The following is a 115,343-nucleotide window of genomic DNA, read 5'->3' as shown; positions in this document are numbered from 1 at the left end:
CACCATAGCGCTGCTGAAAGCCATGGGCCACCTGGTCAACGTCAAAAGTTCCATGGGCAGCACCCAGAGCATTATGGTGACCGAAGAAGGTAAATTTGGTGCATCGGATCCACGCCGTGCCGGCAGCGAAGCGGCAGGCTACTGAGCCCAGTTACCAAAACCTAAGCTACTGAAAGAACTCCTTAGACAGGTTTTTGAAACAAAGTAGTGAGCGACGGGCATTAAATTTGGCTTAACTCTCATTTAAAACAGTTCCATTCAGAACAGCTCCGCAGATGCCACTCTTGCGGAGCTGTTTTTTTACACTGAACCAAGGTTCACTTTTAACAAACCGGCGGCTTAACCTCAGCGCCTTGGCGTGGGCTAAATACGCGCTAATTCAATCCAGAACTTTCATTTCTGCTACCCGAGAGGCAATTAACAAGCCATCAATAACCCTCTTATTTATAAGCATTTATCAATCCATTCAGGCGGCACAATTCCTTGCTTCTGACAAGTAAAAACTCAGATAGCGGCACTTTTGGCGATTATGACGCCAATATGTGTCCAAAATTAAACCACAGCTCAAAATTAAACCTATCACACTGTTTTTAATCAGGAATTTTATGTGAACCCAATCAATTTATCTTTTGTTTATCAAAGTTATCATCTGCATCCCTTTAAATGGAACTTTTGTATCTAAAAAGGTGGATGGGCGTCATCAAGGCGCTCAAATTATTTTGGGATAAAGAATGAAGAAGACGACTTTGCTTGCAGCGTCAATAGCACTGGCACTGGCCGGTTGCGGCGGCAGCGACAACAATGACAACCCCACAACCAAATCATTTTCGGTCACAGCCATTGATGGTTATCTGGTGAATGCCGACGTTTATGCCGGCGAAAACTGCCAAACCAAAGTGGCGACAACCGGCAAAGGCGGTATTGCCCGGATCGATGGCCAATATCAGGGACAAACACTGTGTGTTAAGGCCATTGCCGACAAGACCATGGATGAAAGCCGCGGCTTGGTGAAAAAAACCTTTGAGCTCAAGGCCCCGGCAAACAAAGATGCCAACAGCCAGGTGATCAGCCCGCTGACCGACTTGGTTGTCAAGCATATGGATGCCAACCAAGGTGTATCCAAGGCAAATGCCGAAAAAGCTGTGTCGGCTCAATTTGCTGAACTTAAAGCCGAACCAGAGCTGCTGTTTGGTGACTATCTGGCCAAGAGCAGTGCCAACAAGGTCGCTCAAGCGCTGAACATTATCGGCGAGACGCTGGTTAGCCATCAGGGCCTGGCTGAAGCGCATCTGCAACTCTTGGTTGAAGATGTGGCTGCCAAGGTGGAAGCCGGTGACAAACTCGACGACTACGAGCCGGTGATCACCCCAGAAGGCGGTGTAGAGTCCAATCACAGGCCTCATATTGCCTTGAGCCAGACTGAGCTGGACAAGCAGACCCAAATTGAAGTGGAACTGGGTCAGCCAATGTCTGCCGTAGATTTGTCAGCCGCTTTTGCCGACCAGGACAACGACAGCTTCACTCTGAGCCTGATGGAGGAAGATGGCAACATAGCACTGGAAACCCTGGGCCTGGCATTCGATGCCAAAACAGGCGTACTCAGCGGCACACCTAAGGTAGCCGGTGAAATTGAGCTGCACGCTTACGCCACCGACAGCAAGGGCACCCGCTCATACCCGCTGGAAATTGAGATTGAAGTCAGCAGTATCAACCATGCTCCTGTCATCAACCCGGCTGAAAAAGCCAAACTGGAAGCTGAACTGGCACGCATGGCGCTGACAGTAGGCAATCAAATCGATCAGGTGATTGACCTGGATGAGCTATTTGGCGATCAGGATAAAGATCAACTGACCTTCAGCGCCATGACGGATATGCAAGGTATCGACCTGAAAATTGAGCAAGGTGACTCATTGCGTTTGTCCGGCAAGCCTCTGGTTGCCGGCGACTTTGTTGTCACTGTGACAGTCAATGACGGCAAACATGCAGCTGTGAGAGCCGATCTTAAAGTCAAGGTTGCCGGTAACGGTGTCGAACCAGAGCCCAAACATCCGCTGGAAGGCAACACCTGGTTCATCACAGAATGGGGTTCTGCAGACGAACACGACGACGGTGTGATGCAAGTGTGGTGTGATACTCTGGAGTTCAAAAACGGCTCTGTGCTGCGTAATGTCCGCACTCAAAACAACCTCAGCGAATGCTCCGCCATTGCAACCGTGGAAGTCTCCACTTATACCATCAATGAACTAGGCCAAATGGTGCTGGAGTACGGCGATGATGAAGGTGTTGAACATCAGGAAACCATCAAGCTGAACGACGCCATTGCAGGTGTGGGTAAAGGGGCCAAGGTCGCCCAAATGTGGGACGGTCGCTATACCCTGTTCAGCAAAGCCGATGATGTTGAAAAACGTCTGGATATCGAATCTGATGATAATGCCCAAGGTCGCATGTTTACAGCAGAGCTGCCAGCGGCCACAGAAGCGACCTATCAGCTCGGTCACCTGACCATGCAGATGACAGCGGCGGATAATGGCGGCGCCAAGGTGGGGCTCTACTTCGATGTACCCAACACCGACTTCAGCTGTGATGAGGTGAGGGAGTTTTACGATCTCAACCTCAGCTACGAAGGTATGGAATATCGCATTCCAGCCTATCTGTTCCCCGCTGAAGAAAATGGTATCGAATACTGCCAGGCGCAATTCGATATCGAGCAGCCTGTTGTCGGCAAAATTTACAGTGTTATAGGTCATGTTACCGAAGAGGATGCCGGTTTGGTGGAAGAGATTAAAGCCAACATCCAATGGACAGGGACAGGCAATAACGATTAAGGCAACTCAAAGTCAGTGGATTGACTGAATAAAACACTGATACGGCGAATTCAACCTAGCCGGTTGGCAAGATGCTGATCTTTAGTGGTTCGAAACTATGTTTTCCACGGCGTACAATAAACGCCAAAAGCGCCCGCCCTCGGGCGCTTTTTCATTTTATGAGATGACTTAGAACTTATAAGTTACACCACCGTAGATTTGACGACCTATGGTGTCATAAACCTCAGGAACAGTTCCGCCATCACTGCCATTGGATACAAATGAAGGCTCTTCATCTGTCAGGTTTTTCACCCCCAGAGAAGCTGTCAAGGCATCGGTGAAATGATAGGTACCGACAATGTTGTGATACAAAACAGCATCCGCTTTGGCAACTGCAGTGTAAGGTTTTTTATTCTTATCGTACTTGGTATGGATATCGTCCATCTTATCTATATAACGGTTGTAATACATCAGGCTCCAGTCACCACGAGTTGCCTGGATGCTGAGGTTATTGCGAACCTTTGCATAGGCGCCAAAGTTACCGTCAATAGTACCGTCATAGGCCACACCATTCTGCTCAAATTTCAGCAGATAAGTCAGGTCATTATTGATCTTCCAGTCCAGCCCCAAGCCTTCAAAACTGTAAGCCAGGTTGAAGTCGATACCACTGGTATTCTGGCTTCCCACGTTGGTCAACGGGTTGGTGAACTTGGATAAGTCACCGGATGGAGTGATTTTGAAAGTGTCGCAAGCAGCCTGTTTACCGGCATGACAATCTTTCAACCCTTTCTGAGCATCCAAGCGAGTAATGGCATTGGTTACCCGAAAACGCCAGTAATCCAAGGTCAGAGACATACCGTCAATAAAACCTGGTGAATAAACCAAACCAGCAGAATAAGACTCTGACTCCTCAGGCTTCAAATTCAGATCTGAGGTATAGTTGACCAAAATTTGTGGATCCTGGGCATTCTTCCATGGATCTTCCAAATAGTCGTAAGATCCTGTGTTACCGCCATAGAGTTCGCTGACATTTGGTGCCCGAAAACCGGTAGCAGCCACGGCGCGCAGCATAAGTTCATCGGTCGCTTCATAGGTCAGCCCTAGCTTCCAGGTGGACGCCTTACCGAAAGTAGAGTAATCATCGAAACGCAGGGCAAATTCACCGGTCAGCTTGTCGCTGAAAGGTACACTAATCTCCTGATAGATTGAGATAACATTATAGTTACCGTCGGTTGGATCTTGCTGAGCAGCAGTTCCTTTACCGGCGACAATCACAGGATCCGGAGTAAAGTATCCGCTGTCATAGCGATATTCGGTTCCGATAGCAAAACTGACAGGACCGGCAGCCAGGTCAAACAACTCACCATTCAATACCCCGGCGACCACATGTTGTTCATTACCACCATAGTTACGTTCGGTAAAGCCTATGTCATTGATGATCTCCTGGGTCAATGGTGCACCGCTGAGCCAGGCGCCTTGATTGTTGTAAACCGAGTTTGTCATCTTTTCAGCATTGATAGAGTTTTCAACCCAGGTATCGGCCTTGTTCTTGCCATAGGTATAAGACAAATCCCAAGTCATACCTGTATTGACATCCAACGTGCCTTGCAGAGCAAGAGAAGCACGCAGAATATCGACATCCTGATTATAAATACGTGGCCCAACATCATTGGTACGACGGCGATAATTGACTCGCCCGGTCTTGTCCGCCTTTATACCTGCAGCCAACATAGACTGATCCAAGGTAATACAACGGTTAGGATTCACTCTTGCCTGACCACAAACTCCTAACATGATATCAGCAGGCTGCGGCGCCATTTGCTGATCGGACTTACGCTTGGTGTACAGTATGTCACCTGACAATACCAGTTCATTGCCCAGCTCCTGGATCATGTTGCCAAACAGGCTATAGCGCTTGCTTGGCGTTTGAAACCAACTGTCTTTGGTGAAATCATAACCAGTACTGCGCTTAACCCAGTTACCGTTGGCGTCTTTGACCATACCGGCCAGAGAACCGGTTGGGATGAAAGAACTGGCACCAGGCTTTGTCCAATCACGGTCAGCCTGGATGACGCCACGACGGTCAGAGTACGCCGCGCCAAAAGTGTAGTTGCCGCCATTATCTGTGTTGAAACCATACAACAGGCTCAACTCCCCGGTTTCACCGTCCCCCTTGTCGGTTCCGCTGCCGTTGAAATCCAACTGTAAACCTTCAAAATCCTTTTTAGTGATGATGTTAACCACACCGGCAATGGCGTCAGAGCCGTATACCGCAGAAGCCCCGTCTTTAAGAATTTCCACCCGGGCAATCATAGCCACAGGGATAGAGTTCAAATCCACTGCGCTATCGGCACCGGAGCCGGAATTGACCATACGGCGGCCATTAAGCAGTACCAAGGTGCGCTTAGCGCCCATACCTCGCAAATCGACCTGAGCTACACCATCGGCACCATTATTGGTGGTTGAGCCAATAGCCGCACCAGCCATGGAGGTTTGTGCCTGCAATAATTGATCGACCGAAGTAAAACCTTCTGCCCGAATAGTATCGGCATTAATCACTGTTACAGGAGAAGCGGTTTCCATATCTTGGCGCTGAATACGTGAGCCTGTGACTTCGATACGCTCAACCTTGTCGCCCTCCTCTGCAGCATAAGCTTCCTGAGAGACAGATACTGTTGCCGTTGACACAGCAGCAAACAGCGCCAATTTAACCGCACTGGCCAGCTTATTGGTTCTTGTCATAATAAACTCCCTTACTTCCTGAATTGTTTTTATGTTCGCCGACCTCTTTAGGTGCGGCGAGCAAAGATACTGTCGCCTGGTCGTAAAATCGTCAATAACAGAGTTTTAATCTGACAAAGGCCGCGTTGTTAACAAATTGAAATTATATTGTTTATTTTTTTGATGAACTTCAGTTATCCTGGAATTAGTATATAACCGCAAACTTAAATAGCTGAATTTGTCAAAAAATAACTTTAACTTTTTGTTAAAAGAGCCCAAACTGCGCAACAATGATATTAATCAAAAGTGCGATCTAAAGCACATTTATACCGAATACGAGGTCAATATCACAAAGAAAAAACCCTTCATTGATGTGTTTGACCACCAGCTCTGTTAGGTATATCTGCATGGACATCTCTGTTAACCAGGTCATATTACAAACGGTATGCAGCATGGTTATGTTACAAATATGTTTAACACCATCTTGTATATGTTTTTATTCAATAGTTTTTTATGCTGCGGAGGTTGTTCTTTTAGAGAGAGCACTTCAAGCCTGTATACCAAAGTAAATGTGTCTGTAATAAAGCCACTCAGGCTGCTATGCATATAAATAAGATCTTTGATTTTAAGGAACGGGGGTATTGTCCAAAAATGAAGGGAGCCAAGAGCTATATCATTTCATTTGCGAGCTAGAATTAGAGCCAGCAACGCCATTAAAAGAGCACAAACCGCCCTTAAGCGGCTCAATCAAGGCCGTAGGAGCTTGCTCATAATGTGGAGAGGGGGCGATTAATAAGCCCTCTCTTATCTGATGAAAAAGTTGGATTGAACCCAAACATCAGTGAAGAAGATACGAAAAGGCCCATTGGTGCTCTTCGCGGGCTTACAGGTGGATGCAAGACGTGGTTCACAATAAATAGCCCTGCGCGTTTGCAAGAAGCATAACAGACAAGACCGGACTGTAACTCTGCATATGATTCGCTGAAAACTTGAGTAAGTTAGCCCAAGGGAAATAGCATCCAAGCACTCATTACAGCTTGCCAACCACTCAAAATTTACCTGCTTGAAATATGCATTCAGCGCCCCATAGGTGACGCAATAACTATGGCAAGGGATGAATACCAAAATCAAACGATTGCTGTGAACGAGACTATGATTATCGAGATGGCAACAACTTTTTTAATGTCAAAGCGGTATTTGCCACTACTGTAGATTAAACCCAAAAAGCGCCCGAAGGCGCTTTGGCATTTTATGAGATGACTTAGAACTTGTAAGTCACACCACCGTAGATTTGACGACCTATGGTGTCATAAACCTCAGGGACAGTTCCGGCATCACTGCCGTTGGATACAAATGACGGCTCTTCATCAGTTAAGTTCTTAACACCCAGCGAGGCTGTCAAACCATCAGTGAAGTGATAGGTGCCGACAATGTTGTGATACATAACGGCATCAGCCTTGGCAACCGCTGTAAATGGATTATCATTCTGATCATAGTCAGTATAAATATCATCCATCTTACCGATATAACGGTTGTAGTACATCAGGCTCCAGTCGCCACGACTGGCTTGAATACTGAAGTTATTGCGAACTTCTGCATAGGCGCCAAAGTTACCGTCAATGGTACCATCATAGGAAACGCCATCCTGCTCAAACTCCAAAAGGTAGGTCAGGTCGTTGTTAATCTTCCAGTCCAGTCCCAGGCCTTCGAAGCTGTAAGCCAGGTTGAAATCGATACCACTGGTATTCTGGCTACCTACGTTGGTCAGCGGATTAGTAAAGTCAGATAGATCGCCGTCAGAAGTAATCTTGAAGGTATCACAGGCAAGCTGATTGCCGGCGTAACAATCTTTCAGCCCTTTCTGAGCATCCAGACGGGTAATGGCATTGGTTACCCTGAAACGCCAGTAGTCCAGAGTCAAAGACATACCGTCAATAAAGTGCGGTGAGTAAACCAGACCGGCAGTGTAAGACTCAGACTCTTCAGGTTCCAAGTTTTCGTCCGAGGTATAGTTCACCAAAATCTGTGGATCTTGCTCGTTACCCCATGGATCGGTCAAATAGTCGTACGATCCCGTGTTACCACCATAGAGTTCACTGACGTTTGGCGCTCGGAATCCGGTGGCTGCCACGGCGCGTAACATTAAGTCATCAGTCGCTTCATAGGTCAGGCCTATCTTCCAGGTCGATGCCTTACCGAAAGTAGAGTAATCATCGAAACGTAGCGCAAATTCACCTGTCAGTTTTTCGCTAAAAGGTACGCTAACCTCCTGATAGATAGAGATAACGTCGTAGTTACCATCAGTTGGGTCTTGCTGGGCCGCGGTACCCTCACCGGCGACAATCACAGGATCCGGATTAAAGTAACCGCTGTCGTAACGGTATTCGGCACCGATAGCGAAGCTGACCGGGCCAGCATCGAGATCAAACAGCTCACCACTCAATACCCCGGCAACCAGATGTTGTTCGTTACCACCATCGTTACGCTCGGTGAAACCGATATCGTTGATGATCTCCTGGGTCAATGGCGCACCGCTGAGCCAGGCGCCTTGATTGTTGTAAACTGAGTTTTCCATCTTTTTGGCATTGATGGAGTTTTCAACCCAGGTATCGGCCTTGTTCTTACCATAGGTGTAAGACAGATCCCAAGTCATGCCGGTATGAACATCCAGCGTGCCCTGCAGGGCAATCGAGGCGCGCAGCGTATCGACGTCTTGATTATAGATACGAGGTCCTACGTCATTGGTACGGCGACGGTAGTTAACACGGCCGGTCTTATCGGCCTTGATACCGGCATCCAGCATGGATTGATCCAGCGTGAGACAGCGAGAAGCATCAATACCTTCCTCGCCACAGACACCCAGCATGATATCGGCTGGTTGAGCCGCCATTTGCTGATCGGACTTACGCTTGGTATACAGTATGTCACCTGTCAGCACCAACTCATTACCCAGCTCCTGGATCATGTTGGCAAATAAGCTATAGCGCTCACTAGGCGTTTGGAACCAACTGTCCTGAGTATAATCATAACCTGTGCTGCGCTCGACCCAGTTACCGTTGGCGTCTTTGACCATTCCGTTCAGAGAGCCGGTAGGAATAAAGGAACTGGCCCCTGGCTCGGTCCAATCACGATCCCCCTGAATTACGCCACGGCGGTCAGAATAAGACGCACCAAAAGTGTAGTTACCACCATTGTCTGTGTTGAAGCCATACAACAAACTCAGCTCACCGCTCTCACCGTCGCCTTTATCGGTTCCGCTGCCGTTGAAATCCAACTGAAAACCTTCAAAGTCTTTCTTGGTGATAATGTTAACCACACCGGCGATGGCGTCGGAGCCGTATACTGCAGAAGCGCCATCTTTAAGAATTTCTACCCGAGCTATCATAGCCACAGGGATAGAGTTCAAATCCACTGCGCTATCGGCACCAGAGCCGGAATTGACCATACGGCGACCATTGAGCAGAACCAGAGTGCGCTCAGCGCCCATGCCCCGCAGATCGACCTGAGCCACACCATCGGCTCCATTATTGGTACTGGACCCCACTGCAGCGCCGGCCATGGAGGTTTGTGCCTGCAGCAATTGATCCACTGAAGTGAAACCTTCCGCTCGAATGGCGTCGGCACTGATCACTGTCACTGGTGAAGCGGTTTCCATATCTTGACGCTGGATACGTGAGCCGGTGACTTCAATACGTTCTACCTTGGCTCCCTCTTCGGCAGCAAAAGCTACCTGAGAGACAGATGCAGCTGACGTTGATACTGCAGCAAATAATGCCAATCTTACTGAGCTGGTCAGCTTATTGGTTCTTGTCATTTTAAACTCCCTTACTTCTTGGTTTGTTTTTATTTTCACCGCACTTATTAATGCAGCGTTGCCAAGATACTGTCGCCTCGTTTCAATAGCGTCAATAACAGGATTTTCATCTGGCAAAAACCAAAATGTTTTATTTATGTTTCGTTAATGTTTTGCTTTATAGAGATAGTAGCCCGCAAACTTATGAACGAATAAATATGCAGCTAATTATGATGAAAAACCTAAAAATAGACTTTGATTTTTCGTTAATTTAAAACACATTAATTAACATGGCTGAAGCATTAAAACGTGATATAGATCACAAAACAATTTGTTTCAATGCTGATACATCACAATGAGACACCAAAAATTTCTTTAGGCAATCTCCTTCCCTCTAAATTGCAGGCAAAGGCTAACAACGCATAAAACTCGCCTACTCAGTCAAATTAAAGCGCCACTACAACGATACAAACAACACATTTGTTATCAATATGTATTAAAATAAAGTAAATGATTAACTAAGGAGATAGTTTTTTCTGCTGCCAGAAACGGATGCATTTCAAGAAAAAATCACCATCAAGCTAACAATCAGGATGATTTGTTAAATTAATGCGAGGATTGAAGATGATAACGCTAGACAAGGCAAAGAACGCAAATTAAAGCCTTGACTTGAGCCAAGGCTTTATTTAGATAAACACTGAGAATATCGACCTAACAAATAACAAGAAGAACTATTGGAACTCTTTATTCTCCTTTTCTTCAAGTTTTGATTGGGTCAACAGCCCCATAGAAAATAACTCTCAAGATCCAATACAAGCGCGAATTCTGTCGGCTATGGTGTGCAGCTCATCCATATCCCCCTTATGGGCCGCGTGCTCCATCAGGCCTTTGAGCGGGCCGGGCAACACATGGAAATGTACATGGGGCACACTCTGACCGGCGGCGCTGCCGTTGTGTTGGAACACAGTGGAGCCCGGGATCCCCATGGCCTTTTCCACCGCCTTGCCCATCAGTTTGACGGTACGCATGCAGGCCGCCGCCCCTTCATCGGACAACTGATACAGGGTCACGGCCGACTCCTTGGGCAACACCAATAAGTGGCCCTTGGTTTGCGGCATGATATCCATGAAAGACAGAGTATGCTCGTCTTCATAGAGTTTGATACAGGGCAACTCGCCGCGAAGAATGCGGGCGAAAATATTGTTGTTGTCGTAATTCAGATCCATCTTGTCACTCCATACTGACGAATCGATTGGCTTGGAAGCTATTGGTGTACCACAAAAAAGGGCCGGTTGCACCGACCCTTTGGTATTGAAGCTACCGCAATTAGCCGAAGTAACTGTCGTCGAAGGCCATGATGGATTCACTGGCCGCGGCAATTTGACGCCGATAGCCACTGGCGCTGCTGACATAGTAGTCCATAAAGAAAGCCGCCGAGGCCAGTTTGCCGGCATAGAAACCGTCGGCATCATCTGCCAGCCCGTCGAGCGCCAGCTCGGCCATCCGTGCCCAGATCCACGCCAGCGCAGCTGTGCCAAACAGCTGCATATAAGGCATGGAGGCCGCGCCCAGGTTGTCGGGATTTTTCATCGCCAACTCCATCAGGCTCTGGGTAGCGCGCTGCAGATCCGTTGCCGCCTGACCCAAACCTTCGAGCACCTTGGCAAACCGGGGCTCTTGAGCGGCCTTGGGTTTGGCGCCTTCGATAAAGGCCTCCACCTCTGCGGCCCAGAGTTTCAGCGCCGCCCCCTTATCCCCCATCAGCTTGCGCCCCACCAGATCCAGCGCCTGCACGCCATTGGTGCCTTCATAAATCATCGCGATACGGGCATCACGGACAAACTGCTCCATCCCCCACTCATGGATATAGCCATGGCCGCCAAACACCTGTTGGGCATCGACACAGGCGCTGAAGCCTCTATCTGTGATAAAGCCTTTGACCACAGGGGTAAACAACGCCGCCAACGCCTTGGCTCTGGCCTTTTGTTCGGCATCCTGATGGCGCTCAGCTTCATCGAGCCACAGCGCCTGCTGGCCGATAAGAGCGCGGGCGCCCTCATTGAAGACTTTTTGCGACAGCAGCATCCGCCGCACATCGCCGTGCACCAGAATAGGATCGGCATTTTGCTCCGGCGCCTTGGTGCCGGACAGTGCCCTTCCCTGAACCCGCTCTCTGGCGTAGGCCAGCGCGTTCTGGTAAGCGATTTCAGAGACGCCCAGCCCCTGAACCCCAACACCCATGCGCGCCTGGTTCATCATGGTGAACATGGCTCTGAGGCCTTGATGAGGTTCGCCCACCAACTCGCCTTTGGCGCCGTCGAACAGCATCACACAAGTGGAATTGCCGTGAATACCCATCTTATGCTCGAGGCCGCTGGCCTTGACATTGTTAGCCTCGCCCAGGCTGCCATCTTCCTTGACCCAATACTTGGGCACGGCGAACAAACTGATCCCCTTCACCCCGGCCGGTGCATCGGGCAACCTGGCCAATACCAGGTGCACTATGTTTTCGGCCAGATCGTGATCGCCACTGGAGATAAAGATTTTCTCACCGCTGACAAGATAGCAACCGTCAGTGCCGGGCTCGGCCTTAGTACGCAGCAGCGCCAGATCGGTACCGGCATGGGATTCGGTCAGATTCATGGTGCCGGTCCACTCGCCGCTCACCAGTTTGGGCAGATATTTGGCCTTGAGCGCCTCGGAGCCATGGGCAAAAATGGCACTGTAAGCACCGTGGGTCAGCCCGGGATACATGGCAAAGGCCATGTTGGAGGAGGTCTGCATTTCGGTGGCAAAAATACCCACAACTTCCGGCAAGCCCTGACCACCGAACTCGGGATCACAGGTCAGCGTCGGCCAGCCGTTGTCCACATACTGGCGGTAGGCATCGATAAAGCCCTCGGCGGTTTTCACCCCATCGGCTTCCAGACGACAACCCTGCAGATCGCCGACACTATTAAGCGGCAGCATCACCCCAGTGCTGAAATCGGCCATGCCTTCGAGAATGGCATTGACCAACTCAGGGTCAATTTCATCGAACCCCTGCAGCTTTGGCTGCTGATAAATATCCAGTAACTGTTCAAGAATAAAGCGGTAATCCCGCATCGGCGGCTGATAACTTGCCATATGCTTATTTCCTTTTCCCTGTGATTGATGTCTCACCTTAGCCAATTCTGAGTAAAAACTCAGCACCTCTGACCAGTTTTATATCACTTTTTTTTAATACAAGAACAGCGCTCTGCGTAAATTCGCTTGAACAGCCTCTTATCTCGGGCTGTAAAACTTTGTAAGCTAGGGGCATTATCCTGTTCGCCCGCTAAAGGAATCCTGCATGGCCAGCGTCAACACCCGCAAACACCCTAATGGTCTGGACTATATCGAAATCGATACCCCACTCTGCTACGGCCGTATTTTTTTACAGGGTGCCCAGATAGACAGCTTTGTGCCCAAAGGCAAGGCGCCGCTGCTGTGGGTTTCTCCTGCCGATGACTATCTACCGGGCAGTGGTATTCGCGGCGGTATTCCCGTCTGCTGGCCCTGGTTTGGCATGCATGCCAATGAGGGCTGGCCCCAGCATGGCTTTGCCCGCACCCGGTTGTGGCAACTTGAGCGAACTCATATCAGTAATGAACGGGTAGAGCTGAGCTTTGTCCTTAAGCTTAGCGACGAGGACAGACGTTACTGGCCCCACGATACCGAGGTGCGGCTGGACTTTGTCCTCAGCGACAGCCTCAGGGTCAGCCTGATTAACCGCAACCTGAGCGAGCAAAACGTAACGCTGACCCAGGCATTGCACAGTTATTTCCCCATCGGCGATATCCACCAACTGCGCGCTACCGGCTTTGCCGGCAGCCAGTATATCGAGTTTGGTGAAGGTCCCTATGCACAAGTCGAAGACGAAGTGCGCTTTGAGCGCGAAACCGACCGGGTTTACACCGGCTTGTCTGAGCTGCAAAAGCTGCATACCCCCAACGGCACTATTCTTGTCAGCCGTGAGCAGAGCCACTCGGCAGTACTTTGGAATCCCTGGATAGACAAGTCCAAGCGGCTGGCCCGTTTCCAAGAGCAGGATTACCTGTCTATGGTCTGCCTGGAAGCCGCCAATGTGCTGGAAGATAAACTGGTGCTCGGCCCCAAACAGAGTCACACTCTGACCACAGAAATTCGCTGGCAGGAGTGAGCGGCCAAGGCCGGGAAACACCAATGAGGTATCGACTCCCAAGCAAGAAACGCCTGACTGTCTGGGCTGTTGGCCTGTTGCTTCTGCTGGTGCTGCTTCCGGGTGCCCTGCTTGTGGGGCTGGCTTGGTCCCTGTATGAAAGGCCGCAGTGGCTGCTGCCGCATATTAATCAATATCTGGCTGCGCAAGATATTCGTATCGACGAGTTGCGCCTGGCGCCTGAAGGCTGGGACAGACTGAGCTTCGATTACCTTAAGCTTGATTACCAGGGCAGCGAGCTTGAGTTTCATCAACTCAGGCTCCAGCTCAAATCGCCTGTCAGTGCCAAACGGATTTGGCAATTACTGACAGGCGAAGCATCGACGCCGCCCCCTGGCTCCATCGACTGGTTGATGGCGCAACTTCAAAAGGTCAGCTATCGAGACGCCGGTTTTAGTTTGACGCCTGAACTACTCTTGCCCGGCGGTGATGATGGCGGTCAGAGTCTGGCACTGGACTTGAACTCTGTGCCCGAAATAGCCCTGGGGCCGACCCGAATAAGCCTGCAACGCGTGGCCGGCGTAGCCGATACGCCCAATACGTCGCTGACCTTGGATAAGGCAGGTAATACCCAAAGCTTTACTCTGCTGCTGCAAAAGTTGCAGTTAAGCCCTTCCGGGCAACTGGTTACTGAGCTGGCCACCCGGTTACATGGAGGGCTACAAGAGACTCACTCAGGAACTCAAACAAGACAAGAGACGCCGCTGCTGGCATTAACCGCCGACTTGAAAGCCAAACTCGCCAACGGTGCCCCTGCCTGGCGACTGACCAGTCAACTGCATCTCAAAGCGCTGCAGCAGGCGCTGGCAAGTGTTGAGCAGGATCCGGCCGCAGCGCCCCTTGTCAGCGCCTTTAAACTTGATGAAATAGTGAATGCCGAGCTAATGCCGAGCCTTGGCGGAGATCTCTTCTCACAACTGACTCTGGATTTGACCCAAGGCAACATAGACTCGCGCCATTGCTGGTTGGCGCCGACTATTGCCATGCCGGGACTCGAGCAAGTGGCGCTTGAGATAACACCGCTGCCCCTGGAAGCTAAGGCACACAATTCATTGGCCGATAGCCCTCTGTGCCCAAGTTCCGGCGCTGCAGCCAGCTTCAGTGCCAAGGCCAGTGCAAATGCCAGGGTTGAGGCTGAGGTTGAGGATAGTGATGGCGCAGGGTTGCGCTTTCGCTTTTCGGGCTCCACCAGCGAGCAGCTTTTTGAGCTGGCGCCGCTGAGACTCACGCTTTCAACCACTCCGGCTCAGCGCCAAGCGCTGCTTGCCTTGCTCGCAGCAAACTCCCCATCGGCGCAAGCATCAGCAACCAAGGCCGCAGAACTCGAATCGCAATTGGCGCAGCTGCAGCAAGTCCTGGCGCAAGAGCCAGCTGAAAAAAACCAAGTTTCCCCCCTTATCGCCGCAATTGAGCTGGCGCTTGAACAAGGCCTCGACGCCGAATTCAAACCCGCCAAGGACAACAATACAAAGGGCAATGCGGCAACGGGCAATGAGACATCCATGCGAGTGTCGCTGCCGAATCTGACAGTGCGGCCGCTACTGCCCGCCCTGATGACAGAGAAGCAGCAAGCGTCATTCGGTGCGCCAATTAATCGGCCAAGAATTGCGGAATTGAGCCCGGCAGCGCTCAGTAATGGCAAGCGGCCGAGTTTGCAGCTGTCCTTTGAAAACCTGCAATTGCAACTGCCAAAGGCCGCAAGAGCACAGCAAGACACTTCTGTTTCTTTGCCGCAAAGCGCCAAGCCTCAAGGGTTAAATTCGCCGGGCTTTGGCTTATCAAGCTCTGGTTTATCAAGCTCTGACTTCTCAAGCTCTGGCTCATCAGGCTCAAGTTCACCAAACTCAAAGCCCTTGTCGGCCGAGCAGCGACTCGAACTGGCGCTGCAACAGGCCATTCAGGGGCTGCGACTCAGCCTTGAGCAGCTGCCACTGGAACAAGCAAGCACAGACTGGCGCCTTGAAGCCTCCCTGCCGAGCGGTTTTCGTTGGCAGTCGGCTGTAGCTGAATTGCAACTCAATCAGGGCGCATCAATGGCGCTTAGCGGTAAGCTGGCACTGGAGCCGACAAGCGAAGGGCAACAACTGGACTTCAGCCTCGCGGCCAATCCCGGCTTCAGCACAGGCGCCATTCAAGCCGGTATAGAGGATAAAAGTATCCAACTCTCCGGCTTTAAGTTATCACTGCTGGCCCCGCTCAGTGGCAGCTTCAACCAGGGCAAACTTAAGCTGTCTTTGCCCGCAGTCAGCAGCCAGCTGGGTGAATTGCAGGCTAAAAGCGGGCCGCTGGCACTGTCGATTGCCCAAACCTCACTCCTGAGCCCCGGACTCAGTCGAACCCTGGACGCCAACCTAAATCAAAAACGGCACTTGCCACTCTTGAGCCAACTCTTGGATGAGCGTTTTGCCAGTCGTCTGAATCTGGCCTTCGATGGGCTCAACTTAAGCCAAACCCGGCATACCAAGCTCGGACCTCGCACCGAAACCCTGCTCAATCTGGGCTATGGCAGCTTCAGCCAAACCATTGACTGGCAGGATAACCGTCTTATCAGTGAAGAAAACTGGCAACTGGATAATATCCCGCTTCACAGCCGCCACGACTTTATGCCCATCTGGCCCAAGCGGGCCAAAGATCCGCTTGGCTATCGCTTGAACAGTCGCTGGACCCTGGATACGGATCTCGCTGATATCAAGGCGCTGGCGGCCAAGAACCTGCCCTTGCCTCCTGAGTTGGTACTCAGGGGCGAGACCCATATGATTGCCGACCTCAAGCTCGAAGGGCTTGGGCGAGCGCTGCAATTGCAACTGGATTTCAACCCGCTGCTGTCGGATCTCTCCGGCAGTATCAGTCAGTTACCATTTGAAGGCGCCAACTTGTCGGCATTGTGCCGCTTGACACTGGCCAAGGAAGCCAAGGCGCCGGCAGAGGCCGAACTCAACTGTCAGCAGCTCAAGGCTTCGGTACAGGCCTTCAACCCCGGAGTGCTGTTGACCAACCTGGGTTTAGAAGGCCAGCTCAGCCTGACCCCTGAACTCGACAGCAACCAAAGCACTCAAGCCAAGCTGTTGCCCGGGTTTCGGGATGCCGATATTCAGGTGCGCGGCCAAGGCGAGTTACTCAAGGGACAAATGCTGCTGCCCAGCTTCCGCTTGCGGCTCAACGCGCCATCCAATGCTTATTTGGTGTTGCAGGGCCTGAGCCTGGAAGAACTGTTGGCCATCCAGCCTCAGGAAGGCATCTACGCCGACGGTATTTTCGATGGTGTCTTGCCGGTATTTATTACCGACGGCCAGGTCTCAGTCAAAGGCGGCCGCCTGGCGGCCCGTGCCCCCGGCGGACTTATCAAGGTCGGCAATAATCCGGCTGTCGCCCAAATGCGCGCCGGCCAACCCTATCTGGACTTTGCCTTTTCCACCCTCGAACACTTGCAATATTCTACCCTGGCCAGCACTTACGATATGGCACCGGATGGTGAGGCCTGGCTCAAGGTTGAAGTAAAAGGTCAGGCCGAGGGGATTGAACGCCCTATCCACTTGAACTACTCTCATGAGGAGAACATGCTGCAGCTCCTCAGGAGTCTGACCATAGGTGACAAGCTTCAAACCCAAATTGAAGCTTCCATGCAGTGAGGACACAAAAGGACATGAATGTGAAACAGACTAAATTTCTGCTGCCGCTGGCTGCAGCCTTGCTGCTGGCGTCGGCTTGTACCCCAACGGTCAAGATTGAGCCACCGGATAAGCCAATCGTTATCAACCTGAATGTGAAAATCGAACATGAAATTCGCATTAAGGTCGATAAAGAGTTGGATCAGCTGCTGACCAATGATGAACTCTTCTAAGGTGCCAGAATTCGCGAAAGGAAAACACAGATGAAAACCAAGTTGATGACCCTGACTGCCGCCCTGTTGATGAGTTTCTGCGTCTTTGCCATAGGTTTGCAGGACGCCAAGAGCCAAGGGTTGGTAGGTGAACAGCAAAACGGCTATTTGGGTGTGGTCAAATCCAGCGCCGAGGTGACGGCACTGGTTAAGGATGTCAATGCCAAACGCCGGGCACACTATGAAAAAATCGCCCGTCAAAACGGGATTTCCGTGGATGATGTTGCCAAACTCGCCGGCGCCAAGGCGATTGCTGCCGCCGACAAAGGCCATATAGTGCAGGATGCTTCCGGCAAGTGGGTTCGTAAATAACAAACCCGATAGCATCAACCGGATGTATAATGCCGTTCAATCAGTTTGAACGGCATTTTCTTTTACTGGATTAGCTTCCAGTTTCGTTCAATTGAACCTTGGTAATTCTCTCTCAACAAACTGTAAGCTTCACACACGTCTGGCAGTGATGCACAGTAAACAACCCATGCACCATACTGCCATTCTTTAGCGCCTTGTCATACTGGGTTGGGAATATCAATAAACTCATGCTCCAACTCAAATTCATGCGCTAAATGTTCCCCCAGCGCCTTGATGCCGAACCTCTCCGTAGCATGGTGGCCGGCTGAGAAGTAATGGATCCCCTGCTCCACGGCGCTGTGGAAGGTACGCTCAGAAACTTCACCACTGATAAAAGCATCAACTCCCAGTGCCGCAGCAGTATCGATATAATCCTGGGCACCACCTGTACACCAGGCCAGTTTCTGTATGCTTCTGTCACCGCCATCCAGATGCAGGGGGACTTGTCCCAAACACTGCTCAAGCATGGCACTCAGGTCTTTGGCCGTCATAGGTGAGTCCAGTACGCCTTGCCAAAGCAAACCTTGAGCGACGGTTTCCACCGCCTCAGGCTCAATGACGCCAAGCACCCGGCCCAATTCGGCGTTATTGCCGAGCATGGGATGGGCATCAAGCGGCAAGTGATAGCCAAACAGGTTAATGTCGTTGAGCAGCAAGGTCTTGATCCTGCGCTGTTTCATTCCAGTCAACACTTCGGGTTCATTTTTCCAGAAGAAACCATGGTGCACCAATAGGGCATCGGCACCGGCTTCAACGGCCCGGTCAATCAATGCCTGACAAGCGGTCACACCTGTGACTATCTTGCGAATTTCGGCCTTGCCTTCAACCTGAAGACCGTTGGGGGCATAATCGCGAAACTGGTCCAGTTGTAAAAACTCGTGCAGATATTGTTTGAGTTCCTCTCTTTGCATAGGGTTCCCTGTCGATTCGGTTGCAGATATATGTCGCTATTCTAGCACAGCAAGCCCTTGGGTTGAGGTCACAAATCTTAAGCCAGATTGCCGGTTTCAGTCCCCAAAGCGACCAAAAGCTGCGCCCTTGGGCACAAGTTTGTTGCTTTTTGGCCGGCAAATTGGACATTGCCAACCTTTGACTTATAAAATTATCGCAAACCTCCAAGTAACTCTAAAAATAAACAGGTTATGATTATGGCAAAACTGACCAAAGAAGAAGTTATCAGCTCACTGCAGCAAGCCCTCAGTAAGCAACAGGGCAAAGCAGTGACCATTGAGCAAAATGGCAGCTGGTACAAAATCGATGGCGGTAAATCACTTCGTTTCGCTGAACTGGAACAGATGTTGGCGGATAGCGCCAAATCGGCCAAGGCTGAAGCCAAACAGGAAAAACCCAAGGCGGCCAAGCCAGCAATAAAGGCAACACCAAAGCAGGCAGCGCCTGCCCTAGCCGACGGCCAAGGGGGCAAAACCCCCAAAGAGCTGTGGCGTGAAAAACTGGCAGCCGGTAATCACAAACTGCCTCGCGGTTTTTAATTACTCCATCCAAAACAAAGGCGCCTAACGGCGCCTTTGTTTTATCTGTTATTGGCTCAAAGTCTACACTGTCATCTCACATAGCCAGGTCAACCCGGACGCTGCCCTGCAGATAAACCACCCGCACTTCATCGCCCACCTTGAACGTCATGCCGGGATCTTCATCCTGTATGATCATCACCTGGGTTTCATCTTCCTGGCGTATCATCAACTCCACCAGCTTGAGCTCACGATAGTAACTGCTATTACCATATTGATGACCAATGCCGGCGCCGAGTAGAGCGCCCAGAGCGGTTGCCACATCCTGACCACTGCCACCGCCGAACTGATGACCAATCACGCCACCGAGTAAGGCACCGCCAAAGGTTTTCCAGCCGCGATTTCTGTCTTCCATCAGCTGTTTTTCGGTAATTTTTCGTACCGACTCCACTTGGCCGTAGAGCACTTTTTCCACCGGTTGTGCCTGGTTTCTGTCATAACCGGCATAGAGGGGCTGGGTTCCCGCTGCAAGGGACAATGAGAGCAGCAGCATTGCATTCAGTATCAGTTTCCACATAGCTGTTTTTCCGCTAACTTATAAGAAGGCCCTAAGCAGAATCATACGCAATTGTGAACCTACTGTCTTTTTTAAATCATGAATTGGATCCTTTCCCGTCACCGGAACTGGCACTGACGGATCCCAATGGCCTACTGGCCATTGGCGGCGACCTGCATCCCAAGCGGTTACTCAACGCCTACTACGAGGGAATTTTCCCCTGGTTTAATAGTCAAGATCCCATCCTCTGGTGGTCACCGGATCCCCGCGCGGTTTTTGTTCCGGGCAGCATCAATATCTCCCGCAGTCTACGCAAGTATCTGAAAAAGCAGGATTGGACTGTCAGTATCGACCGAGCCTTTGCCGATGTGATGGCCGGTTGTGCCATGCCGCGAAAAGATCAACCCGGCACCTGGATAACCGAAGAGATACGTCTGGCCTACCAGGAGCTGCACCACTTGGGTCATGCCCACTCCTTCGAGGTCTGGGACAATGGTCGACTGATAGGTGGCCTGTATGGCCTTGCCATAGGTCAGGTGTTTTGTGGCGAGTCCATGTTCCACCGCAAAACCAATGCCTCCAAGGCGGCCTTTATCGCCCTGCATCAATACGCTCTCAAACAGGGCTTCAGACTGATTGATGCCCAAGTGATGAATCCACATCTGGAAAGCCTCGGAGCCAAGAGTTTAAAGCGCAAAGATTTTCTCGTACTCTTGAGACAATTCAGGGACGGCAATCTCGCCAAGGATTGCTGGCAAACCGACGAGGTCAAACTTGCACTCTGATAACCATGCCATTGCCATAGGCCTCAGCCAACCCTTTGCCTGCAGTTACCTGAGCGGACAACAGGAGCAATTATTGGTGATCCAGGAGGATGAGCTGGACTTGTCACTGTTTGAGCGCCTGTTGGCACTGGGGTTTCGTCGTAGTGGCAGCGCCATCTACAAGCCCCGTTGCCCCCACTGCAACGCTTGTCAGCCCATCCGAGTTCCCCTGGATGAATTTCGCCTGTCCAAAAGACAAAAACGCACCCTGGCCAAAAACCGTGACCTGCACTTTCGAATAGTTACCGAGGAAACCCCGGCTCACTATCCCCTCTATGAGCGTTATATCTGTGCCCGCCACAGTGACGGCCCCATGTATCCTCCTAGCGAAGAGCAGTACCGGCATTTTCTCGCCTGTGAGTGGCTCAGCCCGGTGTTTATCGAACTTTGGCATGGTCAGCGACTGGTTGCCGTGGCGGTGACAGATCTCCTGCCCCAGAGCCTGTCAGCCATCTACAGCTACTTCGACCCGGACTACAGCGACCGCTCCCTCGGGATCTTGCTGGTACTGCTGCAATGCCGCCTGGGCAAATTGATGTCGAAATCGTTCCTCTATTTGGGATATCAAATAGATAACCACGACAAAATGGGTTACAAGCGACTCTACCGCCCCTATGAGATCCTCGGCGTTCAAGGCTGGCAGAAAAGCGACAATCACTGAGGCCTCCCCTTTACAGCCGCTGTAATTTGCGGCATGATACGGCGGTTTTTTACATTCGAGGCTAACGGGATAACTGATTAATGGCGAAAGAAGACAACATTGAGATGCAAGGGACTATCCTTGAAACCTTGCCAAATACAATGTTTCGGGTTGAACTGGAAAACGGTCACGTTGTGACTGCTCACATTTCCGGTAAAATGCGTAAAAACTACATCCGAATCCTGACCGGTGACAAGGTCACTGTGCAGCTGACTCCATACGACTTGAGCAAAGGGCGTATCGTCTTCCGCTCACGCTAAGATCCCAGTTATTTCTCAAAAGCCGGCTGTGCCGGTTTTTTTGCTGGTGAGCCCATGGGGGCGACCCACTGCGCAGCAGGCGCACCTGGCCTGCCGTTGTCTATCCAGACATCAATGTGTCGGATAAGGGTCAGGATTCAGAATAAAAATGGCTGCCATTGGCAGCCATTTTTTTGTTGTAATTCAGCTTATCAAGAGATCTTCTCCGGCGCTTCCGTATTGATCTCCAGTTCGCCATCTTTGACATCCACATGGGCGATGCCACCGGACTCGAGTTTGCCAAACAGGATTTCATCGGCCAGCGGTCGTTTCAGCAGATCCTTGACCACTCTGGCCATAGGTCTGGCCCCCATGGTCTTGTCGTAACCTTTCTCTGCCAACAAGGTTCTGGCCTCATCACTGACTTCCAGCGTCACCCCTTTCTGATCCAACTGTGCCTGCAGTTCGACCAGGAACTTATCCACCACCTTGGCGATAATGGTCATATCCAGATGGTTGAACCAAATGATAGAGTCGAGACGGTTGCGAAACTCTGGCGAGAACACCTTATTGATCTCCGACATCGCATCCAAGCTGTGATCCTGCTGCTTGAAGCCAATGGACTTACGCACAGTTTCCTGCACCCCGGCGTTGGTGGTCATCACCAGGGTCACGTTGCGGAAATCCGCCTTGCGGCCGTTGTTATCGGTCAAAGTACCGTGATCCATTACTTGCAGCAGCAGGTTATAGATATCCGGATGCGCCTTCTCAATTTCATCAAGCAGCACCACACAATGAGGTGTCTTGATCACGGCATCAGTCAGTAAACCGCCCTGATCGTAGCCGACATACCCCGGAGGCGCGCCAATCAAACGCGACACAGTATGGCTTTCCATATACTCTGACATATCGAAGCGGATAAGCTTGAGCCCGAGGCAAGCCGCCAACTGGTTGGTCACCTCAGTCTTACCCACCCCGGTAGGACCGGCAAACAGGAAGCTCCCCACAGGTTTGTTTTCATTGCCAAGACCACTGCGTGCCAACCGAATCGCCGCGCTGAGACTCTCTATCGCCTTGTCCTGGCCGAACACTACCATCTTCAGGTTACGCTCCAGGTTCTTCAGCAAGTCCTTCTCGGAGGACGTCACTGTTTTTTCCGGGATCCTGGCCATCTTGGCTATAATGGCTTCAATTTCGCTCTGGCCCACGGTTTTCTTGCGTTTGCTCTGTGGCATCATTGCCATCCGCGCACCGGCTTCGTCTATCACATCTATGGCCTTGTCCGGCAAGTGCCTATCGTTGATATGCTTATCCGACAGACTGGCGGCGCTGGCCAAGGCCGCCAGGGTATAACGCACCCCGTGATGTTCTTCATAACGGCTCTTAAGCCCCTGCAGGATCTTGGTGGTTTCGGCCACTGAAGGCTCGTGAATATCCACCTTCTGAAAACGCCGCGCCAATGCCCTGTCCTTCTCAAAGATGCTTTGATATTCCTGAAAAGTAGTGGACCCCATACAGCGCAGATTACCGCTGGAGAGCAAGGGCTTGAGCAGGTTGGATGCGTCCATCACCCCACCGGATGCCGCCCCGGCACCGATAATGGTGTGGATTTCATCGATAAAAAGAATCGCATTCTGATCCGCTGTCAGCTCTTTAAGCAGACTCTTGAAGCGCTTCTCGAAGTCGCCCCGATACTTGGTGCCGGCCAACAGCGCGCCAAGATCCAGAGAGTAAACTGTTGCTTCGCTGATCACCTCTGGCACAGACTCATTGACTATCCGATAGGCCAACCCTTCGGCAATGGCAGTCTTTCCGACGCCGGCCTCGCCCACCAACAGCGGGTTATTCTTGCGGCGACGGCAAAGAATTTGAATCGAGCGTTCAATTTCGTTGTCGCGGCCGATAAGCGGGTCTATCTTGCCCTGCTTGGCCATCTCATTGAGATTGCTTGCAAACTGAGCCAGCATGCTGCGCTCTTCTGTGGCTTCTGATTGATCTTCCAGGCTTTCCTGCGACCCTGGTGCATCGGCCTCATCGTTCTTGGCAAAGCCGTGGGAAATATAATTCACCACATCCAGACGGGTAATGTCGTACCGGCGCAGCAGATAAACCGCCTGGGACTCCTGCTCACTGAAAATGGCTACCAGTACGTTGGCGCCGGTCACCTCATTGCGGCCTGACGACTGCACATGAAATACAGCCCGTTGCAGCACCCGCTGGAAACCCAGTGTCGGCTGAGTCTCACGCTCATCATCGGGATCGCTGATAATAGGTGTGGTCTGGGTAATGAAGTTGGCAACCTCCTCTTTGAGGCGGTCAATGTTGGCGCCACAGGCGAGTAAAGCATCCCTTGCGGCAGGGTTATCGGTCAGCGCCAGCAGCAGGTGCTCAACCGTCATATATTCGTGACGGGCATCTCTGGCTTGCTGAAATGCCAGGTTCAAGGTCACTTCAAGATCTTTGTTCAGCATACGCACCCCCTAAAAAACTACAGAGACAGGCTGGTTAAGCTTCCTCTAACGAACACAGTAACGGATGTTGGTTTTGTCTTGCAAACTGATTCACCTGAACCACTTTGGTTTCGGCTATCCCAAATGGGTAAACACCGCAAACCGCTTTTCCCTGATGATGTATGGTCAACATAATGTCCGTGGCTTCCTGTTCGTTCTTACGAAAGAACAACTGAAGTACCTCCACAACAAAGTCCATTGGGGTATAGTCATCGTTGTTCAGAATCACTTTATACATAGGAGGCGGTTGCAGTTCCTGCTCAACCCCTTCCTCCACGCGCTCTATCTGTCCAGTCTTACCCATGATTCAATATTAGCCTCTCAACTTGGCTTCTACCAACACTATGCCCGGCCATGTTTCAAAGTACCGTTTGGCAGGTCCTGGGCGGTATTGCCCTTTGTCACACTATACTCTGGCGCGGCGGCGCTTGTCTAAGGCGTTTCTAACTCATGCTTATTTTTCAATCGGTTAAAATTGATTCAATATAATAAAGTGAGTAAATATCCAGACACTTCCATTGAAGAAAAGCTCCCAGTGGCAAACTAAGATTCCAGCGAAACCATATGCAATGTTGTTTTTTTGTTAATTTCGGCTTGACATCCAGCAACACTACTTACATTCTGTTATCTGAGCACCTGCTGAAGTGCTCAAAAGTTGTACTATCTTACTGGGAAGCAGACAATAGAAGGAAGTGGAAGTATGGCAAGCGGAACTGTTAAATGGTTCAACAACGCCAAAGGATTCGGGTTTATCTGCCCTGATGAAGGTGGTGAGGATGTTTTTGCGCACTATTCAACCATTGAAATGGAAGGCTACAGAACTCTAAAAGCAGGCCAACCTGTTGAATTTCAAGTTGAGAAGGGCCCGAAGGGTATGCATGCCTCGGCTATCTCTCCTGTTAAATAACCGGGCGAATAGAGATGAAAAAAGGCGGGGTCATCCCCGCCTTTTTAATGCTTGCTTGGCAATTGAATGAGGGAGAGTTCCCTCATTCAACTTTCAGTATCACGCGCTCAGAAGGCGATTCAGGCTGGCACTTGGCCGCATAGCCTGCTCGGCTTTAACAGGATCCAGCTTATAGTAACCACCCAGTTCAACTGCAGCGCCCTGGGCACCATTGAGCTCAGCCACTATCTGCTCTTCTGCAGCCACCAGGCCTTCGGCCAGAGGCGCAAAATAAGCTTTCAGCTCGGCATCCTTGTCCTGCTTGGCCAGCGCGCTGGCCCAGTACTGCGCCAAGAAGTAATGACTGCCGCGGTTATCCAGCTGCCCCACTTTACGGGATGGCGACTTGTTGTTATCCAGGAACTGCCCTATCGCCAGATCCAGGCAATCAGCCATCACCTGTGCCTTGGCATTGGCCGTCGTCTGGCTTAGGTGCTCGAGTGAAGCTCCCAATGCCAGGAACTCGCCCAGAGAATCCCAACGCAGGTGGTTTTCCTCTTCAAACTGCTGTACATGCTTGGGTGCACTGCCACCGGCACCCGTTTCGAACAGACCGCCACCGTTCATCAGCGGGACGATTGACAGCATCTTGGCACTGGTACCCAACTCAAGGATAGGGAACAAGTCGGTGAGGTAGTCACGCAGCACGTTACCTGTTACCGAAATTGTATCTTTACCGGCTTTAATACGTTCAAGGGAGAAACGGGCCGCCTTTTCAGGTGACATGATGTGCAACTCAAGTCCATCGGTATCATGCTCAGGCAGGTAGGCCTTCACTTTGGCTATCACCTGGGCATCGTGGGCACGGTTTTCATCGAGCCAGAATACCGCCGGGGTGTTGCTCAGCCTGGCACGACGTACGGCCAGCTTGACCCAATCGCGGATAGGTGCATCTTTTACCTGGCACATGCGCCAGATATCACCGGCTTCAACGGCGTGGGACATAAGCAGGTTGCCGTCCTTGTCCAGTACTTTGACGGTACCGGCCGCAGGGATTTCAAAGGTCTTGTCATGGCTACCGTACTCTTCAGCCTTCTGTGCCATCAGTCCCACGTTTGGCACGCTGCCCATGGTTGCAGGGTCGAAGGCGCCATGCTCCTTACAGAAATCGATAGTTTCCTGATATACACCGGCATAGCAACGATCCGGGATTAGCGCCTTGGTATCTTTCAACTGACCATCCGGGCCCCACATCTGGCCGCTGGAGCGGATAGCAGCAGGCATGGAAGCATCAATAATCACATCACTTGGCACATGAAGGTTGGTGATGCCCTTATCTGAGTTAACCATCGCCAGCTCAGGACGGCTCTGGTAGACGGCGGCGATATCGGCTTCAATGGCCGCTTTCTGCTCGGCCGGCAACTTGGCTATCTTGGCATAGACATCGCCCAGACCATTGTTGACGTCCACACCCAGCTCACGCAAGGTTTCACCGTGTTTGGCAAATACATCTTTGTAAAACACCTTCACCGCATGGCCGAACATAATAGGATCGGACACTTTCATCATGGTGGCTTTCAGGTGCAGTGACAACAGCACATCTTCCTGGCGAGCGGCTTCAATTTCGCGCTCGAAGAAGGCGGTCAGTTCACGCTTGCTCATAACGGCCGCATCTATGATTTCACCTGCCAGCAACTCAAGCCCCTGCTTGAGCACCAGTTGGCCGCCATCGTTTTGTTCCAGCACTATGCTGACAGTATCGGCATCTTTGAGGGTAACGGACTGCTCGCTGCCGTAGAAATCCCCTTGTTGCATATGAGCCACATGAGACTTGGAGTCCTTGCTCCAGGCACCCATTGAATGCGGGTGCTTACGGGCATAATTCTTGACCGAAGTCGGGGCGCGGCGGTCTGAGTTACCTTCACGCAGCACAGGGTTTACCGCACTGCCCTTGATCTTGTCATAACGGGCCTTGATTTCCCGCTCTTCATCGGTTTTGGCTTCCGCCGGATAGTCGGGCAGATCATAACCTTTGGCCTGCAACTCTTTGATACAAGCCTGCAACTGAGGAATGGACGCACTGATATTAGGCAGTTTGATAATATTGGCTTCAGGCTGAGTCGCCAGCTCGCCAAGCTCAGCCAGATGATCACCAATGCGCTGCGCTTCGGTCAGACGCTCGGGAAAAGCGGCAATCACACGGCCGGAAAGAGAAATATCGCGGGTTTCGACATTGATGTCGGCTGCCTGGGTAAAAGTTTTGATGATAGGCAGTAGAGATAAGGTCGCCAGAGCCGGCGCTTCATCTGTCTGCGTATAGATGATAGTGGGGGTTTTATCAGTCATTTTCAGTCCTACGCTTTTTATAAAAATGAGTTGTTATAAGTGTTGTTATTCTTTAATTTCCTTGCCTCTTTCCGCCCAGGATAGCGCCGTTGTTCACAGTCGACATAGATCCGGTTGACGGGCACAAAAATTGGTTGCAGATCACAATTTGGCGAACATCATAGAGCATTCCAGCCAAGATTCAAATGCCACTATAGGCGAGTGCCGGGTACACTCGGGTAAAAGTCACCAACCCGCCCTGCCGCCAAGCAGGACATAGGTGTTACACTCTGGCATATCTCTGGCAAATAGTCAGAGTACACAGCTCAAGCAGCCAGGATATCTCAATGAATTCGCCAGCCTCCCAACCAAGACGTAAACCCAAACGCCAACCCAGTCACCCCAAGGGCCCTGGCGGTAAAGAATTTGGCCAAGAAAAGAGTCAGCGCTCCACCAATCCAAGCCCCTACAGCAAGAGTTCCAGTAACAAGAGTCCCAATAACAAGAGCCCCAATAACAAGAGACAGGGCCTGAATAAAAAGCGCCCTGGTCCTCAAAAATCACGGCCAAAAGTGGCACGACTCTCGATTGCAGAAACCCAAGTGGTGCTGCTCAACAAACCCTTCGATGTGTTATGCCAGTTTACCGATGAAGGCGGACGGCGCACGCTCAAAGATCTGCTGCCCATCGCCGGTGTTTATGCCGCCGGTCGTCTGGACAGAGACAGCGAGGGTCTGTTACTGCTCACCAATAACGGTCAGTTGCAGGCCAAACTGACCCAACCCAATAAACACACCTTCAAGACCTACTGGGTACAAGTGGAAGGCGATGTCGATGACCTCGCGATTCAAGCCTTGCGTCAGGGCGTTGATCTTAAAGATGGCCTCACCCTGCCTGCCAAGGTGCGCCGTTTGCAGCCACCCGAATCTTTGTGGCCACGCAATCCCCCTATACGTGAGCGGCGCAATATCCCCACTACGTGGCTGGAGATCTGTATCCGTGAGGGGCGCAATCGTCAGGTACGAAGGATGACAGCCCATGTCGGGTTTCCCACTTTAAGATTGATACGTTATGCCATAGGCGAACTCAGCCTGGATACCGAGCAAGGACAATGCCTGCAGCCCGGTGAATATCGCGCTCTTTCCGACGCGGCGATTAAGGAGCTTCTCGATGACTGAACGTTATCGCCCCAATGTGACAGTGGCCTGCATTATTGAGGCAGAGAAGCGTTTTTTAGTGGTCGAAGAGTTGATAGACGGTCAACAGAAATTCAACCAACCGGCCGGTCACCTTGAAGCAAATGAAAGCCTTATCGACGCTTGTCGCCGCGAGGTGCAGGAAGAAACCGGCCTGACGGTCAGCCCTGAAGCCCTGGTGCGGATAGATCAGTTCAGCGCTTCCAAGGAGCTGGCCTTTTTACGTTTCACCTTCTGTGCCCGCTTGGCTGAGTGTCAGAGTACCAAGCCTTTGGACGTCGCCATCAAGGCCGCCCATTGGTTGAGTATGGATGAAATCACAGCCTTGGGACCCAAGCTTCGTAGCCCCTTGGTCAGCGCCACGCTGGAGAGCTATTTGCAGGGACAACGGCTGCCGTTATCTTTGCTCAATAGCGAGCTGTTGTGATTAGCTCTGGGCACCAAGGCGTGATAGAATACGCCCCCGCAGAAACTGAGCGCCTTATGGCTGTTTGTCCACCCCAGCGTCGCGCCAATAACGGCCTGTCACAAACGGACACAAGCAGCAGTTCTCTTTTCGGGCGTTCATGAATGAATTCAACGGTTTTAGGATCTATGACAGCTAACACTCCCAATGCATCAGGAAAAAAAGTCATTGTCGGCATGTCCGGCGGTGTCGACTCATCTGTTTCAGCCTATCTGCTGCTCCAGCAGGGCTATCAGGTAGAAGGCCTGTTCATGAAGAACTGGGAAGAAGATGACACCGACGAATATTGCTCTGCCGCCGAAGATTTAAAAGATGCCCAGGCTGTCTGTGACAAACTGGGGATCAAGTTGCACACGGTCAACTTTGCCGCCGAATACTGGGACAATGTGTTCGAGTATTTTCTGGCCGAGTACAAGGCGGGACGCACGCCTAACCCGGACATCATGTGCAACAAGGAGATCAAGTTCAAAGCCTTCCTTGAGTTTGCCGATGACATTCTCGATGCCGACTATATCGCCATGGGCCACTATGTGCGCCGCCGTGATACCGACGGCAAAACCCAGCTGCTTCGCGGCATAGATGGCAACAAGGATCAGAGTTACTTCCTCTACACCTTGAGTCACCAACAGGTGGCACGCAGCCTGTTCCCTGTGGGTGAACTGGAAAAACCCGAAGTTCGCCGCATCGCCGAAGAGCAAGGGCTGGTCACCTTCAACAAGAAAGACAGCACAGGTATCTGTTTTATCGGTGAGCGCAAGTTTACTGAATTCCTTGGCACTTATCTGCCCGCGCAACCGGGCAAAATCGAGAGTGTCGACGGTGAAGTGATAGGCGAGCATCAGGGCCTGATGTACCACACTCTGGGCCAGCGCAAAGGCCTTGGGATTGGCGGCATGAAAAACAGCAACGACAATCCCTGGTATGTGGTCGACAAGGATCTGAAACGTAATGTATTGGTTGTCGCCCAAGGCGGCCAGCATCCAAGACTCATGTCGGTTGGCCTCACGGCCAGGCAGTTGCACTGGGTCGACAGGCAAGGCCCTGCCGATGGCGCAAAAATCACGGTCAAGACCCGTTATCGCCAGCAGGATATCCCCTGCACTGTTTATATCCAGGGTGATGATGAGCTGAGAGTGATCTTCAATGAGCCGGTAGCGGCAGTCACGCCAGGGCAGTCGGCAGTATTCTACGACGGTGAAGTCTGCCTGGGTGGCGGCATCATAGAAACCCTGATTAGGGAGTAATCATTGAGCGAGCAATTGCATGACCGCACCATGGCATTTGCCGGCATATTGCAGGCAATCGCCCAGGTGCAATATATCGCCCGCCACGGGGAAAGCGATCCGCAGCAGTTGGCTGCAGCACTCGATGGCATTATGGTGACAGATCCCGAGAATATCGATGAGATCTATCCCGACAAAGTCGTGCTGGCCAACGGCTACAAGTGGATTATCAATCAACTGGGGGACAGTGCCCAGAAAGATGTGGAAATCACCCGCTATCTGGTCGGCATTCTGGCGCTTGAGCGTAAACTGAGCCGCAACCAAGCGGCTCTGGGGATGCTGTCTGAACGCATCAATCAAGTGCATCGCCAACTGAGCCACTTTGCCATAACCGACGAGCAGGTTATCGCCAACCTGGCCAGCATCTACAGCGATATCATCAGTAATTTGGGGCCCAAGATCCAGATTTCGGGCAACCCCAACATACTGCAACGGCCACTGGTTCAACATAAAATACGCGCCTTGTTGCTGGCAGCAATGCGCAGTGCCGTACTCTGGCGTCAACTGGGCGGTAAACGCAGACATCTGGTGTTTGCCCGCAAGGCGATCGTCGATACAGCTAAAAAAAGCCTCACCCTATAATAAAGCCAAGTTCATCAAGGAGCTTATAATGGATCTTTCCGCACTGACTGCTATCTCACCGGTAGACGGGCGTTATGGTAGTAAAACCGCCGAACTTCGGGGGATATTCAGCGAGTACGGTCTTACCAAGTATCGTGTTCAGGTCGAAATCAACTGGCTGAAACTGCTTTCCAGCTGCCCTGAAATCGAAGAAGTCCCCCCTTTCAGTGAAGAAGCTCTGGCATTGCTGGATAATATTCGCGATAACTTCAGCGAAGCCGATGCCCTGAGAGTCAAAACCATCGAAGCCACCACCAACCATGACGTTAAGGCGGTGGAATACTTCATCAAGGAAAAAATCGCCGACAATGCCGAGCTGGCCGCCATAGGCGAGTTCGTGCACTTTGCCTGCACCAGTGAGGACATCAACAACCTGTCCCACGGCCTGATGCTGACCGAAGCCCGTGAACAGGTACTGCTGCCATACTGCCAGAAACTGGTCGATGCCGTTAAAGAGCTGGCCAGACGTTACAAGACTGTGCCTCTGATGTCCCGTACACACGGTCAACCCGCCTCGCCCTCGACTCTGGGTAAAGAGATGGCCAACGTGGCCGTACGTCTCGAACGCCAACTCAAACAAATTGAAGCGGTTGAGATCATGGGTAAGATCAACGGCGCCGTGGGTAACTACAACGCTCACCTGTCGGCCTACCCAGAAGTTAACTGGCATGAGCTGTCACAGCGCTTTGTCACCAGCCTGGGGCTGAACTGGAACCCCTACACCACTCAGATTGAACCGCACGACTATATTGCCGAGCTGTTCGATGCCGTGGCTCGTTTCAATACCGTGCTGATTGATTTTGACCGTGATATCTGGGGTTATATCGCCCTGGGTCACTTCAAGCAGAAGACAGTGGCCGGTGAAATCGGTTCATCCACCATGCCGCACAAGGTTAACCCTATCGACTTTGAAAACTCGGAAGGTAACCTGGGCATAGCCAACGCCCTGATGCAGCATCTGGCCAGCAAACTGCCGGTTTCCCGCTGGCAGCGCGATCTGACCGACTCCACAGTATTGCGTAACCTGGGTGTGGGTATCGCCCACTCGCTGATCGCCTACCAGGCCACACTCAAGGGTGTCAGTAAGCTGGAAGTCAACGAGGCGCACCTGCGCGATGAACTGGATCACAACTGGGAAGTGCTGGCCGAGCCGGTACAAACAGTCATGCGCCGCTATGGCATCGAAAAGCCTTACGAGAAGCTCAAGGAGCTGACCCGTGGCAAGCGTATCGATGGTCAGCAGCTGGCAGCCTTTATCGACGGTCTGGAACTGCCTGAGAGCGTGAAGCACGAACTCAAGCAACTGACGCCGGCCAACTACATAGGCCGCGCCGAAGCCTTTGTTGATGATTTGAACTGATAGCCTCTTGGCTGTCACGGGCGGTACTGGTTTCCAGTACCGCCTTTTTTCGCCCCGGGGTTTATGCCGTTGCAAGCGGGATAACTGACTTGCCATTGAAATGGTTTAAGGATTGGATAACAGATGACGAACACTTACCAGCTGACTCTAGACAGCAACGCCTTTGTTAAAGAGGTATGGCAGCAACAACCCAAGGTGATCAGACAAGCCTTCAAGGACTTTGTCGATCCTATCGCCGCCGATGAGCTGGCGGGCCTCGCCTGCGAAGAGGAGATCTCCTCACGGGTGGTAATCACCAAAGAGCAGGACTGGGAAGTGATCTCAGGCCCATTTGAAGACTATGACAAGTTCGGTGAAAAAAACTGGCAACTGCTGGTGCAGGCCGTCAACCACTGGTATCCGGACTCACAAGCTCTGGTGGAAGCCTTCCGCTTTCTGCCGGACTGGCGCTTCGATGACCTAATGGTGTCCTTTGCCACGCCGGGTGGCGGTGTCGGCCCCCATATCGACAACTATGATGTCTTTATCATTCAAGGCGAGGGACGCAGGCGCTGGACCGTCGGTGCCAAGGGCCAATACGCCAAGCGCGGCAACAACCCCAATACCCCTTTGATTGAAGACTTTGAGCCTATTATAGATACAGTGCTGGACCCCGGCGACATGCTGTATATTCCGCCCGGTTTTCCTCACAGAGGCGAGACCTTGACCCTGGCATTGTCCTACTCGGTAGGTTTCCGGGCACCGAGTCAACAAGAACTTATCAGCGAAATGGCCGACTTTATGCTTGATCAGGATCTCGGCCACAAACGCTTCACCTCGAGTGAAGAAGCCGGGCAACCGGCGCTGATCGCCAAGAGCCAGCAACAGGGGATGATGGCGCTGCTGAAAGAGCTGACTGAAAACCCTGACTATTATCAGGGCATGCTGGGCAAGTTGCTGAGTCAGAATCGCTTTGATCTGGATATTTGCCAGGGTGAACCCATGAGTGCCGGGGAGCTCAGAGAAGCCGCGGCCGAAGGCGCTGTATTCAAGCGCATAGGTGGGCTTAAAATTCTCATGCTGGAAGAGGATCCCAACTGCCGACTGTTTATCAATGGGGAAGCTTTTGAATTACCGCAAGGCAGTGAAGAGCAGGCGCAGCTTATTGCCAATCGCACCAGCATCAGCGGTGAAGATCTCGAATCATTGCTGAACTATGAGGTGATAACTGCGCTGCTGTGCAACCTGCTTGAAAAAGGCTACTTCTACCTCAGTGAAGAATGAGATTGAGTCAGTCTTTCTGTACTGAATAAAATATCAGTCCTAATCCCGGCTCATAAGAGTAGCATTCTCAACCAATAAACCAGCAGAATGCTACTCCCTCACTCTTGATGGGGTTGATATTGACTCTATCCCTGGCAATCTCTATCGGTCTGTTATTTTCAGCCCCACTCTTGCTATAAAAAACCTGTTGGCAAGCGCAAAAAACTCTGGTTTTCAAGGAAAATCAGAGTGTCAAACCAGTGAAACAAATCCTCTTTACCCTACATCTACTTATACAAAGCAACAGCCTAGGCTAAGTTACTGAAAGAGGAAACTATGTCAGAACAACAGGTGACAGGAACCGTTAAATGGTTCAACGATGAAAAGGGCTTTGGTTTTCTAACCCAGGAAAACGCCGCCGATGTGTTCGTCCACTACCGCGCCATTCAAGGCAGCGGCCGCCGCACTCTGAAAGAGGGTGAGAAGGTCAGCTTCAGCGTGACTGAAGGCCAAAAGGGGCTGCAGGCAGAAAACGTAGTGCGGTTAAAATAGCTGACGGATAAAGTAAAGGGACGGCAGATGCCGTCCCTCTTGTTAGGCCATCGCGCCATCAAGGTGCGAGACGATTGATCTCCCACCCGTCATCTGTGCGGCTGTAGAGGAATCTGTCATGCAGCCTGTGCTCACCGCCCTGCCAGAATTCCACACTGGAAGGCACTATGCGGTAGCCGCCCCAAAACTTGGGCAAGGGGACTTCGCCCTTGGCAAACTTGGCCTTCATCTCGGCAAACTTACTCTCGAGTGCCTGACGGGCGCTAAGCTTGCTCGACTGTTTCGAGACCCAGGCCGCTATCTGGCTGTCTTTCGGACGGCTGACAAAGTACTTGAATACCTCTGTAGCAGACAGGGCTTCGGCTACCCCTGTCACGGCCACCTGGCGCTCCAGCGGATGCCAGGGGAACAGTAAACTAACCTTGGCATTGACGGCAATCTGCTGCGCCTTACGGCTTTCCAGATTGGTAAAGAATACAAATCCTTGCTGATCAAAACGCTTCAGCAAGACTATCCGCTGAAACGGTTGGCCGGTTTCATCCACTGTGGCCACCACCATGGCGGTAGGATCTGTCAAAGGTGCATCCTTGGCCTGCGCCATCCAGCGCTCAAACTGCGCCATGGGCTCGGCGGCCAGATCGGCACGCCTGAGGCCGCCCCGGGTGTATTCACGGCGAATATCACTCAAATCTGTCATTGTCTATCCTTGTCCCTGAACCGGGCGCAATGCCCCAGCGAAAGAAAAGCCAACGACAAGCGTTGGCTTAACGTGAAGCGGCTTACTTGACTTTGCCCTGGCACAAGGCCCAGACATGCAGCATTTCCAGGCCCAGAGTCGCGCCCGCCAGCGCGGTAATGTCGGCGCTATCGTAAGCAGGTGCCACTTCAACCACATCCATACCCACTATGTTGAGGCCCTTGAGACCACGGATAATCTTCAGCGCCTTGTCACTGGTGAGACCACCGCACACCGGAGTACCGGTTCCCGGCGCGAAGGCAGGATCCAGGCAATCGATATCGAAAGTCACATACAAAGGCATATCGCCAACCCGAGCCTTGATCTGCGCCACGATTTCATCGGCGGTCATATCATTGGCCATGGCGGCATCAATCACCTGAAAACCGTGGCCTTCTTTGGTGTATTCGGTGCGGATCCCCACCTGCACAGAATGGGCCGGATCGATCAAGCCTTCGTTAGGGGCGTGATAGAACATGGTGCCATGGTCAAACTTACTGCCTTCACTGTAAGTGTCGGTGTGGGCATCGAAGTGCAGCAGCGCCATCTTGCCAAACTGTTTGTGGTGCGCGCGCAGCAGCGGCAGGGTTACAAAGTGATCACCGCCAAAGCTCAGCAGTGTCTTACCGGAGGCCAGAACTTTGCTGGCAAAGTTTTCGGTGCGCTCGGTAAAATCGGCGGCATCACCACAATTAAATACCAGATCGCCGGCGTCCACTATCTTGATATATTCGCTGAGGCTGAAATCCCAAGGCCAACGCTTCTCTTCCCAGGCCAGATTGGTCGAGGCATTGCGGATAGCTCCGGGCCCCATACGGCCACCGCTGCGGCCGGTAACGGCCATATCGAAAGGCAAACCTATTACCACCACATCCGCATCGCTTTCTAGCGGTTTGAAATCCAGTGGCTGACGCAAATAACCAAACGCATTTGAATAAAGCGAGTAATCAGGTTTATCTGCTAAAGTGGTCATAAATACTCCAAAACTTGGCTAATGCCGATATTTACATGGACTCAGGGATCAGCACTTCGTGGCACATCTGCTGATAATGACTGAAGCTGACATTATAACCCTGCTCCAGGGACAAAGAGCAACTTCCCAAACATAAATGTTCCGGGTAACCACGGGTATCCAACTGGGCGTTGAAGCCGATGACATCCCAGCTGCCGGGATTGAGAATAGCCAGCAAACGGGCGAAGATATCTATCGGTTGTGCGGCGAGATCCAGATTGGTCTCGAAGCTGACATAAGAGCTGCTTTCCTGGGGCGTGATATGAATAGTCATATACTCTTTGCCGCGAATGCCGTTGATGGAATAACCAAAGGGCTCAAACAGAAAGTCATCAAACTGGAATCCGGGCAGCATCTCTTCCAGTGCCAGCAGTTGCCTAACCCCTTCGCAGCTTTGGTTATCGGAGCGCAAGTAGTCAGCCGCTTCACCACGAATGTGATACATCAACAGCTCACTGGTGGCATCACTGCTCTCGGCGCTGAAAGCCTTGTCGCTGCAAAACAGATAATGGTGATGAGAATCCAGATGGCCGATACGATACGCCACGCCGGACAGCTTCTCTCTCAACGCCTGTAAGTCCTGCTCAAAAGAGCTGGCCTGCAGGTGCGACAGATATTCGTTTTTGCGCTGAAAAGTCGCAAAGGCTATCGCCTCTTCACCGAGGGAGTCGATAAAATGCAGAGTCGAGCGCGCCAGAGTGGTGGTACCACAGGTCAACATTAAAAATCTGTCGTCCCAAACAAACAGGCTCGACTCGCTGAGCAGATAGGCATCGCAATAATCATTGCTGACGGAAGAGAGGATTTCTGCATTGGCCTTGGCCACCATCTCTTCCCAGAAGGGCTTTCCCAGTGAGCGCAGCGAAGGCGTAGCCGGCGTCACTATCACTTCAATTTTTTTTTCTGAACCTTCAAAAAACATCTTTTATCTCTACTTGTTGCAGGCCCCGAAGGGCCTGCTGAATGCACCGACCTTATGAAAAATCTTCCAGATAGGTATACCCCTTAAGACCCAATTGCAGCTCTTCAAGGATCGAGGTGCGTTCGTCTTCGGCAATATGCTGATTCACCAGCTCTTCGTAGGTGCGCATAAAGGATACGGCATCCAGGTTCACATAGCGCAGTACATCGGCCACTGTGTCACCGGACAGCACAGACTCTATGTTGGCCAGGCCGCTTTCATCGAGACGCACCACAGCCGAGTTGGTATCACCGAACAGGTTATGCATGTCACCGAGGATCTCCTGATAAGCCCCCACCAGGAAGAAACCGATAAGATACGGGCTCTCGGCACTCCAGGCAGGAACCGGCAGTGTGGTTTCGATCCCCTGCCCGTCCACATACTGATCCACCATACCGTCCGAGTCACAGGTGATGTCCAGCATCACGGCGCGGCGCTCAGGTGCGGTATCCAACCCGGTCAGCGGCAACACAGGGAACACCTGATCTATACCCCAGGCATCCGGCAGCGACTGGAACAGCGAGAAGTTAACGAAGAACTTATCAGCCAATTTCTCATTGAGTTCATCAATGATGGGTCTGTGATAACGGTTCTTGTTGTTCATCAATCCCTGCAGCTCGTGACAGACACGCAAGTTGGTCTGCTCCGCCCAGGCACGCTCTTCCAGGCTCAGTTGCCCCAGAGCAAACAGAGCGTGAGCTTCGGCCAGATCCGATTGGGTATCGTGGAAAATCTCAATCAAGGCGCGGGAATCGGCGCGGCCGCGGATATCGCTCCAGGACTGCCACATATTGTGCAGCAGCTGTGGGGCATCCTCTGCCGGTGGCTGAATATTCTCAGGGGAATAAGCCTCAGTACCGATAACATCCGTGATAAGTACGGCGTGGTGCGCCGTCAGGAAGCGGCCGGACTCAGAGATAATCCTCGGCACCGGCTGCTCGTACTCGGCGCAGACATCACTCAGCGCGCTGACGATATTGTTGGCGTATTCACTCAGGCCGTAGTTCATTGAGTTGTTGCTTTGGCTGCGGGTACCGTCATAGTCCACCGCCAGGCCGCCGCCCACGTCGAAACAGTTGACCTTGGCCCCCAGTTTTCTCAGCTCACAATAGAAGCGCGCCGCCTCACCCACACCATGGCGAATATCGCGAATATTGGCGATTTGCGAACCCAGGTGGAAGTGCAGCAACTGCAGCGAATCCAGCATGTCGGCACTCTTGAGCTCGTTGACCACCCGCAGCACCTGCGCAGCAGACAGACCAAACTTGGACTTTTCACCGCCACTGGCCTGCCACTTGCCCTTGCCCTGGAACGCCAGACGTGCGCGCAGCCCCAGACGCGGAGTAACCCCAAGCTCGCGGGATTCCTGCAGCACCATCTTGAGCTCGGACATCTTCTCCAGCACTATGTAGACCTTGTGGCCCAGCTTTTCGCCTATCAGGGCCAGGCGGATATATTCTTTATCCTTGTAGCCGTTACAGACTATGACTGAGCTGGCCTTTTGCGCCATGGCCAGTACCGCCATCAGCTCAGGCTTACTGCCGGCTTCAAGCCCAAGTTGCGGAGCTTCTTTGCTGACCTGGCTGGCGAGGATTTCCTCAACCACTGTCTGCTGCTGGTTCACCTTGATGGGATAAACCAGCAGATAATCTTCGCCGTACTCGTACTTTTGAATCGCCTGATTAAAAGCCTGGCACAAGCTATCGACCCTGTGGTGCAAAATCTGCGGAAAACGGACCAGCACAGGCAGGTTAACACCGGCCTTCACCATGTCTTTGGCCAGTTCGTTCAAGCCGATTTTGCTGTCCGGATTCAAAGGGTTCGGTGACACTGTCACCTCACCCTGATCGCTTATTCCGTAAAATCCCTGGCTCCAGTATGCGACATTGTAGCCGACGCGGGCATCGTCAATAGACCAATCACTCATGTTCGTTAGCCTGTTATCAAAAAATGGGTTATGCGGTAACCGTCATCGCTGACGCGACCGCCTGTTCGACAAACGCCGGCAGCGCAAAGCTTGCCTGATGGATAGCCGGCGTGTAATAACGGGTGGTAATACCGGCCCGTTCAAAACGCTCTTCGAGAGTCGCCAGGCTATGCTGACGCGCCTCAAGATCATCGGTTGCCCAGGCAAAGGCCATGCTGCCACCCACATAGGTAGGCACGGCCGCCATATAGAACCGACACTCTTTCACATAAGAGCTCATGCGTCTGACGGTATTTTGCACTTCATCCAGCTGCATAAAAGGCACGCCGTTCTGAGCGACAAAAATCCCATTTTCATTGAGACAACGCTTACAGCCCTCGTAAAAGTCGGAACTGAACAGTACTTCTCCCGGACCAAGGGGATCTGTGCAGTCAGAGATAATCACATCAAATTTTTGCTGTGATTGCCTAACATAATCCATCCCGTCGCTGATCACCAAGTTGACTCTGGGGTCATCATAGGCACCTTGGGAATGGTTTGGAAAATAGCTTTTACACATTTCCACCACGGCGGCATCAATCTCCACCATGGTAATGGATTCAATCTGTTTATGTTTGACCACTTCCCGCAGCATGCCGCCGTCACCGCCGCCTATAATAAGAACCCGCTTGACGTCGCCGTGGGCCAGAATAGGCACATGGGTCAACATTTCGTGATAGACAAACTCATCTTTCTCCGTGGTCTGGATGGCGCCATTGAGCGCCATGACCCGTCCCATAGCGGCATTTTCAAAAATGCTCAGGTGCCACTGTTCGGTCTTTTGCTCGAACAGCACCTTTTCCACCTCAAAATACTGCCCGTATGCCGGATGCAGTGTCTCGTAGTAAATATTCTTGGCTTGCATTTAACCTAAAACTCTTGGTGTTGAATGTAAGGGTGGACAAATAACCCGTACTCGGCAATTCGAAAATGAATGCCGAGTCAATATATCGTCGTAGATGGACGACGGGCTCAGTTGGGACTATTGGCCTGTTCGCGGCCGGAATTGATGCGGATTAACGTGAGATGTTTCAAGCCGGTATTGTCATAGCTGACAATGGTTGAAAACCTGTGTTGTGGCACTTGGCGAACCAGTGCGGCAAATGAATGGCTGTGCATTAGCTAAAACCCTCTTAACCCCGTGTAAATGGTGCTTTTTTCATTTACACGGTTAATGACTCGTGAACCATAATAACCCTGTTACTCACGTTTGCCTGTCAGGACTGAATGTACCTTCAAAACGGCGCAATTAAACCTTGCTGTGCCCCATAATGCAAGCACGAATCACAGTTTATCCAAGGCTTTGAAATATAAACTACAGTAGCGATATTCACCTATGCCATTTAAGTGATTTTTTTTCGATTTATATCAATAGATTGAGCCATGAAAGCCGATTTTATCTGTTCAAGATTTTTTAAATGCTCAGGCTCACTATTTTGATCGCCTGATACCGCTTCGAGTACCTAATTTGCTTCAATGCAAATCCCTTGGGGAATTCGAGGGTGAAAACTCACCCTCAAACAAAGGTTTGTTATCGTGAAGCCTGGCAATTCAAGCGCAAATCGCGGCAGTAAAAAATGCCACTTATTTAGCGAATTAATCAAAGGTCATTTCCGGCACTGATTCACCGCAATGCCGTCTGCCCGCCCATCTTGGCGCGGATCTCCTCAACAGTCACCCCAGGCGCGCGCTCCAGCAGAAGAAAGCCACCAACCATGATTGGCGGCCTGATCCGTGGTACCGAAAAAAGCCCAGGAGGTACAGTAGACGCCGAGTGCCAGGCTGTAAAACAGCGCCCGAAAACATTTGGGTTTATATTTATCCGTCCACCAGGCGATGATAAACAACAGCGCAAGATACAAGAGTGCCAGCAGGCTGACGGGCCAGATAGAGAACATAGGCAAAGGTTTTTATTTTCAGCTTAACCAGTTGTGCTGCAAAAAGCAGCGCTAACTTTAGTCTTATTCAAACTTAGGGAAGTCTGACTTCGACAGGCCCCGGCATGCCTTCAGTCAAATGCCTTGAACGCCAATTGCTGTGCAAGCCACGCCCTACAAAAGAGAAGGCCACGAGGACTTATTCGCACCTTCCCTAACAAAAGGCACGGGCATAGGTGAGCGCAATCCGTTATAATCCGCGACAGCTGAAACAAAGTTAATCAGGTTCAAAAACAGATGGCAGAAATAGGTCAAAGTTGCACCCTGGAAGTGGTCAAACAGGTTGATTTCGGGGTTTACCTCAACGCTCATGAGTTGGGACAGGTGTTATTACCCAATAAAGTGGTACCCAAGGGTTGTCAGGTGGGCGACAAGGTGGAGGTATTCCTCTATCTGGACTCCAACGACATGCCTATCGCAACCACTAAAAAGCCCCTGGCTCAGGTGGGTGAGTTTGCTTATCTCAAGGTGGTTTCCATTGGTCGGGTCGGTGCCTTCCTCGATTGGGGACTGGAAAAAGATCTGCTGCTGCCATTCGGTGAGCAGCACAAGCAGGCCGAAGAAGGCCGCAGTTACCTGGTCTATGTTCACCGTAACCGCGCCGACGAACGGATTGTCGCTTCGTCCAAAATCGATAAGTTTGTCGATAAGAGTCCGGCTTGGTACAAGAATGGTCAACAGGTTGACCTTATCATTGCAGGTACTACAGATCTCGGCTATAAGGCGATAGTCAACAACAAGCATTGGGGCGTCATCTATCAAAATGAGGTGTTCCGTAAGCTGAAGTTTGGCCAAAAGCTCAAGGGTTATATCAAGCAGGTGCGTCACGACAACAAACTGGATCTGACCCTGCAAAAGGCTGACCGTCAGGAGTTGGATCAGCAATCACAGCGGATCATGAAGAAGCTGGCCCAGGCCGGCGGTTTCCTGCCCTACAGCGACAAGACCTCGCCCGAGGTGATCTACGCCGAGCTCGGCATGAGCAAGAAGGCCTTCAAGAAAGCCATCGGCGGCCTGTTCAAGGCCGGAAAACTGCGCATCGAAGATGACGGTATCCACGCCAGTAATTGAACAAAGCACTGGCAAAGAATTGAGCAAAAATAACGCGCCTGTCCTATTCAGGGCAGGCGCAGCCGAGGAAAACCGCGACATCGGCTCAAGGCTCTGATATAACTCAAAAACACTGAGTAAAATGTCGGTCAGTTGGCCGACATCTGCCTTGAATGGAACTGTCAATTATGTTGCAACTCAACGCCATCGAAGCCAGAGTGATTGGCTGCCTGCTGGAAAAAGAAGTCACTACTCCAGATATTTATCCCCTGTCTCTCAATTCACTGACCCAAGCCTGCAATCAAAAAACCAGCCGCGATCCCGTGATGGAACTGAGCGAGTCTGAAGTGCAGCAAGCCTTGGACAGCCTGAGTAAAAAACGTCTACTGAGTGAGCAATCCGGCTTTGGCAGCCGGGTCATTAAATACCGCCACAGATTCTGCAACACAGAATTTGGCGAGCTGCAGTTTTCCCCCGAAGAGCTGGCAATAGTGTGTTTGTTGCTGCTGCGCGGCGCCCAAACCGCAGGTGAACTCAGAAGCCGGGCTCAACGGCTGTTTGAATTTGACGGCCTGCCACAAGTGGAGCAAACCCTGCTGGCGCTGAAAGACAAAGGCTTTATCCGCCAACTGCCCAGGGAGCCAGGAAAACGTGAGATACGCTTTGCCGAGAGCTTCACAGACAATGATGGTGTATCTGAAAGTTCCGGCGGCGCTAATACCACTCAGATTGCCAATCAAGCTACAGCTCACCATGAAGGTGAACGCGAAGGTGAGTGCGAAAGTGAGCCTGAAACGGCGAGCCAGCGCCGGATAGCCTTGCTTGAGCAAGAGCTGGCGACAATGAAGCAAGAGCTGGCTTTACTAAAACAGGAATTGGCCGAGCTCAAGGCGCAACTGGCATAATTGACCGTAAAAACGACAGCTACGGCCTGAAATAGCGGCCAGGCGTTGGCCTGCTTGGCCTCATGGTGTTAGGCTGGCGTCTTATCGGCAACCCGGTGCTTGCTCCGGTCGCCGCAAGGACTCCATATTTGGAGCAAAACAAGGAACCACATGACAACTGCAACTCACAGCACTCATCCCGGAGGGCTGAAAAACGCCCTGCAACTCGCGGGATTTGAACTCTATAAACTCATTTTCCACCGCCGTGGCACCCTGGCGATGATAGCTTTCGCCCTGGTGTGGCTGCTGATCCTCGCCTATCCGGTCCGAGGTGCCGCCAGCTTTCTGCTGAACCCGGACTTCAAGCATTTTGTTACCGGCGCCTTCGGTGAAGGCACGTTGGATCAACTGTTTGCCTGGCCGGTTGCCGAGCAAGCCGTCTATTGGGTCATCAGTCTCTACCTGTTCCCCATGTTCAGCATTCTTATCTGCGGCGATCAGTTCGCCTCGGACAAAAACCGCGGCACACTGCGCTTTCTCTGCCTGCGTTCGGGCCGCGATGCCCTCTTCTTCGGCCGCTTCCTCGGCATGATGTTGATCCAATTGCTGTTGGTTGCCATCACAGTCATAGCAACCGTATTTTTGGCCATGAGCCGGGATATGGCATTGGTGCTACCCGCGCTGACTTCCGGCTTGATGATGACGCTCAATCTGGTATTGATCCTGCTGCCCTACACCGCCCTGATGGCGCTATTCTCACTCTGGGCCAGCTCGGCCAGACTAGCCAGCGTATTCGCGGTGCTTTTCTTTGCCGTCATGATGATAGTAATGGCAACTATTAATGCCCAGTTGCCCATGCTCTCTTTCATCGGTTATCTGGTGCCCGGCGCACAGATAGATGCCATGCTCAATGCCCAGCCGCTAACGGCACTGTCAAGTGCTTGGTTGCCACTGCTGCAAACCATTGGATTATTGGCAATAGGCCGCACCATGATGCAGCGAGGTGATCTATGAGTCTGATTAACTGTAACGGCCTGAGCAAACTCTACGGCAGCAAGCGGGCATTGGATAGCGTCGACTTGCAACTGGAGCCCGGTAGTCCCATCGCCTTGGTCGGCCCAAACGGTGCCGGCAAGACCACATTGATGAGCCTGTTGCTGGGTTATATACGTCCAAGTAGTGGTGAAATCACTGTGATGGGACAGCGCCCGGGCAGCACCGGACTTTTAGGACAGATCTCGGCCCTGCCCCAGGACGCCGCCCTGGATCCCGGCTTCAGCCTGCTGACTCAATTCAGCCTGTTTGCCCGCATGCAGGGTATGGGCGCTGAAGCTGCCAAAGCTGAATCCATGCGGGTGCTGGCGCTGGTAGGCCTTGAGGACGTCGCCAATCAAAAACCCAACTCTCTGAGTCATGGTATGGGGAAACGCGCCGCGATAGCTCAGGCGCTGATAGGCAACCCCAAGCTGGTGCTGCTGGATGAACCCACGGCCGGACTGGATCCCGCCAACGCCCGCAAAATTCGCGAGTTGGTAGAATCCTTGAGCGCAGACACTACCTTTATTATCAGCTCCCACAATCTGGATGAACTGGAAAAGCTCTGTGACAGAGTGCTGTATCTGGACAAAGGTAAACTGAGCCAGTCGGTCACCATGCAGCAGAGCAGCGCCGAAGCCTATCTGACGCTGCAGATGCAACACTGTGATCAGGAAAAACTGCTGGAGGCACTCTACGCCCTTGAAGGTGTTTACGAGGTCTCGGCCAAGGGCAAACAAAACTACCTTATCCGTTACCAACCGGAAAAGGACACCTTGGATATCGAACTGCTGCAGCTACTCAAGCAGAATGGCTGGCAATATCGCAGCCTGATGCGAGGCCGCACACTGGAAGATACCCTGTTCGACGGCGCAGCCTGACGCCTTTGAACTTAGAAGCTCTCTTTGATAAACAACAACCCAGCATAGGCTGGGTTGTTGTTTTAGGGGTATCCAAAAGCAGCCTCTAAGACACAGATTTACTGGTAGTTCCCCACATCTGCCACCGCATTTTCAAACTTCTGCAGAAACACCTCTCAGGGAAGGGAGCAACAGTCTGCCAAGGCTATTGGCGTCACTATGACTATCAGAAGTTCATCGTCAAAGTCGAGAGTGAGAAATTGATTGCGACATCACCCCCAGAGCTTATCGTCCGCTTGGATCTTGTACAGGCTCTCGGCTCTGGAGACCAACAACTGGGCAAACTTGGCTTGGGTTGGGTCTTTGGTGGCACCGGATTGCACTAAGTTCTCGGCCTTGAGCTGCCAGGTCAGCGAAAAGTGACGCAAGGCTTCACGGGCAGTGGCTGCTACGCTGACATCAACATAGTCGGAAGGCAAGTCACCGGACATCACCCAATAGGTCTTGTGGCTGGGCTGTTTGGATTCGATTTTCCACATGGCTACATAAGGCGCCAGATAACGGCTTTCTGCCGGTACCACTTTGCTGGGGATCACCCCTTTCTCTGCAAGAAATTTATTGGCTTTCTGGAACTGTTCACGCACCCAAGCCTGGCGCAAGGCTTCCTGCTGTTCGGCGTTAGGCGGTGTACTTGTCTGTTCAGTCATAAACTTTCCTTTCTTCTTGTTTGTTTTTATTGTGCTTTTATATTCTGTATCTGTTCAACTAAGCCTCTGGCCAGCTTTTTCAGTACCACTCCATAATGAGACGACTATGGGTGGCTGACTTCAGCTTTCAACCAGCTTTACGTTAACGTAAGGTGGAAAGCAAAATTGCCAGATAGATCACAAATATTCTGCTCATCAGCTTTGTTGAGAGTATCGCTAAATGCTATGGTTCTGCAATAAATATAACAAGCGGTCGGCGGCCGCTAAGCGCCGCCCCAATAAGCACAGCGGAGAACAGACGTGGCTGTATTTAATCATGTATCATTCGACGAACATGAACAGGTAGTATTCTGTCATGACAAGGAAAGTGGCCTGCGTGCCATCATCGCCATCCACAACACCAACCTGGGTCCAGCCGTAGGCGGTTGCCGTATGTGGAACTACCAATCAGATGATGAAGCCCTCACTGACGTGTTGCGCCTCTCTCGCGGTATGACTTACAAGAACGCGCTGGCCGGTCTGGCCATGGGTGGCGGTAAGTCAGTTATCATAGCCGATCCCAAGACAGAGAATCGTGAACAACTGTTCCGCGCCTTTGGCCGTTTTGTTCACAGCCTGGGCGGCCGCTACTACTCGGCCGAAGATGTGGGTACCACCCCTGCCGATATCATGATTGCCCATGATGAAACCCCTTATGTGCTTGGTCTGGAAGGAATGAGCGGCGATCCCTCTCCTTTTACCGCCATGGGAACTTACCTGGGTATCAAGGCTGCCGTTAAACACAAGCTGGACAAAGATAGCCTCAAGGGCCTCAAGATAGCCGTTCAGGGCGTAGGCCATGTGGGCTATTATCTGTGCAAGCACCTGCATGAAGACGGCGCAGAGCTGTTTGTAACCGATATCCATCAAGCATCACTGGACAAGGTCGCCACCGACTTTGGCGCCGTGGTGGTTGCTCCTCAGGACATCTATGCTCTGGACGTCGATGTCTATGCCCCTTGCGCCCTGGGTGCCACACTTAACGACACCACACTGCCACAGCTGAAAGCCGGCATAGTCGCAGGCTGCGCCAACAACCAGTTGGCCGAGCCCCGCCACGGTGAGCAGCTCAAGCAGATGGGCATCCTCTATGCCCCAGACTATGTGATCAACGCCGGTGGCATCATCAACGTGTCTTTCGAAAAAGACTATGATGCCGCCAAGTCTACCGCCAAGGTTGAAGAGATCTACAACACCCTGTTGTCCATCTTCAAGCAGGCCGATGAGCAGAACCGCACCACAGCTGAAGTAGCCGATGAGATGGCCCGCGCCATCATCAATGGTACCCAAGCCTAAGCTCAGTCATATTCCATAAAAGGGCCTTCAGGCCCTTTTTTATTACTGAAAAAATTTTCCCCTTGTCGGCAAAGAGATAGGCGCCGGAAACAGAAAATTCATTTTCCCAGACTGGCGAGCGTCATCTGCCTCTGCTTGACTTAACACTCATCATCTCGAATGTCAGGGAGTCAGTGATGCTCAGATTCGGCTATGAAGTGGAACAGCAAAAGGTGGAATTACAGGCCAGTAACTGGAATGGATTTGAGCGTTTGTTTGTCGACGGTAAAATGGTATCCAGCAAATTCAATCTGGGACTAAAGAGCGAACACAGCTTTGAATTACGTAATGGCGCACGTTGCCGGATGCAACTTCTGGTTGACCCCACCACAGAGCTGACTATCTGCCGCATCTACAAGTGTAACCGCCTGCTGGCGAGCCTCAAACAGGGAAAACAACAGCCAAACAACTCACATATGCAACATTGGTTGCTACTGGGGGGATTGGTGTGCGTACTATTAGTCTATCTTTGATTCGGTGATCGCGCATTTAACCATAGGGTTAACGCTTGTCGGTATGATTTATCTTGTTGAGCAGCATGAGCAGCTGCGCTCTTTCCGGCTCATCCAAGGCCGCCATAAACTTCTCGTTGACCCGCTCGGCCTCGCGAATCAAGTCCTGCTCCATCGCCTTGGCCTGATCGGTCAGGAAAATTTGAAACGCACGCCGGTTGTCTTCTTCCTGATGGCGATAGATTAAGCCTTGTACCTGCAGTTGATCCAACAGGCGTGTCATGGTGTAGTTGGCCACATCACAGCGACGTGACAACTCGGTTTGGCTGATCCCTTCCTCTTGCCAGAGCGCAAACAAAACAGGCCAGAGTTTAATATCCAGCTGATAACGCTTCAGGCGGCTATCCAGTTCATGTTGCAGTTCCACGTTCAGATGGGATACCAGATAACCGAGACTCTCTTTGCGGTTCAAGCAACACCTCCTGTACTTCAGGGCTTGTCTGTTCGCTATCGGCAGGGGCAAGCGCTTTATGCAACAAAATCGCTTATTCTATTTCATTGGCGCCGGGCCATGCCGCTGCCGAGTTTAACTATACCACTGCGCAAAATGATTGACCTACACAGGGAGCATGAAAAACGGCATATGACCTCTCAAGCGGAACAAAACCGCATTGACTTGCCCAAATATACGGCTTTATGACTCCCCTATGGGTACACGATTGCCAGCCGACAATCCGCCTTAAACTTGAGTGGCTAACCCGATTCTGAGTCTATCAAACTTCTATACCAATGGTATTAATACTACCACCTGCTGAATATTTCACTAACACAAGAAAGGAGAATAATGGGGCATTTACAGTCAGGCTACTGTAAATAAAGGTTTTATATCTGCCTGAATGGCAAAGCGATTCCGTTGACTTTTAACTCAGTAAATAGGCTTCGGCAAAGCGATAGAAACAGGCACGCCCAAGCCTGGCCTTGAGACCACGAGGCAAGCTTACCAATAGCCCGGATTCGGCGCACTCAAAGGCATTGAGCCCCAGCACCTCAAACTCATTACCCTGGGAGCAAACCAGGGCAAAACGGCTGCTCTCGGCCTCGATATCCAGCTGCTTGTAATCAACTATGATGAGCGGTGTGTCGGCCACCGCTACCCTCAAACGCTCTGCCGGGGTGAGCAACAGATGTTCACCCTCGATGCAGTGCAAAATACTGCTGAAGAGCCTGGCAAACTTGGCCGGCAGCGGTGAGTTGAGATAATACCAATCGCCTTTAACATCTATCTCAAACAGGGCTTGCTGCTGACATAAGTCAGGCCTTGCCCCCAGCCCTTTCAGGGCCTCACTCACCTTGTCTGCCGACTGTTTCATCCTGGCTTCCTATTTTGGGTTCCCTATTCATGGGCTCCACACTTTTGGAGCCCTATTCTTGGCGCTCTCAGGCTTACGCCTGAGTCAGTTCCAGCAAGGCTTCGATGGGGTGCTTGGGCCTGAAGCCGCCAAAGCGTTTGACCTGGCTGCGACAGGAATAACCAGACACCAGTATCTGCTCCTTTGGCAACGACTTTATCGCCTCGTCCCAGGACATCTCATACAAAGCCTTGGAACGTGGCAGGTTTTCCAACTCATGGCCATAGGTGCCGGCCATGCCGCAACAACCCAGATTCACGGTTCCCAACTTGGCACCAAAACGGGCAAAGATGGTTTGCCATTCTTTGGCAGTGCCGGGACGGGCACTGGATTCGGTGCAGTGGCTGAACCAGGTGAACTCACGCCCGCTTGCAGGCAGTTGCGGTAACTGTTCGAGCATAGTACTGAGCCACTCGCTGGCAAGCTGGACATTGAACTGGCCGCGCTTGGCGCCGAGCGCTTCACGGTATTCGTCGCGATAAACCAACACTAGCGCCGGATCTACCCCCACCATGGGCATGCCAAGGGCATGCACCTGATTGAGAAAATCGGCGGCGGTCTGTGCCGTCTTGGCAAACTGCTCCAGAAATCCTTTGATATGAGCCGGTTTACCGTTGGGCTTGAACGGCAGCAATACCGGCTTGAGCCCAAGCGCTTCAATCAGGCGAATAAAGCGATAAACCAGTTCAGCATCGTAAAAGCTGTTGAAAGGGTCCTGCACCACCAACACATAATTTTGTCGCTCAGCGGCGGGGATAGCACTCAAGGCGTTGAGATCATAACCGCGGCTGGGGTGAGCATCGAGGCGCTGTTTCAGCGTAGGTACAGACAGCGCAGGCGCATCCACATACCCCAGAGCCTTTTTAATCACCCACTTGGATAGAGGATTCTGCGCCGCGAAATTACTCAGCCGGGGCGCCTTGGCCATCAGCTGCACCGAATCCTCGACACCGGCCACCAGGTAATCCTTGGCGGGACGCTGATAACGGCGGTAATAGATGCTGAAAAACTGTGCCCGGAACTTGGGGACATCCACCTTCACCGGACACTGGCCGGAACACGCCTTACAGGCGAGACAGCCCTTGAGCGACTCCATCACCTCGTGGGAGTAGTCGTATTCTTTCTTGGCATTGAGGCTGTTTTGCAGTCGCTGCAACAGGCCCATGGGTTTGGACTTGGCGAGCTCATTGACATCGACGCCTTCGGATTCCAGCAGTCGCAGCCACTCGCGCATTAATCCGGCGCGGCCCTTGGGCGAATGGATCCTGTCTCCTGTCACCTTGAACGAGGGGCACATAGGCGAAAAGCGGCTGTAGTTAAAACACAGGCCGTTGCCGTTACAGTTCATCACATCCGGGAAGGCATCGCGAACACTGACCGGTATTTGCCTGTCGAAACTGCCGCGCTTGGTACTGTCGACATTGTAGATAAGCTGTTGGCCTTTGGGCGCCACCAGCTTACCCGGGTTGAGTTTATTCTGGGGGTCGAACAGCGTCTTAACTTCTTCAAGCTCACTCCAAAGCTGCTCGCCAAATACCTGGGGGCCATACTCACCACGCACCCCCTTACCGTGCTCGCCCCACATCAGGCCGCCGTATTTCTGCGTCAGTGCCGCCACTTGATCCGAAACGGTACGCAGCAAGGCTTCATCCTTGGGATCGCACATATCCAGCGCCGGACGCACATGCAGCACCCCGGCATCCACATGGCCGAACATGCCGTATTGCAGTTGATGGCTATCCAACAGCGCACGAAACTCCATGATATAGTCGGCGAGCTTTTCCGGTGGTACGGCGGTATCTTCGGCGAAGGCTATAGGTTTGCGGCGACCTTTGGTGGCCCCGAGCAGCCCCACCGCCTTCTTGCGCATGGCATAAATCTTATTGATGGAACCGGCATCCCGGGTGAGCTGATACCCAAGCACCCCTTTCTCACCGGCGGCAATCTGTGCATCCAGCGCCGCGGCCAGAAGCTCTGCCCGCTCATCGACCTGGGCTTGTTCTCCGGCAAACTCCACCATGTTAAGACCATCGATTATTTTGCCGGGCACTTCCTGGATAAGCTCGGATACCGAGTGCCAGATAATGTCTTCCCGCGCCAGATTCAGCACCTTGGAATCGACGGTTTCCACCACAGTGGCATTGGCGAGCACCAAGTCGGGCGCATGGCGCAGCGCAGATTCAAAAGAGTCATACTTGATGTTGACCATAAGGCGGCTGGCCGGCAAAGGGGTGATATCCAGTTTGGCCTCAGTCACCACCGCCAGCGTTCCCTCTGAGCCTGTGAGGATCCGCGACAGATTAAATTCGCTCAGCTGTTGATCCCAGACGTTTTTCAGATCGTAACCGGTCAAAAAACGGTTCAGTTTGGGAAAGCGCTGTTCAATCAGCTCTCGCTGCTCACGGCAGCGACGGGCCACCTCAGTAATCAACTTGTTGCCGAGCGGGTTGTCAGTCACCTTCTCACCCGATTCCAATGCCTCGCGACTCACCGGAGCCGTGTGCAGCACACTGCCATCCACCAACACACTGGTAAGCTCCAGCACATGATCCGAGGTTTTGCCATACACCAGCGAGCCGGCGCCGGAGGCATCGGTATTAATCATGCCGCCCAGGGTGGCTCGGTTGGAGGTGGAAAGATCCGGACTGAAGAAAAAGCCGTGCGGCCGCAACGCATCATTGAGCGCATCCTTGACCACACCGGCCTCGACTCTAACCCAGCCTTCCTCTGGATTAACTTCCAACACCCGGTTCATATGGCGCGAGAGATCCAGCACTATCCCATGAGTCAGCGCCTGACCATTGGTTCCGGTACCGCCGCCGCGGGCACTGAAGACCACCTTGGCAAAAGCAGCCTCACTGGCGAGCTGCAACGCCATGGCAATATCGGCACTGTCTCTGGGGTAGAGCACCGCCTGTGGCAGAAACTGATAGACGGAGTTATCCGTCGCTTGTGCCAAGCGGGCACTGTAACGCCTGTCGATATCGCCGCGAAAACCGCGCTGCTCCAGCGCATCCAGATATTCCAGATACAGGGGTTCCAGAGTTTGTTGGTGTGATAGTAAGGGTAACATCTTATGCTCGAATAAATTTTTTGTTATCGGGCCATTATAAACAAAAAAAAGCCGCTAAAAAGCGGCTTCCTTCATAAGAACTGTTTCTGACTTAGCCGTGGGCTTCAGCCAGGTACAGCCAGGTGTCAATCACTGTGTCTGGGTTCAGAGACACAGTGTCTATGCCCTGCTCCACCAACCAGGCGGCGAAGTCAGCATGATCCGAAGGACCCTGACCACAGATACCCACATAGGCACCCTTGGCCTTGGCAGACTTGATAGCCATCGCCAGCAGCGCCTTAACGGCTTCGTTACGCTCGTCGAACAGGTGACTGATGATGCCGGAGTCGCGGTCCAGGCCCAGAGTCAGCTGAGTCAGGTCGTTGGAGCCGATGGAGAAACCATCGAACATCTCCAGGAACTGATCCGCCAGCAGGGCGTTGGATGGCAGTTCGCACATCATGATGACGCGCAGACCATCTTTACCACGCTCCAGACCTTGCTCTTTCAGTAGTTCGATAACCTGACGGCCTTCTTCCAGAGTACGAACGAACGGGATCATGATCTCAACGTTCTTCAGCCCCATGTCGTTACGAACCCGCTTGATGGCTTCACACTCGAGGGCAAAACAATCGCGGAACGACTCGGAGATGTAGCGGCTGGCGCCTCGGAAGCCCAGCATTGGGTTCTCTTCCTCTGGCTCGTACTTGTCACCGCCGATCAGGTTGGCGTATTCGTTTGACTTGAAGTCAGACATACGCACGATAGCCTTCTTGGGGTGGAATGCTGCAGCGATAGAAGAGATACCTTCCACCAGACGGGCAACATAATATTCAACCGGAGACTCATAACCGGCGATCATCTCAGTGATCTCGGCTTTCAGCTCGTCGGTTTGCTGATCGAATTCCAGCAGAGCCTTGGGGTGAATGCCTATCATGCGGTTGATGATGAACTCGAGACGAGCCAGACCCACACCTTCATTAGGCAGACGGGCAAAGTCGAAGGCGCGGTCAGGGTTACCCACGTTCATCATTATCTTCATCGGCAGATCAGGCATGGAATCAACGCGGCTGGAAATCACATCAAACTCCAGCTTGCCTTGATAGATATAACCTGTGTCGCCTTCGGCGCAGGATACAGTCACTTCCTGACCATTTTGAATTTTGTCGGTCACGTCACCACAACCCACTACCGCAGGCACGCCCAGTTCACGGGCGATAATAGCTGCGTGACAGGTACGGCCACCACGGTTGGTGACAATGGCGCTGGCGCGCTTCATGATAGGTTCCCAATCCGGGTCAGTCATATCGGTAACCAGTACATCGCCTGGCTGGATCTTGTCCATTTCGTCGATAGAGTTGAGCACCTTGGCAATACCTGAGCCCACCTTGTGGCCGATGGCGCGACCTTCACAGATCACTTCGCCGCGACTCTTGAGGTGATAACGCTCAATCAGCTGCACATCTTCACGGGAACGCACGGTTTCAGGGCGAGCCTGAACTATGTAGAGACGACCGTCGTTACCGTCTTTGGCCCATTCGATATCCATCGGACGGCCATAATGCTTTTCAATGATCATCGCCTGCTTGGCCAGTTCCATCACTTCTTCATCATTGATGGAGAAAGTCATGCGCTGTTCTTTGGCGACATCTTCAATTTTCACCTGCTTGCCGTGAGATGCATCATCTGAGTACACCATCTGGATCAGCTTGCTGCCGATATTACGACGAACAACGGCCTTGTGACCGGCAGTCAGGGTTGGCTTGTGTACATAGAACTCGTCCGGGTTAACCGCACCTTGCACTACCATTTCGCCCAAACCGAAGGAAGAAGTGATAAATACCACGTCCTTGTTGCCGGACTCGGTATCCATGGTAAACATCACACCGGAAGCCGCTTTATCGGAACGTACCATGCGCTGAACACCGGCAGACAGTGCCACACCGCGATGGTCGTAACCCTGATGCACACGATAGGAGATAGCGCGATCGTTGAACAGAGAGGCAAACACATGCTTGATGGCAACCAATACAGCTTCAAAGCCCTTCACGTTGAGGAAGGTTTCTTGCTGACCGGCAAATGAAGCGTCGGGCATATCTTCTGCGGTGGCAGAGGAACGCACGGCGAATGAAGCGTCTTGGGTTTCAGAGGCTAATTTTTCGTAAGCTTCTCGAATCGCTTGTTCGAGTTCTGGCTGAAATGGGGTTTCAATAACCCACTGTCTGATCTGTGCACCAACTTTAGCCAGTGCGTTGACATCATCTACATCCAATGTGTCAAGAATGTCATATATCTTCTGGTTTACTCCACTTTGCTCAAGAAACTCATTGAACGCGTGGGATGTGGTCGCAAAGCCGCCAGGTACTTGAACACCGGCATTGGCCAGATTACTGATCATTTCACCAAGGGAAGCGTTTTTACCGCCGACCTTGTTGACGTCACCCATGCCTAATTCCTGATACCAGAGTACGTATTGCTGCACAGTTCTATCTCCGCAAGTTTATTTCAGTGGCCCCTTCACACGAGGGCAGCGGCATTTTACACTCCGAGGCAACAAGCGTAAATCTATAATTTTATTTGTAATTTTATTACTACATGAGGTCGGCATGGCACGTAAAGTATTCTACATTTCTGATGGAACAGCAATCACGGCCGAAGTGTTTGGTCACGCAGTGCTTTCTCAATTTCCATTGGAATTTGATTCACTTACCATTCCTTTTGTGGAAAATACCGTTAAAGCAGAAGCCGTTAAAAAACAGATTAATGATAGTTTTATTACAACAGGGGAACGGCCTCTGGTGTTTCATTCCATCGTCAAACCGGAAATTCGCGACATCATTTATTCGAGCGAGGGCCTGGACTACGACTTTCTTAACACTTTTGTCGCCCCCTTGGAGCAACAATTAGGGGTCACCGCCAGCCCTTCACTGCATCGAACCCATGGAATGGCAAAAGCGGGTTATGATGCGCGTATCGACGCCATCAACTTTGCCATGGAAAACGACGATGGCCAGACCATGAAGCATATGGACAAAGCCGACATTATCCTGCTGGGGGTTTCCCGCTGCGGCAAGACGCCATCCAGCCTCTATCTGTCGATGCAGTTCGGCATCAAGGCCGCCAACTACCCCTTTATTCAAGACGACATGGACAACCTCAAGCTGCCTGAAGTGCTGAAACGCAACAAATCCAAACTGTTTGGCCTGACCATTGAACCTGTACGCCTGCATGAGATACGTCAGAGCCGGATGGAAAACAGCCGCTATTCCTCTTTGCGCCAATGCCGCCTCGAAGTGAAAGAGGTGGAGATGATGTTTAAGAAAGAACGCATCCCTTATATAGACACCACCAACCAATCGGTCGAGGAAATTGCCACCAAGATCCTCGACGCCACAGGTCTTGAGCGCCATATGTTCTAAAAAACGCCCTAGCGGCAGACAAATGCTGCTCGAGTTGAAACTGAGTTACATATTGGCATTTTCTGGCTAACTACTTGTTACCACGGTGCGAATCCTGAATGATTCAAGTGGGTCTTGACACTTTTTCAAGGCCCACTTGGGCAATTATCGGACAATTGCCACTTTGCAGCTCGGCTCGATTGGTTATAATCCGACACAAGATAAGCGCAAAGCGCTCAAGAAATTTCCCCCGGTATCATGAATGACCATTAAAACAGACGAATTACGCACCTCTCTCTTATGTAAAGTGATCTCACCTGCCCAACTCGCATCTGAGTATCCATTGACTCAGGAAGCCGCAGATTACCTGATTGAACAGCGCCGCGAAGTCGAAGCCATTATTCAAGGTGACGATCCGCGTTTGTTGGTCATCATAGGCCCTTGCTCCATCCATGACACAGAAGCAGCACTTGAGTATGCCGGCCGCCTGGCCAAACTACACCATGAACTCAAGGACGATCTGTGCATTCTGATGCGGGTCTATTTTGAAAAACCACGCACCATAGTCGGCTGGAAAGGCCTGATTTCCGATCCTGACTTGGACGGCAGCTTCAGCCCCAATAAAGGTCTACGCCTGGCCCGTAAGTTGCTGCAGCAGATCACCGAACTGAAACTGCCTATCGCCACCGAATTTTTGGATATGGTGAACGGCCAGTATATTGCCGATCTCATCACCTGGGGCGCCATCGGAGCCCGCACCACAGAAAGCCAAATTCACCGTGAAATGGCCTCGGCGCTCTCCTGCCCTGTAGGCTTCAAGAATGGTACCGACGGCAACATCAATATTGCCGTCGATGCAGTGCGCGCCGCCAGAGAACCGCATATCTTCTACTCTCCGGACAAGGACGGCTCACTGGCGGTCTATCGCACCCATGGTAATCCCTATGGGCATATCATTCTGCGCGGCGGTAAAACCCCCAACTACAGCGAGCAAGATGTAGCCAAAGCCAGAGAGCAGATGGATTCGGTTGGGATCCATTCCGGCATAGTGGTCGACTTCAGCCATGGCAATAGCCAGAAGCAGCACAAGAAGCAGTTGGAAGTCGCCGAAGATATCATGGCACAGCTGCGCAGTGGCTCTACTGCTATTGCCGGTATTATGGCCGAGAGCTTTATTGTCGAAGGCAATCAGAAAGTTATTGCAGGTGAGCCCCTCACTTACGGCAAGAGCATCACGGATGCCTGTCTCCATTGGGAAGACTCGGAAAAACTGCTCAGAGATCTGGCCGCTGCCGCCAAGGAAAGACGTCGCCTGCTGGGCAAGTAAGCCCCCCAGATACAGGCCACTGAAATGGAATCGCCCCGCTATCTCCACGCTGGAGATGCCGGGGCTTTTTCATGCCCGGATACTTTCGAACATCCAATATTTTTCATGCAGGGCTTTCTGGCCCAGGCTGTCAATCCGCCTTTGGTCGAACTATAATACCGCCCCTGATTTTCCAGCATAACCAGAGGTTGCCGTATGCCAGAAACGACACAGAGCCAATATGAAGTGGCCGTAGCACGCCGAATTGAACAAGCCGAGGCTCGGGTGATCAAGGCGGTTTTCCCGTCCATTACCAATCATCACAACACACTGTTTGGCGGTGAAGCCCTCGCCTGGATGGATGAAACCGCTTTTATTGCCGCCACCCGCTTTTGTCGCAAGACACTGGTCACCGTCAGCTCTGACAGAATCGATTTCAAAAAGCCTATCCCCGCCGGCAGCTTGGCAGAATTGATCGCCCGAGTGATCCATGTGGGCAACACCTCGATGAAAGTCGAAGTGAACATTTTTGTAGAAGATATGTATCAGGATAAGCGCGAGCACGCTATCCGCGGCGTCTTCACCTTCGTAGCAGTCGATGATGACAGAAAGCCGACCCAGATCTGGAGTGATGATCTAGCCAACTAGCCCCTGTTTGCTTATTTCGCACAATCCGAGCCTGTTTCTGGCTAAAGGCTATGTAAGTTTTATCCGGCAATCCTGTTTGCCGCTGAAAAGGCTTTTATTGACTGTCGTTCTCGACTAAAGTCTAAAAGCGACAGTAACAAAAAGTCACTTAAAGCCTGATAAAGCAATAGGATTATTTGTCACTTTTCTGTTACATTGACCCTTCTTCAGCGTGCAGAGCCATAACCATAACAAGCCATGAAGCCAGAAAACTTAAATATTATCATCGCCGATGATCACCCATTATTTCGCAATGCCCTGCGCCAGGCGCTTAACAGCGGCTTTTCCAACACTCGCTGGTTTGAGGCCGACAGTGCCGATGGGCTGCAACAGCTGCTTGAGCAAACTCACCAGGACTATGATCTGGTGCTGCTGGATCTGCAGATGCCAGGCTCCCATGGCTACTCCACCCTTATCCATCTGCGTGCTCACTTTCCCGAACTGCCGGTAATAGTGATTTCAGCCCATGAAGATGCCGCCACTATCAGCCGTGCCCTGCACTACGGCGGCGCCGGCTTTATTCCCAAGTCAGCCTCAATGGAAACCTTTATCGACGCAATCACCGCGGTAATGTTCGGCGATATCTGGCTGCCTAGAGGCATAGAATTGGTTGAAATTGATGATGAAAATGATACCGACAAGGTCGCCGGCAAGCTCTCTGAGCTGACGCCGCAGCAATACAAGGTGTTGCAGATGTTTGCCGAAGGCCTGCTCAACAAGCAGATAGCCTACGACCTGGGCGTATCCGAGGCGACCATCAAGGCCCACGCCACTGCTATCTTCCGAAAGCTAGGGGTTCGTAACCGCACCCAGGCCGTGATAGCGCTGCAGCAACTGGGAATGGAAAAGGTCGAAATAAACTGATCTCAGCTTCCCTAAGGTTTCTCAATCCTCCTTGGCAGCACATTTGCCAAGATAGATGATTTCCGGCGCGCTCGGGCACAACACCTCAACACACTCATCGCCGGTGCAGATAAGATGTGACCAACCGTCACTGTGCCCATGGAAGAAACTGATTGGGCTCTCCCGCGACCAGGCGTGATCTTTAATCAGGCGGCTGTTGTAACCCTGTTCGTCCTCAAGCTCGCTCAGCGCCTGCCAAAGCTCCAGCAACCCATGTTCATCCAACATACGAAACGCAGTGACCGAATGATAATGCAGCCGATAGCGCCCTTCACTCGGTAAATGAAACAGCTTCAGGCTGAGATCGCCCCCGGGATGGGGCGTATTTTTGATTTGATAACGTTTTCCGCCGGGAAGCAGCAACATGAAATCACCGCCCCAAAAGAGCCCAGTGATATAGAGATCCCCCAGCTCGAAGGGTGTCTGCCATCTGCCTATTTTCATGCTCGCTCCCATTAATCCCTGCGCTCGTTAATCCCCTCAAACAAAAGTGGGGTAAACCAGAAAGTACTCAACAAGCGGATACCGGGCAATGGCCGCTATAACCCATAAAAAAGCGCCGCCGGGGCAACCCCTCGGCGGCGCTATATTTAAGTGACTGAGCGTTTTAGAGGCTCAGCGTTTACAAGCCCAGATGGCCGGCATGAAACTTAAGCTGCTCGTCGATAAATGAGGCGATAAAATAGTAGCTGTGATCATAGCCGGGGTGGCTGTGAAAACTCAGCGCAATTCCGGCGTCAGTGGCTGCGGCCTGCAAGGCCTGCGGCAGTAACTGCTCAGCCAGGAACAGATCACTTTCGCCCTGATCGACCCGCATCGGTAGCCCTTTGGCACCACTTTTTATCAGCTCTACCGTGTCATAGGCCTTCCAAGCCTCCCTGTCGCTGCCAAGATAAGCGGCAAACGCCTTCTGGCCCCAAGGGCACTGGCTAGGATGACTGATGGGGGCAAAGGCACTGGCGCTGAGATAACGGCCCGGATTTTTAAGGGCTATCATCAGCGCGCCGTGGCCGCCCATGGAGTGACCGGCAATAGCGCGCTTATCCGATACCGGAAAGTGCTGTTCTATCAATGCCGGCAACTCATCGACCACATAGTCATACATACGATAGTGGTTGCTCCAGGGAGCCTGGGTCGCATTGACATAAAAACCGGCCCCCAACCCCAGATCGTAAGCAGCATCATCGGCATCGGCCACACCTTCTCCGCGCGGGCTGGTATCCGGGCAAACAATGGCCAGCCCCAGCTGAGACGCGAGGCGCTGGGCCCCGGCCTTTTGCATAAAGTTCTCATCCGTACAGGTCAACCCGGAGAGCCAATACAGCACAGGTACCTTTTGGCTATTGGCCTGCTCCGGCAGATAGATGGCGAAACGCATCTCGCAGTTCAGACTGCTGGAGTGATGACGATACTGCTTGTGCCAGCCTCCAAACGACCTGTTGTTACTGATATTTTCCATCAGAAGGTCCTCAGAAATGGATCACGCTGCGAATGCTCTTGCCTTCATGCATCAGCTCAAAGGCTTCATTGATATCTTCAAGCCCCATGGTGTGGGTGATAAAGTCATCCAGCTTGAACTTACCGGCCAGATAATCCTCCACTATGCCGGGCAACTGTGAGCGTCCTTTGACACCACCGAAAGCCGAACCTTTCCACACCCGGCCGGTCACCAGTTGGAAAGGTCTGGTGGAGATCTCTTGCCCGGCACCGGCAACCCCGATGATCACTGATTCGCCCCAGCCCTTGTGGCAACACTCGAGCGCCGAACGCATCACATCCACATTACCGATGCACTCGAACGAGTAATCGACGCCGCCATCGGTCAAATCCACAATCACCTGCTGAATAGGCTTGTCATAGTCCTTGGGGTTGATGCACTCGGTCGCGCCCAGCTTCTTCGCCAGTTCAAACTTGGACTCATTGACATCTATGCCTATGATTCGACCGGCTTTCGCCATCACAGCGCCAATCACCGCCGATAACCCTATACCGCCGAGCCCGAAGATGGCTACAGTGGCGCCCTCTTCCACCTTGGCAGTGTTCATTACAGCGCCCATGCCGGTAGTGACACCGCAGCCCAGAAGGCAAATCTCTTCCAGCGGCGCCGACTTGTTGACCTTGGCCAGGGAGATCTCAGGCAATACCGTATATTCAGAGAAAGTCGAGCAGCCCATGTAGTGGAAAATCGGCTTGCCGTCTTTGAAGAAACGGGTGGTACCATCCGGCATCAGGCCCTTGCCCTGGGTCTCACGGATCTTCTGACACAGGTTGGTCTTGCCCGAGCGGCAGAACTTACACTCACCGCATTCAGGCGTGTAAAGAGGAATAACATGATCGCCCACCGCCACACTGGTGACGCCTTCGCCGACCATCTCCACTATGCCGCCGCCCTCATGGCCGAGAATGGCCGGAAACACGCCTTCAGGGTCGTCGCCGCTCAAAGTAAAAGCATCGGTATGGCACACACCACTGGCAACAATGCGCACCAACACCTCACCGGCCTTGGGCAACATCACATCCACCTCTTCCATCTTCAACGGCTCACCTGCAGCCCAGGCTACGGCGGCGCGGGACTTGATAAATTTGTCTGTCATTGTCGCTTCCTTCTGTTGTGATTGATTCGGTATCGAACCTCTTGGCTCATAAACCGGATGCCAACATTGTATTTATTCCAAAATAAAAGATAATCAGCCAAATATACAAATCACTTTTACTGAGAAGTAATAATGAACCACTGGGAAGGGATCAGCGAATTTATCGCCGTGGCCGAGAGCCAGAGCTTTACCCGCGCCGCCGAGCGACTCAACTTGTCTGTGGCGCAGATAAGCCGCCAAATCGCCGCGCTGGAGAAACGCCTGGCGAGCAAACTCTTCTATCGCACTACCCGTAAGGTGTCGCTCAGTGAAGAGGGTCAGCTTTATTATCGCCACTGCCGCTTGCTGCAAGATGGTATAGAAGAAGCCGAACGCGCCCTTGGCAGTTTGAAACAAACCCCGCAGGGCTTGCTGCGGGTGACGGCGCCGGTCACTTACGGCGAGCAGTTTATTCTGCCGCTGCTGAATGACTTTCTCTGTCTGCACCCCAAGCTGGATCTGCAACTGGATCTCAACAACAAGACGCTGGATCTGATTGATGGCGGTTATGATTTGGCGATTCGGCTGGGTAAGCTGGCGGATTCCAGCTTGATGGCGCGGCGTCTTGGCAGTCGCCGCAATTATGTCTGTGCCAGCCCGGAGTATCTGGCCAACCACGGCGTGCCCCACACTCTGGGCGAGCTGCACCGGCATCAATGTTTGCTGGGTAACCACCCTTACTGGCGTTTTATCGAGCTGGGCCAGGAACGTCAATGGCGTTTGAGTGGCCGCTTGGTGTGTAATTCTGGCCCTGGGTTATTGGATGCCGCCCGCAAAGGGCTCGGGCTGGTGCAACTGCCCGATTATTATGTCGGCGAGGATCTCGCCAGCGGTGCCCTGGTATCAGTGCTTGAGGCTTACCAGGCGGCGCCGGAGGGGATTTGGGCCTTATACCCACAGAACCGCCATCTGTCGCCCAAGGTCAGCCTGCTCTTGGACTTTCTGCAGCAGGCGCTGCCGGAGGCGCCGGATCTGGCCGACTCTTGAGTGGATGCCCAGTCTTGAATGGAGCGTTAAGACTTGAATGGATGACAGGTCTTGAGCTGCAGCCAAATCTTAAATCGGAAATAAATTCTGTATCGGCTCTGAATCTTGCATAGCCGCGAAACTTGCGAGCCACTATGTTTTCGAATCGCTGAACTTTCGAATCGCTGAGCTTTCAAGTTTCCAGGCTTTTGATTCTCTGAGCGAACTATGGCTTGGCAGGCTTAGCCCTGACGCGTCTTAGCGCGCTGCCAGTGCAGCAGATATTTATCCAGCTCATTAGCAAAGGCCTGTCTATCTGCCTGGCTCAACTTGGGACTGCCGCCGGTATCTATACCGCTGGCACGCAGGGTATCGAGAAAATCCCGCATATTGAGGCGGGCACGCACATTGTCTCGATTCAGCAGCTCACCACGGCTATTGAGCGCCTTGGCGCCCTTGTCTATCACTTCGGCCGCCAGCGGAATATCATTGCTGATCACCAAATCACCGGCGTGACACAGGCGCACGATTTCGTTATCGGCCACATCAAATCCCTTGGGCACCTGTAAGGTTTTGACACTGGCTGCGCCTGTGATCCTGAGCGCCTGATTGGCGACAAAAGTGATATTGATGCCGGTACGCGCTGCCGCCCGCACCAACATCTCGCGGACCACAACCGGGCAGGCATCGGCATCAACCCAGATTTGCGCCGGACAAGAGGCCTGATAAGGATTATTCTGCTGCACTGACACTCCTTCTATGACAGCAAGGCATTTCATCAAGACAGACCCCCATATTGATATCTGACTTAGCCTTGCACCGAAATTAGGTGGGTCATTTTATACTATTCCGGCTAAAAGTTTGATCTTTCAAGAACGCGAGTAAAAGCGATATATGTAAGATGAATTGCGTTAACGTGAGACTCATTCACAAGTAACCCCCATTCCCGCCCGCACTGTAAATTCAATTGCGAACCATTTTTATTTGCAATTAAAATATAACCTCATTCTGGAGGCAAAATAATATGGAAACGTCCCCGCTGTTGTTGCGCTGTAACCAACTGCTTTGGTGTGAGGGATTGGTCTTGCTGGCAATCATGCTGGTATTGGCCAGTTTTGGGCTGGATGCCCGGCTGTTGATCCTGCTGTTGGCACCAGCCTTGGTGCTGTCTTTAGCCTTGGGATACCAACCCGGCAAGAAGACACTCAGCCTGGTGTTCGCCTGCTGGATCCCTGTCTGGTGCCTCATTTAACCCCTGATTTTTATAGGAGAATGTTATGCCCAAATCCACGGCTCGGATGAGCCTTGTTGCCGCTGCTGTCTGCAGTCAATTGCTGCTGATGGGAGCCGCCTTGGCCGAAGAAGCCCAGATGGAGCGTATGGTAGTCAGTGCCAACCGTACCCCGACCCAGATAAGTGAGCTCTCCGGCACAGTTTGGTTAATCGATGAAAACAGCATCCGTGAGCAGATAAACAGCGGCAAAGGCGTAAAAGAGATGCTGGCCGCCCTGGTTCCCTCCATGGACGTATCCAGCCAGGGCCGGACCAACTTTGGTCAGAACATGCGCGGCCGTGCCATGGTGGTGCTGATAGACGGCGTATCCATGAACACCTCCAGGGGGATCAGCCGCCAGCTGGACAGCATAGATCCCTTTAACATCGCCCGCATTGAAGTCTTGGCCGGCGCCTCGGCCCTCTATGGCGGCGGTGCTTTGGGCGGCGCTATCAATATAGTGACCAAAAAAGCCGCCGACAGCCTGGATACCTTTGAAGCCGAGGCAGGTTTCAAATCGGGTTTTAACGGCAGTGATGACTTGGATTACCGCACTGCCTTTGCCGTGGCCGGTGGCAGCGATACCCTCAAGGGACGTTTCAGTGCCGCCTGGCAGGAAAATGGCCAGTGGTTCGACGGCAGCGGCGATCAGGTGATGCCGGATATCACCCAAACCGGCATGCAGTACACCCAAGGTTATGATCTGATGGCCAACCTGGATTGGAGCCTGCCAAACAATGCCACCCTCAGTGCCCTGGTGCAGTTTTACAACAATGAGTCCGATGGCGACCACGGCCTCTATATGGGGGAAAACTTCAGCGGCGTCACCTCAGATGCTTCCCAGCTTGAAAGCCGCAAGGGATTGAATGCCGATCGCAGTCCCAAAACCGATCGTACCTTACTGAACCTCAGCTATACCCAGGCTGACTTTCTCGGCCAAACCTTGTACCTGCAAGGCTTTTACCGCAAGGAAGATCTCGACTTTCACCCCTTCCCTTATGTCAGTGAAACCCTCGGGGTTTACAACTTCTCGGCCTCATCACAAAACACCGGCATTTATGGCCTGAAAGCCGTGTTGGAATCCAGACCCAGCGACAGCCTCAAACTCACCTGGGGCATCGACTGGGACAAGGAGAGCTTCGACTCGGATCAGATGAGTTTTGATCTCGACGCCGCCAACCAGAGTGGCGGTTTGACCATGAAGGAGCTGTTCACCACAGGCCGATATGTCGACTTCAGTGTCGAGTCCATCGCAGCCTTCCTGCAGGGCAGCTGGGATATCAACGACTATCTGGTGCTCAACGCAGGTTATCGTTATCAGCAGATGGACAACAGTGTCGATGACTTTATCGGCTATAACCAACAGGTGGCGATTGCCCAGGGTAAGGCGCCGGGCGCCGATATTATCAAGGGCGGCAGCACAGACTACCATGTCGGCCTGGTTAACCTGGGCTTGGTGGCTAAACTGAGCCGGGATCAACAACTGTGGCTCGCCTACTCGCAAGGCTTTGAGCTGCCGGATCTGTCCAAATACTATGGTCGCGGCAGCTATCAGGCCGATGCCGATGGTTATCTGCAACTGACCAACAGCATCAATATCAATGATTCCCGCCTCGATGGCATCAAGACAGACTCCTTTGAACTGGGCTGGCGCTATCTGGCCGACCGTTGGCAGGCCCAGGCCAGTCTGTATTACGCCATCTCGGATAAGGTGATTGAGGTCAATCGCAGCGATCTGACCATAGAAGTCAAGGACAAGGATAAACGCACCTATGGCCTGGAAGCTCAGCTGAACTTCGATATCAGCAGCGCCTGGCAGGTGGGCAGCAACCTGCATCTGGTTCGCAGTGAAATCAAAAATGGCTCCGACTGGATTGATGAGACAGTCACCTATGCTTCACCTTCCAAAGCCACGGCCTTTATCGCCTGGCGCGGTGACAGCCAGCAGTTAAGATTGCAGGCCGAGCACAGCTTCAGCGCCGACTCTGACTATCGCTTCAAGGCAAATGATGGCCAGAGAAGTGAGTTAGGCAGCTATACCACTTTGGATCTGCTCGGCTCCATCGAACTGGCAGTCGGCACCCTGAGCTATGGCATCGAAAACCTCCTTGATAAGGACTACAGCACCCTTTGGGGCCAGCGAGCCGCTTACTTCTACAGCCCGACTTACGGCCCGGAGAAGATGTTTGACTATCACGGCCGTGGCCGCACTTTTGCCATCAATTACCACCTGAGCTGGTAAATGGCGTCAAAAAGCGTCGCCCCTGCGGCGCTTTTTCTCTTTTGCGCTTGTCAGCTCATCTCGGATCCCTTAGTTTGTGGCGGCCAATTTATTTACAGGGAAGTGTCATGCTACTTTTAATCGCGGCGATTATGATTATCCTGCTGCGCCGTCTGCTCAAGGCCGATGAGCCCTTTCTGGGCTATGAATGGCTCGCGATTGTCACTTTGGCTATTTATCTGCTCTGTTACTTCTACCTGCCGCCATTTGCACCGGCAAGCAACCAGAGAATGGAGTTACTGTACGAGATGATCCCAAGCTTCAGCCTGGGCGCTATCCTCTTTCCCGAACTGGGTTCACGCTACCCGGAAAAAGTGGTTTGTGTTTTGGGCGGTCTTGGACTGCTGACCTCTGCTGTGATATTAGCAATATTTAAACTGAGCGTTTGGTAGGTTCAGCCCGGGGATTAAACCGTAACCTCTGGTTGAATGGCTGAGAAACAGAAAGTAGCGGAGAAAATGTGAGCGACGGCTTAAGGCGTTTGCAGTGCCTCGCTCACCTTGAGCAAAATGAAACCGGCTCTCTTCGCAACCGACCATCTGGGCACTTCAATTAACTCATCACCGAAAGCCTCATGGGCTTTTTGCATCGCATGATAACTCGCCACCGTCTCACTGAAGTCCTGCTTACGTTCTATATCATTGGCTTAAATAGCTTACCAGGGCGGAAAGATAAATACCCTGGGGTGATAAACGAACTCAGGGCAATGACTCGGTAAACTCCCGGGAATGGATTATTGCGCCAGCAGGCTTTAAGCATAGGAATCCAGCATTCTGGGGGCAAAAAAGATAATGCCGACATATCAAGAACTATTAGATGCCGCGTCATTTATAAGGGTTAATCTTGGCTTTACACCTGGTTTTGATAGTCGGCTTCCATAAGGCGAACAAAATCTTCCATCTCTTGCCCCGGAGTAATAGGAAAACGCTCCGCCAGCTGTGACAGATTAACAATACGGTCCACCCGAAAGGAGCGAAAATCTTCTCTCAGTTCGCACCAGGCCAGCAAAGTCCAGGTGCCGCGCCAAAAGTAGATCGCCAGCGGCCTTATCTTGCGCTGACTGGCACTGCCTTTGACATCCTGATAGTCGAGCAGCACAAAATGGCGTAGCCTGGCGGCAATACGTAACGGATCCAGGTAGACAAAATCTTGTTGATCAAGGTAGAAATCCGGTGAAAACATCAAACTCTGCAACGCACGTAAACGCTCCGGCACCACAGCTTCTACCTTGATAAGCGCCTGTTTGGCTGCCTTGCCAAGTTCATTACCGCCCCAGGTCTGCACCATACGGATCCCCAGTTGGATCGCTTCCAGTTCAGCCTCGTTGAACATCAAGGGTGGTACACTCACCTCCTGACGCAACAGATAGCCCAGTCCCGCCTCCCCTTCGATGGGGATCCCGCTGAGACAGAGATCCTGAATATCCCGATAGATGGTTCTGACCGACACTTCCAAGCGCTCAGCCAATACGGCCGCCGTGGTCAAGCGGCGATGACGCAGTATCTGCACTATCTGAAACAAACGATCAGCACGGCGCATGACTTATATCATTCCTTATAAATGTTTGATTTACCACTGAAGTGCGAATTGAAAAGCTGCGCATCCGACACTGGCCTATGTCGATGTAGCCAGACAAAACTTCCATTGCCCTATTTGCCTCGCCATCTTTTCATCCTCGCAGAATGAGTAAACTTCGATGCAAAGTGGGGTGACGCCATACAAAGACCGACAATGCGTCGGTCCCGATAAGGATAATTGCGCTGAGCTTACAGCTGCATGGCCCACAAGCCAAGTCGGTTGCCTTCAGAGTCGGCTATTTGAGCGCAATAACCACATTCACCTTCCTTGATAGCCATGGGCGGCAACAGGATCTGCACCCCTTGCGCTTCCAGTTTGCCTATTGTGGTACCCAAACTGTCACCCAGATTGAGATAAACCACTGAGGCCGTCAATGAAGGTGCCATCTGTGGGTGTTTGATCAAACCTAAACACGCACTATCGCTACTGGTACTGCTGACACTGACATACTCGCAATCAGGCATAGGATCTTCGTTGCAATGCAGCCCCAAAACCTCTTGATAAAAATGCTTGGCACGGGCCATATCGGCAACCGGGATCTCACTCCAGACCAAAGGAATTTCTGTTGACATTTTCTCTTCTCCATCTTGATTCAATTATCACAGGAGGCTCATCCTCCAGCGCCCTTACACACTTGGCTATCGGGGCAACAGCAAGTATGCACCTATGCTGCTGACAACCTGTTGTCAGTAGTTTGATCTGAAGATACGAGTAAACTTTTATGTAGCTATCGACTGAGGTTGTCTTCCCCCACAATATGGCGCTTGTCAGTGCGTTCACCATATTTCTGAGCTTAAATCATGCTTTGACTCCTGATGAAGTTATCTCCCTGATACGAATTAAACACTGAACGACAATCAAACTTCACATAAAAAAAATCCGATGACTCATCGTCATCGGATTTTTTAGTGCTTTGCGAAATCATTTGCCATGACTTGGCAACTTCAAGTGCTGCGTCTGCTCATGGCGAAACTTGCACCAAATAACGTTTCAACCGCCACAACCTTGCAAGACTGCTGGGTTTGTTACCAAAATACTGGCACCATCTTTACCGGCAGAAGAGGCAAAAATAGACACCTGAGACTGCATTTCTGCTGTCGCCTGAGCCGCCATGCCATCAGTCACGCCCGGAACTTCAGATGGGTCGATGAGCGAGCTGTGGTGCCCCTTGGCAAAGCGTACGGCGCCGCCACCAGCGCTGGTCTGATCGACGCAGTTAAGCCCCAGAGTCGCAATCAAAGGCTCAGTGCCGGACAGCGGGAAGCCCGCGACAGTACCAGGCAGAACCTGATCGCCCTTGTTACCAGCGCCATCACCGACGATTTCCACCAGATGAACCGGCAAACCCGTGGCCTTGAGCATGGCAGTCTGGTTGATAGGATCGGCTGACTCTATCCCGGTTTGCACCGCAAAGGCAAAGGTAGGGATAAATTCGGCGTATACCTCCTGAACCAGAGCTTCATATTCGGCCGAGCCCGGCTGATATCCTTGCTTATTGGCCGCATTCACCAAGGCCTTGAAGGTATCGGAAGCCGTCACATTGGCAAACAACAAAGGTGCAAAGGTGGCAGAACCGGCGAAAGAGCCCGCCAGGCCGCCGCTCGGCGCCACCAAAGATGCGCCCTTGATGCCATAGTAGTTGGGCAAGGCTGTGCCGGATGCAGGGTCTTTCAAACCTGTGCTGGCATAGGTCGCGAAGTTGGTGCCGACAATGGCGCCAAGGCTAAGCCCCTGAGCGGTTATCTGGTTATTGTCAAAAACCTGAGGCGCGCCCATTTCGATAAGTTGCGCCGACATACCTGTTATCGCGACTCTAAGCGCCAGATGATCCATGGTCGCCTGGCGGAAGTTATCCCTTACCGACAGCGTGCTTTCTATATTGACAAATACCAGCGGATTGCCATTTTGGAAGGCATCCGGCTTACCGACAACCTTGCCATAGGCCGCACCTGAGGCCGAGACTTCATAGATGCCGTCACCATTGGCATCAAATGAACGGGCACCGTGCAGCGGCATATCTATGGCCACCGTAGCCACACCGGCTGCGGCATAACTGCCGGCATAAGCCAACGACATCTCTTTGCCGCCACCCAAACCATGCATCGCTATCGTGGTGGGCCAGCCACTGGTTGGTGGCGTAAAAGGCAAGCCCTGGCTGGCATAAAACGCCGCAAGCTTAGTGGCGTTGGGCATGGAGATCAGCACAGGCACAGTTTCGTAGTTGCGAATAGCCGGAATAGGATTAAAACGGGTTAGGTGCTTAGTCTTATCGACTGCACTGCCATCATCCAGCTTCCACGCTTTGCCGGCCAACAAGGAAGGATTGGCCAGTGCTGCGGCGGGATCTATATTGTACGCCATCGCCTGGGCGGCAAACTTCTCCTGGCTCAGAGTGCCGGCCTGCAACGCCAGCAACACAGATACCGGGCTGTCGCCCTGGGCTTGCCAGTAACCGTTAATGCCATCACAGCTCGCCGATGAACAAGTACCGTAAACCGGCACTTCAATGGCCGCAGTGTAGACATCGGCCAAATCCGCCAACGCATAGGCTATGCCATCAGCAGGGCTGAGCCCAGCTGCCATCGCCACTGTATAACCGGCGGGAGTCGGAGTTTGCAGCCACTTGGGTGCATAGGGTGAGCCGGGTTGCAACATCAGCAGCTTGGTCGTTTCATAAACATCGGCCACCGACTGGGTGGTAAACAGGCCTGAATAGGTAATGCTTTCCTTGTCAACGCCGTGAGCCGATGCCATGCCCTTCTCATAACTGTTCACCAGAGTTTGCAGCATCAATTGATCGGCGGTTTCCAGCGGCGCTGTGTCGATATCCAGTTTCAACAAACCATAGGTATAGGAAGGCGCTATCGGGCGCCCAGCCGAATCCATGATGAGTTTAGTGGTGGCGTAAATATAGGACTGAGCGGGCTTAAGCGGCTTCAGTGGAACAATAACTATCTTGTTGCCGGACGCTTGAGTGATGAAGTCTTCCCCCCAAACCAGCTCTTCACCCACTTCACAGGCAGAAACCGAAGGCTTGGTCTGGCACTCGGCTTTGGATGAAAGCGGGCCGCCGCTGACGGCTTCAAACATTCTCACCGCTCCCGGCTGGGCCACGGAAGATGCCAGCAGGCTCAGGGTATTGCCGCTGTTGTCTTTGGAAGGTTCAATATCTATGGTTATCGGCTGGGTAGTTGACCAACCATCCAGCGCACCCAGCGCCAACTGCGGATTGGTATAGTCACCGGAGGCTTCCCCGGGAATATTCAAGGTACCGTCTGTGGTGCCATTGAGCAGTAAGTCGTTTGGCAAGGGAACTTCAGCTTTGGCAGGATCAAACACCAAATGGGACTCAGGGATGAGCGGCTCGGTCTTATCCTTAAGTTCGTTATAGCTGTCTTCACCACATGCTGTCAGTCCAAGTGCAGATGTGATTGCAACACCCAAAATGAGTCTTTTCATCTTTTTTCCCCAAATCTTGTTGTAATAATTTTGTTTTCCCCAAGAAATTGGTCACAATACCCCAGACACTGTGACCAGAGGAGCTGAAATCTGTACTCAGCCTGTCTCAAGTTAACGTAAAAATATTGAGTTAGCTACATTTTTGTCACAGTTGACCGCAACGAAAAGTAACTATGAACAGTCATTTGTTTTAAACAGATGTATACCGCTGTAGTGAGTCGAGTATTGGCGGGCTTTAGCGCGAAGAGGAAATAACTCCCCATGTTGGAATATCAAGCAGCAAAAGATCTTCTCAAGGGCAAAACGATTCTGGTAACCGGTGCCGGCGACGGCATTGGCAAAACCGCAGCCAAGACCTATGCCGCCCATGGTGCCACAGTGATCCTGCTGGGCAAAACGGTTAAGAAGCTGGAAGCCGTTTACGATGAAATTGAAGCCGCCGGTGGCCCGACGCCAGCGATTGTGCCTCTGGATCTCAAGGGTGCCAGCGAACAAAACTACCGCGACATGGCCGAAACCATAGAGCAGCAATTCGGCAAGCTCGATGGCCTGCTGCATAATGCCAGCCTGTTGGGCGCTTTGGGGCCGTTTGAACATATTGATATTCAGTCACTGGAAGATCTGCTCAAGGTCAATGTGGTGGCCGAAGTTATGATGACCAAGGCACTGTTGCCTGTTATGCGCAAGGCCGAGCACGCCTCAATTATTTTTACCTCCAGCAGTGTTGGCCGTAAGGGCCGCGCTTACTGGGGCCCATACGCCTTCTCCAAGTTTGCTACCGAAGGCATGATGCAGGTGCTGGCTCATGAATGTGAAGGCACCCAGGTGCGCGCCAACAGTATCAATCCGGGAGCAACCCGCACCGGCATGCGCGCCAAGGCTTATCCGGCAGAGAACCCACTGGATCTCAAGACGCCAGAGCAGATAATGCCCGTTTATCTATATCTGATGGGCGACGACAGCCTGCAGGAAAACGGTCAGGCCTTTAACGCCCAGTAACATTTTCCTCAAGAATAAACGCAGTCCAATGGGCTGCGTTTTGCTATTCATACGCCATTCATACACGTTTTATAAAAGAAATAAGGAGGCAATCCATGAGTCAAGAATACCCTATAGGCACTCCAGGTACTCCCTGGGGGGATGCCGAAAAATCCGCCTGGCGCGCCACCCAAAGCATTAAACGCAGCTACCGTGAACAGGTGCTCGACAAGATCTATGCCCTCAAGACAGCTTTTGAATGCCGCCGGTACGGCGCCTTAAGTTATGACCCGGAACGTTATCCCCTGCTCGCCCTGCAGAGTAAATCACCACAGGCAAATAAGCCCTGGGTATTGGTCACTGGCGGGATCCACGGTTATGAAACCAGTGGCGTTCAAGGTGCGCTGCAGTTTCTTGAGCAGGAAGCCGAGCGCTATCAAGCGGATTTCAACCTCCTGGTCGTCCCCTGTGTCAGCCCTTGGGGATACGAAGTCATCAACCGTTGGAATCCCTTGGCTATCGATCCCAACCGCTCCTTCTTTGAACCCAGCCCGGCAGAAGAGTCTGCCGCATTGATGGCTCTGGTTGCTAGCCACGGCGCCCCTTTCCTGGCTCATATCGATCTGCATGAAACCACAGACACGGATGAAACCGAGTTTCGCCCGGCGCTGGCGGCCCGCGATGGCAAAATCATAGCTCCCGGCGAGATCCCGGACGGTTTTTATGTGGTAGATGATGAAGCCATGCCGCAACCTGAATTCCAACGAGCCATTATCCAAGCTGTTGCCAAAGTGACCCATATCGCTCCGGCCGACAAAGACGGCAAGATCATCGGCTCTCCTGTAGTCGACCACGGCGTTATCCGTTATCCGCTCAAGCAACTTGGTTTATGTGCCTCGGTTACCAATGCCCCATACACCTGCACCACGGAAGTCTACCCCGACAGCCCGCAGGCAAGCGATGAACAGTGCAATGCCGCCCAGGTAGCTGCGGTTTGTGGCGCATTGGATTATCTAAAACGAATTCAAGGTTAGGGTTTTCGGCTCCGGTCCCCTCTTGCAGGAATGAAGTGACTCTCGCCCAAGAGTAAACCTGAAACAGCGCTGCATCTGATATTCAACCTGTCAGGTCAAATAACCCGTCAGATAGAATAACTATGACCCGGCATTTGCCGGGTCATCTGTTTCAACCGTCTATCAAACCCTCATTGAAGATAAAAGTAACCACAGGAGAGTTCTGTTTATTAACAATCTTTTATTGACTGATAATGGTTTTCATTTAAAATCACTTTCAGTTCCAGGTATCGACTTTGCTTTTTTACTCTGACTTTTCAGGCCGTCATTGAATGCTGCGATTAACCAGGTCGGCATATGACAGCGCTTTTCTGTTTTAGCAGACGATACCAATTAGATGTGGAGTGGTTTATGCCCAAGATAAGCAAGCATATTTCCAAGATATGCCATAAGCAGGCCAAGAAGGCGTTGAAAAAGACGCAACCCGCACTCGGCAAGTCCAGCCGCAAACGCCTTGGCAAAGGCTTGGTTAGTGCATTAGAGCAGCAACTGCCCACTGAACTCTCCCGGCAAAAGAAGCTCAAAAAACCGCAAAAGAAACTGCTCAAGGCTGAGCTGCAAAACCGAGCCGGCACCTGGATTGCCGCCAATCAAGCTTCTGTCGAACTCGGACAACTTCACAGCCTAAAACCCCAGACCGGCAGCATGAGCTTTGCGCTGCGCCCCTTTAAGAAATCCCCCTGCGGCGGCTGCCCGGCACTCAAGGGCAAACTGTGCCGCTGCGCCCTTAAGTATCAACAGCGGCTACAGCAGGCAGGTTAACCCTTCCGCAGAACTAGATAATTGCCCGACATTACTGTCAGTCGTCGCTGATCAGATCGTCAAAACGTTTGTAGCCATGCAGGGAATCAAAGTCTTTCTCCTCCTTGGCCGCCTCACTGAGTGAGGCACTGAAACCCACAGCCAATTCCAGATCGGAAATCGCCTGCTCTTCCGAGCCCATGCGGGTAAAGGCGCAGGCCCGCTGATAAAGCGCATTGGCGTTCTTGGGATCCACTTCCAACACCCGGTTACAGATGCTCATCGCCCAGTGATACTCGCCCATTTCCATGGCGGCATCGGCCTTGTAGGTCAAGGCTTCGAGATCGCCCGGACGTATTTTGAGAATATCGTTGTAGATTTCAATTCGCTGCTCCGGCGTCTGCGAATGTTGAGCACGGATCCACAGGTTGTGTATCTCGTTGATCCGTTCAATTTCCTTGTTGTTTTCAGTAATGATCCGGCTCTTGCGTTTCAGCTCACGCTCCATCTCCTGAAACTTTTTCTCATATTGGGCGGCAATCGCCTCCAGCTTCTCGTTGGCCATCTCCTGGGTCTTGTCGCGAATATCCTTGAGTGACTGCCACCCCACCAAGGCGATCAGAGACACAGCGGCGGCAATAAGATAGAAGAAGTAGGTCACGGTCACATTGGCATAGTTCATTGACTTGTCGGCCACCGCCAACTCACGGTCGGTAATATCGACCGTGACCCGTTTTTCCAGCGACTGCATATCTTGCCGTATCGACTTGAGCTCATCGAGCACATAGCGCTCCATCAAGGGTTTGTCGTAAATACTCTGCTCCGAATAAGGTTTTGGGGGCTCTTCAGCCGCCATAACCGGCAGCGCCAGGCTCAATAACACCAATATCAGTGCATGCCATAACTTCATTTTTCCTCCTGTTGCACTCAGGTTTTCTCCACACCCTAACAAATGGGTCTGGATGGGTAAAATTGGCTTATAAAAAAAGCCAGCGCCGTTAAGCGCTGGCTACTGCAAAACCAATAATTAATAAACTTAACCGAGATCCATCATCATCTTGCGGGTGCTGACCAATTGACTGAACTCACGCATCTGCTCTTTGGAGAGTTGGCTGGCCATGGGGATATCCGCCTTCATGGCATTCACCGGCCGCCCGTTGACATGAAATTCATAATGCAGATGCGGCCCGGTCGAACGCCCGGTATTACCGGAAAGCGCAATAACCTGGCCACGACTGACCCTCTGCCCCTTATGCACCAAAGGTTTGGACAGATGCAGATATCGGGTACGGTATTTGTTGCCATGTTCTATCACTATATATTTACCGGCGTATCTATGATTGGTCACCAGAGTCACCACTCCGTCACCCGGTGCTACTACCTTGGTGCCTATCGGTACGGCAAAGTCGGTGCCGTTATGGGGTGAAACCCGCCCTGTGACCGGGTGACGGCGATTGGGGTTGAATGATGAGCTGATCCTATAGCGTTTCTCCAGCGGGATCCGCTGGAAGGCCCGCGCCAAACTCCGCCCTTTCTCATCATAGAAGTTGCCATCTGTGCTCTGAAACGCAGTGATTTCATTGCGGCCGTTTTGAATGCGTAATCCCAACACCTGGCTGACACCGGTCGACTCCCCTTCTATGTACTGATCATTCATCAGCACAGAAAAGTGGTCACCGGCACGCAGATCCCGGGCAAAATTGAGCTTTTCTTTCAACAAGCTTTCAATTTTTTGAATTTCGGCGGCGCTCAGACCGACTCGCTGCGCCGAGCGATAGAAAGAACCTTGGATCTCACCGCTGACAATCCGGTTTTGCCAGACGCCTTCGATGTTGATCTCTTCAACCCCATAACCGCCATCGTCGAAGCGCTTGAACAGTACCTGATGCGCGGCGTTGAAGTAGAGTTCCAACTGGGTCAGATTGCCCTGTTCATCAAGCCAGAAACGGATCCTGTTACCCGGTTGCAGGGTATCGAGTGCCAAGATATCCAAATCGGCTTCCAACACCTTGTACATGGTCTGCTGGCCAACCCCCGCCTTTTGAAACAATACACTGAGGGTGTCACCACTTTGGATCACGCGTTCAAAGTCCGGACCGGCCAACTCAACAACCGAAGGCTCAGTGCCGACTTGAGGCAGCAGAGCTTCAATATCCAGATGCAAGGGAATACGTTGTGGGGTGACTTCATGAGTCCCGGGCCAAAGCAGCGCCGCGCCCACCAATAACCCAGAGCTGAGCAGCAGCTTCTTGTGAAAGGATGGTAAGGTCTGCAAACGCATAGGGATTATACTCAACCAGGATATTCTATCTGTCTGCAACTGTTGCCTCACCGAGTTCAAACTGAAAAAACCAATAGCTGGAACCCCTATTTTCAAGGGGCCAACTGCAAACTTATATCAAAAAAAGTCCCTGAGACAAGTATTATTCGCCAAAACCCCATGATTACTGGGTGGATTTCAGATTTGACCGACAAATTTGCCCTGTTTGCATCAAGCTGTAACCAGGCGAATGCTGCTACCCAGTGCATGCTTGCTGATATCTATACGGCAGCTTATCTGCTCTTTCATCTCCGACACATGGGAAATAACCCCTATCATGCGGCCACTGGATTGCAGATCCATCAGGGTACGAACCGCCAGTTCCAGTGAGTCCTGATCCAGGCTGCCAAAACCTTCATCAATAAACAGGGTATCGAGCTTGATACCACCGGCATAAGCTTGCACCACATCAGAGAGTCCCAGCGCCAGCGACAAGGCCGCCATAAAACTCTCACCGCCGCTAAGTGTCGCCACAGGGCGCACCTTGGAGCTGTAAGCATCTTCCACCTCAAGCTCCAGACCAGAGGCCTTATTGCCCTTGGCCCTGTCCTCTTTGCGCAGCAAGCGGTAGCGGCCTTTGCTCATCAGCGCCAAACGGCGACTGGCCTCGAGCAGCACATCATCGAGCAAAACACTGAGCACAAAGCGCTGCAGACTCACCTTGCTATGGCTGTTGCCATTGGCCACATCACTCAGAGTGCCAATAAGCGCGTATTCCTGCTCCAGCGCCTGCGTAGCTAGCGCTTCTTTATTGAGCTGGGCTTCTGTAGCTTTAAGGCTCTGCATTCGGTTGTTGAGCGTCTGCCAGGCAGACTCCGCCTCGGCGAGTTGCTGCTGCTGTTGCTGCCAGAAGCTTTCAAGCTGCCCAAGCTCAGGCAGGCTTTGTCCGGCGAGCCGCTCATCCATGGCTTTGAGCAGCGCCTGCTGCTCAAAGCGCTGCGTGCGCCAAACTTCTATCTTCTCAGCCAATGCCTGCATCTGCGCTTCATCCAGCTGCGCCTGTTCCAAGGTTTGGCGATCAGTAAATCCAGATTGCTTCAGGGCATCATCAAGCGTTTGCTGCGCTTTGATGGCAAACTGCTCGGCCCGGGCGCTGTCTTCACGGCCCGATGTCAAGGCCTGTATCAGCGCCTTATGCTGGCTGACGGCCTCGGTATACTGTTGATTGATATCTTGCTGTCGCTGTTTGAGCTGTTGCCACTCACTCTGCTTTTGCTCAAGTTGCCGCGCCATCAGTTCAAGCGCCGCCTCGGCTGCCAGAGCATGATATTCACCGGGCAGAGCAGCAAGTGCCGTGTCTTTACGGGCTCCCGCAAGACTCAACTGCTCTCTTAGCTGCTGCAACTGCTGTAATTGAGTCTCTCTGTATTTGAGTCGCTGCTCCACTTGCTGCTCGGCCTGCTGCAATTGCTTCCTGCAGTTATTGAGGCGGGTTTGAGCCGCTTCGGCCTGTTGCAACTCATTGAGCAGCTGCCTGCGCCGGGACTCAAGCCTGTCTATTTCACTAGCGAGATCGGCTTTGACATAGGAGTCGGCATCCATAGCGGCGTCAGCCTTAACCTCTGTCGTAACACCAGTCTTAACATCAGCCGTAACACCTGTCGTAACATCCGCGGCGATAAAGGCCTGTAACTCAGCGCTCAAGCGCTGCAGCTCGAGCTGTAACTCCTCTGTTTGCCGCTTGATATGACGATAATCGCTGCGGGCCGCCTCATGCCTTGCCGAGGCTTGCTGCTCGGCATCTCTCGCCCGATTGAGCTCGGCTTCACCCGGAATATCCTGCGCCATATCGGCCGGTGCCGGATGTTCCAAGCCGCCGCATACGGGGCAAGGCTGCCCCGGCTGCAGCTTGGCCGCCAAAATAGCCGCCTGGCCTGTATGCCAGGCCAGTTGCAACCTTTGATGTTCCGTTTCGGCGCTCTGTCTTTCGGCCTTGCATTGATGACCATGGGCCTCGGCCTGCTGCATGCTAACTTGGGCTTGCTGCCATTTTTGCTTAATGTGCCCGAGCTGCTCCGTCTTCTCCAGGCGAGTGTTCAACGCCGCCAGTGCCTGATGCAACGGCCCTTGGCGCTCGGCGCTTGAGAACAGTTCGTTCGCCTCTAACTTAAGCTGTTGTTGTTGCTGCTGCAATTGTTCCAGCTCAGTGCGACTCTGCTGCTCTGCCCGTTCAAGGCGCCCAAGCTCCACTAGGCCAAGCTCATGCTCCTCGGTCAGTTGCTTAAGCTCGTTAATAGCCGGCTGCAGCTTGTCGAGCTGTTCAAGCTCCCGTAGCAGCTTATTAGCGTGCTCATCCAACTCGGCGAGTGTTGCCTTGTCATCTGTAGCCTGTTTCAGACGCTGCTCGGCGCTCTGCAACTGCTTGGCATAGTCAGCCTCCTTGGCTTTAGCCTGCTGCCACTCCTGCTGGCGAAACTGCAACTCTTTGAGGCTTGGCAGCAGCTTTTCAGCCTTGCGGGCTTTCTCCAATGTCTGCTGGTGCAGCTCGATTTCAGCGCGCCGCTGCTCAAGCGCATCAAGCTGGGTTTGTAGCAGCTTGCGGCGCTCAAACTCGGCGGTTAACGCCTTGGCGTTATCGAGCGTCTTGGCACTCTGGGCCAAGGCTTCGCTGGCTTTTTGTTTGTTACCTATCGCCTCGGCCAAAGCGGGGGACAGCGCAGCAATTTCTGCAGTCAACTGCTCGAGACTCTCGACACCGGCAGTTTCCAAAATCCCGGCGCGGCGTGATTGCAAGTCTCTGGCCTTTGCCTTGATTTCCAGCGCCTGCTGTTTGAGGCGCTCTTCAATGCGGCGATAGATATGGGTTTGAAACAGCTGGCTGAAGATCTTTTCCCGCTCTTTGGAGTCTGCCAGCAAAAGCTCGCGGAACTTGCCCTGGGGCAGCACCATCACCTGGCGAAACTGATCCACATCCAGGCCGGTCAACTCTTCGATGCAGGCGTTGGCATCCGTGACCTTACTGGCCACCAGCAACTCTTCAGTGCCATCGGGCATCAGCCGCTTGAGTTCCGCCTCGCTCTTTTGCAGGGTAAAACCCTCGCCCCGGCTTTTGGCTCTTTGCTGCTCGGGGCAACGACGAATGCTGTAGCGTTTTTGCCCCAATTCAAAACTGAAATACACTTCGGTAAGCAGGCCGTCATCGGCATTGTCGCAGCGCATCTGGCTGCCTTCTCGCTCGTTACCTGTGGTTTTGCCGTACAGGGCAAAACAGATGGCATCCAGAATCGTGGTCTTGCCCGCCCCTGTGGGGCCATTGATCAGAAACAGCGGCTTGTCGCCCAGCTCGGTAAAGTCGATGCGCTGACAATCGGCGAAGGGGCCGAAGGCGCGCATTTCCAAAATCAGCGGTCTCATTGTTCCTGCTCCCTGTGCAACTCTTCAATCAAACGGCTCATGGTCTGCTGCTGCGCCTCTGTCATGGCTTCACCCTGCACCTGACTGAAAAAATCGCTGAACATGTCGAGATCACCTTTTTTGATTCTGTCGCGGCCAATCTCCTGCCCCTGCTGCCGGGACATCAGGCCCGTGCGCTCCAGATGCAGCACATTGGGATAGACGCCGCGCAGCTTGCCCATGGGATCCAGCAGCGCCTGGGTATCGAGCAGACGCACCATCAGGTAATCTTCCCACCCCGGATCTTTTTCGCCCTGTTGCAACAGTTCATCGAGCAGGCCTTCAATCACCCTCACATCCCGCCTGGGTTTTAGCGGTAGCAGAGTGATTTTTGGGGTATTAGCTGCGCTCAGCTCCACCAGAGTCACGGATTTTTTCTGTTTGTGTTCACTGAAGGAATATTTCAGCGGCGAGCCCGAATAACGCACGTGCTCGGCGCCCTTGTATTGCGGGCCATGCAGATGCCCGAGCGCTGCGTAGTCAAAGCCGCAAAAGAGTGCAGGGTCGATTTTATCGGCGCCGCCGATACTCAAGGGCCGCTCGGATTCAGACTCATTGCCGCCATCGAGGAAACAGTGGGCCACCACTACCTTGGGCAGGCCTTGGCTGTCGTGCGCCTGAACCTGCTCCAGCAAGCAGGCCATCGCCTGCTGATGACTGCCGGCATCTACCTCCAGCACATGCCTTACCTGCGCCGGCTCGGCATAGGGAATGGGATAGAAACAGGCATCGCCGTCACGGCCTTTGAGGATAAGCGGCTTAACCTGCGCTTGCAGAGGGCCGCTAATATAAAGGCCGCTGGCGGCCATTTGCCGCGCCGCAAACCCCAGCCGCTCCTGGCCGTCGTGATTGCCGGCTATCATAAGCACAGGAATTTGATGCTCATTGAGCAGGGTATTGAGGAACTTATCCAGCAGGGCAACCGCGCTGGCAGGCGGGATCGAACGGTCATATATGTCACCGGCAACCACCAGGGCATCAACCTGATGCTCAGCGGCAAGTGCCACTATCTGCTCAAGCATATAAGCTTGTTCATCCAGCAGCGACTCGTTGTGCAGTTGCCGACCGATATGCCAGTCCGAGGTATGGATAAATTTCATTGGGCGCTAAGATTGCAGGCGAATACGTGAGCCTTATGGTATGCAAAATCAATGCAATAGTATATGCGTCTGCCGAGGTTCTGCGACCGAGTGCTTACCACTCAGCCGTCTGTCTTATTTGGGTTTAAAAACTCCACTGATATTGATCGGCCAGCAGCTTGAGGCTCATCACCAGAGACATGACCACCACCAGCGGCTTGATGATCTTGCTGCCCTTGGTGATCACCAGACGAGAGCCCAGAGTCGCCCCGGCGGCCTGCCCTGCCAGCATCACCAACCCCAGCAGCCACACCACCTTGCCACCGAGGGCAAAAAAGATGAGCGAAGCAATATTGGTGGAAAAATTCAGTACCTTGGCATGAGCCGTCGCCTTGGCCAGACCGAACCCCGCCAAAGACACAAACGCCAGGGCAAAGAAGCTGCCGGTGCCCGGGCCGAAAAAGCCGTCATACAAACCCACCCCGAGTGCGGCGGTAAAGGCAAATACCCCAGGTGTCAGAACCCTGGCGCGGTCATCTTCGGTAATTTTTTTGGAAAACAAGAAGTAACAACCAATAGCCAAAATAAGAAACGGCAGCATCAACTCCAGCACACTGGCATCTATCAACTGAACCAAAATCGTACCGACTGAGGCGCCGACAAAGGCGCAGCCAATTGCCAGTTTCATATCACCCAAATTCACCATTCCTTTACGGACAAAGTAGAGGCTGGCGAAGAAACTGCCACCACAGGCCTGTAGCTTGTTGGTGCCGAGTGCAGTCGCCGGAGGCAGTCCGGCCCACATAAGCGCCGGAATAGTCAACAGGCCACCGCCACCGGCGATAGAGTCAATAAAGCCCGCCACCAGAGCAACCAAAAACAGAACCGTAGCCAATTGCAAAGTGAGTTCAAATGCCATTTTTATGTTATCGAATACTGAGTTGAAGGATTGCTATTAGACGCAGTTTGCCCGCAAAAGGCAAAGGAGTTATTCTCGTTTTCACGTGAGATTTTCTCACACAATAAACAGCGGAGAAAACATGTTTCAGGAATTACCGCCTCTCAATGCCCTGCGTTCATTCGAGGCGGCGGCAAGGCTGCAAAGCATTACCCTGGCGGCGCAGGAGCTGTATGTGACCCACGGTGCCATCAGCAAACAGGTGCGCTTACTCGAGAGTTTTCTGGGGTTCAGTCTGTTTGTGCGTCAACACAGGCAACTGGCGCTCACTGATGAGGGGCGGCAATACCTGCCGCAGGTGCAGGCGGCACTGCAGACCCTGGCCAATGCCACCGCCGAGTTGAAACGTCAAAGTCTCAAGGCGCAGACCCTGGCTATCAATGTGTTGCCCAGCCTGACCATCAACTGGTTAATCCCGAGAATGGAGGAATTTAAGTCACGCTTTCCGCAATTGTATGTGGATCTCACCATAGGCGACTTCGCCGTCGACTTTGCCAGCGGTCGCTACGACATCGCCATTCGCTCCGCCACCAGTGAGCCTCAGGGAGTGAATGTGATCAAACTGATGGATGAAGAGCTGTGTCTGGTGTGCTCACCACTGCTGGCTCCCAAGCTAAAGCAACTGGAAGATATCAACCAGGTGACGCTGCTGAAACACACCACCCGTCCTGAGCTTTGGCCTTACTGGGCCAGGCAACTGGGGATAAAACTTACCACAGAGCAGAAGTTTGGCGTCGAGCATTTCTATATGCTGAGTCAGGCCGCCGCCAGCGGCATGGGGGCGGCGCTGATCCCGCGTTTCTTTATCGAAGATCAGCTCAAGGCCGGCACTCTGGTGATCCCCTTTGAAGCCCCCTTTATCAGCCCCTACAGCTATTATCTGTTAACCCCCAAGTCCAGCAGTCTGCCACGTAAATCGGCGCTGTTTATCGACTGGTTGCTGTCCGAGTTTGCGCCATATCGCGTGCATTGTTAGTGCAAAACAGAGAATCGTGCTGAGTAATAAAGCCTGGCAACTAATCACAGCTCAAATCTTTTTATAGCTACTTTTCAACACTATGAAGTAAAAAGTGACTCCCAGGTAACAGATAACCCGGATTCAAGTCCAAAGTACAACACTGGCGGTTTGATTCGGTGACCTACATTACAGGCAACCGACGCCATTGGAATGAACTCGTTTGCTTATTCCTTGCTCCAGTGAGCCTGGAGGGGCAACCAAGATTTTGGCAAGGGCTCGAAGGGGAGTAACCTATCAACACCAAGGAGGAGGTATGAAGCACTATCGAGGCAGTTGCCTTTGCGGCAAGGTTCGTTTTGAAATCAACGCTGAGCTGCAGCAATTCTTTTTGTGTCACTGCAGTCGCTGCCGCAAGGATTCAGGTTCGGCCCACAGTGCCAATCTGTTTTCAGACAGCGCCGAGTTAACCTGGCTCAGTGGCCAGGACGCCATTACTGCGTTTACCCTGCCAGGTACCCGCCACAGCCGCCACTTTTGCGCCGTTTGCGGCTCGGCGCTGCCCCAAGCGGTCGAAGGTGGCCGCCTGCTGCAAATACCCGCAGGTAGCCTGGACGAAGAGCCGGGGCTGACTCCCCAGGCGCACATTTTTTGTCAGACGCGCGCCGCTTGGGATCAGGCTTTGGAACAAGTGCCCTGCCTGGAGCAGGGCCCGGTTTAAGAGTATAGGGCACAGCACTGTGATAAAGGCGCCTACTGCCAGTCCACGTAGCGGTGCCTGACTCGGAAGCGGTTATCTCAGCAGCGATTACCTAGAAAGCTGAGACTTATGATCCCGGGTTTACCGCCAACTCCACCATAGCGGCGGTGTACATCTTAAGGTTCAGCTGCAATTGCTCGCGGGTGATAAACTCATGTTCGCTGTGGCCTGTATACTCGACACCTGGCATGGCCGGACCAAAACTGAGGGCATTGGGAAACAGTTTACTGTTGGTGGAACCGCCAATAGCGACAGGTTTAGGGTCGGCAATACCGGTAAACTCGGCAAACACATTGAGCAGGGTCTGCAGATGCGGCGCCTTATCCATCACCTTGGGCTCGCCCCAATAACTGCTGACATCGACCAGAGTCACACCGTGGGATTGCTGCCAACCGGCCAGCGCCGCAGACAGCTGTTTATCCAAAGTTTCCGGGCTCTTGCCTACGGGGCGCCTTAGGTTAAGCGTAATGCTGGTCCCCCCCTGCCCCCACTCCACCACAGTCGGCGCCAGCGACATAGGCCCCATAAAGTCATCGCTATAGCCCAGCTCACCAAAACGCTCGGCATAGAGGTCCAAGCCTATCATTTCGTTGATAAATGCCAGGGTTAATGCCGACTGGCTCGGCGCGAATATCTCAGACTCCAACAGCGCAGCCAGATGCGTTACTGCATTGACACCATCTTCAGGGGTTGAGGAATGGGCCGATTTGCCATTGGCGGCGATCTCCAGGCTGTCGAAATCCAGGGTAAAATCATAGCGCACCCCATGCTGGGACTCTGCGGCGCGTTGCAAACGGCTGACCATGGCGCTGTCGGCTCCGCGGATCAGGGCCAAGGCCTGCTGGGGGATCTGACTGGCAAAGGAGCCACCGCTGAAATGCTGCAGCTGCGGTTTATCGAAATTAGGCGCCTTGACTTTGGCTTCAGGTATCGTGAGTTTTATCTGACTCCAGCCCTTCTCGGCGGTGACCACAGGATATTCGGCGTCTATGGTGATATTCATATCGGCCGCTTGATAGTCCTTGAGAAACACTTTCAGCGGCTCCCAGTCCGACTCCTCGGCCAGATATACCATAAGCTCAATGCGGCGATTCAGTTTTACCGACTTGTCCTTGAGCGCCTTCATGGCGTACATGGCGGTGACTATCGGCCCCTTGTCATCTTCGGTGCCGCGGCCTATCAGCTTGCCCGGTTGCGATTGAGTATCCAGTTGATAGGGACTCTGGTGCCAAAGGGTTGAATTGGCCGGTTGCACATCCCCGTGAGTAATAATGCCTAGCTTGTTAGCGCCGCCGCCCCTGTCTTCGCCAAGGCCTATCAAGAGCACATAACCGTGATCGGCATAATCCAGCCCCAACTGCTCCGCTTGGGCCTTGAGCGCCTGCTTGAAGCCGATGAATTCCGGATTGGTGTCGGGCGTCAACCCTGGGATAGCCTCGGTATTGAAGTACACCAACTCGGCGAGGCTCTGTTCCATCTCGCTGCCGTAGCGGTCAAGACTGTACTGGGCCAAGGTTTTCGACAGTGGCGAGACTTTACTCAATGCAGACTCAGTACCTTGGGCAGCACTTACGCTTGAAATATGGCTTGAAACCTGGCTCGAAGCCTGAGCCGTAAAGCCGCTCTCTGCGCTTACAAAAGGAGCGAACAAGCACAGGGACAGCGACAGGGATAAACGGGAAACTGTTCTTATCATCATGGCAGGGTGGCTTTTGTTATCTTTTATTATCAAAGGCCTGAGAGTGTGCCACAGATACAGTTTCGATACTGCATTCGCTAAATTTTGTTACAAACTAAACAGGACAAAATTGGCCTTTTTCAATACGCCATGTTACTAAGGACGGCTTCGGCGCGGCCCGCCGCGCCATACGGGAGATAAACACCAGCATAGAGGAATAACAATGAAGGGAATGACCCTCTCTCCAGTGGCTCTGGCCCTGGGACTGGCGCTGACACTGAGCGCCTGCGACAACCAGCCTGTATCCCAGAGCGACACATCTGCCCAATCCCAAGCGCCTGCGCTCCAGAATGGCACAGGCACCAACCCAGCCGCTGCCAAGGCCGAACAAACCCGGGACAATCCTTTCTTCCAGCCCTGGAATACTTACCTTGAAATCCCCGCCTTTGATCGCATCCAGTCCGAGCATTACCTGCCGGCCTTCAAACAAGGGATTGCCGAGCGCAAAGCGGAAATTCAGGCCATCATAAACAATCCGGCCGCCGCTGACTTTGCCAACACCATAGAAGCCATGGAACGCAGTGGCGCCTTGCTGACCAAGGTGTCAGGGGTGTTTTATAACCTCACCAGCGCCGACACCTCCGCCGAGCTGCAGAAGATCTCCAAGGAAGTATCCCCGCTGTTGTCTTCCAGCCGCGATGATATTTACCTGAACAACGCCTTGTTTCAGCGGGTCAAGGCTGTCTATCAGCAAAAAGATCAGCTGGTACTGAACCCGGCGCAGCAGAAGCTGCTCGAAGACACCTACAAACGCTTCAGCCGCGGCGGTGCCAACCTGGATGACGCAGGTAAAGCGGAGCTTCGAAAGCTCAATGAGGCGATTGGCAAGCTGAGCCTGGAGTTCGGCGATAATGTGCTGGCAGAAACCAACGACTTTGAACTTGTGATAGACCAGCAGGCCGATCTGGCCGGTCTGCCGCAGGATGTGATTGACGTTGCCGCCCAGGCGGCCATCAAGCGCGGCCATTCCGGCAAGTGGGTATTTACCACCCAACGCCCCTCCGTCACCCCGTTTTTAACCTATGCCGATAATCGTGAGCTGAGAGAAAAACTCTACAAGGGTTATATCGAGCGCGGTAACAACGACAACGCCCACGACAACAAGAAGGTGCTGGCAGAACTGGCGGCTCTTAGAGCCAAACGAGCCCAGCTTCTGGGCTATCCGAGCCACGCCCACTATGTGCTGGAAGAGCGTACCGCCAAGACTCCGGAAAATGTCTACGCCCTGCTGGATAAAATTTGGCCCGCCGCCCTGGCCCAGGCCGAAGCCGAAAAGGCCGAGATGCAAAAGCTTATCGACAGCGAAGGCAAGGACTTCAAACTGGCCGCCTGGGACTGGTGGTACTATGCCGACAAGATACGCGTCGCCAAGTACAGCTTTAACGAACAGCAGACCAAGCCTTACTTCTCGCTGGAAAACACCCTCAAGGGCGTGTTCTACACCGCCAACCGCCTCTATGGCATCAGTGTCACCGAGCGTGACGATCTGCCCAAGTATCACCCGGATGTACGCACCTTCGAGGTGAAAGACAAAGACGGCAGCGTTATCGGTATCTTCTTTGGCGATTACTATGTGCGTGACAGCAAACGCGGCGGCGCCTGGTCCAATGCCTATCGCCGTCAGGCGGTGGTCGATGGCGTCAACGAGCAGCCCATCATAGTCAACGTGCTCAATTACCCTCGTCCCAGTGGCAATGAGCCGACGCTGCTGACCTTCGATGAAGCCGGTACCCTGTTCCATGAATTCGGCCATGCGCTGCACGCCTTGCTGTCCAAGGTGGAGTATCGTTCCCAGTCCGGCACTTCCGTGCCCCGCGACTATGTGGAGTTCCCGTCACAGGTGATGGAAAACTGGATGACTCAACCGGATGTGCTGGCGCATTTTGCCAAGCACTATCAAACCGGTGAGGTGATCCCCCAGAGTTTGGTAGACAAGATCCGCGCCGCCAGCAAGTTCAACCAGGGTTTCGCTACGGTGGAATACATGGCAGCCACCAAGCTGGATCTGGACTGGCACAGCAGCAGCGTCACCGAACCTCAGGATGCGGCCGCCTTCGAGCAGCAATCGCTAAGCAAGATGGGGCTGCTCCCCGAGATAGCGCCGCGCTATCGCTCCACCTACTTCAGCCACATCTTCTCCGGAGGATATTCGGCCGGTTATTACTCCTATATCTGGTCTGACATTCTCGGCGCCGATGCCTTTGAGGCCTTCAAGGAAAACGGTATTTTTGACCCGGCTACCGCCAAGGCTTTTCGCAGTAACATCCTAGAGCGCGGTGGCAGTGAAGATCCTATGGCGCTTTACAGGGCGTTCCGTGGTCAGGAAGCCGCCATTGAGCCACTACTGCGCAGTCGCGGCCTGCTGGCGGAATAAACGCTTGCCGGATTGGTAATGCCCAGCCACGCAAACAAAAAAGCCGTTCGCTGAGTGAACGGCTTTTTTGTTCTTTCTCAGGGCTGGACTTTTTCAGTGTTGGACTTTCTCAAGACTGGGCTTTCTCAAGGCTGACCGGTGTATTGCTTGACTCCGGGCGGGATAACAAACCAGTCCTGCTTTTCACTGACCCAGGCATGGGCGCTCGGCTCAATGATACGGGTATCTTCCAGGTTGCTGGGCTTGAGCTTGATACTCTGCGGCTCAGCCGGGTTGTAGTGATAGATACGATTGCCGCAACGACCACAAAACTTGGCGGCGCTGATATTACCGCTAGCCGAACCACGCTGCCAATGGCTCAGTTCGCCACTCAATTCTATATCTTCGGCTCTGACAATCGCCGTAATGCTGAAGGCACTGGTGGACAGCTTCTGGCATTCCTTGCAGTGGCAGGCCAGCACCATCTGCGGCGGCGCCAACAAGCGATAACTGACTGCGCCGCACTGGCAACTGCCCTTGATGGGATAACGAATAGCCTCCATAGCTTTTATCACCTTCTCTTAGAAAAACACCCGCCATTTGGCGGGTGTTATCAAAGGGTTCAGTCTACCAGGCCTCGGCGCTTGAGCAGCGCATCCACTGTGGGTTTCTGGCCGCGGAACTGGATGTAGTCCTGCATCAGATCCTCACTGTTCCCCTTGGAGAGAATTGCCTGACGATACTTGTCACCATTGGCTCGTTTGAGGCCGCCTTCTGCCATGGTATGGGCAAAGGCGTCGGCTGCGAACACTTCGGTCCACAGGTAAGCGTAATATCCAGCCGAGTAACCGCCGCCGAATACATGACTGAAATAAGTCGACTGGTAACGCGGCAACACAGGCGCATAATCCAGGCCGTGCTTGGCGCGGGCCTTGGCTTCGAAGGATTTAACGTCCGCCACTTGTTCACCGGCCTTTAAGGAATGCCACTCCATATCAAGCAGCGCCGCGGCCAGGTACTCTACCGTGTCATAACCCTGGTTGAAGCTGGCCGCTGCACGTACCTTTTCCAGCAAGGCTTGCGGAATCGGCTCGCCGGTTTTGTAGTGCTTGGCATAGTGAGCCAAAACATCCGGATCTATGGCCCAATCCTCGTTGGCCTGGGAGGGGAACTCAACAAAGTCCCTCGGGGTAGCGGTACCAGCCAGGCTTGGGTATTTCACCTGCGAGAACAAACCGTGAATGCCGTGACCAAACTCATGGAACATGGTAGTCACTTCATCAAAGGTCATCAGCGTAGGCTGACCTTCGGCTGGTTTGGGAATATTGAGCGCGTTATAGACCACAGGTTTGTTATCCAAAAGGAAACTCTGGGTCACCAACTCATCCATCCAGGCGCCACCGCTCTTGCCCACTCTGGCGTAAGGGTCCAGATAGAAAAGCCCGATGGAGCTGCCGTCTTCGTTGAATACTTCCCAGGCGCGGACATCCTCCTGCCATACCGGCAGATCCTTACGCTCTTTCATCGTGATGCCGTAGAACTTCTGCATGGCGTAGAACATGCCGTCATTCAGCACTGTATTGAATTCGAAATAGGGCTTGATCTGGCTCTCATCCAGATCGTATTTGGCCTTGCGAACCTGCTCGGCATAGAAGGCCCAGTCCCATGGCTGCAGCTCAAAGTCGGCACCACTAGCCTTGATTTGCGCCTGGATATCCTTGCCTTCAGCCTTAGCCTTGGCAACGGCCTTAGGTGCCAGGTCATCCAAAATGGCAAATACCGCATCCGGATTAGCGGCCATCTGATCGGCCAGTACATAGTCAGCCCAGGTTTCATAACCCAGCAGTTTGGCCTTTTCTGCACGCAACTGTGCCTGCTTGAGTACGATAGGACCATTGCTGGCCATGGCGCGATTGGCCGAAGTCTGCCAAATTTTCTCTCTCAGGCCTCTGTCCTCCAGGCTCGACAGCAGTGGTTGGCGGGTAGTATTCACCAGGCTTATCAGGTAGCCCTCTTTACCCGCTTCCTTGGCGGCGTTGGCCAGGGCGCCTATCTCATCCTCACTCAAGCCTTTGAGCTGCGCCTTATCGGTCACCAGGATCACATCATCCTTGAACGACTTGAGAATGTTTTGCGAAAACTCGGTCGACAATGTAGCCAGCTCACCGTTGAGTTCACGCATTTGGGTTTTGTCGGCTTCGCTCAATTTGGCACCGGCACGGACGAATTGATTGTAATAGAAGTCCACCAGGCGCTGATCTTGAGCGCTCAGGCTATCTTTATGGTGGTAGACGGCTTCAACCCGGGCAAACAACTTGGGATTGAGGAAAATATTGTCGCTGTGCTCGGTGAGCTTGGGAACGATTTCCCCTTGAATGGCTTGAAGCTCATCATTGGAAAGCAAGCTCACCATACTGAAAAACACTCTTGTTGTGCGGTTGAGAAGAGCGCCGCTCTTTTCCATAGCCACTATAGTGTTATCAAACGAAGCGGCTTCGCTGTCGTTGATTATGCTGGCGATCTGCTGCTTGTGTTCCTTGAGCCCGGCTTCAAAGGCCGGCAGATAGTCTGCTGTCTTTATCTTGTCGAACTGCGGCGCATGATACTGCAGCGGACTTGGGCTGAGCAGCACATTGCTTGCGGTTTGCTCAGCGCTTTTTGCCTCTGGCATACTTTGACTCGCTTCTTTGGCCGGGGTATTGCTGACGGTTTCTTTGGTTTGCTGTTCGGCACAGGCACTCAGCACCAGTGCAGCGCCTATGGCGGTGGCGATTAATGTCTTACGCATCTTGACTCCATTAACGGCAGGCTATTGCTTAGTTATGATTAAATACCCGGGACACCCGTCTCGGCGGGGCAACAGCCCTGTTGATTCCCGCCATTACCTTAACAACTCTTCCGCTCTTTGGACAATGACTTAACTGTAAGAAATTCTGCTTACTTACCGTCAATTCGATATGAATGCGCACGCGTCCAGCCGATAGCTCAAGCATATCTGTTGGACAAGAAAAGTGTGCGCCTGCCACAGCATCGGGTGGCACCAACCTGCCCAATGTCACAAATTGTCACTGGTTTTTACCGTCCAATGTCACATAAATGTCTTCGCCTTTCGCTATACTGCGCCTCGCCTAACCAGGTTAATCATATGATTAACAACAGGTTGACAAGGTGATGGCGGGAATGTCTCCCGGGGTCAATAATAAAAACCAAGAGTAGTAAACAATGCAAACCAAGACATTAATCACACTGGCGATTGCCGCCGCACTGGGACTCAGTGCCTGTAACAGCGACGACAATGATGAACCAACGGTCAGCGTAGATCTGCGGGTATTGGAAACCACAGATCTGCACACCAACATCATGGATTACAACTATTACAGCGGCAAGGAAGACCCCACTATAGGTCTGGCCCGTACCGCCAGCCTGATCCATGCCGCCCGCAAAGAAGTCACCAACACTGTATTGGTCGATAACGGCGATCTGCTGCAGGGCAGCCCTATGGGCGACTATATGGCCAAAGTAGGTATCGCCGATGGTGAAGTGCATCCCGCCTACAAGGCGATGAACCTGCTTGATTATGCCGTGGGTAACATAGGCAACCACGAATTCAACTACGGCCTGGATTTTCTGGAAAAATCCCTCGCTGGCGCCCAGTTCCCCTATATCAACGCCAACGTTTATTGTGATGCCGATGATTGCTGGAACGGGGTCAAAAAAGGTGACAACCTGTTTACCCCATACCTTATCAAGGAAACCGAGGTTAAGGACACTGACGGCAACAGCCACAAGCTCAAGATTGGTTATATAGGTTTTGTGCCTCCGCAAATTATGCTGTGGGACAAGCAGAACCTCACCGGCAAGGTACGTGCCGAGAGCATAGTGGAGAGCGCCAGGAAATTTGTGCCGCAAATGAAGGCTGAAGGCGCCGATATCATTATCGCCATTCCACACTCAGGCATTGGCTCCACCGAAAACCCAGGCGATCCTGCTGCCGAAAACGCCACCTATGCCCTCACCTATGTCGACGGCATTGATGCCATCATGTTCGGCCACAGCCACTCCATCTTCCCCGATGCCCGCTATGCCGACTTGCCCAACACAGATGTGGAAAAAGGCCTGCTTAACGGTGTCCCCGCCGTGATGCCGGGTCGCTGGGGCGACAACATGGGCCTGGTCGACTTCAAACTGCAACGTAAAGACGGCAAATGGACAGTGCTCTCGGCCCGCACCGAGGCACGCCCCATCTATGACGGCACCAACAAGACACCGCTGGTGGAAGCCGATAAGGACATTCACGACGCGGTTGAGCTGGAACACCAGGGCACTATGGCCTTTGTCGAGCAGCCAATCGGGGTCGCCGCCGCCGACATGTTCAGTTTCCTGACGCTGGTGCAGGACGACCCGACTGTGCAGATTGTCTCCGACGCCCAGATAACCAACGTCAAGGCCAAACTGCCGGAAGCACTCAAGTCATTGCCGGTACTCTCTGCAGCCGCGCCGTTCAAGGCCGGTGGCCGTCACAGCACCACCAGTGATGCCGATCAGTATGTGATGGTGGACAAAGGGCCGCTGACCTTCAAGAACGCCGCCGATCTCTATCTCTACCCCAACACTATGGTGGCGGTTAAGCTAAACGGCGCTGAGCTGAAAGACTGGCTCGAGTGTTCGGCCAACCAGTTTAACCAAATAGATCCAGCCAGCACTGAGCCGCAAGAGCTGGTGAACTATAACCACCCCACCTATAACTTTGATGTTATTGATGGCGTGACCTACAAGATAGACGTGACTCAACCGAGCAAATTCGACGCCGATTGTGCTCTGGTCAATGCCGATGCTTCGCGGATTATAGATCTGGCTTTCACCGACAACGAAGGCACTGTTTATACAGGTGAAACCCTGGCGGCCAAGGAGTTTATCGTCGCCTCCAACAACTACCGCGCCTTTGGCGGAAAGTTTGCCGGCACCGGCAGCGAGCACGTGGTACTGGAACTGCCGGACACCAACCGTGAAGCTCTGGCGGCTTACATCACAGAGCAATCCAAGTACAATCCTGAAACCGACAAGTATGACGCCATGGTTAACCCCACGGCTGACTATAACTGGGACTTCAGGAATATAGATACGAATGTTGCTCTGGACATCCGCTTTGTCACCCAGGACAGTGACAAGGCCGCCAACTTCATCCAGGCCAACCAGCAAAGGACCATGACCAAGCTGAGTACCGATGAACTGGGCTTTGCCGTCTACCGCATAGATCTCAAGCCTGCCCAATAAGGCTGTCAGCTGAGACATAAAACGAACCAAGCGCCCTCAGGGGCGCTTTTTATGTTTCTTCACAGATTAAACTTGCCATGATTTAAGCCTTTGACAATGTTATAAAGTAAGTACAGTAAAACACCAGACTCACTCAGCCGTCACGACGGCAAGATTGCAGGAAATCTTTTATGTCTTCGATACCCGCGCCCTTCTCCCAAGCCTGTGAAAACAACCGCGAACCGATACTCAGGATTCTCAAACAGGCATTCTCAGGCTGCCGCAGGGTATTGGAGATAGGCAGTGGTACCGGTCAGCACTCGGTCTACTTTGCCCCAGAGTTACCGCACCTGGTGTGGCAATGCAGCGATCAACCCCAGTATCTGGATGGGATCCGCGCCTGGCATAGCAAACTCCCGGCGAGTAATCTGGCCGAGGTGATCACTCTGGAGGTGTGTTCCCCCTGGCCGCAGGCGGCAACTGAGCCGGCACCGGATGCCATCTATAGCGCCAATACTGCGCATATCATGAGTCAACCCATGGTGGAGGCGATGTTTACCGGCATAGGCAGAGTATTGCAAAGCGGCGGCCGTTTCTGCCTCTATGGCCCCTTCAACTACCGAGGCGATTACAGCAGCGACTCCAACCGGGTGTTCGATGCCATGTTAAGGCAGCGCGATCCGCAAAGCGGCATTCGCGATCAGGAGTGGATCCTGATGCTGGCCGCAGCCCAGGGGCTTGAGCTTTGTCAGGATCATGCCATGCCCGCCAACAACCGCCTGCTGGAGTTTATTCGTAAAACGGTTCGCTAACGGAGACAAAGTGATGGGCAAAACAAATGTTTTGCCTGAAAAGTCCAGGCGCTATCTGCCTCTGAAACGCCTTTGTTTTTACACGGCTTTGGCGTAGAGAAACAGATCTGTGGCCTTGACCTCGCCCTGCTCCAGATAGGGTTTACGCAGACTATCGATAAGCTCAAACCCGGCCGCGGCCAACTCACTGACGAAAAACACTTCGGGATAATAGTGGATAAAGATCCTGTCTCCGGAACTGGAGCTTTGGTAGCCGGACGCTTGATAGTCATCCTCCATCGAGGCCAGGTACAGGAGCCCGCCGTCATTCAGTAGCGCACGGCAGTCTTGCAGTAAGGCAATCACGTCCTGACGTTCAAGATAAGGCGTAACGAAGAGCAGAAGTATTGCATCAAAACCCTCTGGCGTGTCTAAGTCTTCTAGGGCATTAAAGTCATCAAGGATATTAGAGCCATCAGAAACCCCAAGACTTACGGACGCAGCAGTGTTTTCAGACACATCAAGAGGGGCGATAGTCTGCACGGCATCAGTTTCAAGCAGCGACGTCAGACAACCAAGCTTGCGGCTATCCAGCCGATAAAAACGTCCCTCGGGCAACAATTCACCGGCAAGCGCCACCATGGCCGGCGCCGCATCTATACCCACTATCTCGAGCTCAGGCACCCTGTCTACCAACGTGCCGCAGACATGCCCTGGGCCACAGCCTATATCCAGTAACCGCAGGCGCCGCCCGGCACAGGCCTGATACTGCTTCAGCAAAGAAGCGAATCGGTTATGGGCCGAGTCATAACAATCGTTGCCGGCAAACTTATCCCGATAGGAAAGCGCCATTTTGTCAAAGGTTGCCACGGTTTCCCGGTACTTATCCATTGTGCTTCTCTCCCTGCACCATCAAGAGTCGAGGCTCAGCATACTGACTGGCACAGAAAAAAGCCAACCTCAAGGGTTGGCTTTATCAGAGAGGACTTATTCGCAGCTTCCCTTATCAAGGATGGCAGACGTTATGCAGCTCCAGGTTGGTACCTATATCCTTGTTGCGGTTGGCCTTGGCATCGTCGTTACGCAGCTGGGTCAGATGATCCAGATAGGCCTGATCCACATCCTTGGTGATGTAGTGACCATCAAACACTGAGGTTTCAAAGCGCTTGATATCCGGGTTTTCCATTCGCACCGCTTCCACCAGATCGCTCAGATCCTGGAAGATGATGCCATCTGCGCCAATGATACGGGCGATTTCATCGGCATCACGGCCATGAGCAATCAGCTCATTGGAGGTTGGCATGTCTATGCCGTAAACGTTGGGGAAGCGGATCTCAGGCGCAGCCGAGGCGAAATACACCTTCTTGGCGCCGGCTTCACGGGCCATCTCGATGATCTGCTCTGAGGTGGTACCACGCACTATGGAGTCGTCCACTAGCAGCACATTCTTATCCTTGAACTCGGCGCTGATGGCATTGAGCTTGCGTCTGACCGACTTCTTACGCTCCTGCTGCCCAGGCATAATGAAGGTACGGCCGATATAGCGGTTCTTCACGAATCCCTGACGGTAAGGCAGATCCATGCCACGGGCAATTTCCAGGGCGATATCACAGGAGGTTTCCGGAATAGGGATCACCACATCGATATCATGGTCATACCATTCCTTGCGGATCTTCTCACCCAGCTTGGCACCCATGTTGACCCGGCTGGCATAGACTGACACCTTGTCTATGGTGGAGTCCGGACGGGCAAAGTAAACGAATTCGAAGATACAAGGGGCATAACTTGGCGCTTCGGCGCACTGACGGGTAAACAACTCACCTTCCGTGGTGATATACACGGCTTCGCCGGGAGCCACATCGCGCATCACTTCGAAACCAACGGCATCCAGTGCCACACTCTCTGAAGCCACCATATACTCGGTCCCAGAGGCTGTCTCATGCTTACCAAGCACCAGAGGACGAATACCGAAAGGATCGCGAAATGCCACCAAGCCCTGACCAATAATCATAGCCACCACGGCGTAGGCACCGCGGGTATCGGCGTGCACCCGGGAAACGGCATCGAACACTTCATCCGGGCTCAAGGTCAGGCTGTCGGTTTTATCCAGCTCATCGGCCAACAGGTTGAGCAACACTTCAGAATCGGACGTGGTGTTCACATGGCGGCGCTTGTTGCGCAGCCCTTCGGCCAGTTGCAGTGTGTTGGTCAGGTTGCCGTTATGCGCCAGAGAGATCCCGAAAGGAGAGTTCACATAAAACGGTTGGGCTTCAGAGGCACTGGAGCTGCCGGCGGTGGGATAACGCACATGGCCTATGCCGGCGTTGCCCTGCAGCCGCTGCATATGCTTGGGTTCAAATACGTCCTTGACCAGACCATTGGCCTTACGCAGGCGAAAGGCATTCTGATCGATAGTCACTATGCCTGCAGCATCCTGGCCACGGTGTTGAAGCACTGTCAGTGCATCATAGATGGTCTGATTGACCGCCGAGCGGCCAACGATTCCGACGATACCACACATGGGTAAGCTTCCTCATTGTAAGATGTTCTGATAATTGTATTTTTTATATTTTGGGTACAAAGCTTGAGGTATTTTCCAAGTAGTCAAAAAACCACTGGATAACCACCCCGAATTCGGGCACCAGTTGCGAACCCTGCCACCAATCGGTTTTGGGCGCGCCGGTAAAGGCATCCATAAAAAAGAGTATGGCACTGACTATCAATGCGCCGCGCAGCGCACCGAAACACAGGCCAAGAATTCTGTCCGTTCCCGAGAGCCCTGTCTTGGAGACCAACTGGCCTATCAAATAGTTCACCAAGGCCCCCACTATCAGGGTAACAATAAACAGGATGGCGATAGCAACCCCGTTTCGCAGCACCTCATCATTGATTTGGGTGATATGAACGGCAAGGTCTTGATAAAACTGGCTGGCGATGAAAAAAGCGGCGAACCAAACCACCAGCGACATGGCTTCTTTGGCAAAACCACGGATCAGACTGATAAGAGTCGATAATCCGATAACTATGATAATGGCGTAATCTATCCAAACCATGGGTAGAAGTATCCGGTGAAGATTTAAGTCGGCGGGATTCTACCAGAGAAGGCAAGCATTCTCACCCCCGGGGGCGTAAATAATTGCTTGCCGACTCGGGGCAAACTGTCATCTTTCCTGTGGGTTATAGCGAACTACTTTACCCTTGAGTTTGGTCAGCTGTTCCACTTTCTGCTGTTGCTGTTTGATGCGTTCGCTGGAGACATCCGGACCGACAAACACCCGGGTCAATTTGCCGTCCACAGGCTTATCCGGCAAGGTATAGGCGCTGAATCCGGCCTTGCGCAATTTGGCCACCAGGGCTTTGACATTGGCCGCATTACTGAAGGCGCCGAGCTGTAAAGTCCAGGCCGCATCACTGGGTTTGGCCTTGGGTTCGGGAGTCTTTTTGGCCTCCTGCGGCTTGGATTGGGCGGTGTTGGAAACACTGTTTTCGGTAGCCTTCACCTCGGGAGCGGGTTCGACTTCAACCTGAGGCTCGTCTGTCTCCTGCGCCAAGTCCAGAGTCTCGGCAACATCCAGGGTTTGAAACTCCCCCGGCTCCGCCAATTGCGATTCGGTATCCGGCCGCAGCGGAATTTCAGTGAACTGCTCTTGCTGGCGCTCTTTCTTGCCATCGAGAATGTCAGGTAAAAAGATCACCCCCAAGGCGACCAATACTACGGTACCTACCAGACGGTTATGAAACTGAGTCGACAAAATATCTTCCTTCCAGTCTTAGATAAGCGCTTTAAAGCCCGAAACAGTGTAAAAGGAGCCAAAGACAATTACCACATCTTCGGCGCCGAGTTTGGGTTTGAGGTATTGCCAGCAATCTTGCATCTGTTCAAATTCCCGGGCGTCACAGCCTTCCGGCAGGGCTTTTCGCAAACGGCCGGCATCGGCACCACGCTCATTATGCAAGGTCACCAACAACCAGCTGTCTATGCTAGGCGCCAGCGCTTGCATTACGCCTTCGATATCCTTGTCCTTGAGCATACCGCAAACGCCATAGACTCGCCCCTTGGCCTGCAGTTCATCCAGCCTTTGCGCCAGATAGCGGGCCGCGTGGGGATTGTGCGCCACATCCAAAATAATCAGCGGCGCCTCGCAGATATGCTCCATTCTGCCGCTGAGCCTGGCACTGGCGAGCCCTGAGCAAATCGCCTCTTCGGAAAGCTCAGGCCAGAGTTGTTCCAGCGCCGCCAAGCTGGTGGCGGCATTGGGCAGAGGTAATTGCGGCCTGGGTAAGCCCTCAAACTGCCAGTGCTCACCGCAAAAATCCCAGCCAGTGCTGGTTTGCTTGTAGCAAAACGCCTGCCCCACCGCCTTGAGTAAGGCGCCCTTTTCATTGGCAACCTCAACCACGCTGGCAGGCATCTCGGCATCGCCTACTATCGCCGGGCGGTTGTGACGGAAGATGCCGGCCTTCTCACGACCAACCAGTTCCCGGGTGTCACCAAGATACGCCTGATGATCAAGATCTATGGCGGTTACCACACTGACATCGGCATCTATGATATTGGTAGCATCCAGCCGGCCTCCCAGGCCCACTTCCAGAATAACCAGATCCAGCTTGGCCTGCTTGAACAGCAGTAACCCGGCCAGGGTGGCATATTCAAAGAAGGTCAGCGAGGTGTCGCCTCTGGCCGCTTCTATGGTTTCAAAGGCCGAGATAAAGTCGCTATCCGGCGCATCGACACCGTCTATCCGCACCCGCTCATTGTAATTGAGGATATGGGGCGAGCTGTAAACTCCGACCCGATAACCCGCCGCGCGCATGATCTGCTCCAGCATACGGCAGGTGCTACCCTTGCCATTGGTACCGGCAACTGTGATCACCTTGGTGCTGCCCAGTGACTGCACCCCGAGCCTGGTGGCAACTTGGGTGACCCGCTCGAGCCCCATGTCGATTTCAGTCGGATGAATAGCCAGCAGGTAGTCCAGCCAAACTGACAAAGGAGCATCGGCTCCAGGTAGTGGCGGCAGATGAGCGGATGATTGCGACATTTGATTCTTCCCTTAAATCTTGATGTTGCCGCAAGCAAAAGCGTGGCGGCAACAGCATGCTAACGGTTTCAGTCCGGCATAAACAGTGGGCCCATAGCCAACTTGGGCAATTGATATTGCTCAGGATAGCTGACATGCACCAGATAGAGGCCATTGGGTTTGGCGGTGGGAGCAGCCTTGGTTCTGTCTTTAAGCTCCAGCAACTGTCCCAGCCAATCCAGCGGCTGATTGCCAAGCCCCACTTCCAGCAGCGAGCCGACAATATTACGCACCATATGATGCAAAAAGGCATTGGCTTCGATATCCACTATCACATACATGCCCTGGCGGGTCACACTGACTCTGTGCACATTGCGAAACGGGGTGCGCGACTGGCATTGGATCGCCCTGAAACTGGTGAAGTCGCGCTCACCCAGCAGATACTGAGCTGCCTGATGCATCTTCTGTTCGTCGAGGTCGCCGTGATAATGGCTGACGCCACCGCGCAAAATGCCGGGACGGAAATTATGGTTGTAGATGATATACCGGTAGCGACGAGCAGTTGCCGAAAAGCGGGCATGAAAACTGTCGTCTACCTCTTTGGCCCAGCGCACCGCAATATTGTCCGGCAGATTGGCATTGACGCCCAGGGTCCAGGCGCCTTCTTTACGAATGGCAGAAGTATCAAAATGCACCACTTGCCCGGTGGCGTGTACCCCGGCATCGGTGCGACCGGCGCATTGCAGTGCTATCGGCTCATTGGCGACCAGAGACAAAGCCCGCTCCAACTGCCCCTGAACTGAATCCACTTCGGCCTGGCGCTGCCAACCATAATAGCCGCTACCGTCATATTCGATACCCAACGCAATACGCATCTGTTTCTCCCCTGATCTCAAGGCGGCGAATTCTACCACAGAGCGGGCATTCGCCTCCAAGAAAAAGCCCGGACAATAAACGGACTGCATAAAAAACGGCGCCTGGAGCGCCGTTTGAGTATTGACTGAGCTCTAGCCCAAGGTTTTTATCAGGGCTGCGGCTTCCTCTTGTTGGCGAGCGTTACCATCAAGCTCCACCTCTTTAAGCAATGCCTTGGCGCTGTCTTTGTCATCGATTTCGATATAGGCCCGCGCCAAGTCCAGCTTGGCGTTGACAGAGTTTTCCTCATCATCGACGTCGACCATAGCGGCGGCGCCAACGAGGGAGTCGAGTTCGCCCATATCCACGTCCAGTTCCTTGTAGGGGTCGGTATCACTGTTGCCTTCATCGGCTTCACTGAGCAGACGCTCAATATCGATAAATCCGTTTTCCTTCTGGAAGGCGCTGAGATCGTGCTCCGGCACCATGCTGGAAGCCACCTTGCCCTTTTCTTTGGCATCGAGAGCTGCCAGCGCTTCATCCACTGTCAGTTTATGGTCTTCGAGATCAAGCGAGTCATCATCATCCAGTTCGAGGCTGAATTCTTCATCCACCTCGGCTTCGTTGGCAACGTTTTCAGAGAAAGCGGCCAACAGATCATCGTCGCTCAGACTCTTATCACTGTCGTCACTATCCTGGGCCAGGCCGATATCCAGAGCCTGCTCGGTATCTGTTAGGCTGTCTTCAACTTCAACAACCTGTTCCTGGGTTGAGAGCTCCTCTTGAGTCAAGAGCTCTTCTATGGCTGTAGGCTGTTGCTCTTCTTGCGCCGAGGGCTCTTTTTTCGCTGAAGGCTCTTTTTTCGCTGATGGTTCTTTTTTCGCTGAAGGCTCTTCTTGCGCTGCAGGCTCTTCTTTCGCTGAAGGCTCTTCCTCAACCAAGAGCTCTTTGGGTGCAGAGGGCTCCCACTCAAGCATATGGGGATCATGGCTCTTGCCGCCGGCCTTGAGATCGTCGAAGAAGCCGGAATCCTTGTCGCTGCGTTGACCACTTTGCAGCTCGTTATCGCTATCCCTGCTCTCATCGGCCAAAGTATCGGTTTCATCAGGCTTCTTAGGCTCATCCAATTCCTCAGCCTGCGACAAGCCTGCCAGCATGGCATCCAATTCGGCATCGCTGCGCTCAGTGGCATCATCAGACTTAACCTCTGAGCTATCTTCCTCGTCTGTCTCAGCGATTGCCTCATCAGGGTTATCTATCGCAACAACATCATCCGCAAGCCCTGCCAACAAGGCGTCCAGATCTTCACTCTCTTCCTCAGCTTGAACCGGCTCTGCTGCTTGAGTCTCGACAGCTTCGTCCAAGTCATCGAAACCTGCCAGCAAGGCATCTATGTCTGCCTCTGTGTCGCTGGAGTCTACGGCAACCTTGTCATCTTCAAGCTCGGCGGCGATAACGTCGCTTAAGTCTTCCTCTTCAGAATTCAGTTCTGCCGTCGAGTCGAATCCAGCGAGCAAAGCATCTATATCCGCTTCTTCGCCCAGCTCAGTATCAGTTGAGTCATCCTCATCCAGCTCGGCGGCTATGGCAGCACTGAGATCTTCCTCGGCTTCAGCCCTACTATCGTCTTCAACTTGAGCACTGGCTTCAATTTGAGGTTCTGTGTCTTCTTTGACGTCAAACCCGGCCAGCAGCGCATCGATATCGGCTTCCTGTGTCTCATCCAGAGTCTCGTCAGCCTGCTCATCTTCGGCCAATTCGGCGGCGATAGCGGCACTGAGATCTTCATCCAGCTCTGCCTTCGCTTCTCTCTCTGAAATCACCTCTTTGTCTTGTTCAAAAACAAACTCTTGATCGAGTTCTTGGCTAAAACCCTGTTCAAAAGCAGCAGTCACATCTTCCGGTAGGGTTTCACTCAAATCAGGCTCTGATGCTGGAACACTTTCGGCCTGCCAATCTTCAGGAATAACTTCCTGTTTATCGGTATCGTCCAAGCCAGCCAGCAATGAGTCCAAGTCTTCCTCGCCGGCATCTTCCTGCTCACCGGCCTCTTGTTCACCCATAGCTTCAGCCCAGAGATCATCGAGCGACTGACCTTCATCTTCAGCCTCTTGGCTGGTATCCCCTTCGCCTGAGTCGATGAACATCTCCTGCGCCATATCCATCTGCTCGTTGTCACTCTCAACTTCCGGCTCAGGCTGCAGCGCTGAGCTGTCGACATCCAGCAATGAATCAATGGAATCGTCCGGATCATCGTCCAGACGCACGGCCAGTTCATCGTTGGCGTTTGCCATCTCGGCCGTGGCCGCGCCGGCAACAGCTGCGACTGCCATTGGGGCAGCATCTGTCTGTGGCGCTTGACCATTAGCCTGCTTACGCTTGCGGCGCAACATGCTCCACAGCAGCAACAACAACAATACCGCGGGTACTGCGGCAGCCAGCACCAACAATAATGGGTTATCCATCAAACTGCGCCAGAGGTCGTCCGGCTCATTCGCCGTAGCATTGGCGACTTGAAGCTGCTGTTTGAGATCAGCATTTTCGGCCTTGAGTTGCTGTTCCTGTTTTTTACTGGCCTGTAGCGATTCTTCCAATACCGATAGACGCTGATTCAGCTCATCAATTTGCGCCTGCAGCCCTTGGTTATCCGTATTGGCCACCAAGAGTTGATCCTGAGCACGCCCCAGCTCATCGGTCAGACTCAGGTTGCGGCTCTGCAATGCTTCAATGCTGTTATCGTCTGCCGTTTCTTGGGTTGCTTCTGTTACTGTATTTGAGGATTTAGTAGAAGCCACTTGAGTGGGTTCAGTGGATGACTCACTGACTTTGGGCTGCTCACTGTTATCCTTGACACTTGTACTCACCTTGGATAGCTGCGTCGCCGGTTGAGGTTGGGTGGCCGTCGTTGGCTCTTTTACGGCTTGGCTTGAACGCTCTGGGGCTTTAGCGGTTTCAGTTTTGCCATTATCTGCTTTTAGCGGCTTACCGGAAGACCAGCGCTTATCATCCTGTTCGGCGCGAGCTCTGGCCATACTCAAAGGAATAGCCTGCATCACCTCCTTGGAAGGGATAAGCAGTATCATGCCCCGTTCGAGACTGTTGTAGTTATTGGATGAGAAAGCGTGCGGGTTGGCTTCAAAAATCGCGGCCATGACCTGATAGATACTGACACTGGGATCCGGTCTGACTTTCTGGGCAATACTCCAAAAGGTGTCCGATGTTGTCGTCGGGCCATACTGGCGCACCTGCTGGCGCACTTGACCGTCGGGACCGGTAATTTTCAGGCCTTCTGCATGGGCGGGTTCTATAAGACTACTTGGGTTCAGGGCAAAAAAAGCGGCCATCAGGCCAACAAGATATGAAGTGCGAAAGTTCATCCATTCTTCCCTTTCAAGCGCTGGTTTCGCCGGCTGACGACTGGCTTTAGGCATTTGTATTTATTGAGATTACTATAAACCAGAAATGTCCGCCCTGCTACTGTTCACATTTGCAAAACAAAAAAAGCCTGCAAACTGCAGGCTTTTTCAACAGAAACAAAGCGTTTAGGAAAAGTGCTTCCAGCCTTGCATGTAAGTCTGAAAGCACAGGCAGAGCCCTCGTGGGACTGACTCGCACCTTCCTTAGAGATAATCGCGGATCAGGATCTCACCTATCTGTACACTGTTGAGCGCCGCACCCTTACGGATATTGTCAGAGACCACCCAAAGATCTATACCCAGATCGTGGGAGATATCCTTGCGCACCCGGCCGACATACACAGGATCACTACCGGCGCCTTCAGTAACAGCTGTCGGATAATCGTCATCATCTTCAAACAGCACCACGCCTTCGGCATCCCGCAACACTGCCTTGACTTCGGCAGCATCAACCGGCTGCAGCGTCTCGATGTGAATCGCTTCCGAGTGTCCATAGAACACAGGGACCCGCACCGCAGTAGGGTTCACCAGAACTTCGCTGTCGCCGAGGATCTTATGGGTCTCCCAAACCATCTTCATCTCTTCTTTGGTGTAGCCATTTTCCATAAACCTGTCTATGTGCGGCAACACGTTGAAAGCTATCTGCTTATCATAAACCTTGGGCTCTGAAGGCAAGCCTTGCAACAACTTTGCAGATTGACCCGCCAGCTCTTCAATCGCCTTTTTACCTGTACCGGAAACCGACTGATACGTGGCCACATTGATACGGCTGATCCCAAAGGCATCATAGATAGGCTTGAGCGCCACCAACATCTGAATCGTCGAGCAGTTGGGGTTGGCAATAATATTACGGTTACGGAAGTCGGCAATCGCCTGTGGATTAACCTCTGGAATCACCAATGGAATATCCAGGTCGTAACGGAAGTGAGAGGTGTTATCTATCACCACACAACCTGCATCGGCCGCAATTGGCGCCCATTTCGCCGAGACGTCACCGCCGGCAGAGAAGAAGCCTATCTGCGCCTGAGTCCAGTCGAAGCTTTCTACATCGAGGATCTCCACCTGTTTACCGTGAAAACTCACGGTTTCACCGGCGCTGCGACTACTGGCCAGTGGAAACAGATTCGCCACCGGGAAGTTACGCTCCTCGAGGATTTCTATCATGGTTTGACCCACGGCTCCTGAAGCACCCAATACGACAACGTTAAATTCCTGCGACATTTACAGACCGACTCCTGAAAAACCTAAATGAGACAACCAATCTACCCCAGAACCGCCGACATTTGAAAGAGTCAAAGCACTGAATTCTCGCCTATGGCGGTGATTTTTTCTCATGTCATCAAAACCTGTGGGGTTTTTCAGCATTTTCCGGAATTTTTCATCGTCATCACGCAGATCATAAATAAATCGGCACAAGGACAATAATGCCTTTTCATCGGGCGAACTACTGATATCAAGCCGGGAGCTCCAACGCTCAGGCAATAACGCCACAAGCGACTTGTCCGCCGGGCGGTTGAGTATCGCCATCAAGGACTGATATAACATGAAAGTGCCCCGGGCCTTGCCCTCCAGGCTGTAACCGGCAATATGCGGTGTAGCAAACTCCACCAGAGGCACCAGCTCCAGCATGGGATTAGGCTCCCCTTGCCAAACATCCAGCACTAACTTGAGATCCGGTCGCTTGCCCTTGACCCGGATCAGCGCGCGATTATCTATCACTTCACCGCGGCAACAGTTAAGCAACCAGCAGCCGGGTTTCAGCGTTTCCAGTCGCTGCTCGTCAAACAGATACCAAGTAGGATGCTCGCCATCTCGGGTCAGAGGTACGTGCAGACTAATGATATCGGCACCGGCAATCAGTTCATCCAGGCTAACAAAGCGGCGGCTGTCGCCGGCCTTGGCCAGTAAGGGATCGCAGAGCAAGGTATTAACTCCGTATGCCTCCAGGCAGCGCGCCAGTGCCGAGCCTGTGTTACCGGCACCGACTATGCCAACGGTTTTGCCCTTAAGCTGAGTGTCAAATCTGTTAGCCAGCTCCAACATGGCGATAAAAGCATACTCGCCAACCGCGATGGCATTGCATCCGGGTGCGTTGAAAAAGGGGATGTTGCGGGACGCCAGATAAGCCTTGTCCACATGATCTGTCCCTATGGTGGCACTGCCGACAAACTTAAGTTTATGTGCGCCTGCCAGCAGTGCCTCATTGACCTTGGTGACCGAGCGCACCAGCAAAACATCGGCGTCGGCTACTGTGGCCGCATCCAGATGACGGCCATCGACGGCTACTATCTCCCCCAGCTCGGCAAACAAGGGCTGCACATAGGGCATGTTTTCATCAACCACCAACTTCATCGACTTTCCTGCTCTGTTGTGGATTAAACCGCTATTCTATCAGCGAGCTAGATGCTTGTCTGAGTCCGGCGCACATTTGCGGAAGCTACTAACAAGTTCTGCGTCAGCTCATAAGCAAAGAAGGAAGCCATTTGGCTTCCTTCTTGATTCAGTGAAACAAGGCGTTTACTTGTATTTACGCATCACCAGGGTAGCGTTGGTGCCACCGAAACCGAAGCTATTGCTCATAACAGTGTTGAGCTCGGCGTCGCGGTATTCACGCACAATTGGCATACCTTCTGCGGCCTCGTCCAGGTTGTCGATATTGATTGATGGCGCGATAAAACCTTGTTCGAGCATCAACAAGCTGTATATAGCCTCATGAACACCGGCTGCGCCCAGGGCGTGGCCTGTCAGTGACTTGGTTGAGGCAATCGCCGGCATCTGGCCGTCGAAGACTTCACGCAGGGCTTCCAGCTCTCGCACATCACCGACAGGGGTAGAAGTGCCGTGAGTGTTAACGTAATCGATAGGTGTATCTACTGACTCCAGCGCCATCTTCATGCAACGCACCGCACCTTCGCCGCTTGGGGCTACCATGTCATAACCGTCAGATGAAGCGCCATAACCTATGACTTCAGCATAAATCTTGGCGCCGCGGGCTAGCGCGTGCTCCAGCTCCTCGACAATCACTATGCCGCCGCCGCCAGAGATCACAAAACCATCACGGTCGGCATCATAGGTGCGGGAAGCCTTTTCCGGTGTGTCGTTATACTTGGTCGACAAGGCGCCCATAGCGTCAAAGCCCATGGTCAGGGTCCAATCGATCTCTTCCGCGCCGCCGGCAAAGACCATATCCTGTTTACCCATCTGGATCAGTTCCACCGCATGGCCGATACAGTGCGCACTGGTGGCACAGGCTGAGCTGATGGAATAATTCATCCCTTTGATTTTGAAGGGCGTCGCCAGACAGGCACTGGCAGTAGAAGACATTATCCGCGGCACAATATAAGGACCCACGCGCTTGACGCCTTTAGCACGCAGGGTGTCAGCCGCCTGAACCTGGTTGGAAGACGAAGCGCCACCGGTACCAACAATGAGACCTACACGAGGATCTGAATACTGCTCTTCGGTCAGACTGCTGTCTTCAATAGCTTGCTGCATAGCCAAATAGGCGTAGGCTGCGGCATCCCCCATAAAACGCAACGCCTTGCGATCGATATGCTCGGCGGGATTGAGTTTGATGTCGCCCCAGACATGACTGCGCAGCTGCATCTCCTCAAACTGATCTGAGTGGGTGATACCACTGCGGCCAGCCTTGAGAGATTCTGTCACTTCTTGTTTGTTATTACCGATACTTGATACAACGCCAATTCCGGTGATCACGACTCTTTTCATGTTTTACTATCCATTCCGTACAATTCAGTACCTACTTTTGCTGACGCCATGTTAGCCGTTTTACAGCATTTAAGTGGTCAGCTTTCCGTAAACTTGGGTAAAATAATGCCGAACAAGGCCTCCAGAGTAAAAAATTGCCCGTGAAACAGGAACAACTTCGGCCATCCGGCAGTGAAAATACGCAAACTTGCAGTCAAAATCCCACATCTGTGGAAACAACACAAGCCCCGACGGCGACTCTTGCGCCCTACCAACAAATCCGTTTCGGTGACAAGCCCTTCGGGCGGCAAATTTGTCTGGCGGCGGTAGGCAGTGAAGCCCTGTTGCCGCTGCTGCAACTCTGGAGCCAACTACGACAGAATTATCCCAAGCTTGTGTTACAACTCTTGCTGTTTGCCGCCGATAAAGATTCCCGGGCAGAATCGCTCAAGGTCCTGCAAAGCAAACTGCCATTATGGCAGACCACCGAAGCTACGGCATTCGCCGAACATCAAACAAGCGCAGTAATGGCGCTTCTTGCCGAGCTGCAGGCAGGTAAACCTCTGGCAATCCCCGGCTGCCAACGTTTTGTGCTCGATGGTGGCAGGTTGACACTGGATCTCTACCTTGAATTTGACGCCACCTTGCTCAAAGAGTTGCCAGGGGTAAACCATAACGGCTGGATAGACAACTGGCTCTGGCTTGCAGAGTCCTTACCCTCTCAGGCAGCGGTCTGGCAGATGGCGCGCTTGGCTAAAGACTACGCCTCCTTGCTGTGCCTGCCAAGTAAGAGAAGCGCTCTTGCCTCTATTATGGTCAATAGCGGGCTCAATATAGTAGATTTTAACGGGCCGGCAGCACTGCTTTTGACTCAACAAACTGAGCTCGAGCCCATCGCCAAGGCAGAACGCCTTGCCTTGCGGCGCCAAAGCAATGCCAGACTGGCGCCCTGGCCGCTCTACCGGGAGCCTATGCTTGCAGATGATGAATCTATTGCCATTATTGGCGCCGGTGTGGCCGGCAGTCAGCTGGCATTGTCATTGGCAGAGCGCCAACAAGCCAGCCAGGTATTTTGCAGCGAGGATAATGCGGGTGAAAGTGCCAGCGGCAACCGACAAGGTGCACTATACCCGCTGTTGACGCCGGAAACATCAGAGCTCAACACCCTGTTCCAACAAGGTTTTCTCTTCAGTCGACGGCGGATAACCGCCCTGACTGCCGCCGGGTTCGATATCGCCCATGACTTTTGCGGTGTGTTACACACTGGCTATGATGAGCGAAGCCGCGCCCGCCTGGATAAGATTGCCGAGGGCCAAAACTGGCACCCGGATATTCTGCGCCGGGTCGACAGCTTTGAAGCTACTGAGCTTGCGGGATTGGATATAGAAGAAGATGGCCTTTTTTACCCTCTGGGTGGCTGGGTCTGCCCCAGAGCCCTGTGCCGCGCCGCCATCCAATACGCCGTCGACTCGAGTTACTGTGACTTTCAACCCCGAACCCATATCAAGGCGATTTCAAGAGAGGATCACCTCTGGTGGTTAAGTGCTGCCGATGGTCGCCGCTTTGGGCCATTCAAGAAGCTGGTGTTGGCAAGCGGCGCTTCGCTGACGGCGCTGCCACAAACTTCGGCCCTACCCGCCTCACCTTTTCGCGGCCAGGTCAGTGAAGTTGCAACCCAAGGCGGGTTGGGAGCGCTTAAGGCAGTGCTGTGCGCCAAGGGATACCTCACTCCGGCCTGGGAGGGGATTCATTGCCTGGGAGCCAGTTATATCAAAGATCCCGAGCAGTTGGCCTACAGCGACGCCGAGCAGAGAGAAAACCTGCAAAAAATCGCCATGAGTTATCCGGATGCCGACTGGCACCGGGGGCTGGTGATGGGACAAGATGCCAGAGTAGGGGTGCGTATGGTCACCCGGGATCACTTTCCCATGTTGGGGCAAGCACCGGATGTCGGTGCACTAATGCAGGCTTATCAGCAACATCAGCACACACCCGAGAGTGCCCGCTACTGGCAACAGACACTGGCGCCTGTGCATCCCGGTCTTTATATTCTTGGTGGTTTGGGCTCACGCGGCCTCAGCACAGGTCCATTGGCGGCGGAAATTCTGGCATCAGAGCTTTGTCATCAACCCTTGCCGGTAGGCAGTACGCTGCTGCAGCGCCTTAATCCCAACCGGATGTGGATGCGCAAACTTATCAAGGGTAAAGCGCTTTAATATTGAATGAATTAACCAAGACATGCATGGGCAAACCGAGCTTAATAGAGGAAGCTGTTATCAAAGCCTCACTCAGAAACTATCGTATCCATGGATACTCTATATCCATTAGCCGACAGTATTGCCATTCTGGCATCGGCCACAGCTCGTCAAACCGTTTAAGTTGAATGGAACGCCCGTCCACGAATAACATTCCAAATGAACCAACACAGGTAATCAATCGAGATAAAAAATGCCGCTCAGCATAACTGAACGGCATTGTACTTTAAGACTGCTTTTGCAGATGCAGACTTAAACTATATTACAGTTCTTCAGCATTCTCAGACAGATAGGCAGCAACACCGTCTGGGCTGTCTTTCATGCCTTTCTTGCCTTTTTCCCAACCTGCCGGGCAAACTTCACCGTGCTCTTCGTGGAATTGCAGCGCGTCGATCATACGCAGCATTTCATCGACGTTACGACCAAGAGGCAGATCGTTAACGACCTGGTGACGCACCATACCTTCTTTGTCGATCAGGAAAGAACCGCGGAAAGCCACACCGGCTTCTGGGTGTTCAACGTCGTAAGCCTTGCAGATGTCGTGGCGAACGTCGGCTACCAGAGTGTATTGAACCTGGCCGATACCGCCTTTTTCCACTGGGGTGTTACGCCATGCATTGTGAGTAAACTGAGAATCGATAGAAACACCGATCACTTCAACGCCACGCTTCTTGAACTCTTCCATGCGGTGATCGAAAGCGATCAGCTCAGATGGGCACACAAAGGTGAAATCCAGTGGGTAGAAGAACACTACCGCAGGCTTGCCTTTGATTGCTGCAGTCAGGTTGAAGCTGTCAACAATTTCGCCAGAACCCAGAACAGCTGCTGCAGTAAAGTCCGGAGCCGGACGGCCTACTAATACGCTCATTTTATACCTCCATCTATGGATTGAGCTGTGAATAAAACAGAATCCGTTTTAACTACAGGCCATTATAAGAGGTGCCATGCACCTGACAACCTATTTAGGATCAATATCACGCTTTTGCCCCAATTTAAGGCTTGTCTGGATAAGAAATCGGCAAGTGTGCGGTCACGGCAACAACCTGGCTCACAAAGCGAATCAATAACCTCAGGATCCAGTTCACAAAGGCAGTTTTTTTGCCGCAAACACTGATTGCAGCTGGACATCCAAGCCCCCCCAGTCAAAAATAGCCCCTTTGTTTAGCGAATAAGACTTTACTATGAACGCAGTTGTGATTGCCGTCTGTCTGATGCTCGCTCTCAGCCTGGCCCGGGTCAATGTGGTGATCGCCTTGACGATCAGCGCCCTGGTCGCCGGCTTGATGGGAGGACTGGACATCCACCAGACCATAGAGGCATTCAATACCGGCCTGGGCGGTGGTGCCCAGATAGCCCTGAGTTATGCCCTGCTCGGCGCCTTTGCCGTGGCCCTGTCACATTCCGGGCTGACCACTTTGATTTCCACTACAGTGATCAAGGCTCTTGGCAAGGATCCCAATAGTCAAAACCTCAAGTGGGTTCGCAGCCTGTTGCTGCTGTCGCTGCTGGCCATGGCTATCAGCTCACAAAATATTCTGCCTATCCATATCGCCTTTATCCCCATTCTGGTGCCGCCCCTCTTGCATCTGATGTCCAAACTCAAGCTGGACAGGCGTTTGGTTGCCTGTGTTATCACTTTCGGTCTGGTCACCACTTATATGGTGTTACCGGTTGGCTTTGGCGGCATATTTCTAAACGACATACTACTGGCAAACCTACAGTCCAACGGCTTAGAGGCTCAATCCGGGGACATTCCCCAAGCCATGCTCATCCCGGCCGCCGGTATGTTGACCGGGCTGCTGACGGCCGTGTTTATCAGCTATCGCAAACCAAGAGAATACCGGGAAGAGCAGATCCTCGCCGCCGAACCGGAAACCGGCCTCAGCAAGCGCAACATCTTCATTGCCGTGCTGGCTATTCTAGCGACTCTGCTGGTGCAGCTGCAGACAGATTCGATGATCTTCGGCGCGCTGGTCGGCTTTATGATCTTCTCATTCAGCGGCGCGCTCAAACATGTGGCCGATGAAGATATCTTTAACCAAGGTGTGCGCATGATGGCCAACATAGGCTTTATCATGATAGCCGCCGCCGGTTTCGCCGCCGTGGTCAAACAAACCGGTGAAGTACTGACTCTGGTGAGTGCCATAGGTGAGTTGATTGGTGACAACAAAGGCCTGGGCGCACTATTGATGCTGGTGGTGGGCCTGTTGATCACCATGGGTATTGGCTCATCTTTCTCGACCATCCCCATTATTGCCACCATCTATGTGCCACTGGCGCTGAACTTTGGTTTCTCTGTGCCTGCGGTTATCGCCCTGGTCGGCACCGCCGCGGCGCTTGGGGATGCCGGCTCACCGGCATCGGACTCAACCCTCGGCCCCACCGCCGGCCTGAATGCCGATGGTCAGCACGACCATATCCGCGATAGCGTGATCCCAACCTTTATTCACTACAATATCCCGCTGCTGATCTTCGGCTGGATTGCCGCCATGGTACTCTAAGCACTGCCTTGGAGAGTGATAACCCTGAATACAAAAAGCCAGTCTGTATCAGACTGGCTTTTTTGCTTTAACGGCCGGCTTTACAAGCCGGGACTTAGCTTATCGGCGCTGTTTCAGGCCTGAGTTTCTTCTATCAAGCGGTTACCTGAGCCTATCTCAATTTTGCGCGGTTTCATGGCTTCAGGGATCTCACGCACCAAATCTATATTGAGCAGGCCGTGTTCCAGATGGGCGCCTTCGACGGTCACATAATCGGCCAACTGGAAGGTACGTTCAAAGCCACGCTCAGCAATGCCCTGATACAGGTATTTACGCTCCGGGGCCTGTTCGCCCTTGGTGCCTTTCACCAACAGCTTTTCACCCTCGCTGGTGATCTCCAGCTCATCCATGGCAAAGCCTGCAACCGCCATGGTGATCCGGTAACGGTTCTCACCCAGGAGTTCGATATTGTATGGAGGGTAACCGGCATTGCCATTGTTGGCGGCGGCATGTTCGGCCAAACGGGCCAAACGATCAAAACCGATAGCGCTGCGGTAAAGGGGAGTCAAATCATAGTTACGCATAGTCATATCCTCATAGATTAAGCAATATGTAGTGTCGGGCCGAATCATCGCACCCTAGGTTTCACTGGCCGCCCAATGGCACGGCCTTTAATTTATCGGTCAAGGCACTTTCCCTGCCGACACTCAATAGATAAGGTCGGGCAAAAGTATTTCAAGTGTCGGTAGAATTAATTGGTTAAAATTCACACAAACCACATAACCACCCTGCTCTTTTGCCACAAAAAAGCAGCCCCGAAGGGCTGCCTCTAAAGTGACTTCAAAATGCTATTTACTGAGGCACTTCACAACCCAGTGGGCTGTTGGAGTTTTCATAAACGATATCGCCTACCGGCTCGTAATCAACGGCCTTGATGCTTTGTTTCTCTTTCAGGAAGCTGTAGAAGACTTCGGCATCAACATAGCCAGTTTGTACCGGATCCAGCTTGGGATAGCCGTCACCGCCCGCTGCGTTGAAGCTGGGTACAGTGAAGGTGTAGCTATCTGTTGCGCTGTAATCCTTGCCGCTGACTTCGCTGATAGCGACAGACTTGGCCTGACAGTCAACTGTCATTTTCACGCCCGTTATCTGGGCATAAGCCCCTGAACCGCGCTGCATGGTAGCCACTACACCCAGATAATCGCTGAGCTCGGCACCTGTCATAGTGCTCAGGGTTATCATGTTACCGAAAGGCTGCACTGTCAGGACATCACGGTAGCTGATATCACCGGCGGCGATAGAGTCACGTACACCACCCGAGTTCATCACGCCGATATCGGCATTAACCTTGGTGGCCTGCGCCATGGCGAGCAAACGGCCCAGGTTGGTCTGCTGACCACGAACCACGCCGCGATCGCCTTCCAGTTTGCCATCGGTAGTGGCGATGATTTCGCCCAGTTTTTCACTACCCTTGTCCTGATATTGCTGCAGTACAGCCTTCACTGTGGTATCGGCAGGGATCGGCTCACCGGCCAGTTCCTCTGTCTTCTTGCCTTCTGCATCCAGTTTTCTCAGGTTGACCGGGATCAGCTTGTAGCTGGCCAGGTGCAGTTTGCCGCCATAATATTCAAAATCGGCGCGGCCAACATATTTACCCCACTCATGGGCCTGCATGATCCAGGTGCCTTTGTGCTGATCAGGAAGGCAATCATCACCGGGTTTGAAGTCGGCATAGCTCTGACTACCGGGTTCCATACAAACCGGATTCTGTGAGTGGCCACCTATGATGACCTGCAGCTGTCCCTCTTCCAGGGCGCGAGCCATGGCCACGTCACCCGGGGCATTGCTGCCGTTTTGGCCATCGGCATAGTGCCCCATGTGAGTGGTTGCCACTATGATGTCGGCGGCTTTGTTATCATTGATCTCTTTGATGACCTTTTTGATCTCTTCTTTGGGATCAGTAAACTCAAGCTCGCCGATAAACTCAGGGTTACCTATCTTGCGGGTATCTTCTGTGGTCAAACCTATGACAGCCACTTTAAGACCTTTAACATCGAAAACCTTGTAAGGCTCGAAGTAACGACTGCCATCTTTTTTGTAGATGTTGGCAGCCAGCATAGGAAACTCGGCGAGCTCGCGCTGCATATCCAACACACTCAGTGGGTTATCAAACTCGTGGTTACCCACGGCCATGGCGTCATAGCCAATCAAGTTCATGCCGATAAAGTCAGGCTCGGCATTTTGCAGATCCGACTCAGGCACACCTGTGTTGATATCACCACCTGAGAGCAACAGAGCCTGGCCGCCGTTGCTTTCCACTTCGTTGCGTAAGCGCTCAACCAGCGTCTTACGGGCTGCCATACCATACTCACCGTCACTGTTTTCCCAGAAGCGGCCATGGTTGTCATTGGTGTGTAAAATGGTGAACTTGGTGCAGTTATCGGCGCCGCAGACTTCCGGTGCCGGATCCTTGTCATCACTGTTACAACCGGCGAGAGCAGCCAGAATGGCTGTCGCCAAAAGTCCTTTCATCAGTTTATTAGACATTGTTAAATCAACCCCATGTTTTTATTTATTTTTACCATCATCATTAATAAGCGGAGAAGCGAACTTCCCGCGCCCGACATACTAGCAAGATTAAGTCAAAAACATGTCACTTTTATTAACAAACAGGAGTTAAATGCATGATTTTAAGGCGGGAAATAACACAAACTGTTCACAATTTAGAATAGGCTTCCAGGGGGCTCTCATACTTTAGCGTATTCTGCTGCTGATATTAAAGTGCACTTGGCACACAATAAAACCTATCGCACTGATATATATGAAAATAACTAAAGTATTAGCAGCGGCAGGCTATTGTTTGATAATGGAAACACCCCCTGAAAGGCCGTTTCCATTATGGGACGACTTATTTTTCAATAAATTAAAACTGGATATTAGGAAAGTGTGAACAAGTTCCACCTGTACTCTGCGTTATCCGGCCCAGTCAAACCCCAGGTATGCCTTCAGGCAGTAGCTTTGAATGCCAATTCTGTGTCAGCCACTCTCTCAATAAGGACGTCGCTAGAACTTATTCGTACCTTCCCTAATTCAAACGCGCCTGCAGCCACTGACTGATGAGATTCAGCTCTTGCGGCACCACGCCGTGCGCCATTGGGAATGTATGCCATTCGAGCCGATATCCTCCCTGCTCGAGCGCTTCTTTGGCCATACGTCCGGCACTGAGAGCAACCACATCATCCTGCTCGCCATGACACTGCAAGATTTGTGTATCACGGTTGGCGCTGCTCAAGTCTTCCGGCAGCTGCTCCCCCCCCGGCAAATAACAGGACAACGCCATAATACCGGCCAACGCTTCGGGATAGCGCAGTGCGGTAAAGAGGCTCATCACCCCGCCTTGGCTGAAACCGGCAAGCACAATACGGTTGGCAGCAATGCCTTGTTCAATTTGCTGCGCTATCAGTTGCCGAACCAAACGCTCAGATTGCAGCACCCCAGCCATATCGGCTCTGTCATGGAGATTGAGGCTCTTGATGTCATACCAGGCGCGCATCACATAGCCACCATTGACAGTGACAGCCTGCTCCGGCGCATGTGGAAACACAAAGCGTATTGAGTGATCGGCCGGCAGTCCCAATGCCGGCACCACAGGGGCAAAGCCGTCACCCGAGTCACCCAAACCATGCAACCAGATAACGCAGGCGGTGGCCGGCTCCCGGGGTTCAATAACAACGGCGTCCAGGGTAGTTGACGACATAACAACATCCTTCTTGATAGACAAAAATGTGACCGACATCATATCAGGCTAAGAATTCCTTGCCAGCACCATTCTAAAAATTCGAATAAAAACACGTGTATTTCGCGCTTTACCCATAAATAACCACCACCTAGACTGAAATGCGAGCCATAGGGCAAAGCGGTTAAAGGAGCGAAAAATGGGATTATTGCAGCAGGGCAAATGGGTCGACCAGTGGTATCAGACAGACAAAAGCGGCGGCAAGTTCGTCCGTGAAGATGCCAAGCTGCGAAACTGGATCACCCCGGATGGTAGCCCGGGCCCCAGTGGTCAAGGTGGATTCAAGGCCGAGCCGGGCCGCTACCATCTCTATGTTTCACTCGCTTGCCCCTGGGCCCACAGAACCTTGATATTTCGCGCCTTGAAGGGATTGGAGGCGCTTATCTCAATGACTGTGGTCGAGCCCCATATGTTGGAAAATGGCTGGGAATTTGCCACAGAGGCGGGCCCCAAGGGCGGCCACCCTATCCAGGGCGCCGAGCAAGACCCTTTGTTTGGCAAAGCATTCCTCTACCAAATTTACCAGCTCGCCGCGGCCGATTATAGCGGTCGGGTGACAGTACCTGTCTTGTGGGACAAACATCATCAGACCATAGTCAGCAATGAATCGTCGGAAATCATCCGTATGTTCAACTCTGCCTTCGATCATCTGACCGGCAATAACCTGGACTTTTACCCGCCCCATCTGAGAGAGGAGATAGATACGCTCAACGAGTTCATCTATCCCAATATCAATAACGGGGTTTACCGGGCCGGTTTTGCCACCTCACAACAAGCCTATGAAGAGGCCTTTGAGCAGCTGTTCAGCGCCCTTGACAGATTGGAGTTGCAATTGAGTGAACGCCGCTTTCTCACCGGCTCACAACTCACTGAGGCCGACTGGCGCTTGTTTACCACCTTAATCCGTTTCGATGCTGTCTATGTGGGTCACTTCAAGACCAATAAACGCCGTATTGAAGACTACCCGGCGCTGAGCCAATACCTGCGCGATCTGTATCAGTACCCCGGTATTGCCGCCACGGTCAACTTTGGACATATCAAGCAGCACTACTACTACAGCCATGGACAGATAAACCCCAGTCGCATCGTGCCCCAGGGCCCCGAGTTAGACTATCAGCGCAGCCATCAACGCCACAGACTGGAATAGTAAATCACTCAGGCGTCAGGCCGTAAAAGTCTGCCAGTTGCTCGAGCTGTTCATCGGAGTCGAGCCGCAACTGCCAACGCACGGCGCCGGCATCGGCCAGCAGAATGCAAGGGCCTTTGAGCAAACGGATATCGTCGCTCAGCGCCATCAACACTGTCTGCATGGCCGGCAAACGAACTTGCAGCTCATTGGGGCTCAGCAGCAATCGCCCCTGCTCGCAGTTAATTTTCATCCCCTCTCCTCCCAATGGTTTCTCAATCAAAAACGCCCGCTAAAGCGCAACGTAGATCAGATAAGGATCGGTTGACCGATCCTCCTGATGAGAGACAATCGGAAACCTGTTTGTAGGTTTCCGAT

At 52.6% G+C, this 115,343-nt stretch carries 94 protein-coding genes (1 of these 94 running past the window's edge); 43 read left to right on the top strand and 51 right to left on the bottom strand.

Annotated elements, in window-relative coordinates:
* Together ggt and CX650_RS19445 are read left to right on the top strand one after the other, a co-directional pair.
* Positions 1-145, top strand: the 3' end of a protein-coding gene (ggt, locus tag CX650_RS19450) for a gamma-glutamyltransferase (RefSeq protein ID WP_101096777.1). Its footprint begins 1,598 nt before the window's first position; only the last 145 of its 1,743 coding nucleotides appear in the window; its start codon lies off the left edge, out of view; the stop codon is at positions 143-145.
* Positions 146-731: 586 nt separating this feature from the next.
* Positions 732-2,825, top strand: a complete 2,094-nt coding sequence (locus tag CX650_RS19445; RefSeq protein ID WP_101096776.1) for a putative Ig domain-containing protein — start codon at positions 732-734, stop codon at positions 2,823-2,825.
* A 168-nt stretch (positions 2,826-2,993) separates the two neighbouring features.
* Here the strand turns inward: CX650_RS19445 and CX650_RS19440 are convergent, their stop codons facing one another.
* The 4 genes from CX650_RS19440 to CX650_RS19425 form a co-directional block, all read right to left on the bottom strand.
* On the bottom strand, positions 2,994-5,546 hold the full coding sequence (locus CX650_RS19440) for a TonB-dependent receptor plug domain-containing protein (protein WP_101096775.1): 2,553 nt from the start codon (positions 5,544-5,546) through the stop codon (positions 2,994-2,996).
* Between the two features lie 1,240 nt (positions 5,547-6,786).
* Positions 6,787-9,339 carry a TonB-dependent receptor plug domain-containing protein gene (locus CX650_RS19435; RefSeq protein ID WP_039033381.1) on the bottom strand — a complete coding sequence of 851 codons (2,553 nt, stop codon included), beginning with the start codon at positions 9,337-9,339 and terminating at the stop codon, positions 6,787-6,789.
* 779 nt (positions 9,340-10,118) lie between these two features.
* Entirely contained in the window at positions 10,119-10,544 is a 426-nt protein-coding gene (locus CX650_RS19430; protein WP_177192583.1) for an HIT family protein, read from the bottom strand.
* Positions 10,545-10,644: 100 nt separating this feature from the next.
* On the bottom strand, positions 10,645-12,444 hold the full coding sequence (locus CX650_RS19425; protein ID WP_101096774.1) for an acyl-CoA dehydrogenase C-terminal domain-containing protein: 1,800 nt from the start codon (positions 12,442-12,444) through the stop codon (positions 10,645-10,647).
* Positions 12,445-12,649: 205 nt separating this feature from the next.
* Between CX650_RS19425 and CX650_RS19420 the strand changes: the two genes are divergently transcribed.
* Genes CX650_RS19420 through CX650_RS19405 form a run of 4 tightly spaced genes read left to right on the top strand, consistent with a single transcriptional unit; the run spans position 12,650 to position 17,729 of the window.
* Complete coding sequence (locus CX650_RS19420; RefSeq protein WP_071475856.1) at positions 12,650-13,498, top strand: D-hexose-6-phosphate mutarotase; 849 nt, start codon at positions 12,650-12,652, stop codon at positions 13,496-13,498.
* 23 nt (positions 13,499-13,521) lie between these two features.
* On the top strand, positions 13,522-17,166 hold the full coding sequence (locus CX650_RS19415) for an intermembrane phospholipid transport YdbH family protein (protein WP_101096773.1): 3,645 nt from the start codon (positions 13,522-13,524) through the stop codon (positions 17,164-17,166).
* Positions 17,167-17,204: 38 nt separating this feature from the next.
* Entirely contained in the window at positions 17,205-17,378 is a 174-nt protein-coding gene (locus tag CX650_RS19410) for a YnbE family lipoprotein (RefSeq protein ID WP_224866993.1), read from the top strand.
* Positions 17,379-17,408: 30 nt separating this feature from the next.
* Positions 17,409-17,729: a YdbL family probable chaperone protein gene (locus CX650_RS19405; RefSeq protein ID WP_039033385.1), complete on the top strand. Its 321-nt coding sequence runs from the start codon at positions 17,409-17,411 to the stop codon at positions 17,727-17,729.
* 197 nt (positions 17,730-17,926) lie between these two features.
* Here the strand turns inward: CX650_RS19405 and CX650_RS19400 are convergent, their stop codons facing one another.
* Positions 17,927-18,679 (bottom strand): Nif3-like dinuclear metal center hexameric protein, encoded by a 753-nt coding sequence (locus CX650_RS19400; RefSeq protein WP_101096772.1) that lies wholly within the window; start codon positions 18,677-18,679, stop codon positions 17,927-17,929.
* A 237-nt stretch (positions 18,680-18,916) separates the two neighbouring features.
* On the opposite strand from CX650_RS19400, the gene CX650_RS19395 reads away from it, so the two are divergent.
* Positions 18,917-19,258, top strand: a complete 342-nt coding sequence (locus CX650_RS19395; RefSeq protein ID WP_101096817.1) for a hypothetical protein — start codon at positions 18,917-18,919, stop codon at positions 19,256-19,258.
* 76 nt (positions 19,259-19,334) lie between these two features.
* On the opposite strand, the gene CX650_RS19390 is transcribed toward CX650_RS19395, so the two are convergent.
* Entirely contained in the window at positions 19,335-19,814 is a 480-nt protein-coding gene (locus tag CX650_RS19390) for an outer membrane lipoprotein (protein ID WP_101096771.1), read from the bottom strand.
* 53 nt (positions 19,815-19,867) lie between these two features.
* Between CX650_RS19390 and aat the strand changes: the two genes are divergently transcribed.
* From aat to infA, 3 genes are all read left to right on the top strand, one after another.
* Positions 19,868-20,578: a leucyl/phenylalanyl-tRNA--protein transferase gene (gene aat, locus CX650_RS19385; protein ID WP_071475861.1), complete on the top strand. Its 711-nt coding sequence runs from the start codon at positions 19,868-19,870 to the stop codon at positions 20,576-20,578.
* The gene (locus CX650_RS19380; protein WP_101096770.1) at positions 20,568-21,278 is read left to right on the top strand and encodes an arginyltransferase; all 711 of its coding nucleotides are present in this window, start codon (positions 20,568-20,570) and stop codon (positions 21,276-21,278) included. The genes aat and CX650_RS19380 overlap by 11 nt, the downstream gene beginning before the upstream one ends.
* Before the next feature lie 80 nt (positions 21,279-21,358).
* On the top strand, positions 21,359-21,577 hold the full coding sequence (gene infA, locus CX650_RS19375; RefSeq protein ID WP_005500725.1) for a translation initiation factor IF-1: 219 nt from the start codon (positions 21,359-21,361) through the stop codon (positions 21,575-21,577).
* A 191-nt stretch (positions 21,578-21,768) separates the two neighbouring features.
* Here infA and clpA read toward each other — a convergent pair whose 3' ends face one another.
* Both clpA and clpS read right to left on the bottom strand, forming a co-directional pair.
* Positions 21,769-24,027 (bottom strand): ATP-dependent Clp protease ATP-binding subunit ClpA, encoded by a 2,259-nt coding sequence (gene clpA, locus CX650_RS19370; protein ID WP_071475863.1) that lies wholly within the window; start codon positions 24,025-24,027, stop codon positions 21,769-21,771.
* Positions 24,028-24,061: 34 nt separating this feature from the next.
* A complete protein-coding gene (gene clpS / locus CX650_RS19365; RefSeq protein WP_025011177.1) occupies positions 24,062-24,370 on the bottom strand; it encodes an ATP-dependent Clp protease adapter ClpS in 309 nt (102 codons plus the stop codon).
* Between the two features lie 396 nt (positions 24,371-24,766).
* Here clpS and cspD point away from each other — a divergent pair, with 396 nt between their 5' ends.
* Complete coding sequence (gene cspD, locus CX650_RS19360) at positions 24,767-24,973, top strand: cold shock domain-containing protein CspD (RefSeq protein ID WP_025011178.1); 207 nt, start codon at positions 24,767-24,769, stop codon at positions 24,971-24,973.
* 99 nt (positions 24,974-25,072) lie between these two features.
* Here cspD and CX650_RS19355 read toward each other — a convergent pair whose 3' ends face one another.
* On the bottom strand, positions 25,073-27,298 hold the full coding sequence (locus tag CX650_RS19355) for an NADP-dependent isocitrate dehydrogenase (RefSeq protein WP_101096769.1): 2,226 nt from the start codon (positions 27,296-27,298) through the stop codon (positions 25,073-25,075).
* Positions 27,299-27,624: 326 nt separating this feature from the next.
* On the opposite strand from CX650_RS19355, the gene CX650_RS19350 reads away from it, so the two are divergent.
* The 7 genes from CX650_RS19350 (at position 27,625) to CX650_RS19320 (ending at position 33,997) form a co-directional block, all read left to right on the top strand.
* Positions 27,625-28,455 (top strand): pseudouridine synthase, encoded by an 831-nt coding sequence (locus CX650_RS19350; RefSeq protein WP_101096768.1) that lies wholly within the window; start codon positions 27,625-27,627, stop codon positions 28,453-28,455.
* Entirely contained in the window at positions 28,448-28,900 is a 453-nt protein-coding gene (locus CX650_RS19345) for an NUDIX hydrolase (protein ID WP_101096767.1), read from the top strand. The genes CX650_RS19350 and CX650_RS19345 overlap by 8 nt, the downstream gene beginning before the upstream one ends.
* A gap of 167 nt (positions 28,901-29,067) precedes the next feature.
* Entirely contained in the window at positions 29,068-30,183 is a 1,116-nt protein-coding gene (mnmA, locus tag CX650_RS19340; RefSeq protein ID WP_071475866.1) for a tRNA 2-thiouridine(34) synthase MnmA, read from the top strand.
* 3 nt (positions 30,184-30,186) lie between these two features.
* On the top strand, positions 30,187-30,804 hold the full coding sequence (gene hflD, locus CX650_RS19335; RefSeq protein WP_028781430.1) for a high frequency lysogenization protein HflD: 618 nt from the start codon (positions 30,187-30,189) through the stop codon (positions 30,802-30,804).
* Between the two features lie 28 nt (positions 30,805-30,832).
* On the top strand, positions 30,833-32,203 hold the full coding sequence (gene purB, locus CX650_RS19330) for an adenylosuccinate lyase (RefSeq protein ID WP_039033395.1): 1,371 nt from the start codon (positions 30,833-30,835) through the stop codon (positions 32,201-32,203).
* A 123-nt stretch (positions 32,204-32,326) separates the two neighbouring features.
* Positions 32,327-33,466, top strand: coding sequence for a ribosomal protein uL16 3-hydroxylase (locus CX650_RS19325; RefSeq protein WP_101096766.1), 1,140 nt, complete (start codon positions 32,327-32,329; stop codon positions 33,464-33,466).
* Positions 33,467-33,781: 315 nt separating this feature from the next.
* Positions 33,782-33,997: a cold-shock protein gene (locus CX650_RS19320; protein ID WP_025009621.1), complete on the top strand. Its 216-nt coding sequence runs from the start codon at positions 33,782-33,784 to the stop codon at positions 33,995-33,997.
* Between the two features lie 58 nt (positions 33,998-34,055).
* On the opposite strand, the gene pdxH is transcribed toward CX650_RS19320, so the two are convergent.
* From pdxH to CX650_RS19290, 7 genes are all read right to left on the bottom strand, one after another.
* Positions 34,056-34,694 carry a pyridoxamine 5'-phosphate oxidase gene (gene pdxH, locus CX650_RS19315; RefSeq protein WP_039033397.1) on the bottom strand — a complete coding sequence of 213 codons (639 nt, stop codon included), beginning with the start codon at positions 34,692-34,694 and terminating at the stop codon, positions 34,056-34,058.
* An 82-nt stretch (positions 34,695-34,776) separates the two neighbouring features.
* Positions 34,777-35,706, bottom strand: a complete 930-nt coding sequence (gene speB, locus CX650_RS19310) for an agmatinase (protein ID WP_039033398.1) — start codon at positions 35,704-35,706, stop codon at positions 34,777-34,779.
* A 31-nt stretch (positions 35,707-35,737) separates the two neighbouring features.
* A complete protein-coding gene (locus tag CX650_RS19305) occupies positions 35,738-36,667 on the bottom strand; it encodes an adenosylmethionine decarboxylase (protein ID WP_039033399.1) in 930 nt (309 codons plus the stop codon).
* 52 nt (positions 36,668-36,719) lie between these two features.
* Positions 36,720-38,633: a biosynthetic arginine decarboxylase gene (gene speA / locus CX650_RS19300; RefSeq protein WP_101096765.1), complete on the bottom strand. Its 1,914-nt coding sequence runs from the start codon at positions 38,631-38,633 to the stop codon at positions 36,720-36,722.
* A 28-nt stretch (positions 38,634-38,661) separates the two neighbouring features.
* Entirely contained in the window at positions 38,662-39,537 is an 876-nt protein-coding gene (speE, locus tag CX650_RS19295) for a polyamine aminopropyltransferase (RefSeq protein WP_028779304.1), read from the bottom strand.
* 107 nt (positions 39,538-39,644) lie between these two features.
* The gene (locus CX650_RS20195) at positions 39,645-39,791 is read right to left on the bottom strand and encodes a hypothetical protein (protein WP_093983023.1); all 147 of its coding nucleotides are present in this window, start codon (positions 39,789-39,791) and stop codon (positions 39,645-39,647) included.
* Between the two features lie 548 nt (positions 39,792-40,339).
* A complete protein-coding gene (locus CX650_RS19290) occupies positions 40,340-40,570 on the bottom strand; it encodes a hypothetical protein (protein WP_101096764.1) in 231 nt (76 codons plus the stop codon).
* A 276-nt stretch (positions 40,571-40,846) separates the two neighbouring features.
* On the opposite strand from CX650_RS19290, the gene CX650_RS19285 reads away from it, so the two are divergent.
* The 4 genes from CX650_RS19285 (at position 40,847) to CX650_RS19270 (ending at position 44,459) form a co-directional block, all read left to right on the top strand.
* Positions 40,847-41,680, top strand: a complete 834-nt coding sequence (locus CX650_RS19285; protein ID WP_101096763.1) for a CvfB family protein — start codon at positions 40,847-40,849, stop codon at positions 41,678-41,680.
* Between the two features lie 170 nt (positions 41,681-41,850).
* Positions 41,851-42,564 carry a YceH family protein gene (locus CX650_RS19280; RefSeq protein ID WP_101096816.1) on the top strand — a complete coding sequence of 238 codons (714 nt, stop codon included), beginning with the start codon at positions 41,851-41,853 and terminating at the stop codon, positions 42,562-42,564.
* Positions 42,565-42,714: 150 nt separating this feature from the next.
* Positions 42,715-43,557, top strand: a complete 843-nt coding sequence (locus CX650_RS19275; protein ID WP_101096762.1) for an ABC transporter permease subunit — start codon at positions 42,715-42,717, stop codon at positions 43,555-43,557.
* The gene (locus CX650_RS19270) at positions 43,554-44,459 is read left to right on the top strand and encodes an ABC transporter ATP-binding protein (protein WP_101096761.1); all 906 of its coding nucleotides are present in this window, start codon (positions 43,554-43,556) and stop codon (positions 44,457-44,459) included. Before CX650_RS19275 ends, CX650_RS19270 begins: the two co-directional genes overlap by 4 nt.
* Positions 44,460-44,710: 251 nt before the next feature.
* On the opposite strand, the gene CX650_RS19265 is transcribed toward CX650_RS19270, so the two are convergent.
* Entirely contained in the window at positions 44,711-45,145 is a 435-nt protein-coding gene (locus CX650_RS19265) for a DUF4826 family protein (RefSeq protein WP_101055829.1), read from the bottom strand.
* Between the two features lie 300 nt (positions 45,146-45,445).
* Between CX650_RS19265 and CX650_RS19260 the strand changes: the two genes are divergently transcribed.
* Positions 45,446-46,480, top strand: coding sequence for a Glu/Leu/Phe/Val dehydrogenase dimerization domain-containing protein (locus CX650_RS19260; protein ID WP_101096760.1), 1,035 nt, complete (start codon positions 45,446-45,448; stop codon positions 46,478-46,480).
* Between the two features lie 176 nt (positions 46,481-46,656).
* On the top strand, positions 46,657-46,992 hold the full coding sequence (locus CX650_RS19255) for a hypothetical protein (RefSeq protein ID WP_039033407.1): 336 nt from the start codon (positions 46,657-46,659) through the stop codon (positions 46,990-46,992).
* A 28-nt stretch (positions 46,993-47,020) separates the two neighbouring features.
* Here CX650_RS19255 and CX650_RS19250 read toward each other — a convergent pair whose 3' ends face one another.
* From CX650_RS19250 to ppsA, 4 genes are all read right to left on the bottom strand, one after another.
* Entirely contained in the window at positions 47,021-47,443 is a 423-nt protein-coding gene (locus CX650_RS19250) for a MarR family winged helix-turn-helix transcriptional regulator (protein WP_039033408.1), read from the bottom strand.
* 448 nt (positions 47,444-47,891) lie between these two features.
* Positions 47,892-48,341: a DUF1285 domain-containing protein gene (locus CX650_RS19245; RefSeq protein WP_101096759.1), complete on the bottom strand. Its 450-nt coding sequence runs from the start codon at positions 48,339-48,341 to the stop codon at positions 47,892-47,894.
* A gap of 73 nt (positions 48,342-48,414) precedes the next feature.
* A complete protein-coding gene (gene ydiJ, locus CX650_RS19240; protein ID WP_101096758.1) occupies positions 48,415-51,453 on the bottom strand; it encodes a D-2-hydroxyglutarate dehydrogenase YdiJ in 3,039 nt (1,012 codons plus the stop codon).
* A 91-nt stretch (positions 51,454-51,544) separates the two neighbouring features.
* Complete coding sequence (gene ppsA / locus CX650_RS19235) at positions 51,545-53,914, bottom strand: phosphoenolpyruvate synthase (protein ID WP_101096757.1); 2,370 nt, start codon at positions 53,912-53,914, stop codon at positions 51,545-51,547.
* A 124-nt stretch (positions 53,915-54,038) separates the two neighbouring features.
* On the opposite strand from ppsA, the gene ppsR reads away from it, so the two are divergent.
* The 4 genes from ppsR to CX650_RS19215 all read left to right on the top strand — a co-directional run bounded on the left by ppsR (position 54,039) and on the right by CX650_RS19215 (position 57,687).
* Positions 54,039-54,851 (top strand): posphoenolpyruvate synthetase regulatory kinase/phosphorylase PpsR, encoded by an 813-nt coding sequence (gene ppsR, locus CX650_RS19230; protein WP_101096756.1) that lies wholly within the window; start codon positions 54,039-54,041, stop codon positions 54,849-54,851.
* A 241-nt stretch (positions 54,852-55,092) separates the two neighbouring features.
* Positions 55,093-56,157, top strand: a complete 1,065-nt coding sequence (locus tag CX650_RS19225) for a 3-deoxy-7-phosphoheptulonate synthase (protein ID WP_039033413.1) — start codon at positions 55,093-55,095, stop codon at positions 56,155-56,157.
* A gap of 195 nt (positions 56,158-56,352) precedes the next feature.
* Positions 56,353-56,784: an acyl-CoA thioesterase gene (locus CX650_RS19220; protein WP_071475874.1), complete on the top strand. Its 432-nt coding sequence runs from the start codon at positions 56,353-56,355 to the stop codon at positions 56,782-56,784.
* 237 nt (positions 56,785-57,021) lie between these two features.
* Positions 57,022-57,687 carry a response regulator transcription factor gene (locus tag CX650_RS19215; protein WP_039033415.1) on the top strand — a complete coding sequence of 222 codons (666 nt, stop codon included), beginning with the start codon at positions 57,022-57,024 and terminating at the stop codon, positions 57,685-57,687.
* Between the two features lie 21 nt (positions 57,688-57,708).
* Here CX650_RS19215 and CX650_RS19210 read toward each other — a convergent pair whose 3' ends face one another.
* The 3 genes from CX650_RS19210 to CX650_RS19200 all read right to left on the bottom strand — a co-directional run bounded on the left by CX650_RS19210 (position 57,709) and on the right by CX650_RS19200 (position 60,320).
* Entirely contained in the window at positions 57,709-58,170 is a 462-nt protein-coding gene (locus CX650_RS19210; RefSeq protein ID WP_101096755.1) for a hypothetical protein, read from the bottom strand.
* A gap of 178 nt (positions 58,171-58,348) precedes the next feature.
* A complete protein-coding gene (gene fghA, locus CX650_RS19205) occupies positions 58,349-59,185 on the bottom strand; it encodes an S-formylglutathione hydrolase (RefSeq protein WP_101096754.1) in 837 nt (278 codons plus the stop codon).
* Positions 59,186-59,195: 10 nt separating this feature from the next.
* Positions 59,196-60,320 (bottom strand): S-(hydroxymethyl)glutathione dehydrogenase/class III alcohol dehydrogenase, encoded by a 1,125-nt coding sequence (locus CX650_RS19200; RefSeq protein WP_028781420.1) that lies wholly within the window; start codon positions 60,318-60,320, stop codon positions 59,196-59,198.
* A gap of 132 nt (positions 60,321-60,452) precedes the next feature.
* On the opposite strand from CX650_RS19200, the gene CX650_RS19195 reads away from it, so the two are divergent.
* Entirely contained in the window at positions 60,453-61,346 is an 894-nt protein-coding gene (locus CX650_RS19195; protein WP_039033418.1) for a LysR substrate-binding domain-containing protein, read from the top strand.
* A 221-nt stretch (positions 61,347-61,567) separates the two neighbouring features.
* On the opposite strand, the gene CX650_RS19190 is transcribed toward CX650_RS19195, so the two are convergent.
* A complete protein-coding gene (locus CX650_RS19190; protein WP_256213869.1) occupies positions 61,568-62,071 on the bottom strand; it encodes a YaiI/YqxD family protein in 504 nt (167 codons plus the stop codon).
* 278 nt (positions 62,072-62,349) lie between these two features.
* Here CX650_RS19190 and CX650_RS19185 point away from each other — a divergent pair, with 278 nt between their 5' ends.
* From CX650_RS19185 to CX650_RS19175, 3 genes are all read left to right on the top strand, one after another.
* A complete protein-coding gene (locus tag CX650_RS19185) occupies positions 62,350-62,577 on the top strand; it encodes a hypothetical protein (protein ID WP_039033419.1) in 228 nt (75 codons plus the stop codon).
* Between the two features lie 25 nt (positions 62,578-62,602).
* Positions 62,603-64,840 carry a TonB-dependent receptor gene (locus CX650_RS19180; protein ID WP_039033420.1) on the top strand — a complete coding sequence of 746 codons (2,238 nt, stop codon included), beginning with the start codon at positions 62,603-62,605 and terminating at the stop codon, positions 64,838-64,840.
* Positions 64,841-64,947: 107 nt separating this feature from the next.
* Positions 64,948-65,271: a hypothetical protein gene (locus CX650_RS19175; protein WP_101096753.1), complete on the top strand. Its 324-nt coding sequence runs from the start codon at positions 64,948-64,950 to the stop codon at positions 65,269-65,271.
* A gap of 457 nt (positions 65,272-65,728) precedes the next feature.
* On the opposite strand, the gene CX650_RS19170 is transcribed toward CX650_RS19175, so the two are convergent.
* The 3 genes from CX650_RS19170 to CX650_RS19160 all read right to left on the bottom strand — a co-directional run bounded on the left by CX650_RS19170 (position 65,729) and on the right by CX650_RS19160 (position 69,916).
* The gene (locus tag CX650_RS19170; protein ID WP_101096752.1) at positions 65,729-66,418 is read right to left on the bottom strand and encodes a helix-turn-helix transcriptional regulator; all 690 of its coding nucleotides are present in this window, start codon (positions 66,416-66,418) and stop codon (positions 65,729-65,731) included.
* A gap of 227 nt (positions 66,419-66,645) precedes the next feature.
* Complete coding sequence (locus CX650_RS19165; protein WP_039033422.1) at positions 66,646-67,029, bottom strand: VOC family protein; 384 nt, start codon at positions 67,027-67,029, stop codon at positions 66,646-66,648.
* Positions 67,030-67,447: 418 nt separating this feature from the next.
* On the bottom strand, positions 67,448-69,916 hold the full coding sequence (locus tag CX650_RS19160) for a VolA/Pla-1 family phospholipase (RefSeq protein ID WP_101096751.1): 2,469 nt from the start codon (positions 69,914-69,916) through the stop codon (positions 67,448-67,450).
* A gap of 261 nt (positions 69,917-70,177) precedes the next feature.
* Here CX650_RS19160 and CX650_RS19155 point away from each other — a divergent pair, with 261 nt between their 5' ends.
* The 3 genes from CX650_RS19155 (at position 70,178) to CX650_RS19145 (ending at position 72,729) form a co-directional block, all read left to right on the top strand.
* Positions 70,178-70,915: a YciK family oxidoreductase gene (locus tag CX650_RS19155; RefSeq protein WP_039033424.1), complete on the top strand. Its 738-nt coding sequence runs from the start codon at positions 70,178-70,180 to the stop codon at positions 70,913-70,915.
* 95 nt (positions 70,916-71,010) lie between these two features.
* Complete coding sequence (locus CX650_RS19150; protein WP_101096750.1) at positions 71,011-71,928, top strand: M14 family metallopeptidase; 918 nt, start codon at positions 71,011-71,013, stop codon at positions 71,926-71,928.
* A 390-nt stretch (positions 71,929-72,318) separates the two neighbouring features.
* On the top strand, positions 72,319-72,729 hold the full coding sequence (locus tag CX650_RS19145) for a hypothetical protein (RefSeq protein WP_071475882.1): 411 nt from the start codon (positions 72,319-72,321) through the stop codon (positions 72,727-72,729).
* 37 nt (positions 72,730-72,766) lie between these two features.
* On the opposite strand, the gene CX650_RS19140 is transcribed toward CX650_RS19145, so the two are convergent.
* From CX650_RS19140 to CX650_RS19120, 5 genes are all read right to left on the bottom strand, one after another.
* Entirely contained in the window at positions 72,767-73,618 is an 852-nt protein-coding gene (locus CX650_RS19140; protein ID WP_101096749.1) for a tetratricopeptide repeat protein, read from the bottom strand.
* A 126-nt stretch (positions 73,619-73,744) separates the two neighbouring features.
* Complete coding sequence (locus tag CX650_RS19135) at positions 73,745-74,989, bottom strand: peptidoglycan DD-metalloendopeptidase family protein (RefSeq protein ID WP_101096748.1); 1,245 nt, start codon at positions 74,987-74,989, stop codon at positions 73,745-73,747.
* A gap of 210 nt (positions 74,990-75,199) precedes the next feature.
* A complete protein-coding gene (locus CX650_RS19130; protein ID WP_101096747.1) occupies positions 75,200-78,382 on the bottom strand; it encodes an AAA family ATPase in 3,183 nt (1,060 codons plus the stop codon).
* Complete coding sequence (locus CX650_RS19125; RefSeq protein WP_101096746.1) at positions 78,379-79,521, bottom strand: exonuclease SbcCD subunit D; 1,143 nt, start codon at positions 79,519-79,521, stop codon at positions 78,379-78,381. Before CX650_RS19125 ends, CX650_RS19130 begins: the two co-directional genes overlap by 4 nt.
* Before the next feature lie 124 nt (positions 79,522-79,645).
* Complete coding sequence (locus CX650_RS19120) at positions 79,646-80,419, bottom strand: TSUP family transporter (protein ID WP_101096745.1); 774 nt, start codon at positions 80,417-80,419, stop codon at positions 79,646-79,648.
* Between the two features lie 121 nt (positions 80,420-80,540).
* Between CX650_RS19120 and gcvA the strand changes: the two genes are divergently transcribed.
* Positions 80,541-81,434 (top strand): transcriptional regulator GcvA, encoded by an 894-nt coding sequence (gene gcvA, locus CX650_RS19115; protein WP_101096744.1) that lies wholly within the window; start codon positions 80,541-80,543, stop codon positions 81,432-81,434.
* Between the two features lie 295 nt (positions 81,435-81,729).
* Positions 81,730-82,134, top strand: coding sequence for a GFA family protein (locus CX650_RS19110; protein WP_071475888.1), 405 nt, complete (start codon positions 81,730-81,732; stop codon positions 82,132-82,134).
* Positions 82,135-82,240: 106 nt separating this feature from the next.
* Here CX650_RS19110 and CX650_RS19105 read toward each other — a convergent pair whose 3' ends face one another.
* The gene (locus tag CX650_RS19105; protein WP_229800021.1) at positions 82,241-83,872 is read right to left on the bottom strand and encodes a dipeptidase; all 1,632 of its coding nucleotides are present in this window, start codon (positions 83,870-83,872) and stop codon (positions 82,241-82,243) included.
* Between the two features lie 202 nt (positions 83,873-84,074).
* On the opposite strand from CX650_RS19105, the gene CX650_RS19100 reads away from it, so the two are divergent.
* Complete coding sequence (locus CX650_RS19100; protein ID WP_101096743.1) at positions 84,075-86,285, top strand: M3 family metallopeptidase; 2,211 nt, start codon at positions 84,075-84,077, stop codon at positions 86,283-86,285.
* A gap of 125 nt (positions 86,286-86,410) precedes the next feature.
* Here CX650_RS19100 and CX650_RS19095 read toward each other — a convergent pair whose 3' ends face one another.
* The gene (locus CX650_RS19095) at positions 86,411-86,827 is read right to left on the bottom strand and encodes a GFA family protein (protein ID WP_101096742.1); all 417 of its coding nucleotides are present in this window, start codon (positions 86,825-86,827) and stop codon (positions 86,411-86,413) included.
* Positions 86,828-86,886: 59 nt separating this feature from the next.
* Positions 86,887-89,052: a M3 family metallopeptidase gene (locus CX650_RS19090; protein WP_101096741.1), complete on the bottom strand. Its 2,166-nt coding sequence runs from the start codon at positions 89,050-89,052 to the stop codon at positions 86,887-86,889.
* Between the two features lie 434 nt (positions 89,053-89,486).
* Between CX650_RS19090 and CX650_RS19085 the strand changes: the two genes are divergently transcribed.
* The gene (locus CX650_RS19085) at positions 89,487-91,538 is read left to right on the top strand and encodes a bifunctional 2',3'-cyclic-nucleotide 2'-phosphodiesterase/3'-nucleotidase (protein WP_101096740.1); all 2,052 of its coding nucleotides are present in this window, start codon (positions 89,487-89,489) and stop codon (positions 91,536-91,538) included.
* Between the two features lie 170 nt (positions 91,539-91,708).
* The gene (locus CX650_RS19080) at positions 91,709-92,329 is read left to right on the top strand and encodes a DUF938 domain-containing protein (protein ID WP_101096739.1); all 621 of its coding nucleotides are present in this window, start codon (positions 91,709-91,711) and stop codon (positions 92,327-92,329) included.
* 78 nt (positions 92,330-92,407) lie between these two features.
* On the opposite strand, the gene CX650_RS19075 is transcribed toward CX650_RS19080, so the two are convergent.
* The 10 genes from CX650_RS19075 to fabB form a co-directional block, all read right to left on the bottom strand.
* Positions 92,408-93,199, bottom strand: a complete 792-nt coding sequence (locus CX650_RS19075; protein WP_101096738.1) for a class I SAM-dependent methyltransferase — start codon at positions 93,197-93,199, stop codon at positions 92,408-92,410.
* A gap of 115 nt (positions 93,200-93,314) precedes the next feature.
* Positions 93,315-94,829 (bottom strand): amidophosphoribosyltransferase, encoded by a 1,515-nt coding sequence (gene purF / locus CX650_RS19070; RefSeq protein WP_039033440.1) that lies wholly within the window; start codon positions 94,827-94,829, stop codon positions 93,315-93,317.
* 43 nt (positions 94,830-94,872) lie between these two features.
* Positions 94,873-95,361: a CvpA family protein gene (locus tag CX650_RS19065; protein ID WP_025889046.1), complete on the bottom strand. Its 489-nt coding sequence runs from the start codon at positions 95,359-95,361 to the stop codon at positions 94,873-94,875.
* Positions 95,362-95,469: 108 nt separating this feature from the next.
* Complete coding sequence (locus CX650_RS19060) at positions 95,470-96,060, bottom strand: SPOR domain-containing protein (protein WP_071475894.1); 591 nt, start codon at positions 96,058-96,060, stop codon at positions 95,470-95,472.
* An 18-nt stretch (positions 96,061-96,078) separates the two neighbouring features.
* Positions 96,079-97,350: a bifunctional tetrahydrofolate synthase/dihydrofolate synthase gene (gene folC, locus CX650_RS19055; RefSeq protein WP_101096737.1), complete on the bottom strand. Its 1,272-nt coding sequence runs from the start codon at positions 97,348-97,350 to the stop codon at positions 96,079-96,081.
* Between the two features lie 68 nt (positions 97,351-97,418).
* The gene (gene truA / locus CX650_RS19050) at positions 97,419-98,204 is read right to left on the bottom strand and encodes a tRNA pseudouridine(38-40) synthase TruA (RefSeq protein WP_101096814.1); all 786 of its coding nucleotides are present in this window, start codon (positions 98,202-98,204) and stop codon (positions 97,419-97,421) included.
* 132 nt (positions 98,205-98,336) lie between these two features.
* Positions 98,337-101,561, bottom strand: a complete 3,225-nt coding sequence (locus tag CX650_RS19045; RefSeq protein ID WP_101096736.1) for a FimV/HubP family polar landmark protein — start codon at positions 101,559-101,561, stop codon at positions 98,337-98,339.
* 243 nt (positions 101,562-101,804) lie between these two features.
* Complete coding sequence (locus CX650_RS19040; RefSeq protein WP_039033444.1) at positions 101,805-102,821, bottom strand: aspartate-semialdehyde dehydrogenase; 1,017 nt, start codon at positions 102,819-102,821, stop codon at positions 101,805-101,807.
* Positions 102,822-103,952, bottom strand: a complete 1,131-nt coding sequence (locus CX650_RS19035) for a 4-phosphoerythronate dehydrogenase (RefSeq protein ID WP_101096735.1) — start codon at positions 103,950-103,952, stop codon at positions 102,822-102,824.
* 165 nt (positions 103,953-104,117) lie between these two features.
* Positions 104,118-105,329: a beta-ketoacyl-ACP synthase I gene (fabB, locus tag CX650_RS19030; RefSeq protein ID WP_071475898.1), complete on the bottom strand. Its 1,212-nt coding sequence runs from the start codon at positions 105,327-105,329 to the stop codon at positions 104,118-104,120.
* Positions 105,330-105,538: 209 nt separating this feature from the next.
* On the opposite strand from fabB, the gene mnmC1 reads away from it, so the two are divergent.
* Complete coding sequence (mnmC1, locus tag CX650_RS19025) at positions 105,539-107,524, top strand: FAD-dependent 5-carboxymethylaminomethyl-2-thiouridine(34) oxidoreductase MnmC1 (RefSeq protein WP_144360792.1); 1,986 nt, start codon at positions 105,539-105,541, stop codon at positions 107,522-107,524.
* A 301-nt stretch (positions 107,525-107,825) separates the two neighbouring features.
* On the opposite strand, the gene CX650_RS19020 is transcribed toward mnmC1, so the two are convergent.
* On the bottom strand, positions 107,826-108,431 hold the full coding sequence (locus CX650_RS19020; RefSeq protein WP_025009505.1) for a peroxiredoxin: 606 nt from the start codon (positions 108,429-108,431) through the stop codon (positions 107,826-107,828).
* 313 nt (positions 108,432-108,744) lie between these two features.
* Between CX650_RS19020 and CX650_RS19015 the strand changes: the two genes are divergently transcribed.
* Positions 108,745-110,064 carry a Na+/H+ antiporter family protein gene (locus CX650_RS19015; RefSeq protein ID WP_039033447.1) on the top strand — a complete coding sequence of 440 codons (1,320 nt, stop codon included), beginning with the start codon at positions 108,745-108,747 and terminating at the stop codon, positions 110,062-110,064.
* 113 nt (positions 110,065-110,177) lie between these two features.
* On the opposite strand, the gene CX650_RS19010 is transcribed toward CX650_RS19015, so the two are convergent.
* From CX650_RS19010 to CX650_RS19000, 3 genes are all read right to left on the bottom strand, one after another.
* Positions 110,178-110,627 carry an Hsp20 family protein gene (locus tag CX650_RS19010; RefSeq protein WP_028779347.1) on the bottom strand — a complete coding sequence of 150 codons (450 nt, stop codon included), beginning with the start codon at positions 110,625-110,627 and terminating at the stop codon, positions 110,178-110,180.
* A 268-nt stretch (positions 110,628-110,895) separates the two neighbouring features.
* On the bottom strand, positions 110,896-112,590 hold the full coding sequence (ushA, locus tag CX650_RS19005; RefSeq protein ID WP_101096733.1) for a bifunctional UDP-sugar hydrolase/5'-nucleotidase UshA: 1,695 nt from the start codon (positions 112,588-112,590) through the stop codon (positions 110,896-110,898).
* Between the two features lie 538 nt (positions 112,591-113,128).
* Complete coding sequence (locus tag CX650_RS19000) at positions 113,129-113,800, bottom strand: alpha/beta hydrolase (protein WP_101096813.1); 672 nt, start codon at positions 113,798-113,800, stop codon at positions 113,129-113,131.
* Between the two features lie 178 nt (positions 113,801-113,978).
* On the opposite strand from CX650_RS19000, the gene CX650_RS18995 reads away from it, so the two are divergent.
* Positions 113,979-114,986 (top strand): glutathione S-transferase family protein, encoded by a 1,008-nt coding sequence (locus tag CX650_RS18995; RefSeq protein WP_101096732.1) that lies wholly within the window; start codon positions 113,979-113,981, stop codon positions 114,984-114,986.
* A gap of 4 nt (positions 114,987-114,990) precedes the next feature.
* On the opposite strand, the gene CX650_RS18990 is transcribed toward CX650_RS18995, so the two are convergent.
* Positions 114,991-115,218, bottom strand: a complete 228-nt coding sequence (locus tag CX650_RS18990) for a DUF3389 family protein (RefSeq protein WP_039036157.1) — start codon at positions 115,216-115,218, stop codon at positions 114,991-114,993.
* Positions 115,219-115,343 lie beyond the last annotated feature (125 nt).

The sequence above is a fragment of the Shewanella indica genome (genome assembly GCF_002836975.1).
GTDB classification, from domain to species: domain Bacteria; phylum Pseudomonadota; class Gammaproteobacteria; order Enterobacterales; family Shewanellaceae; genus Shewanella; species Shewanella indica.
This window is presented reverse-complemented; position numbering and strand designations above follow the sequence as displayed.

Excerpts from the sequence above, each read along its gene's own strand:
- CX650_RS19445 (WP_101096776.1), top strand. The coding sequence starts at position 732 with ATGAAGAAGACGACTTTGCTTGCAGCGTCAATAGCACTGGCACTGGCC.
- CX650_RS19440 (WP_101096775.1), bottom strand. The coding sequence starts at position 5,546 with ATGACAAGAACCAATAAGCTGGCCAGTGCGGTTAAATTGGCGCTGTTT.
- CX650_RS19435 (WP_039033381.1), bottom strand. The coding sequence starts at position 9,339 with ATGACAAGAACCAATAAGCTGACCAGCTCAGTAAGATTGGCATTATTT.
- CX650_RS19430 (WP_177192583.1), bottom strand. The coding sequence starts at position 10,544 with ATGGATCTGAATTACGACAACAACAATATTTTCGCCCGCATTCTTCGC.
- CX650_RS19425 (WP_101096774.1), bottom strand. The coding sequence starts at position 12,444 with ATGGCAAGTTATCAGCCGCCGATGCGGGATTACCGCTTTATTCTTGAA.
- CX650_RS19420 (WP_071475856.1), top strand. The coding sequence starts at position 12,650 with ATGGCCAGCGTCAACACCCGCAAACACCCTAATGGTCTGGACTATATC.
- CX650_RS19415 (WP_101096773.1), top strand. The coding sequence starts at position 13,522 with ATGAGGTATCGACTCCCAAGCAAGAAACGCCTGACTGTCTGGGCTGTT.
- CX650_RS19405 (WP_039033385.1), top strand. The coding sequence starts at position 17,409 with ATGAAAACCAAGTTGATGACCCTGACTGCCGCCCTGTTGATGAGTTTC.
- CX650_RS19400 (WP_101096772.1), bottom strand. The coding sequence starts at position 18,679 with ATGCAAAGAGAGGAACTCAAACAATATCTGCACGAGTTTTTACAACTG.
- CX650_RS19395 (WP_101096817.1), top strand. The coding sequence starts at position 18,917 with ATGGCAAAACTGACCAAAGAAGAAGTTATCAGCTCACTGCAGCAAGCC.
- CX650_RS19390 (WP_101096771.1), bottom strand. The coding sequence starts at position 19,814 with ATGTGGAAACTGATACTGAATGCAATGCTGCTGCTCTCATTGTCCCTT.
- infA (WP_005500725.1), top strand. The coding sequence starts at position 21,359 with ATGGCGAAAGAAGACAACATTGAGATGCAAGGGACTATCCTTGAAACC.
- clpA (WP_071475863.1), bottom strand. The coding sequence starts at position 24,027 with ATGCTGAACAAAGATCTTGAAGTGACCTTGAACCTGGCATTTCAGCAA.
- clpS (WP_025011177.1), bottom strand. The coding sequence starts at position 24,370 with ATGGGTAAGACTGGACAGATAGAGCGCGTGGAGGAAGGGGTTGAGCAG.
- cspD (WP_025011178.1), top strand. The coding sequence starts at position 24,767 with ATGGCAAGCGGAACTGTTAAATGGTTCAACAACGCCAAAGGATTCGGG.
- CX650_RS19355 (WP_101096769.1), bottom strand. The coding sequence starts at position 27,298 with ATGACTGATAAAACCCCCACTATCATCTATACGCAGACAGATGAAGCG.
- CX650_RS19350 (WP_101096768.1), top strand. The coding sequence starts at position 27,625 with ATGAATTCGCCAGCCTCCCAACCAAGACGTAAACCCAAACGCCAACCC.
- CX650_RS19345 (WP_101096767.1), top strand. The coding sequence starts at position 28,448 with ATGACTGAACGTTATCGCCCCAATGTGACAGTGGCCTGCATTATTGAG.
- mnmA (WP_071475866.1), top strand. The coding sequence starts at position 29,068 with ATGACAGCTAACACTCCCAATGCATCAGGAAAAAAAGTCATTGTCGGC.
- purB (WP_039033395.1), top strand. The coding sequence starts at position 30,833 with ATGGATCTTTCCGCACTGACTGCTATCTCACCGGTAGACGGGCGTTAT.
- CX650_RS19325 (WP_101096766.1), top strand. The coding sequence starts at position 32,327 with ATGACGAACACTTACCAGCTGACTCTAGACAGCAACGCCTTTGTTAAA.
- CX650_RS19320 (WP_025009621.1), top strand. The coding sequence starts at position 33,782 with ATGTCAGAACAACAGGTGACAGGAACCGTTAAATGGTTCAACGATGAA.
- pdxH (WP_039033397.1), bottom strand. The coding sequence starts at position 34,694 with ATGACAGATTTGAGTGATATTCGCCGTGAATACACCCGGGGCGGCCTC.
- speB (WP_039033398.1), bottom strand. The coding sequence starts at position 35,706 with ATGACCACTTTAGCAGATAAACCTGATTACTCGCTTTATTCAAATGCG.
- CX650_RS19305 (WP_039033399.1), bottom strand. The coding sequence starts at position 36,667 with ATGTTTTTTGAAGGTTCAGAAAAAAAAATTGAAGTGATAGTGACGCCG.
- speA (WP_101096765.1), bottom strand. The coding sequence starts at position 38,633 with ATGAGTGATTGGTCTATTGACGATGCCCGCGTCGGCTACAATGTCGCA.
- speE (WP_028779304.1), bottom strand. The coding sequence starts at position 39,537 with ATGCAAGCCAAGAATATTTACTACGAGACACTGCATCCGGCATACGGG.
- CX650_RS20195 (WP_093983023.1), bottom strand. The coding sequence starts at position 39,791 with ATGCACAGCCATTCATTTGCCGCACTGGTTCGCCAAGTGCCACAACAC.
- CX650_RS19290 (WP_101096764.1), bottom strand. The coding sequence starts at position 40,570 with ATGTTCTCTATCTGGCCCGTCAGCCTGCTGGCACTCTTGTATCTTGCG.
- CX650_RS19285 (WP_101096763.1), top strand. The coding sequence starts at position 40,847 with ATGGCAGAAATAGGTCAAAGTTGCACCCTGGAAGTGGTCAAACAGGTT.
- CX650_RS19275 (WP_101096762.1), top strand. The coding sequence starts at position 42,715 with ATGACAACTGCAACTCACAGCACTCATCCCGGAGGGCTGAAAAACGCC.
- CX650_RS19270 (WP_101096761.1), top strand. The coding sequence starts at position 43,554 with ATGAGTCTGATTAACTGTAACGGCCTGAGCAAACTCTACGGCAGCAAG.
- CX650_RS19265 (WP_101055829.1), bottom strand. The coding sequence starts at position 45,145 with ATGACTGAACAGACAAGTACACCGCCTAACGCCGAACAGCAGGAAGCC.
- CX650_RS19255 (WP_039033407.1), top strand. The coding sequence starts at position 46,657 with ATGCTCAGATTCGGCTATGAAGTGGAACAGCAAAAGGTGGAATTACAG.
- CX650_RS19245 (WP_101096759.1), bottom strand. The coding sequence starts at position 48,341 with ATGAAACAGTCGGCAGACAAGGTGAGTGAGGCCCTGAAAGGGCTGGGG.
- ydiJ (WP_101096758.1), bottom strand. The coding sequence starts at position 51,453 with ATGTTACCCTTACTATCACACCAACAAACTCTGGAACCCCTGTATCTG.
- ppsR (WP_101096756.1), top strand. The coding sequence starts at position 54,039 with ATGGCACGTAAAGTATTCTACATTTCTGATGGAACAGCAATCACGGCC.
- CX650_RS19225 (WP_039033413.1), top strand. The coding sequence starts at position 55,093 with ATGACCATTAAAACAGACGAATTACGCACCTCTCTCTTATGTAAAGTG.
- CX650_RS19220 (WP_071475874.1), top strand. The coding sequence starts at position 56,353 with ATGCCAGAAACGACACAGAGCCAATATGAAGTGGCCGTAGCACGCCGA.
- CX650_RS19215 (WP_039033415.1), top strand. The coding sequence starts at position 57,022 with ATGAAGCCAGAAAACTTAAATATTATCATCGCCGATGATCACCCATTA.
- CX650_RS19210 (WP_101096755.1), bottom strand. The coding sequence starts at position 58,170 with ATGAAAATAGGCAGATGGCAGACACCCTTCGAGCTGGGGGATCTCTAT.
- fghA (WP_101096754.1), bottom strand. The coding sequence starts at position 59,185 with ATGGAAAATATCAGTAACAACAGGTCGTTTGGAGGCTGGCACAAGCAG.
- CX650_RS19200 (WP_028781420.1), bottom strand. The coding sequence starts at position 60,320 with ATGACAGACAAATTTATCAAGTCCCGCGCCGCCGTAGCCTGGGCTGCA.
- CX650_RS19195 (WP_039033418.1), top strand. The coding sequence starts at position 60,453 with ATGAACCACTGGGAAGGGATCAGCGAATTTATCGCCGTGGCCGAGAGC.
- CX650_RS19185 (WP_039033419.1), top strand. The coding sequence starts at position 62,350 with ATGGAAACGTCCCCGCTGTTGTTGCGCTGTAACCAACTGCTTTGGTGT.
- CX650_RS19180 (WP_039033420.1), top strand. The coding sequence starts at position 62,603 with ATGCCCAAATCCACGGCTCGGATGAGCCTTGTTGCCGCTGCTGTCTGC.
- CX650_RS19175 (WP_101096753.1), top strand. The coding sequence starts at position 64,948 with ATGCTACTTTTAATCGCGGCGATTATGATTATCCTGCTGCGCCGTCTG.
- CX650_RS19170 (WP_101096752.1), bottom strand. The coding sequence starts at position 66,418 with ATGCGCCGTGCTGATCGTTTGTTTCAGATAGTGCAGATACTGCGTCAT.
- CX650_RS19165 (WP_039033422.1), bottom strand. The coding sequence starts at position 67,029 with ATGTCAACAGAAATTCCTTTGGTCTGGAGTGAGATCCCGGTTGCCGAT.
- CX650_RS19160 (WP_101096751.1), bottom strand. The coding sequence starts at position 69,916 with ATGAAAAGACTCATTTTGGGTGTTGCAATCACATCTGCACTTGGACTG.
- CX650_RS19155 (WP_039033424.1), top strand. The coding sequence starts at position 70,178 with ATGTTGGAATATCAAGCAGCAAAAGATCTTCTCAAGGGCAAAACGATT.
- CX650_RS19150 (WP_101096750.1), top strand. The coding sequence starts at position 71,011 with ATGAGTCAAGAATACCCTATAGGCACTCCAGGTACTCCCTGGGGGGAT.
- CX650_RS19145 (WP_071475882.1), top strand. The coding sequence starts at position 72,319 with ATGCCCAAGATAAGCAAGCATATTTCCAAGATATGCCATAAGCAGGCC.
- CX650_RS19140 (WP_101096749.1), bottom strand. The coding sequence starts at position 73,618 with ATGAAGTTATGGCATGCACTGATATTGGTGTTATTGAGCCTGGCGCTG.
- CX650_RS19135 (WP_101096748.1), bottom strand. The coding sequence starts at position 74,989 with ATGCGTTTGCAGACCTTACCATCCTTTCACAAGAAGCTGCTGCTCAGC.
- CX650_RS19130 (WP_101096747.1), bottom strand. The coding sequence starts at position 78,382 with ATGAGACCGCTGATTTTGGAAATGCGCGCCTTCGGCCCCTTCGCCGAT.
- CX650_RS19125 (WP_101096746.1), bottom strand. The coding sequence starts at position 79,521 with ATGAAATTTATCCATACCTCGGACTGGCATATCGGTCGGCAACTGCAC.
- CX650_RS19120 (WP_101096745.1), bottom strand. The coding sequence starts at position 80,419 with ATGGCATTTGAACTCACTTTGCAATTGGCTACGGTTCTGTTTTTGGTT.
- gcvA (WP_101096744.1), top strand. The coding sequence starts at position 80,541 with ATGTTTCAGGAATTACCGCCTCTCAATGCCCTGCGTTCATTCGAGGCG.
- CX650_RS19110 (WP_071475888.1), top strand. The coding sequence starts at position 81,730 with ATGAAGCACTATCGAGGCAGTTGCCTTTGCGGCAAGGTTCGTTTTGAA.
- CX650_RS19105 (WP_229800021.1), bottom strand. The coding sequence starts at position 83,872 with ATGATGATAAGAACAGTTTCCCGTTTATCCCTGTCGCTGTCCCTGTGC.
- CX650_RS19100 (WP_101096743.1), top strand. The coding sequence starts at position 84,075 with ATGAAGGGAATGACCCTCTCTCCAGTGGCTCTGGCCCTGGGACTGGCG.
- CX650_RS19095 (WP_101096742.1), bottom strand. The coding sequence starts at position 86,827 with ATGGAGGCTATTCGTTATCCCATCAAGGGCAGTTGCCAGTGCGGCGCA.
- CX650_RS19090 (WP_101096741.1), bottom strand. The coding sequence starts at position 89,052 with ATGCGTAAGACATTAATCGCCACCGCCATAGGCGCTGCACTGGTGCTG.
- CX650_RS19085 (WP_101096740.1), top strand. The coding sequence starts at position 89,487 with ATGCAAACCAAGACATTAATCACACTGGCGATTGCCGCCGCACTGGGA.
- CX650_RS19080 (WP_101096739.1), top strand. The coding sequence starts at position 91,709 with ATGTCTTCGATACCCGCGCCCTTCTCCCAAGCCTGTGAAAACAACCGC.
- CX650_RS19075 (WP_101096738.1), bottom strand. The coding sequence starts at position 93,199 with ATGGATAAGTACCGGGAAACCGTGGCAACCTTTGACAAAATGGCGCTT.
- purF (WP_039033440.1), bottom strand. The coding sequence starts at position 94,829 with ATGTGTGGTATCGTCGGAATCGTTGGCCGCTCGGCGGTCAATCAGACC.
- CX650_RS19065 (WP_025889046.1), bottom strand. The coding sequence starts at position 95,361 with ATGGTTTGGATAGATTACGCCATTATCATAGTTATCGGATTATCGACT.
- folC (WP_101096737.1), bottom strand. The coding sequence starts at position 97,350 with ATGTCGCAATCATCCGCTCATCTGCCGCCACTACCTGGAGCCGATGCT.
- truA (WP_101096814.1), bottom strand. The coding sequence starts at position 98,204 with ATGCGTATTGCGTTGGGTATCGAATATGACGGTAGCGGCTATTATGGT.
- CX650_RS19045 (WP_101096736.1), bottom strand. The coding sequence starts at position 101,561 with ATGAACTTTCGCACTTCATATCTTGTTGGCCTGATGGCCGCTTTTTTT.
- CX650_RS19040 (WP_039033444.1), bottom strand. The coding sequence starts at position 102,821 with ATGTCGCAGGAATTTAACGTTGTCGTATTGGGTGCTTCAGGAGCCGTG.
- CX650_RS19035 (WP_101096735.1), bottom strand. The coding sequence starts at position 103,952 with ATGAAGTTGGTGGTTGATGAAAACATGCCCTATGTGCAGCCCTTGTTT.
- fabB (WP_071475898.1), bottom strand. The coding sequence starts at position 105,329 with ATGAAAAGAGTCGTGATCACCGGAATTGGCGTTGTATCAAGTATCGGT.
- CX650_RS19020 (WP_025009505.1), bottom strand. The coding sequence starts at position 108,431 with ATGAGCGTATTAGTAGGCCGTCCGGCTCCGGACTTTACTGCAGCAGCT.
- CX650_RS19015 (WP_039033447.1), top strand. The coding sequence starts at position 108,745 with ATGAACGCAGTTGTGATTGCCGTCTGTCTGATGCTCGCTCTCAGCCTG.
- CX650_RS19010 (WP_028779347.1), bottom strand. The coding sequence starts at position 110,627 with ATGCGTAACTATGATTTGACTCCCCTTTACCGCAGCGCTATCGGTTTT.
- ushA (WP_101096733.1), bottom strand. The coding sequence starts at position 112,590 with ATGTCTAATAAACTGATGAAAGGACTTTTGGCGACAGCCATTCTGGCT.
- CX650_RS19000 (WP_101096813.1), bottom strand. The coding sequence starts at position 113,800 with ATGTCGTCAACTACCCTGGACGCCGTTGTTATTGAACCCCGGGAGCCG.
- CX650_RS18995 (WP_101096732.1), top strand. The coding sequence starts at position 113,979 with ATGGGATTATTGCAGCAGGGCAAATGGGTCGACCAGTGGTATCAGACA.
- CX650_RS18990 (WP_039036157.1), bottom strand. The coding sequence starts at position 115,218 with ATGAAAATTAACTGCGAGCAGGGGCGATTGCTGCTGAGCCCCAATGAG.